The sequence below is a fragment of the Amphibacillus sediminis NBRC 103570 genome, from assembly GCF_001552275.1.
Classification (GTDB): domain Bacteria; phylum Bacillota; class Bacilli; order Bacillales; family Amphibacillaceae; genus Amphibacillus_B; species Amphibacillus_B sediminis.
In genome coordinates this window covers 1-115343 of sequence record NZ_BCQW01000005.1, presented here as the reverse complement: position 1 = coordinate 115343, position 115343 = coordinate 1, and the positions used below count along the sequence as shown (strand labels likewise).

Here is a 115343-nt window from a genome sequence, read left to right as displayed (position 1 = left end):
CTAAAATACCTATATTTATAATGTAGCAGATAATGATGAACGATGTTCAATCCATTTTTTTACACTTTAAGAAAGTGTAACTTTTCCATCGGACGAAAGTATAAGAAAAACGATAGCTTTCGCCATAGAACTTGGTGATAAGCTTAACGACAATTACGTTATTAAGCGTAAAAGCGTAGCAATTACTTGCTACGCTTGATCGCCTTAAATTCTGATGCCCTTTAATCATTAAATCCGTTTTGTCTCGACACCTCTGCGAACCATTGCGCACTTTTTTTAGCTGTTCGCTCTTGGGTCTTAAGGTTAACAGAGAAGAACCCGTAACGATTTTTATAGGCATTCATCCATGACCAGTTATCCATAAATGTCCATAAATGATAGCCTTTAACATTACAGCCTTGCTCAATTGATTTATGCAACCATTTAAGGTGACCTTTAATAAAGTCAATGCGGTAATCGTCCTCAATTCGACCATTTTTTAAAAAGCGTTCTTCATTCTGAACACCCATTCCGTTTTCGGAAATAAAGGATTCAATATTACCATAATTCTCTTTTAAGTTAATCATGATATCATAAATCCCTTTCTCATAAATTTCCCAACCGCGATATGGATTCATTTTTCTGCCAGGCATCTCATAATTATCAAAGAACCAGTCAGGCATAAATGGACTATATGGATTAGGCAAGTTTTCTTTTGCTTTGACACGTCGAGGTTGATAGTAATTTACCCCTAGTAAATCAATTGTATTTTCCTTTAATAATGCTTGATCGCCTGCTTCTGTTTTTGGTAAATGGCCGTGTTCTTCGAGTAATTCGATCAAATCTTCTGGATACTCTCCCTTAACAGCTGGGTCAAGGAAACTGCGATTAAAAAATAAATCACAGATGTGAGATGCCTTAAGGTCTGCTGGGTTTTGGCTGCGTGGATAAGATGGTGTTAAATTTAAAACAATCCCAATCTTTCCATCATACTGGGCATGATAGACTTTGACAGCCTTTGCGCTAGCAATCATCGTATGATAGGCAACCTGTATAGCCTTTTTGGCATCGACTAGATTAGGGTAATGAAAATCGTACAAATAGCCACCTTCAACAGGTACAATCGGTTCATTGAAGGTAAACCACTTTTTAACTCGATCTCCAAATAGGTCAAATGCTACTTTAGCGTAGTCGACATAGGCATTAACTACGGCACGATTTTCCCAGCCGCCTACTTCTTGTAACTCAAGGGGCATATCGAAGTGGAATAAGTTGACGAACGGTTCGATATCATTTGCGATTAACTCATCGATCACGTTGTTATAAAAGGTAACCGCTTTAGGATTAACCTCTCCAATTCCACCAGGGATGAGGCGGGCCCATGATATTGACATTCTAAAGCTATTATGACCAATAGCTTTCATATTGCTAATATCTTCTTTATAGCGGTTATAAAAGTCTGAAGTTAAGTCTGGTCCAACACCTTCAAAAAAACGATTCGGCTCAATCTCGAACCAATGATCCCAGATATTCTTTCCTTTATCACCTTGATTAGATCCTTCTGTTTGTGTGGCTGAGGCTGCGCTTCCCCACCAAAAGCCTTTTGGAAATTGATAGTTTAAAGTCATTGTTACATCCCCTTATTTATTTCGATAGATTTCGATAATTTCAATTGCTAAATCTCTTACTGTCATGGATGTCATTAAATGATCCTGAGAATGGACGAGGATGACATTGACACCTTGACCATCGCCACGTGCTTCTTGCTGTAATAGCTCTGTTTGATACTTATGGGCTTTACCAAGCTCTTCGCTGGCTTCTTCAATTTTTTTATCAGCGGCTTCAAAGTTACCTTCTTTAGCCTCTTGAATGGCTTCCATTGCGCTTGATTTGCCATTGCCTGCGTATAGGATAATTTGAAACGCAATCTCTGTCATCGTTTGTTCCATGTTGTTGTCCCCCTCGTTAAGTCCATTAAACACCATACGTATTTCCTGGTAAAGCAGGAAATACGTATGATTGGTTTAGTAATATTTAAGCTGCTTTTTGTTCGTTTTTGTAGTACTGATTATCCATTATCTTGATAAATGGAACCCAAATTGTAAATACAATTGCCATATTAATTAATTGCATCACACTACCCATTATATTGTTTCCAGTAGCTAAATAGCCACTAATTAAGGCAGGCGTTGTCCAGTATACTATTACACCAGATGGTCTAGGGACAAAACCAATGTACATGCAGAAATAGGTAACAATAGCAACCACGACGGGTGCAAGTAGCCAAGGGATAATAACCAAAGGATTCATAATAATTGGTAAACCAAAAATGACAGGCTCATTAACATTGAAAATTCCGGAACCAATCCCAAGCTTACCAAGCTCCCGTGATTGTCTGCTTTTCGCTACGACAAAAATAGCAATTAAAACTGCCAAAGTCATCCCAGAACCACCGATACCAACAATAAACGTATCAATAAACTGCTTTGTTACAATATTAGGTAAAACTTCTTCTCCTGCTTGATAGGCAGCAAGGTTTTGATCATTAAGTGAGAACCAGATTGGATCAAGTACTGAGTTAATAATAATTTGACCATGTAGTCCAAAGAACCAAAAAATTTGGATTAAAAGAACAGCTACAATTGTTGCTGGAAGTCCACTTCCAAGTACGGTTAAAGGCTCTTGAATAACCGTGTAAATGAAATTTTGTACTGTGTCGTAAGGCGTATAGCTAAAGATAATTCTAATTACTAAGAAAATTGTTAAAGTAAAAGTAATTGGAATAAGTGCACTAAATGAACGAGAAACGGCATCTGGAACACCAGCTGGCATTTTTATTGTAAGGTTTTTGCTCGTGAAGAATTGGTACAGTTCCGCTGATATAAATGCAGTGAATATCCCAAGGAACATACCTTGTGCGCCTAAAACAGAAGTTGGGATTACGCCAGTAGTTTCTTCAACAATTTGTGGAGTAAGAACAAGGAAGGCACCAATTGCTACAACTCCACCATAGATAGATTCGCCACCTCGCTGTTCAACCATTTTATAACCTATACCTATAATTACAAATAAGCCCATTATACTTAACGTTGCAGCTGAAGCGGGTCCTAATGTATCTTGAAATAGTGAGTAGGCATCCTCCCCGATCCAATCTTCTATAAAGGGTAAGTTAGCAATAACAACAAAAATCGAACCAAAAATGATTAGCGGTAAGGCAACCATAAATCCATTACGCAATGCCGTTAAATAACGGTTGTTATTTAACTTATCTGCAACTGGCATGAGCACATTTTCTAACGTGTCCATAAATTTATTCATTTGTTTTCCTCCTTTTTATATAACTGACCATGTGATCAGTTTAATAACAACTAGTCTCCTATAAGCTTTAAAGCCTTATCAAGAACAGCTTGACCGTCTATTCTTCCATAAGCAACTGGATCAATAACATCGAGTGGAATACCGACCTCTTCAGCTGTAACAGCAAATTTTTTCTTCATAAAGCGCATTTGTGGTCCAATGAGTAGGACATCAGCGCGCTTCATCTCTTCAGGTGCTTTATCTTGTGCTACTGCCCAAATTTCTGCATCGATGCCTTTTGCTTTCGCTGCTTCTTCCATTTTTGAAACAAGTAAGCTAGTAGACATTCCTGCTGAGCAAGCTAATAATATTCGTTTCATGTCGTCGTCTCCTTTATCTTTAATATAGAGTAACCCTTTACATTCATCATTCTATGGTAGAAGCGCTTCCATTACCATGTGTAGTTTTTCCGTTTTAAAACGGAAATGAGCCACGCATGAAAAAGCAGCACCTAGGTCAGGTAAATGTTCTGATTATATATCACAGAACATTCATCTCTTAGTTGAGTGAAAAAATATTAGGCATTTTACCTAAAATTAAACTTATATCTTCATAGATTAAGAAACGATTAGAATTTGATGGGGCTGTTTTTATGTTATACCTTTTAACCTTTGAGTAGTGGCTAACATAAAAGTTATAAACTTTTAATTGTAATTAAGCCAATTTCACAGGACAATAACACTAAAATGAATCCGCTTTCCATTGACATATATATTTAGTTTATATAATATACAATTATAAAGTTATCGATAAATTAATAAGGTGGTTACAGCATGCTGAAGGATGAAGTGATGGGCGAACTGACTGAACGTATCTTACCATTTTGGCTTAATTTAAAAGATGAGACGTATGGTGGACTGTATGGTGAGGTTGACTTTGATTTGAATATTAACCAACAAGCTGATAAAGGAGGAATTGCAACTGCGCGCTTTTTGTGGACATTTTCTGCTGCTTACCGTGTCTTACAACGAAGAGAATATCTTGAGATGGCAAATCATTTGTATCAATTTTTTAAAGATAAGCTTATTGATCACGAATACAAAGGGATATACTGGCTCCTTAACTATAAAGGAGAACCGAAAGATACACGAAAGCATATTTATGCCCAAGCCTTTGCGCTGTATGGTTTAAGCGAATATTATCGTATCACGCAAAACAGTGAGGTATTAGAGCTAGCACTGTCGCTTTACGATTTAATTGAATCGGTCGGCTTTGATCAGAATAATCAAGCTTATAAAGAGGAATTTAATCGCGAGTGGCAGGAGTCAGCAAACGAAATGTTAAGTGAGAATGGGGTTATCGCACATATAACTATGAATACACATATTCACATTTTGGAGGCCTATACTAATCTCTACAAAGCATACCCGAATAAAGAACTAGCTAACAGGCTAGAAGTGCTATTGAAAATTCATTATCAAAAAATATATCAACAAGATAGCCGTTTTCTTGGTGTTTTTTTTGACCAGGGATGGCGAAGTTTAATTGAATTAAAATCCTTTGGTCATGATATTGAAGCATCGTGGTTATTGGATGAGGCGTTACGTACCTTAAAGATAAAAGATGAATCTTACCAAAAAATGATTGTTGATATTGCCTATAATATTGCAGATTATGCTATTCAAACAGATGGCTCTTTAATAAATGAGGAGGAAGATGGTAAAAAAGATTATACAAGAGTCTGGTGGGTTCAAGCTGAAGCAATGGTTGGCTTTTATAATGCTTATCAACGGACTGGTGATCAGCGATTTCTTGACTTAGTGAATCAGCTTTGGCAGTACACTAAAAATAATATATGTGATCCACGTCCTAAAGGTGAGTGGTATTGGTCGATTGAGGAAGATGGAAGTCCGACTGTACGGAATATCGTCGAGCCTTGGAAAGCGTCGTATCATAATAGCCGTTTTTGCTTAGAGATCATTGAAAGGATGAATTTGATATGATTCATAAAGCGTATTTTACATTGAGAGAACGTCAAGAGGAGCTATTGCAAAGAAGGAACAAACAAGATCAGCAATTTTATAATGGTGTCTATGATCGGTATTTATATCCAGTTTTAACGCGCCATCATGTACCGATTCATTGGCGCTTTGATTTAAATGAGCAAACCAACCCTTTCTTTATGGAACGTTTAGGGGTTAATGCAACCTTTAATCCGGGTGCGATCTACTTAGATGGAAAATACTATTTAGTTGTTCGATTAGAAGGCTTGGATCGTAAATCAATTTTTGCAATTGCGGAAAGTCACACGGGTATCGATCAATTTCGTTTTGTTGGTACACCTTTGACTTGGGATGACACTGATCAGAATGAAACCAATTGCTATGATATGCGTTTAGTCAAGCATGAGGATGGTTATATTTACGGTATTTATTGCTCTGAGAGTAAGGATCCAAGTGTTCCTGAATCCGATACATCTAGTGCCATTGCGCAAGCGGGTCTCGTGCGGACAAAAGATATGAAAATATGGGAGCGATTGCCTAATATTACAACACCATCACCTCAACAACGGAACGTCGTTTTGCATCCAGAATTTATTAATGGTAAATATGCATTTTATACCCGTCCGCAAGATGGTTTTATTTCTACGGGGACAGGTGGCGGAATTGCGTTTGGACTTTGCGACAACATTGAATCAGCTGTCATTCAAGAAGAGAAGGTGATCCATGAACGACGCTATCATACTATATATGAAGTGAAAAATGGCCAAGGGCCAGCCCCTATTAAAACGGAAAAAGGTTGGATTCATATTGCTCACGGTGTGAGAAATACAGCGGCAGGTTTGCGTTATGTCCTTTATACATTAGCAACCAGCTTAGAAGATCCAACCAAGGTCATTGCTAGACCAGGAGGTCACTTTATTGCTCCATATGATGACGAACGGGTTGGGGATGTATCTAATGTTATTTTCTGTAATGGTGCTGTTGTTAATGAAAAAAATCAAGTGTATATTTATTATGCATCAAGTGATACACGTATTCATGTTGCAACAACTACAATTGCCAAGCTAATCGACTATACATTTAAAACACCGGAAGATGGCTTTAGATCATTGGATAATGCTGCTCAGCGTAAAAGGTTAATTGAGCAAAATGAACAGCTGCTAAAATAGTCTATTATTCGCATTCTTTCCTTGCTCGAATGTTGCGAATTCAGGTTTGTTTTGATAGTATTGGACTACGATCGTTTATTAAAGTAAACGATAGCTTAGTTTGGTGATTATATGTTCAATTAGCGTAAAGGATTGGAAGTGCGAATAGTGAAAAGTAATGTAACAATGAAAGATATAGCAGAGCGACTTGGGGTAAGTAGTGTGACGGTTTCAAAAGCTTTAAATGACAAAGAAGGTGTAAGTGAAGCCTTAAAAGAAAAGATTAAGCAACTTGCAGATGAGATGGGTTATCGCTATAACACTGTTGCCAAGTCAATGAAGCATGGTCTTTCATATAATATTGGTATTATTATTCCAGAACGTTTTTCAGGTGGTATCTCTCAATCCTTTTATTTTAGAGCATACCAATATATTACAACTACTTTAGAAAATTACGGCTATTATGGCATTATGAATATTTTGTCAAACGAAGATGAAGACGCTTTAAATTTACCTCGTATCTATTTTGAAAACAAAGTGGATGGTTTTATTTTTCTTGGCCAAATAAGCAGTGATTATATTAATGTTATCAAGGAAATAGATATGCCTAAAGTATTTCTCGATTTTTATGATGAACACGATGAAATCGATTCAATTATTACTGATAATTTTTATGGTGCTTACGATATAACTAACTACCTCGTTAGTAAAGGGCATCGGAATATTGCCTATGTCGGAAATCTCTATTCAACTAGCAGTATTCAAGATCGTTTTTTGGGCTACTATAAGTCGCTCTTAGAGCACCACATTGTACTTAATCAGTCATATATTATAAATGATCGTGATGATAAGGGAAAATTTATTGAGATTGAATTGCCTGAACAAATGCCTACTGCCTTTGTATGTAATTGTGACCAAGTGGCTCATAATCTAGTAAATAAACTTAAGCGTCTAGGTTATAACGTTCCTAAAGACTGTGCTGTAGTTGGGTTTGATAATGACATCTATGCAACGATCACCGATCCACAGCTAACCACTGTTGAAGTAGACATAGAAGAAATGGTAACCCAAGCCGTCAAGTTAATGATTAAAAAAGTTCAAGGTAAAAATAAACCAAATGGTCGAACATCTGTTAAAGGTAGGATTATAAAACGTGATTCTGTAAGTGATATAAGACAAGGTCATTAATGACCTTGTCTTTTCCATAGTTGAATGACAAAGTTGGGGGTGAGAGTTAATTGGGATCAAAATTCTCTTCATTTATTTTAGTGTTACATAAATACCTTTTGCTTAGTCTTGAATACTGGCGCGGTCTGATAAAAAGCGGACTCATATATGGAGTAGTCCCTGCGACAGTTGCTTTAATAATGACATATATGTATATACAATCAGCTGGTGAAATTGATGAATATGAAGTAAAGGAAGTGTTTGACCAGAATTTTATCCACTTTAACCGATATCGATTGAGCTCTTTTTTGGTGTCGTTAAGTTATATAGTGGCTAGTAGTATGTTTTTTTTTACGATAAAGGGAGGACACGGTTGGCTTGTAGCAGGTTTGCTTATTTATTTTTTGCTACTAATTTCAACCACATTTAGCTATGCCATGTTTTTTATGGCGAAAAAAACAATAAATATAAAGATAGCATTTGCACTAGGATTTACTATGACGATAAAACGATTTGGATCCACTCTATTATTGTGGATGGCGTATCTTAGTTTTGCTATACTTGCATACTACAATTTAATTCTTTTTATTGTTTTATTCCCAGTAGGTTATGTGATGATTGTGGAAAAAGTATCTCGCTCTATCACGCTTCCTGATCATAAATAACTATTTGAATAAAGAATTAAGCTAGTTGCTAGCTTAGTATCTTTTTAAAAAATAGGATGTTAATTACTACGTATTGGTAAAGTTATAAATTAAAGTTATTTTTGATAAAACTAAGTAATAAAATGCTGGATTAATAGTAAATTTTGCTAAATATGATTTAATAATAATAGAAGAGCTAATCCGAATGTCACAATATTGTTTTAAATATATATTGACTTGTAATCGCTTTCACTATAAAATTAATTTATTAGCTTAGCGATAACTTAATAAGCTGATAATATAAGTGTATAGAAAGGCGGTTTAATAATGCTAAAAAAATGATGACTTTAATTGTAAGTATTCCCTTTTTAGTAATGATGGCTGCATGTGGATCTGATGATGGTACTTTGGGTGATAATGAAACTGAAGAGCGCTTAGCTTCTGAAAGTTGGAAGGATTTAGATCCTGAAGAGATCGAGGGGGATTTAACGGTTATAACTCATAGAACGGATATTGTCGATTCGGTATATCAGGATTATAAAGCTGAATTTGAGTCAATTTATCCTAATGTTAATGTTAACTTTGAGGCATTGTCTGATTATGGTGGCGAAATTATGCCACGTATTAATACACAAGATTATGGTGATGTTCAATATTTACCGATTCAAGTGCCTATAGAAGATATTCCTAACTTTTTTGAACCGATGGGATCGCTTGATGATATGAAAGAAAAGTATTTAGGTGTTGAAGAGCGGGCTGTGGATCAAACCGTTTATGGTATTCCGATTGCCCTTACCTATACAGGGGTTATTTATAACAAAGCTGTTTTTGAAGAAGCAGGTATTGGGGAATTACCAATAACACCTGACCAATTTATCGAAGCAATGCAAAAAATTAAAGATAATACAGATGCGATTCCTCTCTATACAAACTATGGAGATGCGTGGCCATTGGCGCAATGGGAAGGTGCTATAACGACTACGGCAGGTAATGTTGATTATTACAATGTTGATATGTTAGACGATCCGCGTCCATTTGATCCGGGTGATCCTCATTATGAGCATTATAAACTAATGTATGATTTAGTTGAACAAGGCTTAATTGAAGACGATCCATTAACAACTGATTGGGAGTCTTCAAAGGTTATGATGAATAATGGTGAAATTGGAGCAATGGTATTAGGGTCATGGGCACTTGAGCAAATTCAAGACGCAGGTCCTAACGCTGACGATATTGCGATCATGGCATTCCCGACTAATGCCGAAGATACCATTTTTTCTTTAGGTGCTGATATGAATATTTCAGTAAGTAAATATAGCCAGAATAAAGAAGCGGCTTTTGCGTGGGTAGATTGGTTTATTCATGAGTCTGGCTATGCCGTTGAGCAAGCGGGCGGTATTAGTGCATCAGTAGATGTACCACTTCCAACAGCTTTACAAGAGGCAGAGGCCGCAGGTGCTCAATTTGCGATGTTGACGCCTTCACCTGAAGGAAAAGAAGGTTTATTAGATCAAATAGATAAAGAAGCAGAAGTTGGCCTTTGGTTAGAAGACAACAAACAAATTCTTGTTGAAGCAGCGATAGGTAATCGCGATATGAACTATGATGATGTTATGAATGATTGGAACGAACGCTGGGAAGAGGCCTATAACAGTATAGTTGAGTAGGAATGTTGTTATCTTAAGCAAATATGGATGAGGAGGTGCTGTTTTTAGCACTTTCTTTTCCCATTTAGAGGTTGCTAGATTAAGAGCGTTTTCTAGGAGGTGCAGTTCGTGTTCAAGCTTTCAAACTTTTCTTATCCAACCCAAAAAAAGATTATTATTTTTGCCTTCTTAATCATACCATTATTGCTACTATTCACCTTTGCTTTCTTACCAGTGGCAAATATGTTTTGGTATAGCTTTACCGATTGGAATGGATACAGTGATAAGAATTTTGTTGGTTTTGATAACTATGTAACGATATTTACAAATCCAGAGTATTTTCATGTTTTTAGAGTAAGTTTGTATTACTTTTTTGCAACTTTTATTCAATTGGCTATCGCACTTTATTTTGCAACGATTCTAAGTTTTGAGGTAAAATTTAAAAATTTCTTTAAAGGTGTCTTATTTTTTCCGTATTTGTTAAATGGAGTTGCGATAGGTTTTATGTTTCTCTTCTTCTTTAGAGGGGGAGGTACACTAGATACTGTTTTAACATTTTTGGGACTAGAATCACTGATTACCCAATGGCTTGGCAATCCGGATGTCATTAATTATTCTCTTGCGGGTGTTTCGGTATGGAGATATATGGGGTTTAACTTTATTATCTTTTTAGGTGCGATTTCATCTATTCCAGGTGAAATTTATGAAGCTTCTGAAATTGATGGTGCAAATCGGTGGCATCAGTTTAGATACATTATTTTTCCAAGTATTAGAATTATCATTTCTTTAAATTTGATCTTGGCAGTAAGTGGTGCGCTTAGCGCCTTTGAAATACCATTTATTATGACAGGGGGCGCAAATGGAAGCTCTACCTTCGTGATTCAAACGGTAAACACAGCATTTAAATATGGAAAGATTGGTTTAGGTTCTGCAATGGCGGTTGTGCTCCTTTTTATTGTTGTGATTGTAACAGGTATTCAGCGCAAATTTTTCAGTGAGGATGATTAACGATGTATCAAACTAAACGAATGTTAGGTGTGACATTAAAATATGCTTCCCTCCTATTTGGTGCATTTATTGCGATTATTCCAATCGTTGCGATTTTCTTTGCTTCCTTTAAAACGGGTGCTGAGTATACGACAACTGGACCGCTAACACCACCAAGTGAGTGGACTAATTTTGAGAATTATCGACGAGCATTTGCGGAGGGCAATATGTTAGTCGGTTTTAGAAATACGGTGATTATCCTGATTATTTCGGTAATTGGAACAACGTTAATTGGTTCAATGGTTGCTTTCGTTTTGCATAGATTTAAATTTAAAGGAAGTAAGTATATTCTAGGTGCATTCTTGCTAGCAACATTAATACCGGGTGTGACAACACAAGTCGCAACATTTCAGATTGTCCATGGGTTAGGGCTATTTAATACAATATGGGCTGCTGTCATTCTTTATTTAGGAACAGATATTATTGCTGTTTATATTTTTCTGCAATTCATGGATTCAATTTCGATCTCGTTAGATGAGTCGGCAATGTTAGATGGTGCTTCGTACTTTACCATTTATCGAAAGATTGTTTTGCCATTACTAAAACCGGCTATTGTTACCGTTTTTATCATTAAAGGGGTGAACGTATATAATGACTTTTATACACCTTTCCTTTATATGCCAAAAACAGAATTACAAGTTATTTCGACATCACTTTTTAAATTCCAGGGGCCTTTTGGCGCACAATGGGAAGTGATCACAGCAGGCGTGATGATAGCGATCATTCCAACTTTAATTGCCTTTATCTTTTTACAAAAATACATTTATAACGGATTAACAAACGGCTCAGTTAAGTAAATATACAGTGTCAGAAGGAGGACTTTTTATATGTCTAACATCAAGATTGTTTCAGATAACATCGCTTATATACCTTGGGAGGAGAAGACTGCTGATTACCATGGGCCAGTATGGCGTCACCAAAATAACCCAATTATTGATCGTAATCCAGCGAACGGGATATCGAGAATATTTAACAGTGCGGTTGTCGCATATCAGAATCAATTTATTGGTGTTTTTCGCGCTGAAACGACTGATGGTCGGCCGCATTTACATTTAGGGTATAGTGATAATGGATTAGATTGGCGAATAGATGAGGCAAAAATTAACTTTGTTGATGAGTCTGGAAATTCATTTCAGCCAAATTACGCTTATGATCCTCGTTTAATAAAAATTGAAGATACCTTTTATATTATTTGGTGTACCGATTTCTATGGTGCATCGATTGGTTTAGCCAAAACAAAGGACTTTAAGCACTTTGTTCGACTAGAAAATCCATTCTTACCTTTTAATCGTAATGGCGTTTTATTTCCGAGAAAAATCAATGGAAACTATGTTATGCTGTCACGTCCAAGTGATAGTGGCCATACTCCTTTTGGTGATATTTTCTTAAGTGAAAGTCCTGACCTTGTTTATTGGGGTAAGCATCGACGTGTCATGGCTAAAGGTGGAAATGGCTGGTGGCAAAATGTGAAAATTGGTGGTGGCCCTGCTCCAATCGAAACCACTGAAGGGTGGTTAATGTTTTATCATGGTGTCACAGGGACCTGTAATGGCTTTGTTTATAGTATGGGAGCAGTGATTTTAGATTTAGAAGAGCCGTCTAAGGTGAAGTACCGCTCGAAAAACTTTGTCCTGACACCAGAAGAAAGCTATGAAACGACCGGTTTCGTAGATAATGTTATCTTTCCTTGTGCTACCTTGCATGATGCCGAATCAGGTAAGATAGCTATTTACTATGGTGCAGCTGACACGAAAGTATGTTTAGCCTATACCACGGTAGATGAAATCATTAAATTTGTCAAAATGAATCATGAAGATGTGGCGGATGATAAAGAAATTGGCAAGATGTGAATAGATGATAGACTAGGATTTATCTTCTAGTATTACAAGAAGAGGGGTGATGCTCCTATGAATTTTATAAAAGGATTTACTTTTGGCTGGGATAGTCAACGAGGTGACTTTAAACTGGCTCGTGCCAAAGAAAGTTTACAGTTAATGAAAGAAAGAACAGGTAGTGAATATGTCATTATTGCTTTGGCAGCTTTACAGGCAACTGCTCATTCAACGAAAATTGATTATACAGGATTACATATGGTAGCGGATGATGAATTAATTGAAATGATCGAATATGCCAAGTCACTTGATTTAAAGGTTATTCTAAAACCTACGGTTAACTGTAGTGATGGGACGTGGAGGGCGCATATTAATTTCTTTGATTATGATGTCCCATGTGAGCCGAAGTGGTCGGATTGGTTTGCAAACTATACTGACTATCAGCTTCATTACGCAGCAATAGCAGAAAAAACAGGGTGCGCTATGTATATCATCGGCTGCGAAATGGTTCAAACAGAACGAAAAGAGCAGCAATGGCGACACCTTATTACGCAAGTGCGAAAAATCTATTCAGGCCCAATTACTTATAATGCAGACAAATATCAGGAAGCAAATGTAGCGTGGTGGGATGCGGTTGATGTTATTTCCTCAAGTGGTTATTATCCGATCAATGACTGGGACCGACAGCTTGATCGGATTGAAGCAACTATAAAACAATATAATAAACCCTTTTTCTTTGCTGAAGCAGGTTGTCCTAGTCGTACTGGTTCGGGGAAGGTGCCGAATGATTGGGGATTAGTTGGGGAAGTAAATGTTGATGAGCAAGCAGCGTACTATCAAACTATGTTTGACAAAACAGCAAGAAGAGAATGGGTTAAAGGTTTCGGGCTTTGGGATTGGGCAACCCATTTATATGAGGAAGAACAAGTATTGAGTGATAGTGGATACGGTGTATATGGCAAACCGTCAGAGGCCATTATTAAAGCATTCTACCAATCACGTTAATTATATCCTTAGGAACGTACCGTTTATCTTGGACATTCGTATGCAATAGAATTACAGGCTTAAGTTGCTTACTTTTTACGCTGTTGTATCTGGATATATTTGGAATAAAGCAAAGCGTGATTCTCACAATAGATTCATTGAGGATCACGCTTTTTAAGTTTATTCAATAAACAGGAATTTAACGAGCTAAAGGATAAGATTTTAAATATAGGATAACTACCATATCTACTTGTCCTCTGAAATGAGTTAGCTTGTTGCTGTCTTAGCTTGTTAGAGAATATTAGTGTTGGCCTAAATCGCCTTTAGGATAAAAAGCTTAGATTGATAATCACCTTGATGCTCACGCCCCCAAAATTCATCTGCGCGGTCAGTAAAATCTTCCGCTAAGATTATACCAATGTGCATAAGCTCATCTCCATAATAGGTCTTATCAGTCCCCTCTATCACGTAGAGTTGATCATAATTAAGTCCGGTTAATTTAATTCGTTTATAGCCCTCATTTGGTTGGGCTAATACTTGATAATAGCCAACAATTGCTTCACGTCGATCCTTAGATACAACCATCCAAGCGGATTCATTTGCGATGAATGGGCTTTGAAGTCGATAAAAGTAACCATTTCTAATTAGTTCACGTTTTGCTTTGTAGAAAGTTGTTTGAGCTTTAACTTTTTCTTTTTCTAGATCAGTTAATGTCGTAAGATCTAGCTCATAACCAAACGTACCAAAATAAGCAACATTTGCCCTCGTATCAATCGATGTCATTCGCCCCACCTGATGGTTTGGTACAGCGGAAACGTGGCTGCCAATTGCGCTTAACGGATAGACGAGTGATGTCCCATATTGAATTTTTAATCGTTCAACAGCATCTGTATCATCACTTGTCCATGTTTGTGGAGCATAGTAAAGCATGCCGGGGTCAAACCTTGCTCCACCACCAGCACAAGATTCAAATAGGATTTTTGGATATTTCTCGATTAAACGTTGATATAATTGATAAACCCCAAGGATATATCGATGCATTAACTCTCCTTGTTGGTCGGCTGGTAGTGCATTTGAATAGGCCTCAGTAATATAACGGTTCATGTCCCATTTAATATAAGAAATACTAGATTGGCTTATGATATCATCCATCAACTTAAAAATGTAATCGACTACTTCTTCGCGAGAGAAATCTAACACATATTGATTTCGTCCGTGGGAAGGTGTTCGGTCTGGGGTAGCGATAATCCAATCGGGATGATCGGTAAAAAGCTTTGTTCCCCTGCTGACCATTTCTGGTTCAAACCATAAACCGAATTTTAAGCCGAGTGCTTCTATCTTTTTAGACAACCCTGTAATTCCATTTGGGAGCTTGTCATGATTGACAAACCAATCACCAAGCGAGGAAGAGTCGTCATGTCGTTCGCCGAACCAACCATCATCAAGAACGAACAGTTCTATTCCTAATTCTTTAGCGGTTTTAGCAATTTCAATAACTTTGGCTTCGGTAAAGTCAAAATAAGTAGCCTCCCAATTATTGATTAAAATAGGACGGGTTTGATCGCGCCAGTAGCCTCGTACAAGTCGATCACGATATAAGCTATGAAAAGCCTGGCTCATCCCGTTCAAACCTTGATCGGAAAAGACCATCACACACTCCGGTGTTTGAAAACGCTCGCTAGGTGCTAGCTTCCAAGAGAATCTAAACGGGTTTATCCCAACCGTAACGCGACTTACGTGATAAGGATCTACTTCAACTTGAGCCAGAAAATTCCCACTATAAACTAAGCTAAAGCCATAAACATGACCACTATACTCAGTAGTCTCTGGCCGTTTTAAAGCTAAGAAGGGGTTATGGACATGGCTGCTCGCTCCTCTTGTACTTGATATCGCTTGCGTGCCTTTCGTTAATCGCCTCGTTTCAATTTGCATTTCACGAGCCCATGCTCCGTTAAGTTGAATCATTTCAAACTGTTCATCAGGAAAGTCAAGACTCATGCTCATCGCCTGATTGATCTGATAACTTTCAGCAGAGTCGTTAATAAATTGACTATGCCGTGTTAAAACCGGTCGATTGGTGTATAGTGTATAACTCAGTAATAAACGGACATTTAAGTGCTGATCTCTTAGGGTAATCACAAGTGTTTCGGCTTCGTCTTCAGTTTCCACATAAGTCGCAGGCATTCCGGGTAATTCCCGCTTACCTTTAAACGTTTGATAGCTTTCAAATTGAAAGTTAGTGATATAACTGCCATCATCCTTGACCAAAATATGAGCTGGGTAGCGGAAATCCGTTGTTCCATAGCTTGGATACTCTTGCTTTATGTGTTCAAGTGATGAGGTGTGATCACCTTCAAACATGTTGCAGGATGGTCTAACTTCTCGTTCGATTAAATGCTTGAATGAGTCGCGATGGGTAATCCGTTTTCCGTAATATAAATGCTCAAGCTGCTTACTTTTTTCAAGTACACGGAAAACATAACTGATTGTTTCATTTTGCAAATGGAATTCTTGACTTGCATTATTTATATAAATTGTCATATAATCACCTCATAAATAAAGTTATCGATAAGCTTTGGATTATTGTAACACAATATTTTTGTAAACGCTATACTTCTTGATTAACTGAATAAAGAAGAGGTAAAAAAAGTAGATTTTGTCTACTGTCTTGCCAAACAAGATCTATAAATAGCGATAAGGAGAGAGGAGCAAATAGAAATGAATCAGAAAGTTTTAACAGATTGGCAGTATAGGCAATATAAAAAGGGTGACTGGCTAGAAGCCAATGTCCCAAGCTCTGTTCATACTGATTTACGTGCTAATAAAATGATTCCTGATCCATTTAGTGGGACAAACGAGAAGCAGTTACAATGGATTGATAAAGTCGATTGGGAGTATCAAACAACTGTTTTTATCGAGAGAGAAATGCTAGAACATGATCAAGTTGAGATAATATTTCAGGGTCTTGATACTTATGCAACGGTATATGTCAATGGCTCAAGTGTCATTGAAGCGAATAATATGTTTAGGCAATGGCGAAAGGATATTAAACCCTTTCTCCATGAAGGAGCTAACCATATTAGGGTCCATTTTCGCTCGCCTATACAAGAAGATTTACCAAAACTCGAAGCATTAGGTTATCCTTTACCTGCTTCAAATGATGATTCTGAATTGGGAGGACTAGGTGATAAAAAAGTTAGCGTTTTTGCGCGGAAGGCACCTTATCATTATGGCTGGGACTGGGGACCGCGTTTCGTCACATCTGGTATTTGGAAAGAAGTGCAATTAGTTGGATGGTCTGAGCCTAAGCTATCCGATTTTTATATAAATCAGCAGTTTATTTCGCCAGAAAGAGCTGAATTGGTAGCATTGGTCGAGATTGAGGCAAATCAAGCTTGGCAAGGTGTTTTAGAAATTGAAGCAGATAATCAATTTTGGGGAAAGGAAGTTAAGTTAGTTAAAGGATTAAATAAAGTTAACCTTGACTTGGTCATTGAGCAGCCTCGTTTATGGTGGTGTCATACTATGGGCAAACCGTATTTATACCAGTTTAGTGCACGATTAAAACAGGATGAAACCATTATAAATGAAGATTCAATCACGGTTGGTTTGCGGAAGATTCGACTAGTGCGTGATCAAGATCAACAAGGCAATACGTTTTACTTTGAGTTGAATGACCAGCCGTTATTTGCGAAAGGTGCCAATCATATTCCGAATGATAGCTTTATTACAGAAGTTACAGACGAACGGTATCAATACGAAATAAAAAGTGCTCTTGCCGCGAATATGAATATGTTGCGTGTTTGGGGAGGAGGAATCTATGAGTCCGAATCATTTTATCGTCTTTGTGATGAACATGGAATTCTAGTTTGGCAGGACTTTATGTTTGCGTGTAGTCTGTATCCAGGCGATTCTGATTTTTTAGCTAATATTGAACAAGAGGCTATCGATGCTATCAAGCGACTTCGCCGTCATCCATCCATTGTGCTATGGTGTGGCAATAACGAAATTGATTCTGCATGGGCTCATTATATTGAGGATGCTGGTTGGGGTTGGAAGCAAGACTACGATCAAGAAACAAGGGAGAAGCTTTGGGCTGACTACCGAAGGATATTCCACGACATTTTAGCTCGTGTCGTAGCCTGCTATGCCCCGAATGAACCGTACTGGCCTTCTTCTCCGCTGGCTGATCTAACCGATGATCATCGCCAGCATGCTGTAAAGGTTAGTGGTCAAGGTGATGTTCATTACTGGGATGTTTGGCATGGTAAAAAGCCATTTGAAGATTACCATACCCATGTGGGTCGCTTTATGAGTGAATATGGCTTTCAATCATTTCCAGAGTTAAAAACGGTGCGTAGCTTTGCTGAAGAGGCTGACTTTGCGATTGAATCGGATACGATGCTTCATCATCAAAAGAATGGAGCGGGGAACCGCTTGATCAAGGCTTACATGGATATGTATTTGCCTGAACCCAAAGATTTTCCCTCTTTCTTATACATGAGTCAACTATTACAGGCTGAGGGCATTAAAGCTGCGATCGAAGCACATAGACGAAGTAAGCCTTATTGTATGGGGACATTATACTGGCAGATGAATGATTGTTGGCCAGTTGCTTCATGGTCAAGTATAGATTACTATGGTCGATGGAAAGCCCTCCATTATTTTGTCAAAAAAAGCTATCAGGAAACCATCCTTTCCTTTGTAGCACAAGATGATCAGTTATATCTATATGCTATCTCTGACAAACGTATGGAGCAAAGTGGCTATTTATCTGTTTCGTTACAGGATTTTAGTGGAGTGACTTTATGGCGAAAGGAACTAAAGCTTGATATACCAGCAGATACAAGTATGCTTGTTAGTGAATTTGATAAACATGCTTTAATCGGAGATCGAGACTTAACAACACTTGTGTTTAGTGCGGATTTAATCATTGACGATGTTGCTGTCGATCATAAGTTGCATTATTTTGTACCAACTAAAGAATTACAGCTTCCACCTGTTAAGATCACAGTTACCCCAACAGATCGACCTTTTACCTTTGAGGTAAAAGCTAATGCGTTTGCAAAAAATATTTACTTAGAAACAAATATGGCAGGCTACTTTAGTGATAATTATTTTGATTTACTAGCAAACGAAGTGAAAACTGTACAGTTCTTCCCACGCTTCGCAACTGATCACAAGATGATTAAGGTATATGGTCAATCTATGTTTGAAATGATCTGATCTTCTTATAGTATAATAGGGGCAAGCTATTTTGAGATAAGGAGGTAGCTTGCCTTGTTCAGTTAGAGCAAGTATTTTGTGAAACAAATCAAGCCTTGGTGGTGATTGAATGGTTATATTAGAGTTTTTTACCGAAGTAGATTATCAACTGAAATTACGAGTGAAACTCGAAAAAATCTGGACGTAGATACGCCAAGGCGTATTGGATATCTATTAATAAAGTGAAACTTCGTTCATCGGGGGTTTCGACGCATAGGATGTGCTCGTGCAGACGTTGCGACACGACGTCTCGAACTAAGTCAGCATCCTCTCTCCCCTACTGAACGTTAGTTGAACCAATCCGGCCGTTACTGGCTGTTGGATCTACCACTTAGACATAACGTGTTCCCTTACTTCTTGAAATGGGAGTCTTACAAAAGCCCTTCGATGGGGCGAGTAATCGCAGCCCCAGCCAGTTACACTGCGCTAAAGTGCAAATATAATGATCATTTCTCCCAACCTCTATCCCAGGTTAAATCGCTTACAATTAATCTAGGACTATCTCTATATACAGTATAAAGTATTCTAATTTTTGAACTTATTCATCATCCCGATTCCAAATTAGCATATATTGTCCTTCTGTTTCACCCTTTAGGAAGATTTTATTCAAAAGTGAAAAGTCCTCATTAATTTCTAACTCAAAGTCGCCCGAACTACTTTTAGAACCGGTGAGACGAGTATATTTTAATTCAATATACAAAATTCCATCTTCTAAAAAATATTCAAAATGACTAAATCCTGGACTGCTATTAATAGATGAACCTTCTATATAGGCTGAAGTTTGGTCAATTTCCACATTATGAATAACTACACTAACCTCATTATAGGTAGCTCTTGTTATATAAAAATAGCCGCCAAATACAACAGTTATTAAAATTAAGATTGAAGAAAACAGAAGTAATAGAAATCTATTTTTAATTTTTTTATATGGCTTTTTAGATGTTAGTCTAATAATTCTTTCTTGTTCATCTTTTAGTGATAAGTCAGTTTCCATACTAGCTAATACCTCTCTACATGACTGACATGATTGGATATGCTCTTCTACTAGTTTCTGACTTTCCTTAGTTAAAATACCTTCAATATACGAAGGCATTAAGTCCAAAATAATTTTACAATTCTGCTTCATTATAATATTTTTCCTCCTTAATCTTTTTTTTTGCACGATAAAAGATAACTCTTGCCCAATTTTCGTTCTTTCCTTGTATCTCACCAATTTCTTTAAAACTTAACCCGCCCAAAACTCTTAATAATATGACTTCTTTATAAGGTTCATCAAGTAGATGAATCTTATGGAATATACTGATTTTGTTCTCTTGATTAATATATTCCGTCTCAGGAGTGGTGTTATCCGTACTGTCAAATATGACATCAATTTTTTCATGTTTGTATTTTTTATTTTTTTCTAAATATTTGTAATATGAATGCTTAGCTATTTGACAAAGCCATACTGATATTTTACATTCTCCATTAAAACGGTGAATTGACTTAACAGCTTGAAAAAACGTCTCTTGTGTTAACTCTTCAGATAAATCAACGTTATTAGTAAGACACATTAAATATTTGAAAACAGTATTAACATGGGTTTTGTACATATCATCGACCAAAATTCCTCCTCCTTCCACTCTATATATCCGAAAATATTTATATACGTTACAAATTTAAGGGAATTTTTTTATTGCTTCCTTTCGTATTTGTGATTATGGTATTCATTATATTTATGATCATGTTTATACTTAGATATTACAATTTTGTACAATGTAATCAATTACAATTATAACTTGATTCCAAATTTAAAACACATTTTCCTTAATTTTTTCCTGTTAAATAAAAAAATGTTATAAATATACATATTTTATATATTAGCTAAAAGGATTTTGATAATTTTAGTCGAACTAGTAATATAACTACCAATAAATGCAAAATCGGGATTTTTTTAAATTATAGGAGGTTATTTTAGTGAAACTAACAAAAATTTTATTCTCTTTCTTCCTCGTTTTTTTTCTATCTTTTTCATCTATAACAATTATTGGTGCGGAATCTACTGAATCACCAGCTAATAATGATGTTAATTTAGATGATGAAGAAAAACTAGTCCGATTATTTGAGATTCCAAATAATCCTTATGTAGCTCAATTAACTATTTTTTCTGTAGCAAGTTCTTCCCAAAGTTCTAGTAGCAATTACTCTGGGCATTCTTGGGTAACAATAAAAAATATTAATACCAATAATACAAAAATAAGAGTTGGTAAGGTAACGGGGATTGAACGTAATAAAACGGTTTCTGTAGGTACTTTTGGAAATAAACTAAACAATAGTGGGAAGACGAAGAAAGGTATATTTTATAATCTAGAGAGCTATTTTCAGTCGAAGAATTCATCTTCATATAGAGGAAGAGTTTCTTTAACAATGAGTTTAACACAAAACCAGTTAAATACTGTTAATAATTTTATTACCAATAATGATAAATGGAGTCTAACTAATAATTGTGCTAATTTCGCAGTGAAATTATGGAATGGGGTTTCCTCTACTAAGCTAAGTTCTGGTACACCAGCTACGCCTAAAAAACTGGTAAATTCAATAAAAAGTAAGAGTGGCTATAAAACAAATGCATCGATGCCTTTTCATTATCCAGTACGCTATGCTAATGGAAAAAGTAATACTACACTTAGTAAAAAATATAAATAAACTATTTGCTTTTTTATGAATTCAATACTTTTATAGTCATTTAGTTTTACATATTAGATCCGAGTAATTAAAAAGTAAGATAACAAGCTGAAGTGCATAGACAAGAGATTAATTAGTTCTAGATGAGCTAATCTCTACTTTTAAATTTACCATTATCTAATAAACTTTATGAATAGAGGATGTAAAAGTAGCGTAGCTTTTACTTAAAATAGTAGAGGAGAACTATATGTTTTTAAATAAAGTTATAGATCCAAATAGTATAATTATTACTAGTTTAAATACTACAAATAATAGTATTGTAATAAAAGCAGAATTTAGAGATGGGTTTAATTACTTTAAAAAATATAAATTAACTATTAAGAATGACATTTTATTAGTAAAAATTATTGGAGGAATATCACTATTTCGGAAGCACAGTAGCAATATCTATATTCATTTTGATAATACAAATAAAAAGATAAAAAAAATATATTTATTAGGTAAAAAAAACAAATTGCAAATCTGGAAAAATAAATAGAATTATAGATTTCTTCATCTTGTCGTTACGTTAATTAATTGGAGAGTTTAAGATCACAGTTACCCCAACAGATCGACCTTTTACCTTTGAGGTAAGAGCTAATGCGTTTGCAAAAAATATTTACTTAGAAACAAATATGGCAGGCTACTTTAGTGATAATTATTTTGATTTACTAGCAAACGAAGTGAAAACTGTACAGTTCTTCCCACGCTTCGCAACTGATCACAAGATGATTAAGGTATATGGTCAATCTATGTTTGAAATGATCTGATCTTCTTATAGTATAATAGGGGCAAGCTATTTTGAGATAAGGAGGTAGCTTGCCTTGTTCAGTTAGAGCAAGTATTTTGTGAAACAAATCAAGCCTTGGTGGTGATTGAATGGTTATATTAGAGTTTTTTACCGAAGTAGATTTTCAAACTTTAATCGATTGGAACAATGATTTGTCTGAGCGGTTTCTGTTTCAATGGGCTGGTCATGAATTTGAATACCCATTGACGAAGGAGCAATTAGAAAAATATTTAGATGGGGCAAATCGCCCTGATGGAAACCGATTTATATATCGCGTTATTGATTCGAACTCAAGGCGTGTCATTGGGCATTTACAAATAAGTGGGCGAGATCAGGATCATGGCAGTGCCCAGATAACGCGTGTTTTAGTCGGTGAGCAGAGTGATCGTGGAAAAGGCTACGGACGGCAAATCATCCATGCAGCTTGTCAGCTTATTTTTGATCAATGGGGCATGCATCGAGCTAGTCTGCGAGTTTTTGACTTTAATCGTGCCGCGATAAGCTGTTATGAAAAGGCTGGCTTTCAAATGGAGGCCTTATTTAGAGAAGCCAGAAAAATGAATGGGCAATATTTTGACTTGTGTGAAATGAGCCTGCTGGACCATGAATGGTGTGCCTTAAAGTACTAAAGCACGAGCATAATTGAGAAGATGGAGTATGTACATTTAAGCGGATGCATAGGTTTTCAGCGAAAAGTTATCGAGTGAAACTCGATAAAATCTGGGGTGCAGATAAGCCAAGGCTTAATTGATTGTTTATACACGGTTCTTTGTCAAATGAAGTGGTTTGTCCATTCACAACACTCCATTTGACTAAAGAACTATCATCAGACTTTAACTTACTCACAGTGTGTTGCTGAATTATCAATAACTAAATGTGAAAGCTAAAATGGTTAAGTTATATGGGTTAGGTAGTCTAAGAGTGCTTTGGCGCTTGTCACGGTTCGATCCGGTTTAAAAGATGATTTCGGCTGCTCTCTTCGTCTATGGTTAAACCAAATGGCTTTCCAACCTGCCTGCTTTGCACCAACCACATCATTTTGATAAGTGTCACCGACATACCAAGTGCTTTCTCGATCGATAGGCATGCACTGTTCGATATACCGAAATGGACCGATAGTGGGTTTGGCTGTTCCAATTGCCCCAGAAATAAAACAATACTCAGCTTTTATCCACTTTGACAAGCCAAGTTGTTCAAATTTCATTTTTTGATGATCTGTGTTCCCGTTGGTCAGGACTGCCAATTGGACTTTTTTTTGAGTAAGCTGATCAAGGAGCTGGTTGATTTCTAGGAAAAGCTTAATCTGCCTCTGATTAGATTGATAGGCGTTTTGAAAGGCGATGGCTTGATCAGCTGAAATGGATAGACCAAATTCCTTACAAGCTGCAGTTATTCGGTAAATTTGTAAATCTAATGTAGAAATAATACCTTGTTGTTCTTGCTCAAAGACTTCATCGCTATAGTGGCGACTAGCTAAATAAATTTGATTGACTAATTGATCCGGTAGTGATGAAGATATAACCGTATAGAAGGCTTCTTTAAAAGGGCGTATCTGATCATATAGTGTATCATCGAGATCGAAAATTATCGTATTCATTATCTTTGCTCATTACCTTTCTTTATTTATCTTGTTTCATTTATCATAACATGTAATTACATAATATATTAGAGTGAAAGGTAGTGGCAAAATATATCGCAGTATAACTGGCTGGGGCTGCGATTACTCGCCCCGTCGAAGGGCTTTTGTAAGACTCCCACTTCAAAGAAATAAGGGAACACGCCATGTCTAAATGGGAGATCCAACATTCAGTAACGGCCCGATTGGTTCAACTAACGTTCAGTTGGTGAGAGAGAAAGCTGACTAAGTTCGCGACGTCGTGTCGCAACGTCTGCACGAGCACCTCCGATGTGTCGCCCCCACTGAACGAAGTTTCACTTTATTTTAAGTTGTAAAAATTTTAAGAATATTCACCTTGAAAAATAATCCGAATATTGATAAACTATTCACAATTAATATTCGTCATTAACAACCAAAGTTCTGTTGATTTAACTTCATGCAGCAGAAGACTCCCCCTTCTATAAGTGGTGAGCTGAATGCCTATTTGTATTCAGGGTCGAAACCCCGGCTGAATAAAGTTAAAATCTCCGGCGGATGCCACAAAGTTTCAGGGGAAATATATCGAGCTACGCTCGATAAAACCTGGGCGCAAATACACCAAGGCGAATTTGATTTGATTAAAAAAGCTCACGTGCCTTTTTAATCGTATGTCTTATGATATTGTTTGTCAGAAAATCTAACAAAGTAGGTGTGTGATAAGGTGAAGACAGTATATAACTTTTCAGCTGGTCCATCAGCATTACCAAAGGACGTATTGGCAAAAGCTCAATCGGAATTACTTAGCTACAATGGCTCAGGAATGTCAGTGATGGAATTAAGTCATCGGTCTAATTTATTTGCTCAAATTATAGCTGATGCTGAAGCAAGATTAAGAGAGCTTTTATCCATCCCGAATCAATATCGGGTTTTGTTTTTGCAAGGAGGAGCTTCACAGCAATTTGCTATGGTGCCAATGAACTTAATGATCAAACATCAAAAAGCAGATTATGTCATTACAGGATCATGGTCTCAGAAAGCGTTCAAAGAAGCAGAGAAATTTGGTCAGGTTCGAATTGTTGGGCAGACTAGCAACAACCAGATTCCTGAATTATCACAAGATATGTTTGACCCAGAAGCGGATTATGTTCACATCACCACGAATAATACAATTGAAGGAACTGCTTTTCATGATCTACCGGATACAGGTTCAATTCCATTAGTTGCAGATGCATCTTCTAATCTATTATCTACACCTTTAGATGTTACTAAGTTTGGTCTTATCTATGCAGGTGCACAGAAGAATATTGGCCCTGCTGGTTTAACAGTCGTCATTATTAGAGAAGATTTACTAGGGCACACGTCAGAGACAGTTCCAACGATGCTAGATTATAAGACTCATGCAGATAAAGCTTCACTTTACAATACACCGCCAACCTTTGCTATCTATATGGCCAAGCTCGTATTTGAATGGTTGTTAGATTTAGGGGGCTTGAGCGAAATTGAAAAAATAAATCGTCAAAAAGCTGAATTACTCTATCAAACACTCGATCACTCAAAGCTATTTGAAGCACCTATCGATCCTAAATATCGGTCGATCATGAATATTCCTTTTAAAACGATTGATAACAATCAGGAGTTGGAAGCTGCCTTTATTAAAGAGGCACAGCTTCAAGGGTTGGAAACGTTAAAAGGGCATCGTTCTGTTGGAGGTATGCGGGCAAGTATTTATAATGCCATGCCATATGAGGGTGTTGAAGCATTAGTTGAATTTATTCAGCAATTTGAGCGAAAGCATAGCTAAATAGTTAAAGAGCATAGAAAGTCTATTGATTAGACGTGACTGTGCTCTTTTTTGTTTAAGCGATAAACAGATGGCATTTTTTAAGCTAATGGTATTGCGCAAATACACCGAGGGGCATTTGATTATCATGACGTAAATGGGTGTTACCGCCAAATTAACAGTAATTAGTCAAGTTTACGAGTGGATTGACGAAACTTGATCGCATATGGCACAATAACCCGTCTAGCAGGCTCGTCGTCCTTTGTCTTGAGTTGTTCTATTAAGCATTTAGCGCTTTGAATTCCCAATTTATAAATCTGAATATCGACCGTCGTTAAAGGTGGTCGGGTAATTTCTGATAAATAGAGATTATTAAAGCTTGTGATTGAAACATCATCCGGACAATCTAATCCCAATGTCTCAAGCATATTAATAACACCCAAACTCATCATATCATCTGCAATGACCATAGCAGTAGGTGTTTTTTTAAGTGCGAATAATTGTTCAACTGCTTTCTTTCCGCTCGATCGTAGAAATTGGTCATGAACAATGTAGTCTTGACAAACTTCAATGCCAACCTCTGATAGAGCAGATTGATAGCCGAGCAAACGATCCTTAGTTACCATCAAATCAGTCGTTCCACCAATAAAGGCAATATGTTGGTGGCCAAAAGATATAAGATGATTCGTTAACTCACGGCTTGCTTCAATATTATCGTTATCGACGTAGGTGATCTGACTTTCATTTTTGTAAGGTTTACCAACCACCACAAAAGGGAAATTTTCTTCAACAAGGAAATCCATGATTGGATCGTTCACTCGAGAATAGAGTAAGATAATACCATCAACTCGATGGCCATAAACCATCCGCTTTACTTCATCAAATAGCTGTTCATCGTCACCCCCGGTTGATACATATAATGAATACTCGGTTTCATGGGCAATGCTTCCGATCCCACGTAAAACCTCAGGAAAAAATGGGTTTTGTAATGCCGTTTCAGCAGATGATGGCATAATAACTCCAATTGCTTGTGTAGAACGGACAGCAAGATTTCGAGCATTAACATTCGGGTGGTAACCTAGCTCTTTCATCGCTTTTCTAACACGTTTTTTCGTGTTCAAACTAATGCGTGGGCTATCAGCAATTACTCTTGATACAGTTGAAGGGGCAACATTTGCCTTTTTTGCGACATCTTTTATCGTAACGGCCATCTTTACTTCATCCTCTTGTCTGTTTTTGATTAAAATAAGTTATTTATCGCAGTGTAACTGGCTTAAGACTCCCAGTTCAAAAAATAAGGGAACACGTCATTTCTAGGTGGGAGATCCAACAGCCAGTAACGGCCCGATTGGTTCAACTAACGTTCAGTGGGGGAGAGGAAGCTGACTAAGTTCGCGACGTAGCGCAATGTCTGCACGAGCACATCCTATGCGTCGAAATCCCCACTGAACGAAGTTTCAGTTTATGCAAGCGTTTGTGAATGTAAATAAATCATTAATTTTTATTATATAGGATGTCGCTTTAATTTAAAATAGTCGAGTTAATTTTATTAGTAAAAGACAGTGGATCTAGTGATTATTATAGCCGTAACTATAATACTTGTGCTACCAAGCTAAATCAGCGCCAATTGTGCAATCGGTTGCTTTTTATGGCGATAGAGCTATGGAAATAGAGAGTAAACTCGCTTAATTGTTCAAGAAGGGGAGTTAGTTTCATTAGGAGTGATTAGCTGGAGAATACGAGATATTGATAGCATGCTTGATAATCATTTATCTGGGGGTCTACTTCTATTTTTGGGGCATGGCTGTGGCTTTAGTTGTGATAGGTGTTTAGGTTAATAACGCTTTGTCTGGTGACGAATTGTGCATTAGTAGTCTTGCAATAATATGTATGTTGTCATTAGCTCAAGAAAGTGGTGGATTAAGTAGAACGACTAAGGTCACCACTTCCATTCAAAGTCAGGTTGGTACTGATCAGATAAAAATAATCCCAACAATAATAGCAACAATAATGGTTATTCCACTTCTAAGATCAATTATAGGAATTCGATCCATAGCAATCACTCCATATTATTATATTTTTTTATTATAGCACATAATTCCGATATATATAGTGGGTAATTTAAAAAAACATATTCAAGCCATGTTTAACATAGGCTGAATTAGTATGAATAAGAGTAGGGTGGTGAGAAAATGGAACGTATATTTATTATTAATGGTCACCAGTATTATCCGCATAGTCAAGGGCTACTAAACAAAACGATAACAGAGCATATGGTGAAGCGTTTATCGGCAAAGTATCAGGTCAAGGTTACTTATGTTGATCAAGGTTATTTAGTTACTGAGGAGCAAGATAAATTTATCTGGGCCGATTGTGTTATTTATCAAACACCAATTTTTTGGTTTAGTATCCCAGGGAAGTTCAAGCAATACTTTGATCAAGTGTTAAAATCAGGCGTCTTTTATAAGCGCCAAGATCGGTATGGACAAGGTGGATTACTGACAGACAAATTTTATATGCTATCCACAACGTGGAGTGCTCCAGAAGATCAGTTTGCTACACATGGCGGATTTTTCGAAGGAAGATCCCTTGATGAGGCACTTTTCCATTTGCATCGAATGCAAGCCTACATCGGAATGCGTCGTTTAAAGACATTTGCGCTATATAATGTAGTTAGAGAACCTGACATTAAAAAAGGACTTGTCCTGTTAGATCAACATTTGGAGGAGGTCTTTGATTTATAAGTGACTAATCAGATTTGGTTTGAAAGGGTCATGAAATAATCAGCAAAGGACAATTTTGATTACTTATCCTTACTTTAAAAGAGGCTGACTCGACTAGTTTATGGGTGTAAAAAGGCTAAGAGCATTCGACTGCTCTATTATATAGGCTATTTGTTGTGAAGGCTTTTGGAAGTTTAGAAAAAAAGCCGCAAATAAAAGGCTTCCCTTCAGAGTGATATGCTCCCCTTAAGTAAACAGATTTTTATTTTTTAACCTGTCTACCTTAAGGGGAGCTATTTATTTGATTCAGCAGAAATCCCCCCCTTCTAAAAGTGGTGAGATGAATGCTTATTTGACTCCCCCACTGAACGAAGTTTCACTTAATTTGTTATTCATTCAGTGGGTAACGAACCCCGGCTGGCCTCCAGCGGAAGCCACAGGATTGCAGTGGAAATTTATCGTGAGAAGCTCGATAAAATTTGGTTGCAAATATGATTAAACTTATATTAATCCTTGGGCGATCATGGCATCTGCTACCTTTAAAAATCCGGCAATATTTGCACCTACAACTAGGTTTCCTGGTTTGCCATATTTTTCAGCCGCCTGCATACTATTATGGTAGATATTTCTCATGATTTCTTGGAGCTTTTCATCAACATCTTCAAATTTCCATGAAAGACGTGCACTATTTTGCGCCATCTCTAATGCTGATACGGCTACTCCACCAGCATTGGCAGCTTTTGCTGGGCCGAATAATACTTTGTTTTCTAAGAAAACATCGACCGCTTGTAATGTTGAAGGCATATTAGCACCTTCAGCTACTGCAATAACACCATTTTCTACTAAACGTTTAGCTGATGCTTCGCTAAGCTCATTTTGTGTCGCACACGGCAGTGCGATGTCACAAGGGATCGTCCAAATATTTTCAAACCCAACGTGAAACTCAGCTTCAGGATGTTCATCAACATAGGCTTTAATCCGTTTACGTTCTACTTCTTTTAACCGCTTTACGGTATCGAGTTTAATGCCTGTTGGATCATATACATACCCATTTGAATCACTACAAGCAATCACTTTCGCTCCGAGTTCAAGTGCTTTTTCCATTGCATAAATGGATACATTACCAGAACCAGATACGACAACGGTTTTGCCTGAAAGGCTATCGCCTTTATCCTTGAGCATTTCTTGTACGAAGTAGACTGTTCCATAGCCAGTTGCTTCAGTTCGGGCTAAGCTACCACCAAATCCTAAGCCCTTTCCTGTAAGAACACCAGCTTGATAACCGCCTTGGATTTTTTTATATTGACCAAATAAATAACCCACTTCTCGAGCTCCTACACCAATGTCACCAGCAGGAACATCTGTGTCAGGTCCGATATGCTTGGACAACTCGGTCATGAAGCTTTGGCAAAAACGCATGACTTCATTGTCTGATTTTCCTTTAGGATCGAAGTCAGAACCACCCTTTCCACCACCGATAGGTTGACCAGTTAAAGAATTTTTGAAGATTTGTTCAAAGCCTAAGAACTTGATAATACTCGCATTAACAGATGGGTGGAAGCGCAAGCCACCTTTATAAGGACCGATAGCACTGTTGAACTGAACGCGAAAGCCGCGATTTACTTGAATTTTACCTTCATCATCTAGCCACGGTACACGGAATGAAATAATACGTTCAGGTTCAACCATTCGTTCAAGAATAGCGTGATCAATGTAAGAAGGATTTTGATCAAAGACGGGTACGAGTGAATCGAATATTTCCTTAACCGCTTGATGGAATTCTGTTTCATTAGGATTCCGTTTTGTGACGGTTTCATAGACATGATTAACATAATCGACAGCAACTTGATGTGACATCGTGTGTCTCCCTTCCTTTCCTAAATTATCAAATAATTTAGAAACTTAACGAATACAATTAAGTTTAGCTAATGTCAGAAAATATAACAATATAAAACAAACATTAAATTAATCACTTAGATAGATTGGTTTTACTTGTGTTGAGGCAATTTTATCATTGAATCAATATAATAATACTGATTTTTGATGGATTCATACTTATATGTGATTGCATTAATAAAGAGGTGAGATTTTTCATTTTGGTTTCGATTGCTTTTGTGTAAGCTTGTCTAACAATGGTGAACCTTTCATTCACCTCTTTATTTGTGATATAGCTTTAACTATGTTAGATCCACTTTAAGTCTTGAGCTAAAATAAAAGAAGGATTTGGATTTGCCGTCGTCTCACTGTAGGTTATTTCTATTCAATCACTCACAATTAAGTTATACTAGGAATTAGAGAATTTTTGAAGGAAGGTACGTTAATGGCTGAAAATGAACAATATATAACTCGAATTGAGCATAATGGCAAGGAATTGATTTTGATTGGAACCGCCCATGTATCCAAAGATAGTGCGGCGCAGGTAAAGGCTGTCATTGATGCCGAAAGACCGGATACGGTTTGTGTTGAATTGGACAAACAGCGCTATCAATCGATTATGGATGGTGACCGATGGAAGAATACAGATATATTTAAAATCATTAAGGAAAAAAAAGCTACATTGTTACTAATGAATTTAGCGATCTCATCCTTTCAAAAAAGAATAGCCAAACAATTTAATATTGAAGCAGGCCAGGAAATGATTCAAGGTATTGAATCTGCTAAGGAACATGGGGCTAAGCTAGTCCTAGCTGACCGTAATATTCAGATTACATTCGCACGGATTTGGCATGGTGTAGGCTTTAAAGGGAAGATGCTTCTTTTGACGCAAGTAGCTGCTGGAATTTTCTCAAATGAATCGATCACTGAGGAAGAATTAGAGAATATGAAAAATCAGGATTCAATCAATAGTATTTTGAATGAATTCACTGAGCATTTTCCCCGACTGAAAAAGCCGCTCATTGATGAACGGGATCAATACTTAGCTGAAAAAATAAAACGAGCCCCAGGGCAAAAAATTGTTGCTGTCTTAGGTGCTGCTCATGTGCCGGGGATAGAAAGAGAGCTAGCTAAGGAGCATGATCTGGCTCAACTAAATGCTGTTCCACCTAAACCGAAATGGCCGAAAATAATTGGTTGGTCAATCCCAATTATGATTATTGGACTGATATTAGCTACCTTCTATCTAAATCCAGTTGCAGGTTGGCAACAAATGCTAAGTTGGCTATTATGGAATGGCTCGTTTTCAGCACTAGGTGTCGCTTTAGCTTTAGGCCATCCACTTGTGTTTTTAACAGCCTTCCTAACCGCGCCTATTACCTCCTTGAATCCTTTAATGGCTGCAGGTTGGTTTGCTGGTTTTGTCCAGGCTTATGTCAATAAACCACAGGTGGCAGATTTTGAAAAGCTAAATCATGATGTCCATACGATAAAAGGCTTTTGGCAAAATAAAGTAACACGTATTTTGTTAGTAGTTGTGTTAGCAAACCTTGGCAGTACCTTAGGTACAATTATCGCTGGGACTGATATTGTCCGCCTTTTTATGAATAATTTGTAATGTTCGGATTGAGATGGAATAGTTATAGAATAAATGTTCAAATAAAGATGGAGTTGTAGCGCTATATACTTCATCTTTTTCTATTGGATTCTATAGAAATTAAAAAGGCTTAGCGTATTTGCACCCGGACATTATCAAAAGAAGCTTAATAAAGTTCGGCTGAAAAAGTTATAATGATAAAAAGTTTACCAAATGACGAAAAGGCTAATTAGGGATAGAAGGAGGCATCGGTCTATGAAAAAGTTAAGAGTCACCACAGATTTAAAAGATAGCTTAATTCCTCTAGGAATGATGTCTGGTTGTGCGATTGGTGTCATTTTGGGTATATTTATCAACCCTGCTTTGCTTGTATATACAGTTTCGATAGGAACGGGCATCGGCTATTTACTTGGCGTTATGGCATTTGCCATTTTGTCGCAGTGAAACTAGCTGGGGCTGCGATTACTCGCCCCATCAAAGGGCTTTTGTAAGACGCCCACTTCAAGAAATAAGTGAACACGTCATGTCTAAGTGGGAGATCCAACAGCCAGTAACGGACCAATTGGTTCAACTCACATTCAGTGGGGGAGAGAGGAAGCTGATTAAGTTCGCGACGACGTCTGCACGAGCACACCCTAAGCGTCGAAACCCACTGAACGAAGTTTCACTTTATCGTAAGTCAGAGGAATGACGTTTGCGAATATGAATAATCGTACTCAAAAAGAAGTATGCTTTAATGACTATACTTATTTTTGACCGATGGACTAGTGAAGTAGAGTAAGACTTTGCTACTTAAAGATTCAAACTAGCACTAATATAACAATAAAACTATCCCTTATCTGAAGGTGATTGACATACCACAAGGTGGACAGTGGTGTTTTCAAAATACTCGTTTAAAATTGATATCCACTAGCTAATCTATTTAGCTTTTATTGAACAAGTGAGTACCAAAGGCGGTAATTAAAGTGTGAGAGGAGAGGCAGATAAAAAAAAAGGATCCATTCATTTCATATCAACAAAAACAACATAGTGTACAAGGAGAGCATGAAGGAGCCCGCTTAACTTGGACGACTTTCATTTTATTTATCATATCTTATTTAGGTCTAACGATGGCGATAGGCTTTGTCCTGTCTTTAATTGTATTAGTTACTGATTTATTACTTGGAACGCATTTAAAGGATGTCATCATGATGACCCAGTATTTATCTTTGTTCGATGCACTTAGTTTTGCTATTGCTTTGCTCTTTTATCGATCTGTCCGATCATTTTTAAGTCGTGCTTTTACCACCGAGCCATTAAAGCAATGGCACTCCTACCTTTTCCTTATTGTGGCATTTGTCGTAATATATGTGGCACAATGGGTCATTATTGATCTTCTTAAATGGGAAATAGCTGGGAGTCAAATCGAACTTTTCGGTCTTGATCAAATGGAGTTAAATGGTATTCATCTATTCTTTTTAGTTATCGCCTTTGTATTTACAGCACCTATATTAGAGGAAATATTGTTTCGAGGCATTATCTTTGGTTTTTTAAAAACAAGAACAGCTAAGTTCTTTGCTTTATTGTTAGCTTCGCTTACCTTTGGTTTACTTCATCCAGGACATATCCTGTCCGCAACAGTAATGGGAGCTGTCTTTACCTTATTGTATGACAAAACAAAGACCTTGTGGATGTCCATTCTATTGCATATGGCTTGGAATAGCTTGGCAACATATAGTTTGCTTTCTTTTGTCATGTAATTCGAACAAAAATTGTAAAACGTTATCGTAAACGGTATGTTCATGAAGCAACCCGTCCCCAACAAGTCTTATTTCGCTTGGCTGGGGTTTGGGCTGCTTTTGTATTTATTATTAATTATTCATCGTATAGAGCTCGAATTAAAGAAGGATTTTGACTTGAAAAACGATGACTAAATTTGTCTGAATGTTTGTCATAGTGATAATCGATAGCCCATGTATCATAATGTTCGACTATATTTTGGAGTGCATATAGTAAATAGTCTAGCTCTTGATTTTGTATAATAGGGTGTAGAGAGATGCGTATCCATCCAGGGCGAAACGATTGATCCCCTTTTTTGAACATTTCAACCATTTTATTAGAGTAGGCTTTTGATAGATTTAGCAAGCTGTGTCCATATGGACCCGCACAGGCACAGCCGCTTCTTACTTGAATCCCGAAACGATCGTTTAATAGCTTAGCGATGAGATGATGATGCTTACCCTTAACAACAAAAGAAATAATACCTAGCCGTTTTGCTTGTACTGGATAGGCTAAAATATTGATGTCTCTGATCTGGGCTAATCTTGGTAAAAAATATTGCATCATTTCCTGTTCGCGTTTGTCGATCAACTTTGTAGTCATCTTCTCTTTGAGTTGGATAGCTAATGCGGCTCGAATCGTCTGAAGAATAGCGGGTGTTCCCCCATCTTCTCTTGCTTCGATGTCATGTAAATATTGATAGTCTCCCCATTTGTTAGTAAAAAGGACCGTTCCGCCTCCCGGTTGATCTGGTACATCATTTGTTAAACAATGCCGATTAACAATTAAAATACCTGAAGCCCCAGGTCCACCGAGAAATTTATGGGCAGAGAAAGCTATTCCATCTAAATAACTAAGTTCATCATTTGGATGCATATTAATCGGTACATAAGGCGCGGAAGCCGCAAAATCAATAAAGCAAAGCCCATTGTACTGATGCATTAGTTTTGCAAGCTGATTATAATTCGTTTGAATGCCGGTGACGTTTGAACAAGCTGTAAATGCTCCAATTTTAACTGGCCGATCCTGATAGCGGATAAGGGCATGTTCTAATTGTTCTTGGTCAATTTGGTGATGCTTTGTTAATGGGATAACAACAACATCGCCAATTGTTTCACACCACGATAAATAGTTAGAGTGATGTTCCATTAATGAGGTGAAAATGACAGGGCGTTGTTCAGGCTCTAGCAAAAATGATTGGTTTAATGAAGCAGGTACACGAATGCTAATTAACCGCTGAAGCTTATTCAGTGCATCGGTTGTTCCTGAACCGACCGGGAGTATTAGATCATCTTCTGACGCATTAACATGGGCTCTGATAATTTGCTTAGCATGATGGTAGCATTCTGTCATAAGCTGACCAGTACTACTGTGCTCTGTATGTGTATTGCTTATCCAAGGTCCAACAACTTCGATCATCTTTTTTTCAATTGGTCGATACAAGCGACCACTTGCTGTCCAATCCATATAAATGAGTGGATATCGTCCATAAGGTGTTTGTATCGTTTGGTCTATACCAATAGTCTGTTTGCGAAACGTATTAAAGTAGTGTTCAAGATCTTGGTTAGTTTGACTCATTTTATCACCTCATTTGCTATATGGTTATCATATGTAGGATTCTGCTTCAACGTTTATTGAAATAGGAAAAGTGGGGCGATCAAAATTTGTGGATCTATTGTTTTTTGCTCCTGCTCAATTGTATGAAGAAGAAGCCCAATTGATAGGATGATTAATGTCGATTTCCAGATCGGCACATGCCATTACTGGGCTATGTCTCGTTAGTGCGTGAGTGATACTAGCCTGATCACCTGGCCAAGCAAAAAATCTGAATGTTGATAAATTGATAAGATGTCAAATTGATTACAGATCTCTTTTATTAATAGACAACTTTCTAAATTATCGGTAAAATAGAGATAATTAGCATTAAAGATTAGGAGGTGGTAGATCTTGAAGCTTTGGTTGAAAAAACTGTTTGTCGCAACAATTGCTGTGATGACATTAGGTTTATATGTTCCGGCTATTAACCTCGATGCTCATACTGAGTCGGACAATAAGGAAGTTGAGGCACCAAAGAAACAAGCGGACACTAATTCTAGTGAACAAACATATGATCATACCACTCCTTTATTCGATACAGTTGAAATTCCAGAAAGTAGACCGATCGATCAAATTATTACACAGGCAAGGCATACGACTATTGAGAAGTTGGGACCAAGAATATTAAGTAAAGTCGATCAAGAAGTCCAACAGGAAATTTTGCCGCTAATGGATCATGTAGTCGCCACATTAATTGAAGACTATTTGCTTGATGATCAGGATCGTATTCTTTTAATTGAACAGGCTATTCCTGGATATGGTGAAAAGATATTTGATTTGTATCATGAAGGCAAGGATGAAATTATAGCTAAATTTCATGTTAGACGTGATAATCGACCGTTAGAAGGATATTGGTTTAACTTTCACTACCATACAATTGAAGATCACTTTGAAACACATTACCCAATTGGGGAAGTATATTGGAGTAAAAATACACCACCGAAATGGATGGGGTAAAAAAGAATTCAGCAGACGTTGGATTCTTTTTTTTTGCCCAGCAGGGGAATAATAAGTATTATATGTTGCTGGGATGTAGAAGGGCTGAGTTATTTATTGCAGTGTAACTGGCTGGGACTGCGATTACTCGCCCCATCGAAGGGCTTTTGTAAGGCTCCCCCTTCAATAAATAAGGGAACAGGTCATGTCTAAGTGGGAGCTCCGACAGCCAGTAACGGCCCGATTGGTTCAACTAACGTGAGAGGAAGCTATCTAAGTTTGCGACGTTGTGTGGCAACGTCTGCACGAGCATATCCTATGCGTTGAAACCCCCACTGAACGAAGTTTTACTTTATTAGTACAGGTATTTAACAGGCTTTGAGTGTCGTGTTTGCTTACTAGAACAACATCATTGTATGTTTGATTTTAAAATTATCGGGAAAAACTAACATGAACCCACTAAAAATTGAGTAAAGGCGGTGCGGATAATGAAAGAAGTTCAGGTATATTTGCGAAATGAAGACGAAGCGGAAAATCTTCGAAGCAAGTTAAATAAATATGATACAGAAAACATAATGCTTGATCATATTGAGCATAATAGCATGGATCACTTGGTAGTTCCGTATATTCAGACAGGTTCAACGGCTTCGGATGCCCCACAAACTATGGCAGGACCTATATCTTTAGCGGCTTATCAGGAAATTATTGGTGAAGAGGATGATCGTGAGCAACGCCGAACGGTTTTAAGTTTTAAAGTGAGTGAACACGACTTTAATCATGTCCTTACTGAAATTCACAATGCTGATGGATATGTAGATCGAGCTGTATTTGAATAACATTTTCAAATATTATTATTTTTCTCTTGACTAACTTGTATATACAAGTTAGAATGAAAACGCAAACAGGAACTTGTATATACAAGTTGTCCTAAGCACTTATTCTTGTTATGTTGTTGTATCATACTTTTGATCAAGAGAAAGGAGTAAAAAAATGGCTAAATATACGGATTCAGCTAAAGAGCTGTTAGAGCTTGTTGGGGGTAGTGACAATATTTCGGTTGTTACCCATTGTGCAACACGAATGCGGTTTGTCTTAAACGACAATAGTAAAGCTGACGCAAAGAAGATTGAGGCCATGGATATGGTTAAAGGGACATTTACCAATGCAGGGCAATTCCAGGTTATTATTGGGAATGAGGTCGCCACATTTTATAATGAATTTACGGATATTGCTGGAGTAGGGGATTCATCAAAAGAGGATGCAAAGGTTGCAGCTAAGCGAAACATGAACTTTTTACAACGCTTAATTTCTAATCTTGCAGAAATTTTTACACCGCTTATTCCAGCGCTTGTTGTAGGAGGACTGATTCTAGGTTTTCGTAACGTCATCGGCGATATAGCTGAGTTTGGGCCGAATAATGACCAAGCATTGATTGAGCTTTCACAGTTTTGGGCAGGTGTTCACTCATTTCTATGGTTAATTGGTGAAGCCATCTTTCACTTTCTCCCTGTAGGGATTGTCTGGTCGATTACACGAAAAATGGGCACAACCCAAATCCTCGGTATCGTATTAGGTTTAACACTGGTTTCTCCGCAATTATTAAATGCATACGGTGTCGCTGAGGCAGCAGAAATACCATTCTGGGATTTTGGTTTTGCAACTGTTGATATGATCGGATATCAAGCACAGGTTATTCCAGCAATGCTGGCTGGTTTTGTATTAGCTTATTTAGAAATCGGTTTGCGTAAGGTCATTCCTAACGTGGTTTCCATGATCTTTGTACCATTCTTTGCTCTATTACCAGCAGTTTTAATTGCTCATGTCGTGCTAGGGCCAATTGGTTGGGTGATCGGTGACTGGATTTCTAATATTGTTTATGCAGGCCTAACTTCAGCACTAGGCTGGTTATTTGCAGCTGTCTTTGGTTTTGCATACGCACCTCTTGTTATTACAGGCTTGCACCATATGACTAATGCGATTGATCTACAGCTTATGGGGCAATTCGATGGAACAAACCTATGGCCGATGATTGCCCTATCTAATATAGCGCAAGGTTCAGCAGTTCTAGCGATGATTTGGCTGAATCGTAGAGATGAAAAAGAACAACAAGTGTCTGTTCCGGCTATGATATCCTGTTATCTGGGAGTTACAGAGCCGGCAATGTTCGGGATTAATCTAAAATATGGCTTTCCTTTTTTAGCCGCTATGATTGGTTCAGGTATAGCAGGTGTGATTTCAGTAGGGAGCGGGGTTATGGCAAACTCAATTGGCGTTGGGGGTATCCCTGGTTTTCTATCGATTCAAACCGCCCACATTATGATGTTCTTTGTTGCTATGGCGGTAGCCATTGTTGTCCCAGTTGTTTTAACACTGTTATTAGCACAAACAAAAATGGGCAAAAATGCATACCAGCGTTTAGGAAAATAATGATAGATTGAATAAGTAACAGCCATTTTATCCAGTGATCATTCTGGTTGAGATGGTTGTTACTATTTTAGCCATGCTGTACAGCTAGTTTTAACTTCATTTAGCAGAAGTCTCCCACTTCTAAAAGTGGTGAGATGAATGCCCATATTTGTCTTCCATTCAGTCGGGGCTCAAACCTCTGCTGAAAAAAGATAAAGCCTCTGGTGGATGCCACACAGATTTTCCAAAGGAAAATTATCGAGCTTGCTCGATAAAATCTGGATGGACGTACGCCAAGGCATTTGAATTTAGATGGTTATCTAGAGAAAATAACTGCGATAAGGGGATGAAAGAGTGACACAACCTTGGTGGAAAAAATCTGTTGTTTATCAGATTTATCCTAAAAGCTTTAAAGATACTTCTGGAACCGGTACAGGAGATATCAATGGAATAATTGAAAAGCTTGACTACTTAAAAGAGCTTGGGGTAGATGTGATCTGGCTGACACCTATCTATGAATCACCTCAGAATGATAATGGTTATGATATATCAGATTATTATCAAATATTCCGGGAATATGGTACGATGGATGATTTTGAACAGCTCTTAGCTGAAGCCCATCGACGGGATTTAAAGATTATTATGGATATTGTGGTTAACCATACCTCCACAGAGCATGGCTGGTTTAAAGAGTCATTAAAAAGCAAGAAAAGTCCATATCGTGATTTTTATATTTGGAAGGATGGTAATAATGGCGCTGAACCGACCAATTGGCAATCCAAATTTGGTGGAAGTGCGTGGCAATATGATCAAGGAACAGATCAGTACTACCTGCATTTATTTGATGTATCGCAAGCCGATCTTAACTGGGAAAATGAACAAGTGCGTGATGAAGTTTATCGTATGATGAATTTCTGGATTGATAAAGGTGTCGATGGTTTCAGGCTAGATGTGATCAATCTTATTTCTAAGGACCAATCCTTTCCTAATGATGACGGTTCTGTTCCTCCAGGTGATGGTCGAAAATTTTACACAGATGGTCCTAAAGTTCATCAGTATTTGCATGAAATGAATCAGCGAGTATTTAAAGGAAAAGAGCTAATCACAGTTGGGGAAATGTCTTCAACATCAATTGAGAATTGTATTAAATACACAAAACCAGAACGAGAAGAGCTCGACATGACGTTTAGCTTTCATCATTTAAAGGTTGATTATCCAAATGGTGAAAAATGGACGATCGCTCCATTTGATTTCAAGGCATTAAAACAGATTTTATCGAAATGGCAGGTTGGTATGCATCAAGGTGGGGGCTGGAATGCATTATTTTGGTGTAACCACGATCAGCCTCGAGTAGTCTCTCGGTTTGGTGATGATCAGATCTACCATAACCAATCAGCTAAAATGCTAGCCACTACAATGCATATGATGCAAGGAACACCTTTTATTTATCAAGGAGAAGAGTTTGGTATGACTAACCCTAACTTTTCTTCAATTGATCAATATCGTGATGTGGAGTCGCTCAACATGTATCGCATCAAACAAGCAGAAGGTATGCCTGAGCAAGAAATTCTAGCCATTCTCAAAGAAAAGTCACGAGATAACTCCCGAACACCAGTACAGTGGAATAGTAGTGAAAATGCAGGCTTCACAGACGCCACACCATGGATTAATGTGGCAGATAATTATCAGACGATTAATGCCGAGAGTGCTATAGCTGATCCTGACTCAATCTTTTACCATTATCAAAAGCTGATTCAGTTAAGGAAAAAGCATCCGATTATTACAGAGGGAAATTATCAGTTGATTTTACCACAGCATCATGCTATTTTTGCTTATGTAAGACAAGCTGGTGATGAACAACTCATTGTTTTAAATAATTTTTACCCAGAGACGACACGTTATGATATTCGTGCAGAGCTAAAGCAGTCAATAAGCCATACCGAAGTACTAATTAGTAATTACCAAAATCAACAAGGTACGGTTTTTGAAGGTGAATTACGTCCATATGAGTCAGTTGTTTATCATGTAAAAGCTTAGTCATAAATTTGCTGCAGAATGAGGACGTTGCTGTGATATGAAGAATAAGTATTTCATTATTTATCAAGAACTTGCAGAGCAGATCGAAGCTGGCAACTGGGAAGTGGGTCAGTTTCTGCCTTCAGAGAACGAACTAAAGGATTACTACCAAACCTCACGGGAGACGATTCGCAAAGCGTTAAGTTTACTTTCGCAAAATGGTTATATCCAGAAAGTACGAGGTAAGGGATCCTTAGTTATTGAAAGAAATAAGTTTGATTTTCCTGTTTCGGGATTGGTTAGCTTTAAAGAGCTTTCAGAGAAATTAAAACAAGATTTTCGCACTGTTGTGCATGATTTAAGCTTAATCAGACCAAACCGTCATATCCAAAAACAGCTGCAAATAAAGGCAGATGATAACATTTGGCGTGTGATCCGAACGCGAGATTTAGCAGGTGAAGGTGTTATTCTGGATAAGGATTTCTTAATTGCAAGTTGTGTACCAGAGTTAACCGAAGCTGTTTGTCAAGACTCTATTTATGCTTATTTAGAAGGTGAGTTAGGCTTAACCATTAGCTTTGCTAAAAAAGAAATTACAGTTGAAGAACCTACCATTGAAGATCGAGAGCTTCTTCAGTTGGAAGGCTTCCAGAATATTGTTGTGATTAAGAACTTTGTTTATCTCGATGATGCTACACTGTTTCAGTATACTGAATCACGACACCGCCCCGACCGTTTTCGGTTTGTTGATTTTGCTAGACGACATCAATAGCCATGCTAGACGCAGAAAAATCGCCTTATCTTTTTAGAATTTGATTTAGTGACAAATTCAAAAAAATAGGCGATTTATTTATGGCTAAAAGTAAGGAGTGAGCGTCTGTTGACCTGCTTTAGGTAGAAGAGCATTAAAAGCTCTCTTCTCATTTATTCTCCCGCTTGCTAAGAACATATTGTGCTATTTGTGAAGAGGGGAGAAATATATAAATGTCCTGCATATTCGCCAGTAAAACAATAATGTACGCCCATTACAGAAGTCAGACCGAACTAACTACAGCTTGCTAAAGAACATAATAGTAAATACTGATAAAATGCAGGAGTGATCCTGCTAAAATAAAAAGGTGAAAGATTTCATGGAAGCCCATATGCTTTAAGTTGAGCCAACGTGGTTTTATTGCATAGATAATACCACCAACAGTGTAGACAATCCCGCCTGCTAATAACAAGAAAACCCCCATCTTTGCCATATTAGCTAACAGAGGTGCAGCAACAACGACAATGATCCACCCCATTACAATGTACAGGACGGTAGAAAGCCATCGAGGACAAGTAAACCAAATCAACTTAAACAGGATACCGCTAATGGCCGTTAGCCAAATGATAGCTAATAGACTCCATCCGACCGGGCCGTTTAATGTAATAAGACAAAATGGTGTGTAAGTCCCAGCAATCAGCATAAAGATCATGGCATGATCGAGTTTGCGTAGCCAAGCAATAATATGATCGCGTGCGACTACCATATGGTAGGTTGCAGACGCAGAATAAAGTAAAATCATACTAATGCCGAATATGATAACCGACAAAATCGCACTGATTGTTCCAATATTCATTGAAGCTTTAATGGTCATGGCAAGTAAAGCAATAAAACTAAGAATGGCACCAACTAAATGGGTTAAGCCATTGATGGGCTCTCTAATATAACGATTCATTATTATCCCCCTATAACAACATGTAGTTATCAATACTACATATCATAATAAATGGAATTACTTGATCTGTCAACTTTGCGATTAGATCTGGTTAAGCTATAATTAAGCTAGCATAAAAAAGAAATGAGGGTTTATCATGTCAAACTTAGCGGAATTACTGGTAGCTTTGCATCAAGATACTTGGATTGAATTAGCGGATATTCCTGGTTTAGACCTTTATATGGATCAAGTTACCCAGTTATTCGAACAAACGCATCAGAGAGTAAAGCGTGATGAAAACGAGAAGGTTATGACTAAAACGATGATTAATAATTATGTAAAGGATAAACTGCTCTTTCCAATTAAAAATAAAAAATATTCAAAAGAACATATTATTCTGATTCAGCTTATCTATCAATTAAAGGGAGCCTTGTCAATCAATGATATTAAGGAGATGCTTTCAACATTAAATGCTAGAATAGTCAATGAAGACATTGATTTAGCAGAGATTTATCAGAGTTATACAGCCTTATTGGAGCAGCAGTCCAATGATTTTAAACAGGATATTGTTGATTTAGCCGGACTAATTAACCAGCAGTTAACAAAGCAGAATGAATCTGATGCTTATATCGAACAACTTTTAATGGTTAGCTCGCTTGTCCATTACAGTAATATGTATCGAAAATTAGCTGAACGACTAGTTGATCAAATTAGTGAAGGTCAGCAATCGAAAGAAAAAGAATAATGGTTCATCGTCACATTTTCAGTAGGGGAAACTAGGATGTTCCCCTATTGAAAAATGCTCCTACATAGAGAGAAATTTAACCTTTCTTACCAGAAAAAGAATGGAAGCAAAGCTACTGTGGCAATTGCTCCTAAAGCAACTCCCCAACCAAAACCTGGACGCCAAGGGTAGCCATATCCATAGAAACCGAAGCCTAAACCTCGTTCTCTGGCTTGTAGTGGTGTTAAGTACACATGGGAGTTTGTCACACGGCTGATTACTCCACGGTGTTCTCGACCATCTACCGTCCGAATCAATACAGGGCGGCCAATGTTCTGACAACAATATTGGTAGTGGGACATAAGTTAGCTCCTTTCAGAAATAATACGACATTTAAGTCGATACTATAGGGTATGATAACTATTAATTTTGTGATGAGGATAATAGTCTAGTTTTAATTAAATTGCCGATTCAATAATCGTTTGAGTGGGCAAATAAAGCCATTCTTTAAATGGTCGAGGCGATTGCTCACCCCCCTTTTTTAGTAGATGTAAACTAATTTGATAACCGAGAAAGCTAATATTGTTATCCATCCCATACATTAATTGGTCAATGATCGGATGAGTAATGGGATAGTCGAGATAAGGCTCAAACCTCTTTTTCCAGTAATACTTAAATTGATCGTCAGTTAATTTTTGATAAATGAACTGATCTGTAATGTGTGGTAGGCTATGTTCAACAGCTACTGCCGCTAATCCCTCGAGGACAATTAAATCTTTAAGCGTTAGTTGATCAAGCTTAAGCTGATTAATCCGACAGTAATGGCTGTATTCATGAATCACAACGGCTTTTACATGTTCGATTGAATGATGAGGCTGTACGAAGATAAAGAGTATTTGATCAATGATTGCCCCTGTGACACCATGGAATTGTTCTGTGATGATGTGAGAATCTAAATTCGCCGGAAGAATAATGGTAGGGGGCAAAGGCTGTTGCCACTGCTTACTTAGTTGATTTAAGGTTTGCTCAACAACAGATTGAATGAATGACCAATCAATGTTTGCTTCGGTTATCAAGGTATCAACTTGCTCTGGAGGAAATAAGCCATAGTGCAGCAATTCATTATGAATGGAGAGTAAATCCTGATGTGTATAGGGCTTAAGCAGCGGTTCAATCAAGTACTCTAATTGGTGGATAAGCAACTGTTCTTTATCTTCTGGTGAGCTTTGTAAATAGCTTGTGAGGATTGTTTCCACTTGGATAATCATCATATTCAGCTCCTATTTTAATTGATTTACAATAAGCTATGATTCGGTTTGTTAATCGTTGACATTAATCCAAAAAGCTATTTACGTAACTCGCCTATTGTAGTACGATAGAGAATAATTTAACTTCATTCAGCAGAAGTCTCTAACTTCTAGAAGTGGTGAGATGAATGCCACAGATTTTCAGCGGAATTTTATCAAGCGAAGCTCGATAAAATCTGGGCGCAAATGCACCAAGGCGGATTTGAGATGACATAAATCTTATTATTAAAAAGCAGGTGAGTGGATGGAACAGAAAGAAATTGAATTGTTGCAAATATTAGAGAAAAATGGTCGTTTAAGTACAGAAACCATTGCCAAAATGATGGAGCTCACAGCTGAAGAAGTTGAGCTTATGATGAAAAAGCTAGAAGAAGAATGTACAATTTTAGGTTATTCAACGTTAGTTAATTGGGCTAAAGTGTTAAAGGATGAACGCGTTACTGCTATGATAGAAGTTAAAGTTACTCCAACACGTGGAGCAGGCTTTGACCATGTAGCCGAACGTATTTATCGGTTTCCAGAAGTTAAGGCCCTTTATTTGATGAGTGGTGCATATGATTTATCGATTACAATTGAGGGTCAGACGATGATGGAAATTAGTCGTTTTGTCTCAGATAAATTATCAACACTTGATTCTGTTGTGTCAACGGTAACGCATTTCGTATTGAAAAAGTATAAGCATGATGGCATCGTGTTCGATAAGAGGGATGACCAAGATAAAAGAATGATGGTGACACCATGATAGATCAATCCTATAACTATATTGCAGATCATATTAATCAATTGCAACCGTCGGGCATTAGACGTTTTTTTGATTTAGCATCGAAGATGGAGAATGTTATCTCATTAGGTGTTGGGGAGCCGGATTTTGTTACCCCATGGAATGTGATTGAAGCAAGCTATCATTCTTTGGAACAGGGGTATACCGCTTATACGGCAAATGCAGGTTTGCTTGAACTTAGACAAGAATTAAGTCGATTCCTTGAAAAGCAATACCATGTAGCTTATCGACCAGAAGATCAACTCTTGATTACGGTAGGGGCAAGTCAAGCAATCGATCTTGCCTTTCGAGCAATCCTTAATCCTGGTGATGAGGTGCTTGTTATCGAACCAAGCTTTGTTTCCTATGTACCAGCCATTAAGCTAGCTGGCGGAGAACCGGTTATTGTTGAAGCAACCGAGCAACATGCCTTCAAAGTCCAACCTGAAGATATTGAACGAGCCATTACAGGTAAAACAAAGGCGATTTTAATTTGTAGTCCAAATAACCCTACTGGTGCTGCTTTGAATAAGGAAGAGTTAGCTGCTATCGGTCAGATTGCCCAAAGACATGACCTTATTGTCGTTTCTGATGAGATTTATGCTGATTTACTTTATGATGAACCTTTTACAAGCTTTGCTGCAATACCGAACATGCAGGAAAGAACAATTTTAATATCAGGTTTTTCAAAAGCTTTTGCGATGACCGGATGGCGCTTAGGCTATGCGGCTGCACCAAAAGCGATTATTGAAGCGATGACGAAGATCCATCAATATACGATTATGTGCGCACCGACGATGGCTCAGTATGGGGCGCTAGAGGCATTAAGAAATGGGCAGGATAGTGTGATAGAAATGAAGACTAGTTATCGCCAGCGTCGAAATTATGTGGTACGTACGCTTCAGGATATTGGGTTCCCTTGTCACCTGCCTGGTGGTGCCTTTTACGTCTTTCCATCAATTAAAGGGACAGGACTTACATCTGAGCAATTTGCTGAGCGATTGCTTGATGAACAAAAGGTGGCCGTGGTTCCAGGGCATGTTTTTGGTAAAAGTGGAGAAGGATATGTGAGATGTTCGTATGCAACATCGATGCAACAATTAACAGAAGCGATGAAACGTATTAGACGTTTTATGGAACAATTTAATTAAATTTTGTAGAGGGGCATAGTCAGAGACTGTGCCTCTTTTTCAAAGGGTAAGTTGATAAGTGCTAATGGGGCATAGGAAGACTATTTAATGCCAATGAAAAAAGTGATAGATATTTAGGAACCGATAAGCGAATTAATCGTTGAATTCCGAATCTAATCATAAAGTGAAACTTCGTTCAGTGGGGGTTTCGACGGATAGGATGTGCTCGTGCAGACGTTGCGACACGACGCGCGAACTTAGTCAGCTTCTTCTCCACCCACTGAACGTTAGTTGAACCAATCGGGCCGTTACTGGCTGTTGGCTCTCCCGCTTAGAAATGACGTGTTCCCTTATTTCTTGAAGTGGGCGTCTTACAAAAGCCCTTCGATGGGGCGAGTAATCGCAGCCCCAGCCAGTTACACTGCGATAAAAAAATACAAAAATGTTAGGTATAATGTTATAATGACGAATAATTATATTAATTAGCCAACTTAATGTTCGATATTAGCGAAGGGAATGAGTTAAATATGCAAACAGACTTAGATATTGCTAGACAGGCTGAATTAAGGCCGATCCGTGAGATTGTGCAACAATTGGATTTGGCGGATGATGAATGGGAGTCTTTTGGAAAATATAAAGCTAAACTTTCCTTAAATGTACTAGAAAGGCTAGAAGAACAAAAGTCGGGTAACTTGATTTTGGTGACATCGATTAATCCTACTCCAGCAGGTGAAGGTAAATCCACAGTAACAGTTGGCTTAGGGCAGGCTTTACAAAAAATCGGCAAAAAAACAATGATTGCACTACGCGAACCTTCGCTTGGCCCTGTAATGGGGATAAAGGGAGGCGCCACGGGCGGGGGTTACGCTCAAGTTGTGCCGATGGATGAAATAAACCTGCACTTTACAGGGGATATGCATGCCATTACGACAGCAAATAATGCACTAGCCGCCTTTATTGACAATCATCTTTTTCAAGGCAATGCCTGCGGACTTGACCCAAGACGAATCACATGGAAGCGGGTATTAGATTTAAATGATCGTGCGCTTAGAGAGGTAATCGTTGGTTTAGGTGGCCCTAAGCAAGGGGTACCAAGACAAGATGGATTTAATATTACAGTTGCCTCCGAAATAATGGCTATCCTATGTCTAGCACAAAGTTATCAAGATTTACGGGAACGATTAGCACAGATTGTTGTCGGTTATAGGCATGACCAAACACCAGTTACCGTTAAGGATCTTGGCTATCAAGGTGCTTTAACCTTATTGCTGAAGGATGCATTTAAGCCAAATCTTGTCCAGACAATTGAAGGCGTACCAGCCCTAATTCATGGTGGTCCATTTGCCAACATTGCTCATGGTTGTAATAGTATTATTGCTACGAAAATGGCAAGTAAGCTGGCGGACTATGTTGTGACTGAAGCTGGATTTGGAGCAGATTTGGGCGCAGAGAAATTTTTAAATATCAAAGCAAGAGTTGGGAAATTAGATCCTAAAGCTGTGGTTATTGTTGCGACAATTAGAGCACTAAAAATGCATGGTGGCGCATCAAAAAATCAACTTGATCAGGAAAATGTTCAAGCTTTGTCAAAGGGAATTGATAATCTAGCTAAACATATTGAAACGATACAGTCATTTGGTCTGCCTTTTGTTGTAGCATTGAATCAATTTACTACAGATACCTCTAAAGAGATTAAGACCATACAAGCATGGTGTGAACAGCATCAGGTACCAATAGCTTTGACAACCGTCTGGGGAGATGGAGGACTTGGTGGAATTGAATTAGCAGAGCAGCTAGTAAAGATAATTGATCGTGAGCATCCGCATTACCATCCACTATACTCCTTAGAAGCAAGCTTATCAGCTAAAATTGAAACAATCGCTAAAAACGTATACGGTGCAAACCGAGTTATCTTTTCAGATTTGGCGAAACAGCAGTTAAGCGAATTTGAGCAAAATGGTTGGTCCAATCTACCTGTATGTATGGCTAAAACTCAATATTCGCTTTCAGACCAACCTGAACGATTGGGTAGACCTCGGGATTTTAATTTGACTATTCGAGAATTACGTCCATCGATAGGGGCAGGCTTTATTGTGGCCCTTACTGGGGAAGTGCTAACAATGCCAGGGTTGCCAGCTGAGCCTGCAGCTTTGAATATGGACCTTGATCAAACCGGTCGCGCGCTGGGATTGTTTTAATGGAAAGGGGCTAATTATGCCCCTAACAAACTAATGGTAACCGTGTTTTAACTTCATTCAACGGAATTTTACCGAGCGAAGCGCGATAAAATTTGAGGAAATACGCCAAGACGCTTTGATCTAAGGGCCTAATCTCGATCTAAGCTATGATAAATTCTATTTCATCTTTTTTACGTGAGTATTTAATATGTAAATTCTTCTGATTAAAATACCAGCCATCTTTTTTTTCGATAAAAAAGGTAATCCCTTCAATTATGGTTTTGGTTAGGGGCTCGACAGGCAGATCGTTTTGCGTCATACCAAGAGAAAAGCCGGCTTGTTCCCCACCATGGCCACCATAGCGAACAAAGAATCGAAGATAGTCACCATTTGTTAAATCCAGTTCATTTATAAGCCAGTTGACAGCAGGTTGAGATAGTGTAATTTCCATGTGATACCTCCTTACTTCTAATATAGCAAATAAATGTTAGCAAAGCGAATAATCAAATTATTACCTAGCTGAACGTCTGTTATAAAAAGGAACGAATCGTTCATATTCTGTAAGAGGTAGACCGCCAATTGATGTGAGTAAAGTTCACTTGGTAAATGATATGACATGATTAGTTGTTAGAAAATCTAACAAAGGAATCGCATTCTAACAAGCTTAAAGATATAATGAAAGTAAGAGTATCGCAGGGGAGCTGATGGTGATAAATGAGCCAAGAAACTTCTTATAAAGAGCGTAAGGTTATTACAATTGGAGTAGTAAGTGAATTGACAGGGTTATCAGAGCGCCAAATTCGCTATTATGAAGAGCGGAAATTAATTTTTCCGGAGCGATCTCCTAAAGGAAATCGTAAGTATTCATTTTTAGATGTTGAGCACTTAATGGATATTGCCAATAAACGAGAAGAAGGCGTACAAACATTTGAAATACGTCAAGAAATGCTTAGGAAGAAGCGTAAGCAAGAGCGGCATGGTCGAAAGGAATTACTTCGAGGTGAGATTAATGCCCGATTCGGAATACAAAATGATTAATCATCGTCCGACCTGGGTAATTCTAAAGCGAAAAACTACATGAAAGATGAATAGGTAAGCTTAGGCTTGCCTTATTTTTTTAGACGAGAAAGTGTTAATATGGATGAAGGTCATTTCTTATAATTAAATTGTCTGAGTTTTACAATACAAGTCGAATAGTAAAGGGCCTATTATTATTTTGACCTAGGCCTTTAGATTGTTGTGGAAACTAAATAGGATTTAGGAATTAAAAAAGCTTTTATATTATTATTATCTTACCCATTATTTAGTGACGAATGGCTATGTTGTTCTACAATAAAAGGAGGTTAGGTTAAGAATTAATCTAATTTTGGATTATCTTGAACTAAAAACATTTTGGAAACGTTGGATCTCTGTTAAAATAATATTGTCAATTATTGTTGAAGTGTGAGACTTTTTCCAAAAAATAAGTCAAAATAACTACATATTGACAAAAGGAGTGATAGTATGTCCATATAGTCTGTTGGTACTATTGATGATAGATTAGATGATCGCTTTTTCTGTGGGTTATGTGACTAATTACTGCTTTAAATACTATAAGGCATAAGTCACAATCCGAAAGTATCTATTTTTTCAGAAAAAAAGCACTTATTGATAAGTTTTCTTACAATTGCCCTCTATTTAGTGAAATGCTTGGTTGACGATTTTGTCTAAAATAAGTAACATATGTAATAAGTTGGTCGGCTGATGCTTGTGTTCGGTTTGCTTAGATTTATCAGTTAAAATACTAAACAATTGGAGAAAAGAAGTGATCGAATAGAAGATGAGATTATTATTTATCAAAAAGTCTTCCCTGCTACGTGATGGGATAGTAGAACTCTTAAAGCGTCAGTTTGTTAATAGTAAAATTTATTGCTGTGGTGAGAGCGATGAAAGTGCGCTAATTGAGCTAGGTCAAAAAGCCGACTTGATCATAATTGATATTCATACAGCGATAGCTGTTGAGTCTTTTGCCCAATATTTTCAATCACTTAATAAAAAGGTTATTGCTTGGGTTGAAGATGTTTCTGCACCAAACACAGCATCTTTATTTGCCTTAGGGTTAGATGGCTATCTTTACTTTGATATGGATGAACAAGCACTAACACAGTCAATTAAGCTCGTACTAGAAGATAAGCGATATGTTCATCCGGCCTTAGCCAATTGCCTTTTGGAAGTTTACGTTCGCTCTCAGACCAAAAAGCCTGAGCCACCAATCGAACTACTCTCTAAGCGGGAATGGGAAGTATTACAGTTATTAGTTAAAGGTTATAGTAACATGAGGATTGCCAATGAACTGTACTTATCTGATAAGACAGTTAAAAATTACGTTAGTTCTATATTACATAAGTTAGAGGTTCCTGATCGAACCAATGCTGTTTTGACAGCGCTAAAAAAACAATGGGTATATTTATAAATAAGAAGAGATAGACTAAATTTAGTCTATCTCTTCTTATGATCTTATATCTATACGCTTGAAATAAACAAAATAAAAAGATTAGTTTAATGATGAGAGCAGGTCTAACGCCTTTTCTGTTCCAAATGCATATTCAGTTACTTGCCCAGATTGAATATAAAGAATCGTTGGTGTGCCTGCAATTTCTATTGCTTCAGCATTTGATGGTCTTGTTTCTGGGTATGCCGTTTGATGAACAGCGATAATTTGATCCTGATTATCAACTATTATTTCCCAATTGACGTTACTATCGTCAAGGAAAGTCTCTGCATCCTCAAAATATTGCTCCTCACCATCCTCTACTTTACCAATAACTCGGTCATATTGCTGATGATGTGCATCCCAATTATACCAAGCGGAGTGGTTCTGATTAGCTTGCATATCTACTAAATATATAGGAAGATCTGCATCATTTGCAAATTGTACAACATCCTCTTCAATTTGTTGGCAATAGATACACCCCTCTTGCCAAAAATATACCAAATATTCTTTTTCGCTTTGATCAAAGCTATCAGAAACATTAATAGCCTTTAGGTCAGTAGTTTGACTTACCTTTCCAGCACCTATTTGTGTCAAAATGATTAAGGCAATAATGGCTAAGACAACGACACTAATGGTGATTAGCCCTGCTTTTTTCAAATCTCCTCAACCCCTTCGGTTTTTCGATTAATTAATAGTATAATCGAATCCCTGCTCTACGTAAATTTTTTTAAATCGATAACAAACATTCCATGAAACGCTTTGGATAGACTTAAGGTTTAAGGTGATAATAAAAACGAGAGTAGTATAGATACTTTCCAAAAAGAATAAAATAGCTTGTTGTTTGAACCAATCAATTAAGGTGGAAATTAGATGAGGAATAGGTGTGATTAGATGAAGCGTATTTTTTTGGCTATGATAGCCGTCACTATTTTGTTAGGTTTCTTATATAATGAAGCTGCTATTAGCGCTAATGATTCGGCTGAAATACATGATATTCGACGCCCCTTTATCCCTGGAAGAGAGCAGAATATTTTTTAACTTCATTCAACAGAGCTCTCCTAATTCTTTCTATAAGTGGTGAGATGTAAGCCTATTTTGTATACCATTCAGGGGAGGCTGAACCCCCATGCCAAAAAATTTCAGCAAAAACATCGAGTAAAGCTCGGTAAAATTTGGGCGCAATTACCCCAAGGCAATTTGATTGATTAGTACGCCGTTAGGAAAGTTGCCATTTAGCAATGAAGCGTATCAATGTGGGGCATTTTTATTAATGTAACAGGTCTCGTGAATGTGTTAAAGTCATGAGGCCTGTTTTTCTTTTCTTCCCAATCATTTAATAAAAGCTTATAATGGGGCTATTAGAGAATAGAGGTAGGGGGAAAAAATGTGAGGGAAAAGAACTCACTTGTACCATTAAAGCTATTATTATTCAGTTTTCACGGGGCTAATACGATGATGGTGAGCTTTTTGCCGTTATTATTAACTTATCGAGGCTTAAATGGGCAGGAGATTGGTTGGGTATTAGCGGTAGGGCCAGCCATTTCAATCATATCAAAACCCTTTTGGGGGTTTATGAGTGATAAGTATCAAACGGTCCAAAAAATACTAAAGATTATAGCGTTCGGTTTAATCATTAGTAGTATTATTTTTTTACAAATGCAAACATTAGCACTTATTTTAGGAGTAGCTGTCCTTTTTTATTTTTTTTCGTCACCAATTGGACCGCTAGCGGATAGCCTGACTCATCGACGGGCCGAAGCGTTAGGTGTTTCGTTTGGATCGATTCGAACATGGGGATCGATCGGTTTTGCAATCTGTTCATTGCTAGTGGGAGGATTACTCGATTGGATTGGCGTTCAATACTTAGTCATTCCTTATGTGTTCATGGCCACTGTTGTTCTGATTACGTGCTTTTATTTAGTCGATGTAAAGGTTGAGACAGAACCCGTTCATCTTCGCGATGTAAAAAAACTGATTAAAAATGGACCATTACTCTTATATTTAGCCATCTTAATATTAATTACGGTAACGCATCGAGCGAATGACAGCTTTATTAGTTTATATATTGGTCAGCTTGGTGGTCGGGATAGTTTAGTTGGCTGGGCTTGGTTTATAGGAGTGGCAAGTGAAGCAGCTGTATTTGCTTTTGCAAATAAATGGTTTAGAAGATTCCATCCACTTATCTTTATGAGTATAGCTGGATTTCTTTTTGCTGCTAGGTGGTTTATGTATAGTTTAGTCAGTGCTCCAATTGCGGTTGTGTTGCTACAGGTATTGCATGGATTGTCTTTTGGTGCTTTCTATTTAGCGTCATTTCATTATGTCACACGCCTTATTCCTGACGAATTACAAGCTACTGGACATCTTATGTTTATGACTGTATTTTTTGGTATATCGGGTATTGTAGGCTCATTAGGAGGCGGCTTTATTTTCGATCATTATGGTGGGCAGACTTTATACTTGATTATGGGAATAATGGCTCTTTTAGGGGCAGGTTTAATCCTGACTTATCACACGTTTATAAGGCAGCGTTAGATGTTAAGGAGGAAATAAGTTGGAACAGCACACAGTTACGCAAGTCTGCTTATTAGCGGGTAAGATCATGCTTCAGAGTGGGGCGGAAACTTATCGAGTTGAAGATACAATGGTCAGGATTGCACAGTCATTTGGTATGGAAAATGCTCAAGCCCATGCGACGCCTACAGCTATTATGTTCGCCATTTCAACGTCAGAACCGACTAATTTTGTTCGGATCATTGATCGTGCTACCGATTTACATAAAGTTGCACAGGTTAATAGTATTTCACGTCATATTTCATCAGGAGAGTTAACATTAAGTGAAGCAAGTAAACAGCTCCATACGATTGAGCAACAGAAGGATACGTATCCTAAGTTTATTCAAGTGCTAGCAGCGGCATTTGTTAGTGGCGGCTTTACCATTATGTTTGACGGGCAATGGTATGATTTCTTACCATCATTAGTAGTTGGTGGCTTAAGTTATGGTCTAATGACCTATTTTCATGAGGTGGTAAAAATCCGTTTTTTTGCTGAATTTTTAGCTGCAATCTTTTTAGGTCTGACCGCCTATTTATCGGTCCAAATAGGCTTTGGTTATCATATAGACAAAATTATTATTGGCTCGGTTATGCCGCTTGTTCCTGGTGTTTTAATTACCAATGCAGTAAGAGATTTAATGGCAGGTCACTTAGTTTCGGGATTGAGTAAAGGTGCAGAGGCTTTTTTGACATCATTTGCAATTGGTGCGGGAATAGCTGTCATCTTTTTTATTGTATAAAGATCAATCAATGGAGGAAAGGGTATGCTGATTTTTGAACAGTTACTAGTCAGTTTTATCGCAGCTGCAGGCTTTGCGATAATCTTTAATACGCCACGCCAGGTCCTTTGGCCATGTGGTCTTGTTGGCATGTGTGGCTGGTTTGTCTATACGCTGCTAGGTTTGGCGAATGTTGATGCGGTAGTAGCAACATTAATAGCGTCCATCATTGTTGCTGTCATTAGTCAGCTTTTTGCTAAGTGGTTTCGCACACCGATTCTTATTTTTAATGTTGCGGGAATTATTCCCTTTGTTCCTGGGGGCTTAGCCTATGATGCCATGCGACAATTTGTTGAAAATAACTACGATATGGCGATTCAGCTAGCGGCAAGAGTGGTACTGCTCTCGGGTGCAATCGCGCTAGGGCTTGTATTTTCTGAAATAATCAACCAAATGATTCGACGTGCTAAATGGAAAAGAATAAATGATCGGCTGATTAAGGATTAGTCTTAATCTTAGTAGGAGTAAAAAGCGGAAATAAGGGAAAAAGAAAATAATGATAAATAAAGGATAAGGAGATTAAACCGATGATTACTTTAAAAAAACAAAATGAAGGTGTACATGAGTTAACCAATAGTAAAGCTGTTGTAAGTATTGGAGCAGCAAAAGACAGTGATACAGAAGGGTTTTCACCGGTTGATTATTTGTGTAGTTCAGTTAGTATGTGTGTAGCCCTTACCTTAGACGCCATTATTAAACGGGATCGTTTACCTATCAACGGATACAGCATTGAAGTAAATGCTACTAAAGCTGATGATCGACCATCACGTTTTGAACAAATAGATTTAACAATTAAATTCGATGGTGAGATTGATGATCAAACCCGAATCAAATTAGAGAAATCTGCTGAGCGGGGCTGTACAATTGGTCATACGCTTGAACATGGTGCAACGGTTACGATTACTTCGAAATGAAAGAACAGAGAGTAAATGAGGATAAACAAACCGAATACCACTCAAACGGTGCCTCCCCTAGAAGTTTAGAATTAAAATGAACTGATAGGGGGTGTTATCGTTATCCGCATCCATTAACTAACAGGGTGAATCAGATAAGTGTGGTTCAAGGAATACAGAGCTCTATTAAGTTTATAACAAAAGAGCAGCAGACCACACTCGGTTTTATTGATCATGTTGTCAGTGAAAGCTACTATAATGCCCTCATTTTTAGCAATTTTTTTGTTTTAGTCCAGTTTCTATTGTATAGTTAATCTAAAGATCGGAATATTCTGAATCAAGGAGAATGCAGATGAAATTAGTTACATATCAGGATAAAACCCGGAGGTATAGCTACCGCATGGGATTTGTTAAAGATGACTGTATTATCGATTTGATGGAGGCTTGTCGTTACATGTATCGCCAGCAGGGTAATCAGGATCAGGCCTATATAGCCCCCTCCCTTTGCCCTTCAGATCCAACAACCTTCTATCAACAAGGTTTCCGTGGTATCCAAGAAGCACAAAAGGTTGCTAATTATTTTCAACAAGCCGAGCTAACAGATTATACATATAGGCGTACAGAAGTTAAGCTTGGTCCTCCCGTTATTCAACCAGGTAAGATTATTTGTATAGGCAAAAACTATCGCAATCATGTTAAAGAAATGCAAAGTGAGATTCCTGAATACCCTGTTCTGTTTGCTAAGTTCGCTAATGCATTAATAGGACCAGATGATGAAATAAGGAAAAGTAAGCAGACTACTAAACTAGATTATGAGGTAGAGTTAGCCATTGTAATGGGGAGACAGGCAACAGCTGTAAGTGAAGCTGAATCTTTAAACTATATAGCAGGCTATACCATTGCGAATGATATATCGGCTCGAGACCTTCAAAAAAGAACGCCACAATGGTTACAGGGAAAAAGCTTAGATCGGTCCACTCCAATTGGGCCTTGGTTAGTGACAACAGATGAAATACCAGACCCGGGTAAGTTAATGATCAAGTCATCAATCAATGGTGAAAAACGTCAATTATCCAATACAGATCAGTTGATTTTTTCAATACCTCACCTTATTTCGTTTATTTCTTCCTTAATAACATTAGAACCTGGTGACCTCATTTTAACGGGGACACCAGATGGAGTAGGGTTTGCCCAAAGTCCACCTTCCTTTTTGGAAAGGGGAGATATCGTTGAAATGGAGATTGAAAAAATCGGTAAATTAAGCAATGTTGTTCAATAAAAGCAGTTGAGGCTAGGACCTCAACTGTTTTTTTTTCTGCAGAAGTCTCCCGATTCTATAATTGGGTGAGATAAACACCTATTTGTATTCCATGCAGTGGGGGTTCAATCCTGGGCTGAATCAAGTTAAAGTCTTCAGCGGGAAATTTATTGAGCGAAGCGCAATAGATGCTGGACGCAGATACGCCAAGGCGGATTTGATCGAGCTATTTTGTATGAAATAATCAATCCTTAACTCAGATATTGTTATCGCAGTGTACTGGCTGGGGCTGCGATTACTCGCCCCATCGAAGGGCTTTTGTAAGACTCCACTTCAAGAAATAAGGGAACACGTCATGTCTGAGTGGGAGATCCAACAGCCAGTAACGGCCCGATTGGTTTAACTAACGTTTAGTGTGGGAGAGAGGAAGCTGACTAAGTTCGTCGCAATGTCAGCACGAGCACATCCTAATGCGTCGAAACCCTCTACTGAACGAAGTTTCACTTTATTTTTTAAGGTAATCATGATAAATTATAAACAAATTAATCCTATAATTCATATTGTTATAATATGAATTAAAAGGAGTTGAATGAATTGGGGAGAGAATTTATTCGTTTATTTGATCATTGGGCTAAAGACTACGACCAAACTGTTCAAGGTTACGACCCGGAATATAAAGCCGTTTTCTTGGATTATGATATGATCTTACGGGCCATCGTAGATCAAGTTCAAGGAAATGTACTTGAATTTGGTGTCGGTACAGGTAACCTAACAGCCAAAATTTATGCAGCAAATCACCGAATATTTGGCGTTGAGCCATCAAAAGAGATGCGTAAGCAAGCAAAGCTTAAGGTTCCACAAGTTACCATTTATGATGGTGATTTTTTAAAATACCCGAAATTCGATTGTCAGATAGACACAATTGTAAGTTCTTATGCCTTTCATCATCTAACTGATACTGAGAAAAGTCAAGCCATATTAGCCTATAGTCGGATTTTGCCACTAGGGGGACGGATTATTTTTGCTGATACAGCATTTGCAACAAAGAAGGCAAGAGAAGAAGCGATTCGCAAGGCTGAGAAAATGCAATATTTTAATTTGGCAGAAGATTTAAAAACAGAGTACTACCCATTGCTGCATGAGCTTGAGCAGGCTTTTACTCAGGCAGGCTTTAAGATTGAATTTAAGCGCTTAAATGATTTTGTGTGGCTTATGGCGGCAGAAAAAGTTAGGGAGGTTGAAGTGATTGACTAAGACCATTGTTATGGAAAGGTTTAAGGTTAAACTAAGCAGATGCTTACAGGGCATGGATGCGAGTAATGGCCAGAAGCATTTGAAAGTGAGTGAAAGTATTGCCATTATTTAAAAGCATTAATGAGACGATTGGAAATACACCATTGCTTGAATTAAAGAGCTTTTCACAAGTAAATGGTACTAAAATTTTTGCTAAATTGGAATATTTTAATCCAGGTGGCAGTATCAAAGACCGCCTTGGTCAAGCTATTGTAGAAGAAGCGATAGCAGAGGGTAAGCTTAACGTTGGTGGCACAATAATTGAGCCAACTGCAGGGAATACAGGTATTGGTATAGCTTTAGCTGCAATCAAATATGATCTGCGCGTTATTTTTTGTGTGCCAGAAAAATTTAGTATTGAAAAACAGGAGTTAATGAGAGCGCTTGGTGCTGAGATTGTGCATACTGAGTCGGCAGAAGGAATGCAAGGAGCTGTAAGGAAGGCAAAGGAACTTCAACAAAACTATCCCGGCAGCTATTTGCCCCAGCAATTTGAGAACCCTCTTAATCCAGAAGCATACTATCGAACACTTGCACCAGAGCTATGGGGCGAGTTACAAGGAGAAATTGATATCTTTGTAGCAGGAGCTGGAACTGGGGGGACATTTACTGGGACGGCTCGTTATTTAAAAGAACGGAATCACATGATAAGAACGGTCATTGTTGAACCTGAGGGATCGATTATCGGCGGTGGTGCTGCTGGTTCACATAAAACGGAGGGGATTGGTATGGAAATCCTACCACCCTATATGAATAGAGATCATTTTGACAGTATTTATACAGTTCCAGATCAACATTCGTTCAACTATGTGAGCTTGCTCACTAAAAAAGAAGGATTACTCGTTGGAAGTTCATCTGGTGCGGCAATGTATGCAGCTGTTAAAGAAGCGGAAAAAGCAAAACCCCACACACATATTGTCACGGTTTTTCCGGACAGTAGTGAGCGCTACTTAAGTAAGCAGATTTATCAAGGAGGAGTCTAGATGCGGAAAAAAACAAAAATGATTCATGCGGGTATTACTGGGGATAACCAAACAGGGGCAGTTTCTGTACCAATTTTTCAGGTTAGCACATATAAACAGCCAGAGGCAGGCAAACATACTGGTTACGAGTACTCTAGAACAGGAAACCCAACGAGACATGCACTTGAAACAACAATAGCAGAACTTGAAAATGGAACAGCAGGATTTGCTTTTGCTTCAGGTATGGCAGCAATCACAAGTGTGATGATGCTATTTGAGCCGGGTGATCATATCATTGTTACAGATGATGTATATGGTGGCTCTTACCGTTTAATGACTAGAGTACTAGAAAGGTTTAAGTTAAACTATAGCTTTGTCGATACCTCAGATCTTAAAGAGGTTAAGAAGGCGGCTCAACCCGAAACGAAAGCGGTTTTTATAGAGTCGCCAACAAACCCATTATTAAAAATTACGGATATTAATGCAGTAGCAGCGTTTACGCATTCGAAAAAGCTAAAATTGATTGTTGATAATACCTTTGCCACACCCTATTTTCAAAACCCCATTGATCTTGGAGCTGATATTGTCGTGCATAGTGCAACCAAGTACATTGGTGGACATAGTGATGTTGTAGCTGGTTTGGTGGTGGTTAACACAGAAGCATTGGCGGAAGAGCTACACTTCATTCAGAATTCTATTGGCTCAATTCTAGGCCCTCAAGATGCTTGGTTATTATTACGTGGCATTAAAACTTTGGGGATCAGAATGGAAGCAATTGAGTCCAATGCACAACATATTGCTAACTTTTTAATGAATCATCCAGACGTGGCTAAAGTCTTTTATCCAGGACTAGTACAACATACTGGGCATGAAGTGGCAGAAAAGCAGACAAGAGGCTTTGGTGGAATGATTTCCTTCGATGTTGGAAGTGAAGAAAAAGCAGATCAAGTAGTGGATCGAGTTAACTATTTTACCTTAGCTGAAAGCCTTGGTGCAGTGGAAAGTCTCATTTCGATCCCTGCAAAAATGACACATGCATCGATACCAAGATCACGCCGGTTAATGCTTGGTATAACAGATGGACTAGTACGTTTATCGGTTGGTATAGAGGATATTGACGATTTAATTGAAGATTTAGCTCAAGCATTAAAAAGTTATGAATAGCATGAATAAGCATGCAGGCACTAATTAGGACTATACATTAGTCATTTAGTAAAAAAGGTTAAAAAACTGAATCTGTGTAATAGACCCGAAACAAGCACGTAGACATTATAAATCTACGTGCTTGTTATTGCCTAAAATCAAAGCGTCACATACTATTTCAACATGTTTTACGGCTGCTCACCGATTTAAAGACATTTGCCTCAATTTATCAAAATGATCTTATTTTGATCTGCTTGTTCTAATAGAACAATAGTTGATTCAATTTAATAACCTATCCGTGTTGGCAAAACAAGAAAGATTAAAATAAATGAATTTACATTTATTATGTATAATTATTCAGCTCTAATTATTTTTTTAATAAAATAGTTGATATCTATTGTATAAAAATTCATTTTAAAGTATAATAATTAACCACAAACAAGATCGGATTGGAAGTGTTTAAAGAGATGAAAGTAGCAGTAGTAGGGGGAACGGGATATGGTGCTGTGGAACTTACCCGCTTTTTGCATCATCATCCCTATGTAAAGCTAGAGCAAGTCATTTCACATTCACAAGCCGGCGTTGCGTTGTCACAGGTGTATCCGCATCTAATTACGATTGTTGACCAACCGATGGATGAGCTTAAGTTAGATGAAATGATTGATAATGTTGATCTTATCTTTTTTGCAACACCAACTAGTGTTAGCAGCAAACTTGCACCAAGTTTCATTGAGCAGGGTATTATTTGTATCGATCTATCTGGCGATTTTCGCTTAAATAATCGTGAGCAATATCAAGATTGGTATGGTTATCAAGCTGCGGATCAATTGTATTTAGATCAGGCGGTTTACGGATTAAGTGAGATCTATCGTGAACAGATAAAGAAGGCACGCTTAATCGCCAACCCGGGTTGTTATCCGACAGCTACTTTACTAGGCTTAATTCCAGCACTTCAATCAAATAAAATCAAAGCAAGCTCAATTATCGTTGACGGAAAGACAGGAACATCAGGTGCTGGAAGGAGTACGTCATTAACGATGCATTACTCTGAAATGAATGAGAATGTAGTTGCCTACCAACTTGGACAACATAAGCATATTCCGGAAATGGAGCGTTACCTTTCAGAAACTGTAGACCAGCCGATTCAACTTAACTTCACACCACATATTGTCCCGATGACACGGGGGATTATGACAACCATCTATGCAGATCTAGCAAAAGAAATCAGTCAAGCTGAACTAATAGAACGATATCAAACGTTTTACCAAGATGATCCATTTATTAGAATTCGAAGTAACGGAACGATACCTGCAACGAAACACGTGTATGGCAGTAATTACTGTGACATAGCGCTACATATTGATCAAAGGACGGGTAAGTTAATTGTCGTTTCAGTTATTGATAATTTAGTTAAAGGAGCCGCAGGGCAAGCGATCCAAAATATGAATATTTTATTTAATTGGGATGAACAGACAGGCTTAAATCAGATTCCGCTTTATCCTTAAGGAGGTTAACCATGATGAAATTAGCAACATTGACAGATAAAATAACCCTAATCGAGCACGGCAATATAGCTTCTCCTAAAGGGTTTCAAGCTGGGGGCTTACACTGTGGGATTCGAAAGAAAAAATTAGACTTAGCTTGGCTATATTCAGAGTCACCTGCTTATGCGGCTGGTGTTTATACCACTAATAGCTTTCAGGCTGCTCCGCTAAAAGTCACGCAAGAAAGTATAGCAGTCGAAAATAAACTTCAAGCCTTAATTGTTAATTCAGGTATTGCCAATGCCTGCACGGGAGAGCAAGGTCTTGAAGATGCCTATGAAATGCGTCAGTTAATAGCTGAACGCTTTAATATCCCAGCTCATTATGCAGCCGTATCATCAACGGGTCTAATTGGAGAGCTATTACCAATGCCTGTGATCCGTGATGGAATTCATCAAATTGATCCGATGGTACAAACAAGTGATTCATTTGAAACAGCCATTTTAACTACGGATACCAAGGAAAAAGGACTTGCTGTAACGATTGAAATAGACGGTAAAAAAGTGACGTTAGCGGGAGCTGCCAAAGGCTCTGGTATGATTAATCCTAATATGGCAACTATGTTAAGTTTTGTGACAACAGATGCCTGTGTAGAACCCGATGCTTTAGAGGCTGCCTTGAAGCAAGTAACCGATGAGTCATTTAACATGATTACAGTGGACGGGGATACAAGTACAAATGATATGGTCCTTGTTTTAGCTAATGGCCAAGTTGAACATACCCCACTAGAGCCGAATCATCCACAATGGTCAGAATTTGTTCATGCACTTAAGTTTGTTTGTCAAACCTTGGCTAAGGAGATTGCGAGAGATGGTGAGGGGGCGACAAGGCTTATTGAGGTTCAAGTGGTTGGTGCCGAAACCGATGATCAAGCTCGCCAAATTGGTAAGTCGGTTATTGGTTCGAACTTAGTTAAAACAGCTATTCACGGTTCAGATGCGAATTGGGGTAGAATTATCACGGCAATAGGTTACAGTGGTGTGCCAATTTCTCCGAGTCAAGTGGACGTTAAACTTGGAGAGATTACCGTAGTGAAAGCTGCTGAGCCTGTTAGCTTCAGTGAAGCCGAAGCAAAGGCTTATCTCAGCCAAGACGATGTCACTATTGTTATCGCTGTAGGAGAGGGGTCAGGGCAAGCAATTGGCTGGGGCTGTGATCTTTCCTATGAGTATGTCAGAATAAATGCATCATATCGTACTTAAAAGATATTTCTAATGTACATGTTAATAAAGTATTAAAATTAAAGCAAAGAAGCCATTCGACGTAGTGGGAATCTTGAAGGGCGAAGTATAAGAAAAACTAACATATTCACTAAAAGACGAGCGAATATGAGATTTTCTAAGTTTTTTGAACACGAACTTAAAGGGGAGTTTGGATATGTCCTATATCGTTATAAAATGTGGTGGCAGTATTGTTGATGAATTACCTGATCAGTTTTTTAAAAGTATTCTCCAACTACAAAAAAACAAGCAAGTTAAACCGGTAATTGTTCATGGTGGAGGACCAATGATTTCTTCACAATTAGAGCAAATGAATGTATCCACTACATTTATTGATGGGTTACGTGTTACGACTAATGAAGTTTTAGATGTGGTTGAAATGGTACTAAGTGGTTCAGTGAATAAACAAATTGTCCGTAAGTTAATCGAACAAAATGCACAAGCTGTTGGAATGAGTGGCATTGATGGTCATTTAATTGAAGCGGCTCCAGTCGAACAGGCTAATCAGGTTGGTTATGTCGGCCAAGTCAAAAAGGTCAACATTGAGTTAATCCAAACGATAGCCGAACAAAATTATATTCCAGTTATCTCACCTATTGCAATCGGGTTAGATCAACAACGCTATAATATTAACGCAGATACGGCAGCAGCAGCGATTGCTGCCGAACTTAAAGCTCCACTTTGTTTTATTAGTGATATTCAGGGAATTTGCCATGGGGACAGTGTATTGTCAATGGTCAATCAAACGCAGATTACTCAACTCATCGAGCAGGAAGTCATTCATGGTGGCATGGTGCCAAAAGTTAAAGCAGCACTGACAGGCTTAGCTTCTGGTGTCCCGAAAGCTGTCATTGTAAATGGACATGAAAGTAATGGTCTGATTAAATTTATCGATGGTAAAGCAGTAGGAACACGAATCTGTTTAAAGGAGGTTTCACATGTCTAAGCAAATTGAGACTGAATTCGTTCAAGCCGTCATGCCTACCTATAATCGATTCCCTATTACTCTTGTCAAGGGGCAAGGCAGCAAAGTGTGGGATCAGCAGGGAACTGAATATCTCGATTTTACTTCTGGTATTGCAACATGTAATTTAGGACACCGACCACCAGCAGTCCAGCAAGCCATTATGGCACAGTTAGATTTATTGTGGCATTGTTCGAACTTTTATCATATCCCAAGTCAAGAGCAGCTTGCGCAGTGTCTTGTATCCCAGAGTTGCTTTGATCAAGTTTTCTTCGGCAATAGTGGGGCAGAAGCCAATGAAGCCGCAATTAAATTAGTACGTCGCTATGCACAGAAAGTGAAGCAAACGAATCAGATTGAAATCGTGACCTTCCAGCAATCTTTCCATGGACGTACACTGGCCACTTTATCCGCGACAGGACAGGAAAAACTAAAAGATGGCTTTGGACCACAGCTTCCTGGGTTTCGTTATTTAACATATAACAACCTTTCAGAATTAGATGATTTAGCGCAATTAAAACCAATTGCGGTTATGCTTGAGTTAGTTCAAGGTGAGGGTGGCGTGATTCCTGCAGATCAAAAATGGGTCGATAAGCTTGTTGCCATTTGTCATCAGCATGATATATTGATTATTGTTGATGAGGTCCAAACAGGTATGGGAAGAACAGGAAAGCTCTTTGCTTATCAGCAGTATAACTTTGAGCCGGATGTAATTACAGTAGCAAAAGGGCTAGGCTCAGGCTTTCCTATCGGTGCAGTTTTGGCAAAGGCCAATGTAGCTCAAGCTCTGTCGCCAGGTACACATGGGTCAACTTTTGGTGGGAACCCCATAGCTACAACAGCTGGTTTGGCAACATTAGAACAATTGACAGCGCCAAGCTTTTTCTCACAGCTACAAAAGCGTGTCACTTACTTTTGGACAGCATTAGATCAACTTAGTAAACAAAGTGACATTATAAAGATGATTCGTGGTCAAGGCTTTTTAATTGGGATTGAAATAGAAGGTCAAGTCATTGACTATGTAAATCGCGCTCGTGAACACTATCATTTCTTAATGCTACCGACAGGTCCAGATGTGATCCGTTTATTGCCACCATTAACCGCAAGTGAAGCTGAGCTGGATCATGCTATTGAGATATTAAGGCAACTATTTGTTTCATGATTAATTGTTGTTGACAAGCGTAAAAGATATCAGTATAATAGCTCGATAGTGGAATAGATTAATCCCAAATTATCGGGAGAGGTTCTTAGCTTAAACCCTCTATAAAAAACTAAGGGCATATGACGTTAACAAGCCATATCCTTAGCGGGTATGGTTTTTTGTTTGTAGCTAAACGGTTAAAGGAGGTTATAAGATGAGCGGTCGAGCTGATCATGAACTTAAGGATTTATCTTTGTTAGGAAATCAAGCAACACGTTACGCCTTTGATTACACCCCGGATGTGTTGGAGACGTTTGATAATAAACACGTTGATCGTGATTATTTTGTTAAATTTAATTGTCCCGAGTTTACAACACTTTGTCCTAAAACAAATCAGCCGGATTTTGGTACCGTCTATATTAGTTATATACCTGATCAAAAGATGGTTGAAAGTAAGTCACTAAAACTATACTTATTTAGTTTTCGGAACCATGGTGACTTTCATGAGGATAGTATGAACATCATCATGAATGATCTTATCGCCTTAATGCAGCCTCGCTATATTGAAGTTTGGGGTAAGTTTACACCACGTGGCGGCATTTCGATTGATCCTTACTGTAATTATGGCAAACCAGGTACAAAGTATGAACGAATGGCAGAGCATCGTATGCTCAACCACGATCTATATCCAGAAAAGATTGATAATCGCTAAAGAGGGAAAGCTTTGAAGTCTCCTAAAAAAGGAGAGAAGCAATATGTTAATTTATTTAAATGGTCTATTTGTTGGCTTGCTTGTTCTGTCTAATATTATTTCGGTAAAACTATTTAGTATCGGTGAGATTATTTTGCCTGCAGCAGCCATCGTTTATGTGTTTACCTATTTGATAACGGATGTCATTGGAGAAGTCTATGGTAGAGAAATCGCAGTTAAAACAGTTCGTGCAGGCTTCTTTACTCAAATACTTGCTTCATTGTTTATTTTAGCAGCTATATATTTACCATCTGCCAACGCTTTTGATTTACAGGCTGAATTTGCTCTAATTCTAGGCGGGAGCTTCCGCGTTATACTTGCTAGCTTAGCAGCGTATCTCGTTAGTCAGCATCTAGATGTTACTGTTTTTCACAAGTTGAAAGAAAAGCATGGACGTAAGAAGCTCTGGCTAAGAAATACAGCTTCTACTATGTTTAGTCAGTTAATTGATACGTCAATTTTTATTGTTGTGGCATTTTTAGGTGTCGTACCGAATCATGTTTTAATTGGTATGATTGTCACACAATATCTTTTTAAATTTTTAGTAGCAATAGTTGATACACCGTTTGTTTATTTGTTAGTTGGGATTGCTAGAAAAGAAAAACCAAGTAGCTTACCAGCAGATCAAACCAATATTGGCTAAGGGATAGCAAGTAGACAGTGGAAATAACGTAAAATAAATTAGACGGTCGTAGTCCTATATTCCATCGGACTATGGCCGTTTAATCTTTCTTGGAGGAGGATTTTAAAAGTAGATGTACCTTAGAAAGCTTCTCGGATGTTGTACTTATGTAAGTAGTATTTTTTACATTATTAGAGAAAATATAAATCAACAACTCTGTAGTTAAATTGTTGCACGATGAAAATATCAAATATTGTATTGTGTGTCAATATAATCCAGATAAAAAACTCCAATAGCATCAATGGTGTTCGAAAGTCCAGGCATTTGATTTCTCTTGACTGAGTATCACTCAATTAGATACACTACAGTCAAGGTATCATAATATAGAGGTGAGAAATTTGACACATACATTTAAAGCCTATCGTCTTACAAAGCGCAATGATCAAGTTAAAGGAGAAGTTCAGCAGTTATCAATTCATGACCTTCCTGAAGGTGAGGTGTTAATCCGTGTTCACTATTCTGGCATTAACTATAAAGATGCAATGGCGAATATGGAAAATACCCCTATTATAAAGGATTACCCAATTACACCAGGAATTGATTTGGCTGGAGAGGTTGTAGAATCGAGTGATGATCGCTTTACTGAAGGGGATCCAGTTATTGTAACGAGCTATGACCTAGGGGTGAGCCATGATGGGGGGTATAGTGAATATGCCAGAGTTAAGGCTGAATGGGTTATTCCATTACCAGAAGGACTTACTTTAAAGCAGGCAATGATCTTAGGAACAGCTGGTTTAACTGCTGCCTTATCAATTGATCAATTACAGCAACAACAAATTATGCCCGAATCAGGTAAACTACTTGTTACAGGTGCGTCAGGTGGAGTGGGTAGTATTGCGACGGCGATGTTAGCTAATTTAGGCTATCATGTTGAGGCAAGTACTGGAAAAGTAAAAGCCCATGATTGGTTGTATCAACTTGGAGCAAAGAAAGTAATTGATCGTACCGATGTTACAGGTGAAAAACTTCGTACCATTGATCGTCAAACGTGGGCGGGAGCTGTTGATCCTGTCGGTGGCTCAACATTAGCCTCAATCATTAGCAAGCTTAACTATAATGGAGCTGTGGCAGTCAGTGGCTTAACAGGTGGAGTTAAAGTTCCTACCTCAGTGCATCCCTTCATTTTAAGAGGGATTCATTTAATTGGAATTGATTCTGTTTATTGTCCGATGCAAGTGAGACAACATGTTTGGCAACGAATGGCTACAGATCTTAAATTAACGGTACAACAATTTGATACAATTGTAGCCAAGGAAGTATGCTTGGAGGACTTGGAGCATGCGCTACCGTTGTTATTAGAGACAAATGTTATAGGAAGAATAATTTTAAACTTAAGCTAACTCACATAAAAGATGTATTAACAGTGACACCAGAAGTGGCACGTGACATATAAGTCACGTGTCCATTTTCTCTAGTTTGATATTAATTTTAATCAGCAGAAGTCTCCCACTTCTATAAGTGGTGAGAGGAATGCCTATTTGTCCCCCAATCAGCGGGTACAAACCTCGGCTGAATAAAGTTAAAGTCTCCGACGGATTTTACATTTTTAACGAAGATTATCGAGCGAAACTTGACATAATCTGGGCGTAAATACGCCAAGGCGCATATGCTACAAATATTGCTCTGTTAATTTTCTACTAATCGAGCCAAAAGGTTGTTGATTGCCAATGTTTTGAGCTTGTTTTCTTCTTACTATTCCAACCGATTTTCTTGAGTTCATTTCCGACCAATCGATTAAAAAATCCATGTCCAACTAAAACGATACGGTCATGCTCCATTGCATATCTAACTAAGTATTTTGCTGCTTTTTCAGCCCTTATTTTGGCATCATTCAGTGATTCGCACCCTCGTGAATAACCGCTAAACCATAGACACCTTAAAATGATCGACCAACTGTTTGGATTTAATTTTAATCCCAATAATTTCTTTGTAGGCATCGGTAATTCAGTTTCACGGAAGATAGGATCTGATATAGCTGGTGCTTTAGGTTTTAACAGTCTCGCAGAGGTAACAGCTCTTTTCAAATCACTGGTCAAAATAAGATTTGCTTCATTTATTTTTTTGATTGTTTCCGTAGGATAGAATTTCTCTTCTAATACTCCATTGCTATCATATTTTTCTACCCAAATTTTAAACTCCTGGCAAGTTATCGACTTCTTTTCAATCCAGGTAGATTTCCCGTGTCTAATCAATGTAATTTCCATATGATGCCCCTACTTTCAATTTATTAATAAAATGAAACTTCGTTCAGTAGGGGTTACGACGCATAGGATGTGCTCGTCCAGACGTTGCCACGGCGTCGCAAACTTAGTCAACTTCCTCTCTCCCCCACAGAACCTTAGTTGAACCAATCGGGCCGTTATGGGCTGTTGGATCTCCTACTTAGACATGACGTGTTCCCTTATTTTTTGAAGCTGGAGTCTTACAAAAGCCCTTCGATGGGACGAGTAATCGCAGCCCCAGCCAGTTACACTGCGATAAATAATTTTTATCTTGGAACACGAACTGATAACTGAGCGTAACAGGTTTGAACGATGATACGCCCATAGCTTATATTCTAAGGTAGTTTTCTTTGATTTACGAGCATATATTGAAAAGGATCATGAAAATAAATTCACAAATAAATACTTTAGTATTGATTGTACGTACGAATTGTATTATTATAAGGGTATATAAATATACATCCGTACAAGAAAAAAGAAAGGTGCTGTCCATTTATGTTAGACGGATTAAAAAAACAAGTGCTTGAGGCAAACTTAGCGCTGCCAAGGTATGGGTTGGTAACCTTTACTTGGGGAAATGTAAGCGGTTTCGACAAGGGGTCGGAATTAGTTGTCATTAAGCCAAGTGGTGTTCCCTATGATGAATTGACGGTTGACGATTTAGTAGTAGTTGATTTAAAAGGGCAAATTGTTGAAGGAACAAAGAAGCCTTCATCTGATACGCCTACTCACATTGTTCTCTATCAGCATTTCCCTGACATCGGTGGAGTTGTACATACACATTCACCGTGGGCGACAAGCTGGGCTCAAGCGGGTAAAGATCTGCCACCGCTCGGCACGACACATGGAGATTATTTTTATGGGGCAATTCCTTGTACGCGTAAGATGACGGAAGAGGAAATTTCGGGTGACTATGAAAAAGAAACTGGACACGTCATTGTCGAAACATTTCGATCGCTAGACCCGAATGCTGTACCTGGTGTTTTAGTCAACAGTCATGCGCCCTTTAACTGGGGAAAAGACCCGAACGAGGCTGTCCATAATGCGGTTGTACTAGAAGAAGTAGCGAAAATGGCAATCCAAACTTACCAAGTCAACCCTAATGTAAGTGATATGCAACAAGCGTTACTGGATAAGCATTATTTAAGAAAGCATGGGAAGAACGCTTATTACGGTCAGTAAAGTCCCTTTCCCTATCCCTATAACCTGACCACGTAGTGAATCAAGTTAACTGTTAATTCATCAAGATTATCTCAAAAATTCAACTTGGAGGAATGAAAATGTTAAAAGTAAAACCTTATAAATTTTGGTTTGTAACAGGTAGTCAACCATTGTATGGACAAGAAACATTATTGGAGGTTGAGGACAACTCAAGGAAAGTCGTCGATGGACTAAATGGCTCAGGTTTATTACCATTTCCTATTGAATTTAAACAAGTGGTGACAACCTCAGAAAATATTCATAAGCTTGCAACTGAGGCTAATGCAACAGAGGATTGCGCTGGTGTTATAACATGGATGCATACGTTTTCTCCAGCTAAATCGTGGATTAGTGGCTTAAAAGCTTTACAAACGCCTTTATTGCATTTCCATACACAATACAACCGCGACATTCCGTGGGATACGATCGATATGGATTTTATGAATACCAATCAAGCTGCTCATGGTGACCGTGAGTATGGTTTTATTGGAACACGCCTTGGTTTGGGGCGGAAAGTTATTGTAGGACATTGGAAGGATGAGAATGTTGTCAATAAGTTAGCTGCTTGGATGAGAACCGCAATAAGTGTAAAAGAAGGAACTAATATTCGTGTTGCACGTTTTGGTGACAACATGCGCCATGTTGCTGTAACCGATGGCGATAAAGTAGAAGCACAAATCAAATTTGGCTGGACAGTAGACTATTATGGTATTGGAGATCTTGTTGAAGAAATCAACCAAGTTAAGGATGAAGATTTGAATAAGCTGTATCAAGAGTATGAGTCATTATATCAATTACCACCAGAAGCGAGCCAACCTGGCGCAATTCGTGATGCGATTTTGTACCAAGGTAAAATAGAATTAGCCTTAAAATCATTCCTACAAAAAGGAAATTATAACGCCTTTACGACTAATTTCGAGGATTTACATGGTATGAAGCAGCTTCCAGGCTTAGCTGCCCAACGCTTAATGGCCCAAGGCTATGGTTTTGCGGGTGAGGGTGACTGGCGCACAGCTGCATTGACAAGATTAATGAAGATTATTTCTGACAATAAAGAAACATCATTTATGGAGGATTACACCTACCATTTAGAGCCAGGAAATGAAATGATTTTGGGCTCACATATGCTAGAAGTCTGCCCGACAGTATCAGCTACTAAGCCAAGAATAGTTGTGAATCCTCTAGGAATAGGTGGTAAAGAAGATCCAGCGCGACTGGTATTTGACGGAAAAGCAGGAGCTGCCATTAATGCTTCATTAATAGAGCTTGGCGGTCGTTACCGTTTAGTCATTAATGAAGTGCAGGCCGAACAACCTCAAATTGAAACGCCTAAGCTACCAGTTGCTAAAGTACTTTGGAAGCCAGAGCCTTCTCTTAGTGAAGCAACCGAAGCATGGATCTATGCTGGAGGCGCTCACCATACCGTTTTCTCATTTGTAGTTACAACTGAACAATTGGTTGATTTTGCAGAGATGGTTGATATTGAATGCGTCGTGATTGATAAGGACTTGAGCGTACGCCAATTTAAAAATGAACTTAAATGGAATGAAGCCATTTTTCGAAAATAATTGACTTGAGAAAGGATGGGGACAATGGTCCCTATCCTTTATTTATTATATACCTCGTTTTATCGCAGTGTAACTGTCTGGGGCGCCCCATCGAAGGGCTTTTGCAAGCCTCCCACTACAAGAAATGAGTGAACACGTCATCTCTAAGTGTGAGATCCAACAGCCAGTAACGGCCTGATTGGTTCAACTAACGTTCAGTGAGGGGAGAGAGGAAACTGACTAAGTTCGCGACGTCGTGTTGCAATGTCTGCACGAGCGCATCCTATGCGTCGAAACCCCCACTGAACGAAGTTTCGATTTATTTAAGCTTGGCGATAATTAGCTGTTAAATGATCCCATCGTTCTTCAAATAAAGCAGAAGACTAAAGTGACATGTAAAAGATTGAACAAACACTTAAAACAGGCTGTTAATTCGTAATCGTAAAACTCAAAGACCTCTCCTATCTGCCCTAATAATGTAAAAAGACCTTTCTTCTACCTAAAATCTTTCTTTCAAGTTATAAATCATTTATGCAAAAAAACTTCATATATATTTAATGTACGTACAAATAATTATAATGTGAGCGATTACAATCATTGAAAGGGTGATATTAAGTGAGGAAATATCTGTTGATCATTTTTTTAGTTATACTATTTGTCACTGGCTGCAGTACCAACACTTCAAATGATGATTCCTACATAGTAGGAATAGCTATGCCAACACAATCATCTGAAAGATGGGTTGACGATGGTAATAATATGGTAGAAATGTTTGAAGAGCTTGGCTATGAAACAGATTTACAGTATGCCGAAGATGTAGTTGAAAATCAATTATCGCAAATTGAGAACATGATCACAAGAGGGGTCGACCTATTGATTATTGCTTCAATTGATGGCGAAGCCTTGTCTGATGTACTAGACCAAGCTGAACGGTTAGATATCCCAGTAATAGCATATGATCGATTAATTATGAATAGTGAACACGTAAGCTATTACGCTACTTTTGATAATTTTGGTGTTGGAGAATTACAAGGAAAGTACATTGAGGAACAATTGGGATTAGCTGATGGAAAAGGTCCATTTAATATCGAACTATTCGCAGGTTCTCCTGATGATAATAATGCCTACTTCTTCTGGGATGGAGCGATGTCAATTTTACAACCCTACATTGACAATGAACAACTCGTAGTTAGAAGTGGCCAAACAGAATTTAGTCAGGGTGCTACATTGAGGTGGAGTGGCTCAGAAGCTCAGGAAAGAATGGATAACTTACTAAGTGCTCATTATTCCGATGTGGATATAGATGCTGTTTATTCCCCGTTTGATGGGATTAGCTTAGGTGTTATCTCATCTCTTAAAGCGGTAGGCTATGGAACGGACAATAAGCCTTTACCAATCATTACAGGTCAAGATGCTGAACGATCTTCAGTAAGATCAATTATTTCAGGAGAACAAACACAAACGATTTTTAAGGACACACGCTTACTAGCAGAGCGAGCGGTTAATATGGCAGAGGCGTTATTAAAAGGAGAAGAGCCTGAGGTGAATGATACAGAGACCTATGATAACAATGCTAAGGTTGTGCCAGCCTATCTGATTGAGCCCGCTTCTGTTGATATTAATAACTATCAAGAAGTACTGATTGAATCAGGCTATTATGATGAATCTGAATTAAATTAATTTTTTCTAGCATAGAGGTAAGTGATGCTTTCATTTACCTCTTCTAAAAAAGAGGTGTGAAGATTGACAAATACCATACTACAAATGAGAGGTATTATTAAAGAATTTCCCGGTGTAAGAGCCTTGAATAATGTAGAGTTTAATGTTGAAAAAGGTGAGATTCATGCCTTAGTAGGAGAGAACGGTGCTGGTAAATCAACCCTTATGAAAGTTCTAAGCGGTGTGCATCCTTTTGGTAGCTATCAAGGAGAAATTGTTTTCGAAGATCATGTCTGTCAATTTAAAAATATAAATGAAAGTGAAGCTGAGGGGATTGTCATCATTCACCAAGAGCTAGCACTTATTCCTGATTTATCAGTGGCTGAGAACGTTTTTCTAGGTAACGAACGGGTAAAGCGTGGCATTATTGATTGGCATGAAACGACAACAGAGACCAATAAATTACTTGCTCAAGTTGGTATGCGTGCGAAAAGCTCAGACCTCGTTCGCCATATTGGGGTTGGACAGCAGCAATTAGTAGAAATCGCAAAAGCTTTATCAAAAAAAGTTAAGTTACTCATATTAGATGAGCCGACAGCCGCATTAAATGAAGCAGAAAGTGAAAATTTATTAAATTTGTTATTAGAGTTTAAGAAACAAGGGCTTACTTCGATCCTGATTTCACATAAATTAAAGGAAGTGATGAAGGTGGCTGACCATGTTACGGTATTGCGGGATGGTCAAACCATTGAAACGATATCGGCAAAGGACGGAGAAATCACCGAGGATCGTATTATAAAAGGTATGGTCGGACGCGATTTAGTTAATTTATATCCAAAGCGAAATACTAAAATCAGTGATGTGATGTTTGAAATTGAGAATTGGACAGTTGAACATCCACAGGTGCCTGATAAGAAAGTCGCCGATAATGTTACCCTAAAGGTTAGACGTGGTGAGGTTGTCGGAATTGCTGGATTAATGGGCGCTGGCCGAACAGAATTAGCAATGAGTATTTTTGGTCGGATGTATGGTAAGTATGTCTCAGGTACTGTGAAAAAAGAAGGCAAGGAAATCATCATAAAAAGCGTTGATGATGCAATCAAACATGGCTTAGCATATGTATCTGAGGATCGAAAAGAGTATGGTTTAATCCTCCAAGATAATATCAAAAGAAACATCAGTTTATCAAGCCTTAAAAAATTATTAAAAAAAATAACAATTGATGAGCCAAAAGAAATCCATGTCGTAGAAGAAATTAAAGCAAAACTAAATATAAAAGCACCACATATCAATCAGGACGTAGTCAATTTAAGTGGTGGCAACCAACAGAAAGTTGTATTAGGAAAATGGATTTTCACTGATCCGGATATGTTGATTCTGGATGAGCCTACTAGAGGTATTGACATAGGAGCCAAAAATGAAATTTATAAGATCATGAATGAGCTTGCTGAAAAAGGGAAGTGCATCCTCGTTATTTCATCAGAGCTACCAGAATTGTTAGGCACGTGTGATCGAATTTACACATTGTCAAATGGCTGTATAACTGGAGAATTTCCAACTAATCAAGCGACACAGGAAAAATTAATGACTTATATGACGTATAACAAGGGGGAAGAGAAATGAAAGAATTAAAAAACATCATTAGCCAAAATGTTAGAAAATTTGGTATGATTATAGCTTTGTTTGGTATCCTAGTCATCTTCCAACTCTTGACTGCAGGGACACTATTAACTCCATTAAATGTAACGAATATCATTATGCAAAATAGTTACATTATTATATTAGCCATTGGTATGGTCATGGTTATCATTACAGGAGAAATAGATTTATCAGTTGGATCTGTAGCAGCTTTTGTTGGTGCGATTGCCGGTATATTAATGATTAGAATGGAGCTACCCGTTGTATTATCTGTAATAATCTGCCTAGCAATCGGTGCACTGATTGGAGCTTGGCAAGGGTTTTGGGTTGCATTTGTTAAGGTTCCTGCTTTTATCGTGACATTAGCAGGTATGTTGCTCTTTAGAGGATTAACAATGGTCGCATTAGGCGGAAGGACACTTGCTCCCTTTCCAGAAGGCTTTAGAATGATGAGCTCAAGCTTTATCAATGATTGGTTCTCAGGATCCACTTTTCACATTTTAACGCTCATATTCGGAATCATAGCAACTATTATCTATGTTATTCAAGAAATAAGGGGAAGAAAGGATTTAATCAAGTATAACCAAGAACAAAGCTCACAAGGGTTATTTATCTTAAAAGTTATCATTCTCTCATTGCTTATCCTAGCTTTTACACAAAGGTTAGCCGTATATGCTGGAATACCTTATATTTTAATTATTTTGCTTGCCTTAATCATAGGGTATACCTTTTATGCAAATAAGACAATTGGCGGTCGACATATCTATGCAGTTGGGGGCAACGAGCGAGCAGCACAATTGTCAGGAGTCAAAACAAAAAAAGTTAAATTTTGGGTTTATGTTAATATGGGTATACTAGCTGCTTTAGCCGGTTTGATTTTTGCTGGCCGATTAAATGCAGCTACTCCACAGGCAGGGAATTTATTTGAACTTGATGCAATAGCGGCTGCTGTTATAGGTGGAGCATCGCTAACTGGTGGGATCGGAACTGTAGTTGGAGCGGTTATAGGCGCTCTAATTATGGGTGTATTAAATAATGGGATGTCGTTATTAGGTGTAGGAATTGATTGGCAACAAGCAATTAAAGGCTTAGTTCTATTGGGTGCTGTAGCCTTTGACATTTTAAATAAAAAGAAATCTTCTTAGCTTTTTTTAGCCTTTATCTCTTTCTTGGAGGGGTAAAGGCTCTGTTTCCTTTATTGCAGTGTAACGGGCTGGGGCTGTGATTACTCGCCCCATCGAAGGGCTTTTGTAAGACTCCCACTTCAAGAAATAAGAGAATACGTCAAGTCTAAGTGGGAGATCCAACAGCCAGTAACGGCCCGATTGCTTCAACTAACGTTCAGTGGAGGAGAGAGGAAGCTGACGCGACGTCGTGTCGCAACGTCTGCACGAGCATATCTTATGCGTCGAACCCCCCACTGAACGAAGTTTCACTTTATTGGTGATCGAACCTCTTTATCTACCAGTAGTGATAAGATAGACCCTAATGTTGGACCGGACCTACTAATCTATCAAACTTAAATCACCGTTTACCCTCTCAAAAAGTCCCATTATCTTTTTAAATAAATCATTTGATACTGGATAAAAAAGTTATGGTAAATACAATTGTAACTAAGTAAAAATATCATTTGTGCATAATTTCACATTTTGTATCGTAGTATAGGACACAAAGTGACGTCATCTGATACTAATCAAAGCTAATTTTAACGATTAAGTACTTTTTGAGTGGTAAGATGAATGGCTATTTTTCTTCCATACCATAGAGGTTTAGACGAACGCTGAGTCAAGTTTGGATACCATAGATTTTCTGCGGAAGTTTAAGCTGATAAAATTTGGGCGCAATACGCTAAGGCGCATTTGATTTACATGCTTAAATTAAGGATTTACGAGAAATTAAAAACAATAAGTGTAAAAGAGGACAATAAGTGATATGATGGTAGTTATATAAATGATTAATAAGTTAAAGGAATCGGTGAGGTGTAACTTATGCAGACAAAATACAGCATTGTTAAACAGGCGATCAAGTCTAAGATTCTTGATGGGACATTCCAACCCCATCAGAAAATTAGTTCGGAAAGTGAATTGATGAAGCAGTTTAATGTGAGTCGACACACTGTGAGATTAGCTATAGGTGAACTCGTTAACCAAGGATGGCTTTATCGAGAGCAAGGCGCCGGTACGTTCTGTGCGGATCGGTCTAAATTAGATACAGGCCAATCGATTAATAATCAAAAAAGTATAGCTATCATTACGACCTATATATCAGACTATATCTTTCCTTCCATTATTCGTGGGGCTGAATCCTATTTAAGTCAAAATGGCTATCATGTCAGCTTATTTAGTACTAATAACGACCATGAAAATGAACGACGATTTTTAGAAAAGATCTTGACCCAACACTTCGATGGTGTCATTGTGGAACCAACAAAAAGTGCTACTAGTAATCCTAATATAAATTATTACTTAAACCTGGAACGACAAAATATACCCTATATCATGATTAATGCTTATTATGATGAGCTAGAACCACTTAGTATAACCTTAAATGATGAGCAAGGTGGATTACTCCAGACAGAGCATTTAATTGAATTAGGTCACAAGAATATCGCTGGCTTTTTTAAAAATGACGACGGTCAAGGGTCAAAACGTATGAAAGGTTATTTAAAGGCGCATCGGAAACATGGCTTATCAATAAATCCGAATAACATCATTACGTATCGGACGGAGGATAAGTATCATAAGCCATCAGAAGAATTAGAAAAACTACTTGCGTTAACAGATGCAGAGCGCCCTACAGGAATTGTCTGCTATAACGATGAATTAGCTATTGCGCTATTAGATGTATTGCGCCGCAAAAAACTCCGTGTTCCGGAAGACATTTCAATTGTAGGCTACGATGATTCTTTTTTAACAGAAGTTTCAGAGGTTAAAATAACGAGCATTAAGCATCCGCAAAGTGAGATGGGCAAAGTAGCAGCAGAAACAATTTTAGATATTGTTAAAGTTTCAAATGCTAATCCTAGAAAAACAAAAGAAGTAACTGAGTCAATTGTATTTGAACCAGAGCTAGTTGTGCGAAATTCGACAGCACCACTTAATTAAGTAATAAATGGTGTAAAGATTACTCAAAAGTCTCTTTCATAAGTGACGCACTGTTTTGTTTACTAGTGACAGGGGTTATGCTTACTTCCAGATATAGCAGTTAGTTTCGCTTTATACGCACAATTGGTCAGTTTTGGCATCATAATGACCTTAGTTTAGATTTTAGTAGATAAATAGTGCTGAAAGTTGTCCGATCGAGTTTATATTAAAGATAGATGTTAGTCTATCTTTAATATAAAGCAACTTAAAATAACCGTTAAATCAAGGGAAATAATAGTATTTGATTAAGAACGAATGAGTAGCCATTATCGACTGCGTTCTTTTTCAAATAATTTTTCTATGTATTTTTTGGCTATTCCTTCAAAAAACACTTGAACTTACATACAAATATAGATATAATCAAAGCGTAAACATATACGTATATTTTTTGTTCACCCTATTGCAAATTAACCTCTCAGTATGCACTCTAATGAAAACGCATTCATCTATTAGGATGAACAAAAATGCGAGTGAGTCAAATTAAATCACGAAATTGGAGGAATAAATATGAAAAAGCGAGTTGGTATTTTCCTTGGGAGTTTAGTGGTACTTTTTCTTCTAGCAGGGTGCGGTGATGATGAAAATGTTATTCAATTTTGGACACCTTTAACTGGTGAAGACGGGGCTTATATGGATCAGCTTGTTAGTGATTACAATGATACCGACCCTGAGTTTCCTGTAAACCATGTTATTACATCAGATATGTATACTCAGATTTATACTGTACTAAATTCCGGCAGTGGTATTCCTGATCTGACACTTATCCATGCCGATCGTGTACCAAGCTTTGTCAAGAATAATTTATTAGTATCAATGGATACCGTTATGGAAACACAGCCAGAACTTAAAGCAGATAACTATATTGCAGAAGCGTGGAATGCAGGTATCGTTGATGACGTGCAATATACGATTCCGTTAGATATTCACGGTAGTGCGATGTATTACAATAAGGATTTATTAGAGAAGTATGGTGTGACACATTGGTTAGATGATGATGTGGTAACTTTCGATGAAATGTTAGAGTTAGAAGGAAAGTTGGATGAAGGACAATATGTATTAAATGATGCCTTAATCGGCTGGGTGGCATTAGCACAGTTGCAAAACTTTGGTGGAGACATTGAAGGAGCAAATGGTGAACCGACTGTTAATACACCTGAAATGAGACAGGTCATTGAGGCTTTAAGAGAATTAAATGAAGCCGGACTAATGACACCATATGGTGAAGACGGTTATTTAATGTTCCAATCTGGTGATGTTATTTTCTCAACGGATGGAACATGGAGCTCAACTGCTCACGCGGAGGTCGAGTCATTAAATTTTGGTGTGACTAATATTTATTCACCTTCTGCAGACGTATTTCATAATCGATCTTCAGCTCACTTATTCTCAATGTTAAAAAGTGAAGAGAGAACAGATGAAAAAGAACAAGGTATCGCTGATTTTCTTGAGTTCATACGGCAAAATTCAATTGAATGGGCAAAGGCTGGTCAAATCGTAGCAAGTCGAGACATTATTGAAAGTCCAGATTACGACCAATTTATACAATCTTTCTTTACTAGAGATGAGAAACAAGAAGCTTCACTTTATATTTACACATACGAACATTATCCGTATGTAGCTGAAGCCGTTGACAATTATATTCCAGATGTGGTCCATGGTGAAATCGAGATCGATGATGCTCTTAATGAAATGCAACGTTTTGTTGATGATCGAGTTGCAGAGGGAGATACTGAACTCGAAGAGGCAGCCGAGGCTGTGGAATAAATATTAACATACCTGAACGTTGAACCTTACAGCTAGTCACTGATGATTAGTTACAACATAAGAAAAAGTAAGGGAGGATTCGGCTTTTATGAATAGAACGAAATATACACAATGGTTCTTTATTGGACCCCATATGCTTCTTTTCTTAGTTTTTATTCTCGTTCCATCGATTTATGGGGTGTATGCATCGTTTACTAGATGGAACTTAGTATCATCACCTCAATGGGTGGGGTTAGATAATTATAAAACGATCTTATTTAACCAAGATTCTTCCTTCTATCATGAGTTTTTTAATGGGTTGAAGAATACTTTGATATTTGTTGGAATAAGTGTTCCCTTGATGGTTATTATTCCTTTATTAATTGCGGTAGCCATCGAGCATAAAGATGTAAAATTCAAGAACTTTTTTCAGTCAATCGTCTATATACCCGGCTTAATTTCAATATCTGCAGCAGCTTTAATCTGGTCGTTAATCTTTAACACCCAGCTGGGTATTGTCAGTAATTTATTTGGCTCAGAGTTTGCGTGGTCGGCTACACAACCGTATGCATGGATTATTATATTTGTCATTACGGTATGGGGGGGCACGGGCGGTAATATGATTATTTATCGTGCTTCGATTAGTAATGTATCAAAAGACCTCTATGAATCTGCTGAAATTGATGGGGCTGGTCCAATTCAGAAATTCTTTCATATTACGCTGCCATCCATTCGGTTTCCGTTAATCTATACAGTGGTTATGACTACTGCGGGGGCATTTAATGTGTTTGGTCAACCTTTGATGATGACTGATGGAGGTCCAAGAGAAAGTACAACAGTTTTAATGATGTATATCAGAAATTTAGCTTTTAGTCACGGCGAATCGATAGCTGGGATAGCCTCTGCTATGGCCGTACTTCTAGGGATGATCATTCTTGTCATCTCAGCTTGTCAATATTATGTGATGAATCGAAATGCAGCTTAGACAGCCTGATGTGAATCGTAACGATCAAAAAAGAGTAAAGGTGGGGAAAACATTGAAGACAGCCAAGGTATCAAAATATTTGGCGTATCTCTTTCTTATTACAGTGAGTGCTATTTGGATTATCCCGATGATATTTGGGATAGCTACCTCGTTTCGTTCTCAGGCTGAAGTCGTTAACGTTGGTTTTAGGTTATTACCAGTTAATTGGATAGTCGATAATTACATGGCTATTTTAGATAATACCTCAACGGCACCAATTCTTAGATGGATTTGGAATTCAATCTTTATCGCGACAACACATACTTTACTCGTTATTGTTGTTATTTCTATTACTGGGTATGGCTATTCACGGATGAACTTTAAAGGTAGAGATGTGCTGTTCTTTACTTTGTTAGGTATCTCCTTCTTCCCAAATGTTGTTAATATTATCCCTTCTTATCGAATTATCGATATTTTAGGCTGGGTTAATACACCTTGGGCAATGATTGTACCTGGATTAGCAGGAATGGGTAATATTTTTCTCGTTCGACAGTTTATGAAGGGGATTCCAATCGAGCTAGACGAATCTGCTCGGGTTGATGGTGCAAGCAACTTTAGGATCTATTTCAGTGTCATCTTACCTCTAATTAAACCTGTATTAATCGTAGCTGGATTATTTTCATTCATTGGTTCTTGGAATGATTTTCTTTGGCCAGTTATTGTCTATACCGATGTTCAGAAAATGCCGGTAACGGCGGGCCTACTACTGTTACAAGATATTTATGGCAATTATCGCTTGATCGGACAATTAATGGGCTCCGCTATTTTGGCAATTATTCCGACCATGCTATTATTCCTCTTCGCCCAAAAATATTTTGTATCGGCTATTAATCTTAATTCAGGTATAAAAGGCTAATAACTTGAGCAAAGAGGAGAGGTAAAAAATGAAAAGAGGCATAGAGAGAAAGCTAGTGATGATTGGAGCTACTTGGAATTTATTCACCTCGTTAATGACCTTGTTTGGCTATTATCGCTGGTTTAATCGTGAGGGAAGTCAAGCATTTCAAGGTGTTGAAGTAGAACTGGCCATCGTAGGTACATCATTAATCGATAATATCTCACGAATTATTTTAACCTTTGGATTATTTATCTTTGTTATGGCCATTGTAAATTTTTTAGTAGGATTACACCTTAAGGATGGTCAAATCCAGACTAAAATCTGGATTTGGCTTGGAATTTGGGCTTTTGTTCAACTGCTTACTTCTGACGTTATCGGCTTCCTAATATTTATGTTTGCCTTCGTTATTTATCTAGCTAAAAACAAGGCTATTCGTTTGGCTAACACTCATTAGGATAGAAGCTGATTAGGCTGGATGTAAGAAGGACATTCATATAACCATTCAAAACAGTGAGGAGAAGAGATTATGACAAAATTAAAGTCTAATATGATTTTAGACAAAAACTATCAAATTGCTAAAGTAGATGATCGTATCTACGGATCTTTTATTGAGCACCTAGGTCGTGCTGTTTATGGGGGAATCTATGAGCCAGATCATCCTGAAGCAGATGAGCAAGGTTTTCGTAAAGATGTAATTGAATTAGTAAAAGAATTAAATGTTCCAATTGTGCGATATCCTGGGGGGAATATGGTTTCTGCTTATAATTGGGAGGACGGTGTTGGACCTAAGCATGAGCGTCCTCGTCGATTAGAGTTAGCTTGGCGGACAATCGAGACAAATGAAGTAGGTACAAATGAGTTTGTTGATTGGGCGAAAAAGGTTGGCTCTGAAGTTATGATGGCGGTTAACTTGGGAACAAGAGGGATAGATGCAGCTCGTAATCTAATCGAGTACACCAATCATCCTAGCGGTACATATTGGAGTGATTTACGTCGTTCCCATGGCTACGAGCAGCCGCACAATATAAAGACATGGTGTTTGGGTAATGAGATGGATGGCCCTTGGCAAATCGGTCATAAGACAGCCTATGAGTATGGTCGTATCGCTCAGGAAACGGGTAAAGCGATGAAGCAGGTTGACCCGACGATAGAGTTAGTAGCATGTGGTAGTTCAAATACAGGAATGCCAACATTTCCTGAGTATGAAGCAACAACATTAGATATTGCTTATGATCAGGTTGATTTTATTTCATTACATCAATACTATGGTAACCGGTCTAATGATCCGGCCAACTATTTAGCCAAAAGTATGGATATGGATCATTTTATTAATACAGTTATTGCGACTTGTGATTATATTAAGGCTAAACATCGAAGCAAAAAATCAATTTATTTAAGCTTTGATGAATGGAATGTTTGGTACCATTCTAATGATGCAGATAAGAAAATCGAGCCATGGTCCATTGCTCCACCACAATTGGAAGATCACTATAATTTTGAAGATGCACTTTTAGTTGGAAGTATGTTAATTACTTTCTTACAGCACGCTGACCGTGTCAAAATGGCTGCAATGGCTCAGCTTGTCAATGTGATTGCTCCAATAATGACAGAAAACAAAGGCCGAGCATGGAAGCAGACCATTTTCTATCCATATATGCATGCATCGATCTATGGCCGTGGTATTTCATTAAAGCCAATTCTTAACACGCCAAAATATGATTCACAGGATTTCACGGATGTGCCTTATGTTGATAGTGCGGCGGTCTATAATGAGGAGAATCAAGAACTTACCATTTTCCTTGTCAATAAGCATTTGGAATCTGCAATGCCAATAGAAATTGACTTAAGAAGCTTTGATAATTATCAGTTAGTCGAACATATTGAACTCGTTCATGATGATTTAAAAGCTGTTAATACAGCTGATCATCAAGCTGTTGCTCCACAGTTAAACAAAGATACCAAGCTTGATAATGGCCATTTAACGGCTCAATTAGCCAAAACGTCTTGGAATGTAATCAGATTAAAAAATAACAACTAGTAGGTGAATCAACTATGTACCACCACCAATTTGCACTCACTCCGCCAATGGGTTGGAATAGCTGGGACTGTTATGGTGCAACAGTAACTGAGGAAGAGGTCAAGGGAAACGCAGAGTATATGGCACAACATTTAAAAGAATACGGCTGGGAGTATGTAGTAGTCGATATTCAGTGGGCAGAGCCAGGTGCTGTATCCTCTGCCTACCGTCCATTTGTTCCTCTGGAAATGGATGAATATTCTCGACTTATTCCGGCTGAAAATCGTTTTCCCTCAGCCAAAGGAGGAAAAGGCTTTAAACCACTAGCAGACTATGTACATGGTTTAGGCTTAAAATTTGGTATTCATATTATGCGCGGTATTCCGCGACAGGCTGTCCATCGAAATACGAGAATCAAAGGTACGAACATGACAGCAAGACAAATAGCCGCGACGAATTCAATTTGTCCGTGGAATACGGATATGTATGGACTTGATACCAGTCATGAAGCAGCACAGAACTATTATCATTCTTTATTTGAACTTTATGCTGAATGGGGAGTCGATTTTGTAAAGGTTGATGATATTGCCGACTCTAAGTTATATGGATCACATGTTGAAGAAATAAAAATGATTCGAAAAGCAATTGATCATTGTGGTCGACCGATGGTATTAAGTCTCTCTCCAGGTCCGGCAGCATTGCATGATGCAGCTATTCTTGAAGAAAACGCGAATATGTGGAGAATGACGGATGACTTTTGGGATTTATGGCCACCGCTTTATGATATGTTCGAGCGCTGTTATCGCTGGAGTAAAAATGTAGGGCCAGGCTATTGGCCGGATGCGGATATGTTACCGCTAGGGCATATTGGGATCCGTTCAGTTGATGGTGGTGCGAGTGATCGTTATACACGTTTTACTAAGGATGAACAAATAACAATGATGACACTTTGGGCGATATTCCGATCGCCACTCATGTTTGGTGGTGAACTACGAGATAATGATGAGTTTACGTTATCCTTATTAACCAATGAAGACTTACTTAAAGTTCATCGTGAAGGTTTAGGTGGGCGGCAGCTCTATCGCTATCAAGATCGAGTTGTATGGTGTTCCCAAACACCCGATCATGAGATTTATCTAGCATTGTTTAATATTGGTGACCACGAACAGCAAGTTTCAGTTAAGCTCGAGCAATTGGGAATTGGTCTAGAACAAATTGATTTTGCCAAAGATGTTTGGCAAGACCAAGAAGTGCAAGTTAATCAAGACCAGTTATCTAGTAATCTACGTCCGCATGCGTGTCAACTTTTGAAAATACATGTAAAAGAGGTGCTTTAATGAGTAACAAAGTTGTAATGAACGCCGATGTATCACATGGCAAAATTGATAAAAATATATACGGTCACTTTGCTGAACATTTAGGTCGATGCATCTATGAAGGTCTATGGGTAGGAGAAGACTCTCCAATTCCAAATACAAATGGGATCCGAAATGACGTATTACAGGCATTGAAAGACTTAAATATTCCTGTCTTACGTTGGCCTGGTGGTTGTTTTGCTGATGAGTACCACTGGAAGGATGGCATTGGACCACGAGAGCAACGAAAAAGAATGGTCAATACTCACTGGGGTGGTGTCATTGAAAATAATCACTTTGGTACCCATGAGTTTCTAATGCTATGTGACATGCTTGATACTGAGCCATACATTAATGGTAATGTGGGTAGCGGAACGGTACAAGAAATGTCAGAGTGGGTTGAATACATGACCTTTGATGGTGAATCACCAATGGCCAATTGGAGAAAAGAAAACGGAAGAGAAGAACCGTGGAAGGTCAAGTATTTTGGTGTTGGTAATGAGAATTGGGGCTGTGGTGGTAATATGCGCCCACAATACTACGCCGACTTATATCGTCGCTTCCAGACTTATGTGCGTAATTATGGTGATAATAAGATTTTTAAAATTGCTGGGGGTCCAAATGTTGACGATTATCACTGGACCGAAGTATTAATGCGTGAAGCTAGACATTTAATGGATGGATTAAGCCTGCATTATTACGTTCATCCTGGTGGGTTCATGAATAAAGGTGATGCAGTAAGATTTGATCAACAAGAATGGAAAATCTCTATGCAGAAGGCCGTTTTTATTGAAGAACTTATTGAGAAACATAGTACGATTATGGATAAGTATGATCCAGAGAAGCGTATTGCTCTAATCATAGATGAATGGGGCGCTTGGTATGATGTTGAGCCTGGTACGAATCCTGGATTCCTTTACCAACAAAACACTGTTCGTGATGCTGTTATTGCGGGTGTTTCCTTAAATATCTTTAACAATCACAATGATCGAGTTAGAATGGCTAATATTGCCCAGATGGTTAATGTTATTCAAGCTATGGTACTAACTGATGAAGATAAAATGCTATTGACTCCAACGTATCATGTCTTTAGAATGTACAAAGTTCATCAAGATGCTGAACGAATAGATTTAAGTCTTGATTCTAAAATGCTTGAAGTGGATGGTAAGCAGCATCCACAGGTCAGTGCATCTGCTTCAAAAGCAGAAGATGGAACCATCCATGTTAGCTTATGTAACTTGGATAATGATAATCAAGCGGACATTGATTTTGAACTTCGAGGTACTGATTTTACTAACGTATCTGGTGAAATCATTACATCAGAAAAAATGAATGATCACAACACCTTTGAAAACCCTGATAAAGTGGCCCCGACAAACTTTACCGGTTTTGTGAAAGAAGGTTCAAAATTAAAGGTGACTTTACCTGCCATGTCTGTTGTCGTATTAACGATTAAATAAGAAATAAGCCTGTCAAAGAGTTATAGTATTGTATGAAAGAATATAATAGAGGATCAAAGCTCCCCTTATTGCTCAGATTTTTCTGCCAGCTTTAAGGGGAGCTTTTTTTGAGTGGAGACAGCCACATCTTCACATATCGTTGAGTGGGAAAAACCCCTGAACGAAGTTTCACTTTATGAAAGTATTTACGAACAACGGATTTTTAAGATTAGAAACTTCAAAAAAAACACCTAAAGAGTTTAATAAATACTCTGCGATAAACGATTTACAATAACCTGAAGTGTATTGATATACCACATAAATTATTTTCTACTTTTATTTCCCCTATGTGTTAACTTCTCATACTTGTAAAACAATCATACTTAAGCCTATAAGAAATAAATGATTTTTTGTCATATTATGATGGTTTTTGGTTTATTTAGTAAAAATAATATTAATTTCAATTAATTGGTTGATTTGTGGATTTATTACTGCTAATATATTCAAAGAAATGGAAGCGTAGTTTAATAGATTAAAGTGAGGAGGGTGATTGGAATTGTATGATTTAAAATTAGAAAAAAGCACGACCATTAATGAAAGAGTAAATATATTTTCAGAAACAGATAAGGAAACATACTTGGTTGATAATGTATCGCGTTGGAAAAGCATACGTAGTTTAACTAATGACGAAGATTTCAGAAATTTCTTAAATGTTAGTGGGACATCATTAGAAGAATTTAATTATGCTATTAAGGAATTAGATAACACTGATACATTAACGGTTAGAAATTATATTGAGGATACTGATTGGTATAAGCTATTCATAGAGGTACTACAGGAGTATCAAACCATTGAAAAAATAACAGATAGGGAATTATTAGATATCGGCTATATCATTCATCCTTTTCTACTGTATTTTCAAAAAAAGATTCAAAATCTAGTTAATGGTATTTCAAAGTTCTCTATTACTGAAACAGTTATTAAAAAGATAATTACTAATCATGCCCAAGTGATTAGTGATATTTATAATAAGGTAATTATTATAGATCTTAATATCTATCTACAAAGTGCTGGGGAAGAGAAAAAAGAATTTGCTGACTATGTAGAAGAACGATTCAGCCATTGTGATGATCTAATAGAATTTTATTCTAAATATGCTGTTTGTACAAGGCTTGCTGTTATAAAAACTAAGCATATGTTAGATTTTTTAACTGAATCTTTTTTAAGGTTAGAAGCTAATGTGAGTGAATTTAATCATGTCTTTAACCTTAAAATACAAAATGACCAGCTAACAGATATTTCTCTATCCATCGGTGACTCACATCAACAAGGAAGGTCTGTCATTATTTTTTCATTTAATCAAGATAAGGTCGTTTATAAACCAAGAAACTTAAAAATTGCAGATGCGTATTATCAATTTATTAAGTGGATAAACACACAAAATCAACTACTAGAAATGAAAACAATTAAAGGGATTTATCAAGAGGATTTTTCATTTCAGGAATATGTAAGTCATGATGAATGCTCGTCACTAGAAGAGATAGAAGATTACTATACACGATTTGGGTATAATATTGCGTTAGCGTATATACTATGCGCAAATGACTTCCACATGGAAAACCTCATTGCTAATGGTCCACACCCTATATTGATTGATTTAGAGACTATTGTTCAAAGTGATAGACAAATCGAGTATCCAGATGCGGCAGATGCTGAGGTTCAAAAGCAATTTTTAGATACATCTGTCTTAAATTCAGCCCTCTTACCAACTGTTGCCTTCACAAATATTGAAAATCAGGGAATAGATATCGGTGCGCTAAGTGGAAAATCAGAGAAGTTACCATATAAAATTTTAGCGCCTATTAATGTGAATCAAATAGATATGAAATATGAAAATGTTGAGTATGTTCGACCAGGAGCAAATAATCTCCCACTATTAAATGGAGAGACAATTGACTTTTATAACTACCGAGATCATATTTTAGCAGGTTTTAAACAGATGCTTGGTTTTTTTAAAGATAAGAAAAAAGAGTTGTTATCTTCCGATAGTATCTTAAGTGTTTTTAAAGACAAAGTAACACGTACGATTGTGAAAAATACGGATGCTTACGCAACAATGATAGGCTATTCCAATCATCCCAATTACTGTGAAGATATGATTAAGAAAGAAAAGTTACTGGAAAATATGTGGAGCTATCCTCATAAAAGAAAAGAAATTGTCCTCTATGAGATAGAAGATATGTTAGATAATGACATACCTATATTTTTGAGCAACACATCAAGTCTGGATTTGTTTTCTAGTAAACACAAATGTATTAAAAACTATTTTCAAGATACGGGATATAATAAGATGCTCAACATGTTTAAGACCTTAGATGATGATGCGATTACCAAGCAATTGTCAGTAATAAAAGTGAGCTTAGGTATTTATGATGAACAAGTTTCTAGGATGAAAGCTAACACAACTGACTTTTACCAGGTATGCCCGACAACCGACAGTAAGTTGCTTCAGGAAGCTCGCAGAATTGGAAATAGGATATTACAGGATAGTTACATAAATAGTGCTAAAAACGAATTATCTTGGGTCAATATTAATCTCTCTAACAAAAATTGGACAGTGAATGCAATGAACGAGAGTTTGTATGAGGGCAAGGCGGGTGTCGGATTATACTTGTTTGAATTATACAAGGTGACAAAAGATCCACTTTTTTATGAAGGTTATAAAAAGGCAATAAACGCTACTCTACTTAGTACAAAGTATAGCACTAACTACTCAGCATATAATGGTAAGTTGTCTATAATATTTCCAATTTTGAATGAGATTAAATTTATCGGGGAGTCAGAGTATAAAGATCATTTAGTCACTTATTTTAAAGAATTAAAAAAGGACTTAATAACAATAGCAGAAGTTGATTGGTTGAATGGATTAGCTGGGCTCCTTGGGCTTACAGTCACAGCATATACAGTATTGAACGATCACTTTTATTTAAACCTCGCCAAAGACATTGCTGGTAGTTTGTTAATTAAACAGCAACAACTCAAAAATGAATTGAAGGAAGGATTCGCGCATGGATGTTTAGGTATGGCATACGCACTTATTCGTCTCTATGAGCAAACTTCAATAGAACTTTATAAGCAAAAAGCGTATGAACTGATTAGACATGAAAAAGTTCTGTTAGGGAACTGTGAAGATCAGTACAAATGGTGTTGGGGAAGTATTGGTGTAGGGCTTGCATTGCTCGACATTTATAAAGTAACGAATGACGATTTTATTAAAGCGTCTATTACTGATATTACAGCCGAATTTCCTAACGAATGGAAAAATGATGATTGCATTTGTCATGGTAACCTGGCAGATATACTTTTCTTCAGTCAACTGCAAAAGAGTGGGTTGAATGAGGACGTAGCTGAACATGAATTTTTAATAAGACTTGCTTCGGTTATGTCTAGAAAAGAAGAACAAAAGGACTTTAGCATTTCTCAACTTGATGGGTTACCTAATTATACATTATTTACTGGATTAAGTGGCGTAGGCTACGGCATGCTGAGATTGCTTAAACGCCCATTAGAGATATCGGATGTGTACACTCTAAAAGTGTAGTTTTCAAATTATAGTAATGCTAGCGTTAATAAGAGTGGTTGTGTTTGAGGGAGAGGGAAAATTGAAAAATCTAAGTTCAAATCATACCAATATGCTTGTTGGAAGCGCATTCGAAGATTTATCTTTGGAGGAAATGGCGATAACACAAGGTGGGGCAGCAAAGATTACAACCTCATCAGCAGCATGCTTGAAGACTGTAACCGTATCTTCAGGTTGGTGTAGTGCAGGTGTGGTTGTTAGCACAGTAGTATACTCTGTTATGAAATGTTAGTTGAAGGGAGCGATTTTTAATGAACTTAACTTCTGGAAAAAGCTTAAATGTAAATGAAGTAAGTAAATTGGTAGGGAAGTCCTTTGAGGAATTATCATTAGAGGAAATGGCACAATCTCAAGGGGGCGGTGAGGTTGTTGCATTATCTGGTCCGCCTTGCTTCCTTTTAACAGCAGGATCGGCACTATTACTTACTTTTTGGCAATGTAAAAACTAGAGTAATCAAATAACTAAAGACACAACCACTCGTATTAACGCTAGCATTTATTCATTCAGCAGAATTCTCCCACTTTTGTTGTAGTGTGATTGTCTGGGGCTGCGATTACTCGCCCCATTTAAGGGCTTTTGTAAGACTCCCACTTCAAGAAATAAGGGAACACGTCATGTCTAAGTGGGAGATCCAACAGCCCGTAACGGCCTGATTGGTTCAAATAACGTTCAGTGTGGGAGAGAGGAAGCTAACTAAGTTCGCGACGTCGTGTAGGCAACGTCTCCACGGGCATATCCTATGCGTCGAAACCCCCACTGAACGAAGTTTCACTTTATCGAGCTTCAAAATCTGGGCTAATGACCGTTAAATTTATGACTACATTACAACTTAGTTTTATATGAATACTAAGGTAATAATCAATACCTAAAAAACAATAGTTCCTTTGGAGGCGAAGGTTGTGAAGAACATATTTGTATACGTAGCAAGTAGAAGACACAAACGATCGCATACCTATTATTTTGCAGAGAAAGTGATTGAGTCGGTAGAGAAGCTAACGGAAATAAACTATGAAATTTTTACTCCGAGTAATGTTAATATCGAATATTGTTCAGGCTGCCAATATTGCTTTAAGCATGCCCATTGCATCAAAAGTAATAAGGATGACATGGATATGATTGAAGATAAACTTATTAAAGCAGATTTTATCATATTTGCTAGCCCTGTGTATGTTCATAATGTTTCTGCGGATATGAAAAATTTAATTGATCGTATAGGATATTGGGGGCATCTCCTTAAACTTGCAGGAAAGGGTAGTGCAGTGTTAACCACTAATATGTCAAATGGTCATGATACCGCCGCAGATTACTTAGATAAAGTGTTAACATCCTTTGGTAGTACAGTAGTGGCCAAGTATAATGCTGCTACAAATTACCCTGATCAATTAAATAATCCCGATTGGCTAGCTGCAGTATGTGAGATTATAAGTCTTTCTATTGTAGATTGTTTAGAGAATGGGGTCGAATCTAATCCTGCACTGGAAGCGTTATTTACCTCACTAAAAGAAATGATGATTCTATACAAAGAACATGGGATTAATGAGGGCGAATGGAGATACTGGGAAGAGAATAATTTATTTGACTATGATTCGTTCGCATCAGTACTTTCTCGAGTAAATGGAGACTTGGTTAGATGAGAAGAATAAAGTTAATAGAGCAAATGGAGCATAGTGAGTGTGGGTTAGCTTGTGCAGCAATGATTATAAATTATTTGGGTGGTAAGATAAATTTAAACCAATTAAGGGATGAATATGGCGTCCCGAATGGAGGGTACAACCTATTACAATTAAGTGAAATTCTAAATGCGTATAAAGTAAAAACAAAAGGTATAAGAATTCACGATATTAGCGGGTTGGAAAAAAAATTTTTTCCATGTATAGCTTTTTGGAAGGGCACGCATTTTGTAATCATTGAAAAAGTCTCAAATAAGATTACGATCATTGACCCGACAAGTGGAAGAAGAAAAATATCTGTCACGGAATTTTTAGATAATTTTTCAGGTGTAGCTTTAATATTGTTAGATAGTAGACTTAAAATAGCGCAAAAAAAGGAGAAACACCATACTTTTTTAAGGGACTTAATAAATTATAATAAAAGATTGTTATTGTCCCTTCTATTTGTTACCATAATATTGCAGTTAATTACATTAATAATTCCTTATATGATTCAACGTATTACTGACTCAATTCATTATGAAAGTTTACAAGGGCAAGGTAGTTACATCTTTAGTCTTTTTATTATTGTGTTTGGGTATTACCTGACGAATATTATTAGGGCAATCCTTATTACTAAATTACAGGTCAATATGGACGATATGCTCCTGACTAAGATCCTAACTCACTTGTTAAAGGTACCCATTAGATTTTTTGATAATCGAAGTAAAGGAGAAATTATATTTAGAATTAATTCAAATTCTTACATTAGACAAATAATAAGTGAAAAGATAATAACGGTATGTATTGATGTGATCTTTTTCTTTCTATATTTATTTGCTATGATTCGGCTCAATTTGGAGTTGTCTTTGATCATTATGTTACTAGGTTTAGTAATCTGTACGCTATCGCTTGTTTACACTAAAAAACTGAATAGCATTGAGCAAAATCAAATTATCTATTCAGTTAAGACGCAGAATATGGTTACAGAAATTGTTGAAAATATTGCTACAATTAAGGCGTTTGGAGTAGAAGATTCAGTAAAGGCAAAGTGGAAAGAAGCTTTTAATAAACAAATGAAGTATGAGGGGATTAAAGCGAAGTATAATGCGTTGTTAGGGAATCTTCCTACGACGATTCAAGTTGCCTTTCCAGCCTTTGTATACATAGTTGGTAGTAGTTACGTACAAAGTGAAGCCATAACTATTGGTGAATTGATAGCGTTCAATACGTTAGCAGGTTTTTTCTTGACACCAATCATGTCTTTAGTTGGCTCTTATTCAGATATTAGTATTGTGAAAATATATATTAGAAAGTTGCTAGATATAATAGATTCTAACGTTGAAGATAATGGGAATACCCCGTTACAAATAAGAAGTGGCGAGCTCAGCTTAAGAGATGTCCATTTCCAATATAATAAATTCTCTCCTTTTGTTTTAAAAGATATTAATATTAATATTGAGAGCGGATCTAAAGTAGCTATTGTGGGGAATAGCGGTTCCGGAAAGAGTACACTCTTGAAAATAATGGCATCACTATATCAGCCCACCTCAGGCTCACTTTACATTGATGATGTGGATACAAGGTGCCTGAATAGGAGAACAATTAGACAACAGTTAGGTATCGTTTTACAAGAAGCAGAGTTATTTAATGAAACGATTAAAAACAATATTCTCTTTTATCGTAAACAAGATATAAATAATTTAAATGAAATTTTAAACGCCTTAAAGATAAATGATATGCTAAAAGGCTCACCAATAGGTATCGAAACGATTGTCTCAGAAGGCGGAACCAATTTTTCTGGAGGTCAGCGCCAACGTATTTCAACAGCTAGGGCATTGTACAATGGTCCTAAAATACTCCTTTTAGACGAGCCGACAAGTTCATTAGATAGTGGGGCTGTCAGAGATTTTATGGATATAATATTTCAATCAGATGTCACGTGTGTGATGATTTCACACAGATATCATGATATGGAGAAGTTTGATCTTATTTATGTTTTAGAAGAAGGTCAAATCGTTGCCCAAGGCAGTCATGAACAACTTTTAAACATGTCAAATACGTATAAAAAATTATATCTTAATAAAGAGGAATTTGAGACTCTCTCATCTGAATTAAGTACGTAGATAGCTTATTTTATCATAATGTGTGGAGGTAAGATAACGTGAGTGAACATTTGATTAGCATGAAAAATGTAGCCAAGACCTATGACGAATTCAAATTAGATAAGGTCTCCCTTAATATTCCAAAGGGGAAAATAATTGGATTGATTGGAGAAAATGGTTCTGGGAAAACAACCATTATCAAATTAATATTGAATGAAGTTCAGAAAGATAGTGGTGAAATCCTTGTTTTTGGCAAGAAAAATGATCTGAATATTAAGTCGAATAAAGAGGATTTGGCAGTCATTTTTGATACTAACCATTTTCATGAAATTTTCAATGCCCAAGAGATAGGAAAGTTTATGAAAAAAATTATTCACCGTTGGGATGATCATAAATATGAGGAATTGTTAGCTACTTTTAATTTACCAGCTAATAAACCAATAAAGGATTTTAGTCATGGTATGAAAGTAAAGCTTAACTTTGCAATAGTGTTATCTTATGCACCTAAGCTACTCATTTTAGATGAGGCGACAAATGGATTAGATCCAATGGTAAGAAGAGAGATTTTAGATATATTACAAAGATATGTTGCGAATAAAGAACGATCAGTTTTTATTTCTTCACACATTATCAGTGATCTTGATCGTATTGCTGATCAAATTATTTTGCTCCACCAAGGTAACATTTTATTAGATGAAGAGAAAGAGACATTACTGAATAAGTACGGCATCGCTACTTGTACGAATGATTACTTTAATAAAATAAACCCAAATGACATCCTTATGTTCAATAGAGACTTCGGAAAGATGAATGTCCTTGTTACAGATAGAAGGGCATTTAAACAAAAGCATCCTAAGTGTGAGTGGTTAATCCCTAATCTGGAAGACTTGCTTTATCTTTTTGTTAGGGGGGAAAGAGCGTGAATGGTTTAATCTTAAAGGATCTACTTATTTTGAGTAAAAAAGCTAAACTTCCAGAGATATTGATTCAATTAGTGCTTTCTATGCTCTTCGCTTGGCAATATGGTATTAATTATTTAATCCCCATTCTTGTCTTTTTGTTTTCCTTAACAAATATTAATTGCTTTTATGTGTTAAGTAGTGAAGATGAAAAGGTAAAATGGAAGCAACAATTATCTGCCCTTCCATTAAGTCGAGATGATATTATTAATAGTCGACATCTGACTATTTTATTTACTTCCTTATTACAACTACTTTTTTTAACAATTATTTCGTTGGTTATGCAGATTTTTGTAGAGGAGCTTAATCTTTTAAGCTCGATATTAGTAAGTTTTTTTGGCTCGATCTTTGTGTTCTTAGCAGGTATGTTACATATCTCATTGCGGAAAGTTTTGGGTGTCACAGCATCCATACTATCTATGGTTTTATCAATGGCGATTTTTGCATTGCTTGCTTATATGTGGAGTAAAATGGATTTCGATCTACTAGCTGCTTCATACGGAGATTATATATTTCTATTTGCAACTGCTATTGTTATGGCCGGCATGATTGAACGATTATGCTATTTCTTTGAAAAGGTTTTTTACTATAGGCATGAGTAAGTTGCTTGAGAATTAGGCTATGTTGGGTCGTTAGTCATTCAAAATTACTTTATCGCAGTGTAACTGGCTGTATCAAGCAAATAAGTGAACACGTCATGTCTAAGTGGGAGATCCAACAGCCAGTGACGGTCAACTAACGTTCAGTGTGGGAGAGAGGAAGCTGATTAATTTCGCAACATCTGCACGAGCGCATCCTATGCGTCGCTCCCCCACTGAACGAAGTTTCACTTTAACAATCTGCTGGTACTATGGGTGTACCCATGAATGTTAATAATACGATTAGTCGATCGGGATTCCTATCGCTAATGTCATTCTTCATTACGGAGCGTCGCACCTTGATAGAAAAATACGAACTCATCCCTCCCTAATTAAGACAATCTATCTAAATACTAATCCCAGATATTCGGCCTTCTAACTTGGGCTGTACGTAAATAATCAAGAAGTTGACCGGTATGAACAGATTCATGATAAGCAATTCTTAGGAGCATATCGCCAAGTGGTCGGATATATCCAACATCTGACCTGTCTATTAGAATATCTTTTAATTCCTCATTGCTGAGTGACTTAACAAAGCTTAGGAACTTCTGCCGATAAGGTTGAGCAAATGCTAATTCTTCTTCAACGGTTGTAAACGGTTTTGATTGATAAGGATTATAAAAATTTTTTATAGGCGAATGCATTTGATTTTCTAATATTTGATGGTAAAGATACTCTCCTTCAAGAACGTGTCTTATCATGTCTTGACACGTCATCGCTTCAGAATCTGGGCGCCATTCTAATACCTTATCGGGGATAGATGTCCAAACTTTAATACTACGACGTCGGATTTCTTCAAAATTTAAAATAATTAAGTCATTTACATTCATGATTAGTTTTCCTCCTCGTTCCACTATTTTATCATGGGGATACTTCGGTTATAATCGAAGTATATCTGTATATTTTTTGGAGGGATGAAAGATGGGGAGTAGACCAGATTTCTCCAATGTTGCAAAGTTAATAGGCGATCGATCTAGAGCTGCTATGTTAGATGCCCTTCTTGGGTTAGATGGACTCCCAGCAACTGAGCTAGCGAAGAAAGCCAATATTTCGTTACAAACTGCAAGTAGTCATTTAGCAAAATTAGTTGAGGGTAATCTCATTCGTGCAGAAAAACACGGTCGTCACCGCTACTATCGTTTAGCCAATTCTGATGTGGCTCAAGCATTAGAAAGGTTGACTGTTATTGCGCCACCCACACGAATTAGTTCCCTAAAAGATTCCACTCGAGCTGAAAGCATTCGAACTGCCCGAACTTGTTATGATCATTTGGCAGGGAGGCTAGGTGTGTCTTTAACAGAAGCCTTTATAAAGAGAGGTTATTTGATAGAAGATCAAGATAATTTTTTGGTAACAGATATGGGAGAAAAATTCTTTAATGATTTTGATATCAATCTTGCTGAATTGCGCAAAAAAAGAAGATACTTTGCCCGAAAGTGCCTTGATTGGAGTGAAAGACGATACCATCTTGCCGGCTCTTTAGGTCATGCTGTGATGATAAGGTTATTAGATCTAGGTTGGATTGACAAGCTGCCTGATCGGGCGATAAAGGTTACCAAAAAGGGAAGAGTGGGCTTAAGCGAATGCTTAGGCATAACTGAAGATCACTTGTAAAATGAACATCTCAAATACAAGAGAATGCCGATTTCTTTGATAAATAAGAGAATCGGCTTTTTTATCGCAGTGTAACGGGCTGGGGCTGCGATTACTCGCCCCATCGAAGGGCTTTTGTAAGTTTCCACTACAAGAATTAAGGGAACACGTTATGTCAAAGTGGAAGATCCAACAGCCAGTAACGGCCCGATTGGTTCAACTAACGTTCAGTGGGGGAGAGAGGAATCTAACTAAGTTCGCGACGTCGTGCCGTAACGTCTGCACGAGCACATCCTATGCGTCGCCCCCCTACTGAACGAAGTTTCACTATATCGTATTTTGGGTTATTTTTTTCTCGGATTTTTCTATTAGTACCTTTGTTCGATCAGAAAGCTAGTCAATTAACTTAGCCAAATAATTTCGCTAAATAAAGCCTTTTGAATGGGCAATGTCAATATCAACTGTGTCATCACTTATTTCCCAACATATTAGCCAAGTAATTTTTACAACAAAACAAGTGGCTGATCATTAATCCATATACTTGACGTGAAACTGACGTGAACGTGGACCATCAAATTCACAAAAATAAACGCCTTGCCACGTACCAAGAACGAGTGTGCCTGCATTAATCACAAGTGTTTGAGCATGACCAACTGTGCTTGTTTTTAAGTGAGCAGCAGTATTGCCTTCTATGTGGCGATCCAAATGGTGCTCCCAAGGATAGATTTCATCCAGCCGCCTTAGAAAGTCTGTTTTTACATCAGGATCAGCATTTTCATTAACAGTAATTCCGGCTGTGGTATGTAATGATGAGACGATGACAATTCCATTCTCCAGTCCATTAGAAGTAATCCAATCCTGAATCTGTTCCGTAATCTCAATCATATCGCTATGCTTAGTCGTTTTAACTGAAAATGTAGTCAACATGTTTGTTCCTCCAATTTGTTTTTTGTTAGTACTAGTTTAATAAAAATAAGAAGTATGGTAAAATTTTTAGCAAATATTTTTTAGTAAGGGAGACTAATAAAATGAGTCGAACAGCTATCGAAACAAAGCACGCTCCACAAGCAATAGGTCCCTACTCTCAAGCGATTGATTTAGGAGATTTTATTTTTGTATCTGGTCAAATTCCGCTTAATCCTGAGACAATGGAAGTCGTAGCAGGTGGAATTAAAGAACAAACTCAGCAAGTCATGAAAAATCTTGCTGCTGTTTTGAAAGAGGCCGGACTGTCATTCGATCATGTCGCTAAGTTTACCATCTATTTAACAGATATGAATGATTTTGCAGCGTTAAATGAAACGTATGCGGCCTACTTGACCGCTCCTTATCCAGCTCGAGCTACTGTCGAAGTAAGCCAGCTGCCAAAAGGTGTAAAGGTTGAAATGGATGTTATTGCAAAGCGTTAAAGCAGAACCGCCTGTTTAACCTGAAAAACAATTGAACGATTAAAATAAAACGCATGTGTTCTAGAATGATCACATGCGTTTTACTAGTTAACGAATATTTTAGATATAAACAGCTATGTGGGACTAAGAGTCGGCTTTTAACAATTAACCGAAGATCAAACATTTATTGACTCATTAATATATACTTTAACCAATTTTAACTGCTACTCAAACATGGTTTGGCACAAGCTCAGGGTGTCGCCTCTGGGCAATAACCATGATGATTCCACAGAGCAATAATAAGCCACTTGTCGAAAGGAAAACAGCAGGATAGCCAAAAGAAGCCGAAATGGTTCCACCTAGAGTTGGACCAATCATATTACCAAAGAAACGGAGGCTTGTGTTATAGCCAAGGACTTCTCCTTGCATTGAGATTGGAGCCTCCTGCCGTATATAGGCAATGCGAATGGGAATAATACCGCCAATAGCGAGACCAAGGAGGAAACGAAGAAGTACCAATTGCCATAGGCTACTAACAAATCCACCTGGAAAGTAAACGATACCTGCAGCAAAAAATAGTATCGTTAAAATTTTAATATAGCCAACTCGATCTCCGATGGTTCCCCATTTACGAGCCATAATTAAGTTACCAAGTCCAGCCGCTGAAAAGGCTAGTCCAGAATAGAAGGCGACATTGGTAAGCCCATTTAGCTCAACAACAAAGAGCGATAAGATAGGCTGGACACTGAAGTGGGCAATTTGTACGACCATTGACATGATCATCACGATTAAAAGCATCGGATGACGCAAAATATGCAGTAATACTTGCTTGCCTGTGTATTGAACAGGTTGTTCTTCTTCTTGAATGCGATACTCTTTAATACCAAATAAAACAAGAAAGCTTGATAGAATAAGGACAAGAGCTACCCATTGAAAACTAGCTGAGTAGCCAAATGTATCGGCCAAGACTCCTCCGAGTAATGGTCCCATCAGTGTACCTGTAATACTACCCGTCTGAAGTGTGCCTAACACACGCCCAGCAACACGCTTTGATGTTTGGGTGGCGATAAGTGCTTGCGACATGGAGATAAACCCCGTAAAAATCCCCATAAAAAGCCGTAAAATGAATAATTGGAGAATAGATGTCACAAAGCCCATTAAAAAGAGGGAGATGCTTAAGCCAAAGCCAAAGGCAACTAAAATCATTTTTCGACCATATTTATCCCCGATTCTTCCCCAAATCGGTGAGAAAATAAAGGCTGTCACAAAGGTAATACTAAAGATGAGACCTGACCATGTTTGAACATAGCTCGTTGAGTAATCTCCTAATGAATCAATATAGAGTGACAGAAAAGGTTGTACCATCGTAATGCTTCCCGCAATAAAAAAATTAGCGATCCACATTATCTTTATATTTCTTTTAATCAGTTGTTCGGTCTGGATGTCGATCACTTCTTTCAAAAATATTTCGTCTCTCTAAATATATGATAACATATTTTTAAAAACTTGAAACTTTTCTGCAAATCCCTGCTTTTTCCTAGTTTTTTGAGGTGTTTTTGCGTAGAATAGAGGGTAATAATGTTTCCTTTTTCTAAGATTTTTCGAAGAGAGAGGGTTATGCGCTTGTCGTCTTTGACAGCGATGATTTTAACTTTATTTAGCAGCAGTCTCCCACTTAGAAATGACGTGTTCCCTTATTTCTTGAAGTGGGAGTCTTACAAAAGCCCTTCGATGGGGCGAGTAATCGCAGCCCCAACAAGTTACACTGCGATAAAACCTGGGCGTAAATACGCCGAGGCGCATTTGATCAAGTGAAATTAAGCTTCGTTGGCTTTGGATTGAGGAGTGGGAATATGTCAAAACAAGATGAGAACTGGCTTCAAGAAGAAAAACGAGTGAATGAGGTAGTCGCCTATATTGAGCGTAAGCTGGAGAGATTAAGGCAATACATGAAAACTCTGAAAGAACGTGTCATAGATATTCGAAAAGATTTCTGGGATGATGTGACCGTTAATTTAACTGAGCTCGATGACGCCATTGAAACACAAGCAAGCTTAAAACAACAAGCAGAGTTTTTATCCGAGCGTGAGCGAAGTCATGGTCAGCTGGGACAACAACTTCATAAATTGGAACAATTAAAGCAAACGCCTTACTTTGGGCGAATTGACTTTATCGAGGAGGGGCATTCCGAGTCAGAAGCCATATATATTGGGACATCATCGTTAATGGATCAACACGATGAGAATTTCTTGGTGTATGATTGGCGTGCCCCCATTTCAAGTATGTATTATGACTATCCCCCGGGCCCTGCGAGCTATCAAGCGATTGATAAGCAAGTAAAAGGTGAAATTACTTTAAAGCGGCAATATGTTATTAAACAAGGTAAGCTATCAGGTATGTTTGATACTGGACTGACGATTGGTGATCATTTACTCCAATCTGTACTTGGTCAGTCTGCAGACACAACGATGAAGAGTATTGTGGCAACGATTCAGCGAGAACAGAACAAAATTATCCGAAATGAAAAGGATAAAATACTCGTCGTTCAAGGCGTAGCTGGGAGTGGTAAGACTTCGGCAGCGTTACAGCGTGTTGCGTATTTACTCTATCGCTATCGAGAACAGCTTTCTGCCGATCAAATGATTCTGTTTTCACCAAATCCTTTATTTAATAGTTATGTTTCACGTGTGTTGCCAGAGCTCGGTGAAGATAATATTAAACAAATGACTTTTTATAACTATATAGAACAGCAGTTGGGCAAACGTTTTAAAATTGAGTCACCATTTGATCAGATGGAATTCGTATTATCGGAGAACAGCCATGATCATGACCAAATGGCGCGTTTAACGAGTATACGATATAAAGCGAGTGGATATTTCCATCGTCAAATTGATCAATTTCTAGAGCAATTAAAAAAAGCTAACATGCAATTTCGCAATATTCGTTTTCGTGGCGAGTTGTTATTTGATAAGCGGACTTTGGCCGATTATTTTTATCAGTTTCCTGAATCGATCCCCATTCAAAATCGGTTAGAGAGACTGGCTACTTGGATCTTAAAACAGTTAAAAGAAATGGAACAAACCTTAATAGATGCTGATTGGGTTCAAGATGAAGTCGAGCTATTAGATAAGGATGACTATTTAGAAGCTTATCGACATGTTGAATCACATTCTCCATCTGAAATAGAAACTTATGATGATCATGATCAAGAGGTCTATTATTTGAAGTTAAAAGTAATAAAGCATACGCTACGCCCATTAAGAGATAAGATCAAACGATTTCACTTTGTTGACACAAAACAAACCTATTTAGCTTTATTTGATCAAAGCAAACCAACAGAAGGATTGTCTGAGCTAGAATGGAATGCCTTAGCTGCTTTTACGAAAAAAAATTTCGCAGAGAAGATTTTAACATGGGAGGATGCGACACCATTTCTTTATTTCGAACGTATGTTAATTGGATTCGATGAAAACAGGTCAATAAAACATATTTTCTTAGATGAAGCACAGGATTATTCAATCTTTCAAATTCAATATTTAGCACGAATTTATCCGAATAGCCGGATGACGTTACTTGGCGATTTGAATCAAGCGATTTATTATCATGCTGTTAAAGACAGTAATGTATTACAAGATCAGATCAGTCATTCACAAACTAGAATAACATTATATCGCAGCTATCGCTCTACTCGACCTATTGTGGAATTCACGAGATCGTTTATGCCAAATGGAGAAGATATTGAACCATTTAATCGTGATGGTCAGTTGCCATCTGTGATCGAGGTCGATAATGAAGCGATTGCTAAGTATAAGCTCCATAGTTGCTTAGATGATTATTTAGCACAACAACATCAAAACATTGCAGTCATTACCAAAACAATAGATGAAGCTAAACAGCTAGCACGTTTATTAGAAAAAAACGATCAGAATGTCTATTTAATTAACAAGGAAACGCATACCTTTAAAGCTGGCATTAACGTTATACCTGTATATTTGGCGAAAGGAATTGAGTTTGATGCAGTTGTTGTTTATAATGCATCGGCCCATCAATATTTAAATGAATTAGAACGTAACCTTCTTTATACTGCCTGTACACGTGCTATGCATGTCCTAACGTTAATTGCAATTGGGGGTGTATCACACTTTATTAAAGAAGTCCCTACTGATTATTATCGTTTCTTAAAAGTTCATCAAATTAATCATCCGGATGAATAGAACGAGGGTGCAAGTGAGTCGGTGTTAGAGAATTCATGTACTGGAAGGAAAAATGCCTTCATTATTGGAGTTGTCATTAAAGGTTAGCGAATAGATTTGAAAGGCCTGGAGGCGTCACTCTAAACTTTTCTGTGCTAGAAGATGCTGAAAAGTTAAGTGACTAGGTAGGGAGGTTAGCAAGTTCGACGGCTAAGTTGTTACTTAGCTACAGTCAATCAATTAATACGAATATAGTTACACCGGGACCAAAGGATTAACTAAATATCGGAAATGTCAGCATAATATTTGAAGGCACATACCGCTTCGGCAAAATACTTCGCTTTCCGCAGACATGGCATCAGCTAACTTTGTGAAGAAAACCGCTTCTGCTTATGCTATTTCTATAGGAGTCTTAGTATTTTGCCTCCACTATATCAGGTTTTGATCCGATCTTTTGTTATATTTCATCTATATACGGCAAGGAACCCCCACTTCAATCAGACCACAAGGTCGTGAAGTGGTGGGTCGTTGACTATGTCCCGGTCCCATTTGCTTACCATCTAAAACTGCGCTTGATTACATTACCAGAAGTAGGCTTAATGCCATAACAGCCATACCAGCTATTAATCCGTAAATTGATGTATGTGTTTCATCATACCGTTTAGCGGCAGGTAGTAACTCGTCTAAAGAGATAAAGATCATAATTCCCGCCACTCCTGCAAAAATAATGCCAAATAATGTTTCTGTTAAAAATGGCATGAACAAGAAGTAGGCGAGTATAGCCCCTGCTGGCTCTGCTAATCCTGATAAAAAGGAGAGCTTAAATGCTTTCTTTTTACTCCCGGTTGCATAATAAATAGGAACAGATATGGCAATTCCTTCAGGGATATTGTGAATGGCAATGGCAACAGCGATAGCAAATCCTAAGGCAGGATCCTGCAAAGTAGCCGTAAAGGTGGCAATCCCCTCAGGAAAGTTGTGAATGGCAATAGCTAATGCCGTGAAAGTCCCCATCTTTAGTAAACTTGAATCGTGTGCGACTGTTGGGGACTTATCCATATCTTCAACCTTTTTAACTTCATGAGGATTTCCCTGCTTTGGAATAAACCGATCAATTAATGCAATGAGAAGCATACCACCAAAAAAACCGATAACGGTCATCCACGCTCCACGTACCTCACCTAACTCGGATGTAAGTGAATCCTGTGCTTTAACAAAGATTTCAACCATTGAAACATAAATCATCACACCTGCAGAAAAGCCAAGTGAGAATGAGAGAAATTTTGTATTTGTTGTAGAGGTAAAGAAAGCTAAAACACTACCAATCCCCGTTGCCAAACCAGCAAACAAGGTTAAACCAAATGCAAGTAGTACATGTTCGTCCATCTGTCCAATCCCTTCCGTAATTCTGTCTTGTATCTTGTGCCAAGGCTTATTTTTTTCTTTAGATCAACATTTTTTCATATATCTTCATTTTATGCTCACTTTAATAAATGTGCAATCCTTTTTGATTCTGATTGGCTATGTTAGTGTTTAGATGCAACAGAAGTCTCCTACTATTTCTATAAGGAGGAAGATGCATGCCAATTTGTATGTCGCTCAGTGTTCACCCCTCGGCTAAAGTAATATAATAACGCAGGTGAATGCCACAGATTTTCAGTGGAAATGTATCGAGGCTAGCTCCTAAAAATCTGGCACAAATATTCCAAGGCGCATTTGCTTATTAAGCAAGGTTCAATCTTATCTTTTTTCTTTTTAGTAAAAAATATGAGAAAATATATAATATAACATAAGGAGGATTTTGATATGCTAAAAGATTTAACTTCAAGCACAACTTTACACAACGGTGTCACCATGCCTTGGTTAGGTCTAGGGGTTTACAAGGTAGATGATGGAGAAGAAGTGATCCAGTCCGTCGAAACTGCTTTAGCAAATGGTTATCGCAGTATTGATACAGCCGCAGTTTATCAAAATGAGGTCGGAGTGGGACAAGCGATTCAAAACTCCGGTCTACCACGGGATCAGTTATTCATTACTTCGAAAGTCTGGAATAGCTCACAAGGCTATGAGGAGACGCTACAGGCTTATGAAGATAGCTTAGCGCGTCTAAACCTTGATTATTTAGATTTGTATTTAATTCATTGGCCAGCACCTAAGCTTAATCAATACCAGGACACATGGCGAGCGTTGGAAAAATTGTATCAAGATGGCAAGGTAAGAGCGATTGGAGTAAGCAATTTTCAAATTACGCACTTAACTGAACTGATTGACAACTGTACGATTGTACCGATGGTGAATCAAGTTGAGTTCCATCCACATTTGACTCAAGAACCGCTCCGCGATTTTTGTCGTAAGCATAATATTCAAGTTGAGGCATGGTCACCACTAAAACAGGGACAATTATTAAATGACCCTACCTTAGTTAAAATTGCCGAAAAATATCAGAAATCAACGGCACAGGTCATTATCCGTTGGGACCTTCAAAGTGGAGTGGTTACAATTCCGAAATCGGTTAAAGCAGATCGCATTGTTGCTAATTCCGATGTGTTTGATTTTGAGTTAACCGATCAGGAAATGCAACAAATCAACGCGTTGAATAAAGATGAGCGGTGTGGTCCTAACCCAGATCATTTCTGGGCAGAATAGGAGAAGGTCGTTTGCCATATTTAAAAGAACCAGCCATTGATCAACAAAGTCTGCTGAAATCAGCGGGGACTTAGTAGATTCTGGCTGGTTCTTTATTGATTAGTCGGCTAATAATGATCCAGCTGCTTCATCGATGATAACGGTGATGTTATCATGCTTGCGAAGAATAGAAGCAGGGAAATCTTCACTTATTTCATCGTTTTCTAGCAATCGCTTAACAGCTTCTGCCTTTTTTTCGCCGGAAATGAGTAACAGGATTTCTTTACTATCCATAATCGTGGCAATTCCCATTGTAATCGCATGGGTAGGAACATCTTCTTTCTTCTCAAAGAATCGGGCATTAGCCTCCCTTGTAGAAGCGTCCAGTTCAACTACATGTGTCCGACTTGAAAAAGGTGTTCCGGGCTCGTTAAAGCCAATATGCCCATTAAGGCCGATACCTAGTACTTGTAGATCAATTTCGTTAGCTTGGTGAACGGATGCCTCATAATCCTTGCACTCCTGCTGATTGTCTCCAGTATTCCCATTAGGGAGATGGACCTGGCTTTGATCAATATCAATATGACTAAATAGCTTATCCTGCATAAAATAATTGTAGCTATTAGGATCAGATGGGGCCAGTCCAACATACTCATCTAAATTAAAGGTTGAAACATCACGAAAGGAAACCTCCCCTTTGTTAAATGCTTCAATAAGACACTGATACATTCCTTCTGGTGTAGAACCTGTTGCTAACCCAAGAACAGGGTTAGCTTGTTCCTTAATGGTAGCTATGATGCGCTGACATGCGTGTCTACTCATGTCTTGATAATCTTTTACTCTTACTATATTCATGTTGTCACACTCCTGTATATGCTATTTTTCCTTGACATAAGGTATAGTGTATATTTAATTGATCGTCTACTAATAATAAATCAGCGTCTTTACCAGTCGCGATTGAACCTTTCCGCTCAAAAACGCCAATTTGCTTAGCTGGATTTACGGAAGCCATCTTCACAATGTCGCTTAAGGTCACACCTTGTATTTGTAAAAGATGCTTAGCACCATCAATCATATTTAAGATGCTTCCCGCTAATGTTCCATCCTCTAATACAGCGCGTCCTTCTGCAACTTTGACAGGTTGTCCTCCTAATTCATAGTCTCCATCAGGCAGACCTTTAGCTCGCATCGCATCAGTGATTAGAATTAAGCGATCACTGCCAACATTTTGATAGATAATCGCTAGCATAGCAGGATCTATATGGATACCATCCGCAATAATCTCAGCCTTAAGCTGATCGAGTAAAAAGCTAGCGCCGACAGCACCAATATCTCTGTGATGAATGCCATTCATTGCGTTACATAAATGTGTGAGCTGATTGACGCCAACCGAGACCGCCTTTTTCATATCAGCAAACGATGCATCGGTGTGACCAGCTGATACGTTAATTCCTTGCTCTCTTAATGCTTGAATAAAGGTTCCATCTTCGTCGTGCTCTGGCGCCATCGTAATCGTTTTTATTTTTCCTTGAGCGATACTTTGCCATTTATTAAATAGCTCAAGATCAGGCTTACGAATATATTGGGCAGGCTGGGCCCCAGCTTTATCTTTTTCAACAAACGGTCCTTCTAAGTGGACACCGATTAATTCAGCTTGTTTAGCCTGATGATTGAAGTTTGCCACCGCTGAGAGGGCTGCTTCAATTTGTTGATCAGACTGTGTAATCGTAGTAGCTAAAAAGCTTGTTGTACCTTCGCTTACTAAATAGCTGGCCATTTTTGTCAAGGCCTCATCAGTGGCATCCATTACATCAGCACCAGCTGCACCATGAATATGGGTGTCGATAAAGCCTGGAAGCAGATTTAGTCCAGCTCCATCAATTACTAATGTATCTTGTGCAAGTTCACTTGGCTCATCTCGGTAGATTTTTTTAATTTTGCCATTTTCAATAGATAGGTGACCAAAGTGATGGTCTGTTTCTTGATAGATCGTTACATTTTTAATTAACATCTTTGATCCCCCTAGAATAGTTTGTTGTTGGTGTTTTCTGTTATTTCTCGTTTGATTCGGTTTGCGTACGCACTATTTTTTATCGATAGTCCAGTGCAAATTAAATCAACTAAGTAGAGCTGTGTCACTTTAGAAACCAATGAACCTCGATCAATAGGATTCTCCTTTGCTGCTGATAAAAGAATAAGATCAGCCAATTTAGTTAGGGGTGACTTAGCGTAGTTCGTCAGCGCAATAATACGTGCCCCCTTCGTTTTGGCAATGCTAACATTATCGATTATTTCCTTAGTACTTCCAGTTAAACTAATCGCAATAATGACGGTCTTGTCAGTTGCAGAGGTTGCCCGCATAATTTGAGCGTGTGTATCTGTGATGACGGTGATATTTTTTCCAATTCGCATTAACCGGTTTTGTAAATCAAGTCCAGCAATTCCAGAGGATCCGATGCCAAAGACGACAACATCCTCAGCTTGATCAATCAGGTCAATCACTTGTTCAAGCTGATCAAGGTCAACGAGTTGGTAGGATTGCTCAAGTGCTTTGACCATATTTGTTTTAATCTGGTCTGCAAAGCTTGATTCGTTAGTCTGTTCAGACTTTTGTGTTTGCTCATGAGCAAATGCTAGCTTAAAGGCTTGAAAACCATTAAAGCCAATTTTTCTAAAAAAGCGAAGGGCGGTTGCTTCTGCCACCTGACAATTTTCAGCTAACTCTGTTAATGAATCATAAATGACTTTTTCTTGATTAGACATAATATAATTGAATATTTTTAGCTCAGATTTGGTAAAGCTATGTTTATTCTGCTCCATTTGAATTGAAGGAATAATTGAGGAATGGGTATGGTCAACCATACAATTCACCCCCTTTGCTAATAATATATCATTTTGATTATTACTGGTCAAATTTAAATTTAAAAATGACGGCCAACTATCATTTCGGGAAATCATGTGAGTAAGTCTTGATCTAATCACGTCACATTAGCTTCGTGTAGCTTGATCGTTACCAACCGCACAGCAAGCTATTGCCGTAATCAGTCAACAATAAAAATCAAACTAAAAAGGAGTGCTGATCCTTTCTATGGGTTCGATCATTGTATTAATCGTGTTAATTATTTTAAATGCCTTCTTTGCTGCGTCAGAAATTGCTCTTGTTTCTTTGAACGATAACATGGTACGACGTCAAGCTGAACAGGACGACAAGAAAGCGATCTTACTTGCTAAGCTGTTAGAAGAGCCTGGTCGGTTTTTAGCAACGATTCAAATTGGTATTACGTTAGCCGGCTTTTTAGCCAGTGCATTTGCCGCCGATACCTTTGCAACGCCTTTAGCTGAAAGATTAGCTAATTGGGGTGTCCCTTTATCAATAGCGACGCTTAATACTTTATCCGTGGTCGTCATTACAATTTTATTGTCCTACTTTACTTTAGTCATTGGGGAACTTGTACCTAAACAGCTTGCCTTACAGAAGGCAGAAACAATAGCAAGGTTTGTAGCTAAGCCAGTAACCTTATTATTTAAAATTAGCTTGCCAATTGTTGTCTTTCTTAATGCATCAACAAATTTTATTGTAAAGTTATTTGGTGTCGATCCTAACTCCGAGAATGAAGAAGCAACCGAAGAAGAAATCAGATTGATGGTGGATTTAGGCGGTGAAAGAGGAACAATCGAAAAAGCAGAATCCTTAATGATTCATAATATTTTTGAATTTAATGATAAAGATGTGTCTGATATTATGACACACCGGATCAATATGTCTGCAATAGAGCTCCAAACCACACTGTCAGAGGTTGTGAGCTTAATTAAAGAGAATCGTTTTACACGATATCCTGTCTTTGATGATACGATTGATCATATTGTTGGTATTTTGCATACAAAGGATCTTATTCCGTATATTACAGCTGATTGTAGAAGCTTTTCTTTAGCTAACGTGATCAGAAAGCCTTACTTTGTGTTAGAGAGTAAACCCGTTGACCATGTTTTAAAAGAAATGCAACAGCTTAATATTCATATTGCGATCATTATCGATGAATATGGTGGCACACATGGTTTAGTCACCATCGAGGATTTAATAGAAGAAATTGTTGGCGAAATATCAAGTGAGCATGGTGAAGAAGAGAAGCATCCACTAGGCATTGAGTCAATTTCAGCGCATGAAGCAATCGTTCAAGGTGATACACATCTTTATGACTTTAATCATTTCTTTGACGTTGAATTACCAACTGAAAGGTATGAGACCGTCAATGGCTTTTTAGTAGATCAAATTGGCTATATTCCCACAAATGAAAAGGATGCCCAAGTTAATTACCAAGACCTGATCTTTACTATCACTAAGTCTACAAATAAACGAATTGAAGAAGTTAATGTTAAGCGTAAAACTTAAGGTAGACTTGTGCAATAAAACATGACGTTTAGGACAAAACGTTTCTCCGACACCAAAAGGAACAGTCTTGCAAGTTAAAATAATCTAAGTCAAAATTTAAATCGATTGAGATACTTTAGTCATTAAATAATCTTGTTTCTAGATGCTTTAATTTTGGTAAGACTAATAACGCTAATAAAGATCCGCTCAAACTGCTAATGATAAACCCAGGTGCGAAAGCAAGCATTCCAACTGATTGTCCCATTAGTAAACGAGCAATTGGAATCGATAAGAGTGATCCAAATATTCCAGTTCCGATGATTTCACCAGTTATAGCTGAGGCAGTTTTGGGTTGCCAACGGTAGAGTAAACCCGCAAGTATAGCACCAATCATGCCACCTGGAAAGGCTAGTAATGTGCCTAATCCAAGTAAGTTTCGGATCAACCCAATGCCAAAGGCGATGATAACTGCTGGTAACGGTCCAAGTAAAACAGCACTGACAATACTAATCGCGTGTTGAACTGGAAAGGCATGGGCAATACCTGTCGGAAACCAGAAAAAAGTTGCCCCTATCACACCAATCGCAATAAAAGCAGCCATTAGCGTAAGTTGAGCTGTTTTCATCATAGTAGTCCTCCCCTTTGTGTATATGGACGAATCATGAAACACAGGTGTTTGTTATTTGTTTAGCTTGACAACTGTGGAGTATCGTTTTTTAGTCGGTACGAGTTGGATTCGATCTCCATATCCATATGGGAATAGTTTATCATAAAGTGAAACTTCGTTCAGTGGGGGGGCGATGCCTAGAATGTACTCGTGCAGACATTGCGACACGACGTCGCGAACTTAGTCAGCTTCCTTTCTCCCCACGGAATATTAGTTGAACCAATCGGGCCGTTACTGGCTGTTGGATCTCTCATTAGACACGACCTGTGCCTTTATTTCTTGAAGGGGGAGGTTTATAGCCAGTTACACTGCGATGAATACAGTGGATAAGTTTATTATCTTGAATTCGAGATAAAATTTGATATAATTATTATAGAAAGGGGGAATACAAATGCAACTTGCTGGTATTCATCATGTTTCAGCATTAACAGCAAATGCAAAAGATAATTATCATTTTTATACACATATATTAGGCATGCGTTTAGTTAAAAAATCAGTAAACCAGGATTCGCCTAGTATGTATCATTTATTTTACGCTGATGAAATAGGTCGCCCAGGTACTGACTTAACCTTCTTTGAAATGTTAGGTGTTGGACATACCTACCGTGGCAATAATAGTATTTCACTTACAGGGCTTCGTGTTGCATCAGATGCTGCACTAGATTATTGGATCGATCGTTTTAATCAATATCACGTTCAGCATCAAGGTATGACAGAACAATTTGGCAGAAACGTTATTTATTTTGAGGATCCAGAGGGGCAAAGATTAATGCTAGTCTCCGATCAGACAAATAAAGGTGTTGAATCGGGGATACCATGGGAAAAAAGTGAAGTGCCACAAGCGTTTGGGATTACAGGTCTTGGTCCGGTTACATTAACGATTCCTAAGCTTGATCCAACTGCACATGTATTAACAGAATTATTAAACTTTACCAAAGCGGGTTCTTATGCTTCCCCACATCCTGATCAACCGGATATCGTTGTTTATCAAACGGGTAAAGGGGGAACGGGTGCAGAGCTTCATCTCGAAACAAGAACAGATTTAGCTGCTGAAAAACCAGGACGTGGAAGTGTTCACCATGTTGCTTTTCGAGTAAAAGATAAAAACGAGCTTGACCAATGGCATAAACGTATTAAACAGGCACGTTTACCCCATTCAGGCTTAATTGATCGTTATTACTTTCAATCCCTTTATTTTAGGGAGCCTAATGGTATTCTTTACGAGCTTGCCACTGACGGGCCAGGTTTTGCTACTGACGAGGAAGTTGAAACCTTAGGTGAACGGCTAGCGCTACCCCCATTTTTAGAGGATAGACGTTTAGAAATAGAAGCATCATTGCATCCCTTAAATACGAAGCACTAAAATCAGCCATTCGGCTGTTTTTTTTGTCTAGGAAATGATAAATTTTTCGGATGTGAATAACATGTAGGTAACCTGTTTAGCGACGTCCAGTTTGAGCGCCAAAAACTAGGCGACTTCACGAATCGCCCTACGATAAGTCATCATCGGTTTGCAAGCTTATTGTGATTCCTTTATCTCAGTTGCTTCGCTCCAGTCGCTACGTTTTTAAGCGGGCACTCTGCGCTTTTGTTTTACGTTGGTTATAGAATTATTTGTTGTCGTAGGTTATTGCTGGTCTATTTTTAAAAAGATGCTATACTAGAAGATAACTAAAATCTGCGGAGGAGGATAATTATGGTAAATCAAACTAACCCGCAAGCGATCTTTTTAGATATGGATGGTACGCTTTTAGATCAATATAATCGAGTAAGCGATAATGCAAAGCAAGTGATTGATCATATACGTAAACAAGGCATCTATGTATTTATTGCTACCGGAAGAGGGAAAGAAGAGATATATCCTACAGCACCCGAGGGCTTTGAGGTTGATGGTGTAATTAGCTCGAATGGAATGACAGGCTATTTGGGAGATGAGCTATTGTTTGAGCACACTTTACCCTTTGAAGTAGTGAAGAGAATCGTAGAGCAAGCTCGAGAAATGCGAATCTACTATGAAGTATTCCCTACCTCTGGCCCTTCCCAAGCAGAAATAATTGACCAACCTATGTTAAATGAAGCCGTAAAGGGGCCAAGACCTGAGAGTGTAGGTATTAACGAGTGGGTCGAGCGTCAAGAGGTGATTGAACGTGGTATTAATTGGGTTGAAAGAATTGAAGATGGTAGATATTCTAAGCTTTACACGTTTAGTAAAAGTAGAACAGATATTATCCAGTGGCAAAAGGTACTTGATCAAATGAAGCAGGAGTTACCATTCACCACCTCATCGTCTACAGCACATAATATTGAGATTATGGTCGCCAATAAAAATAAGGCAACAGGAGTAAAGAGTTTTCTAGACCGAATCGGTTTGACTAGTGACCAAATATTGGTTATGGGTGATAGTTACAATGACTTAGAAATGTTTAAACTGGCCGGACATACTGTAGCCATGAAAAATGCCCCAACCGAGATCCAAGCTTTAGCTGATGAGGTTACGACATACACCTGTAATGAGGATGGGGTTTATCATTATTTACGAGACCGTTTTATTACAGTATAACTGGCTATAAACCGCCCTGTTCAAGAAATAAGGGAACAGGTCATGTCTAAGTGTGAGATCCAACAGCCAGTAACGGCCCGATTGGTTCAACTACCATTCAGTGGGGGGAGAGAAGAAGCTGACTAAGTTCGTGACGTCGTGTCGCAACGTCTGCACGAGCACATCCTAGGCATCGAATCCCCCACTGAACGAAGTTTCACTTTATGTCAGGTTGATCAATGGATTTTTAGGTGTTTTGGTAGAAAAGTTAACCAATATGTAGCTAGTAGCGGGAATATATGATACAACCAGTTGCATAGTTAGGAAAGTGTAATTTTTACTCAGTTAATTTAGGCACTGTCCTACTAAACAAAAGTCTAGTGTTTTTACTGGGCTTTTTTCAATAGGATAAAAGAGAATTTCACAGTTTGTTACGGTATCCTTTTTAAAAAATAAAATTGATTTTCAAATGGGTAAGTTCCTCTATTTTAGAAAATGGTGGTTCATATAAAATTATGCTTAACACAAGGCTCTGGTGAGTTAATAAAAAAGAAAAGGAGTTAATTAAATGATAAGTCAATTACCGAAGCTAAATGAACAGTTAATGCGCGTAGCGTTAGGAAAAGAACCAGCTGATCTCGTACTGAAAAATGGTACATTGGTTAATGTCATTACAGGAGAACTGAACCCAAGGGTAGATCTTGCCATTGCAGCTAACCGGATCGCCTATATCGGAAAGGCTGAGCATACCATTGGTCAACAAACAAAGGTAATTGAGCTGAATGGAAATTATTTAGCCCCGGGTTTAATGGATGGACATATGCATGTTGAGAGTACAATGTTAACCGTTACAGAATTTGCCCGAATTGCCCTGACAAAAGGAACCACCAGTATCTTTATGGACCCTCATGAGATGGCGAACGTTTTTGGTAAAGCAGGGGTACGTTATATGCATGATGAAGGACAATCATTACCACTTAATGTCTTTACAACCTTTCCATCCTGTGTCCCAGCTACGGATGGTTTAGAAGATGCTGGAGCTACTATTGAAGTCGAGGATGTCCAAGAAGGGCTGACATGGCCAAATGTTGTCGGCTTAGGAGAGGTGATGAACTTTCCAGGTGTCGTAGCTGGTGATGCCAAAATGATCGGTGAGATTAATGCGACTATTCAGGCAGGTAAAACGGTGACGGGACATTTTCCTGAAGGAACCAACCAAATGCTTCAAGCTTACTTATTAGCGGGTGCTAATTCCTGTCATGAAACGGTATCTCGTGAACAAGCTTTAGAAAAATTAAGACTAGGCATGTATGTCATGATTAGGGAAGGTTCGGCTTGGCAGGATGTCAAAGAAGTTATCAAAGTGATTACAGAAGATCAAGTGAGTACAGATCACATCATGCTTGTTACCGATGATATCTATCCTGAAACATTGGTAACGAAAGGTCAAATCAATCACGTGGTGAGAAGAGCGATTGAAGAAGGCGTTGACCCTGTTACAGCAATTAAGCTAGCCACGATTAATACTGCGCGATACTTTAAGTTAGCCGATGACTACGGCAGCCTCTCACCTGGAAAAGTTGCCGATGTGCTCGTGTTAGAGGATCTAAGTCAAATGGAGCCAACGATGGTTATTGCCGGCGGAGCTATCGTTGCTCAAGAAGGACAGTTAACCGTCGACTTGCCTAGCTATCATTATCCTAAACAAATTAAACAATCGATTCATGTAAAACGAGCATTACGAGCGTCAGATTTTATTGTAAAAGCACCTGTGATTGATCAGCAGGTTACAGTCAATGCGATTAAAGTAATTGAAAATAGTGCTCGAACGATGAAAGCAGAATTTCAGTTACAAGCTAATCAAGAGGGAATCATTCAATCGGATCTTAGTCAAGATGTGGTGAAGTTAGCCTGTATCGATCGACATCATCAATCAGGTGATCGATCACTTGCATTTGCTCATGGTTTTCAATTGAAAAAGGGTGCGGTTGCATCAACAGTGGCTCATGACAGTCATAACCTACTTGTTATGGGTGTTAATGATCGCGATATGGCATTAGCCGCAAATAAGCTAATCGAAGTCGGTGGTGGTATGGTTGTGGTAGAGAACGGTCAGCTATTAGCCTTGGTCCCGATGCCTGTAGCAGGGTTAATGTCTGATGCTCCTGCCGAGAAAGTTGTCGAGCAAGTTCGTCAATTAGAAAAGGCCTGGAGGCAAATAGGGTGTACGATTCATGCACCATTTATGACATTTTCGCTAATCGCCTTACCTGTAATTCCGGATATTAGAATAAGTAATCGAGGATTAGTCGATGTCACTAGTTTTTCACTTATTGGCGTAATTAAACGGTAACTAGAGCACGCCTAAAACGACATGAATAGTCATATCTATATTCCCATTCTCTGATAATCATTGGTCTGCTACGCTTTGTGGGGATACGATTTTAACCATGATTCGAATTAAGGACTCACTTTATCACAGTGTAACTGGCTATTAGACTTCCCCTTCAAGAAATAAGGGAACACGTTATGTCTAATCCAATAGCCAGTAACGGCCCGATTAGTTCAACTAACGTTCAGTGTGGGAGAGAGCAGGCTGACTCAGTTCGCGACGTCGTGTCGCACGTCTGCACAAGCACATCCTATGCGTCGAATCCCCCACTGAACGAAGTTTCACTTTATCTTATGCCTAGTCCCTAAACTGTTTTTGCCTTAATGGAACGTGCCTGCTTCAGTGGTATCGGGAAATTAACTGTTCTTACCATAGAGAGAGACTTTTTTTGACATACTAAAAGGTTTTAGAAACGACATTTAAAAAGCGAATCTCTTCAAAAGTATATAAGTTTGGAGGTTCGTTTTTTTATTTAGGCTCTGTTAAAGTTCAATGTTGATATTTATAGAAAAACGGAACTCCCATAAAAC

99 protein-coding genes and 1 riboswitch are annotated in these 115343 nt (G+C 37.9%); of the genes, 74 read left to right on the top strand and 25 right to left on the bottom strand.

Going from position 1 to position 115343, the window contains the following annotated elements; translation table 11 throughout:
* Nucleotides 1-221: 221 nt before the first annotated feature.
* The 4 genes from gmuD to ASE01S_RS05630 form a co-directional block, all read right to left on the bottom strand.
* Nucleotides 222-1607 (bottom strand): 6-phospho-beta-glucosidase GmuD, encoded by a 1386-nt coding sequence (gene gmuD, locus ASE01S_RS05645; RefSeq protein ID WP_067839634.1) that lies wholly within the window; start codon nt 1605-1607, stop codon nt 222-224.
* A gap of 12 nt (nt 1608-1619) precedes the next feature.
* Entirely contained in the window at nt 1620-1928 is a 309-nt protein-coding gene (locus ASE01S_RS05640; RefSeq protein WP_067839631.1) for a PTS sugar transporter subunit IIA, read from the bottom strand.
* 85 nt (nt 1929-2013) lie between these two features.
* Complete coding sequence (gene celB / locus ASE01S_RS05635; RefSeq protein WP_067839628.1) at nt 2014-3297, bottom strand: PTS cellobiose transporter subunit IIC; 1284 nt, start codon at nt 3295-3297, stop codon at nt 2014-2016.
* 50 nt (nt 3298-3347) lie between these two features.
* Nucleotides 3348-3656, bottom strand: a complete 309-nt coding sequence (locus ASE01S_RS05630) for a PTS sugar transporter subunit IIB (RefSeq protein WP_067839625.1) — start codon at nt 3654-3656, stop codon at nt 3348-3350.
* A 453-nt stretch (nt 3657-4109) separates the two neighbouring features.
* Here ASE01S_RS05630 and ASE01S_RS05625 point away from each other — a divergent pair, with 453 nt between their 5' ends.
* From ASE01S_RS05625 to ASE01S_RS05585, 9 genes are all read left to right on the top strand, one after another.
* On the top strand, nt 4110-5279 hold the full coding sequence (locus tag ASE01S_RS05625; protein ID WP_067839621.1) for an AGE family epimerase/isomerase: 1170 nt from the start codon (nt 4110-4112) through the stop codon (nt 5277-5279).
* Complete coding sequence (locus ASE01S_RS05620; protein WP_067839618.1) at nt 5276-6448, top strand: glycoside hydrolase family 130 protein; 1173 nt, start codon at nt 5276-5278, stop codon at nt 6446-6448. Before ASE01S_RS05625 ends, ASE01S_RS05620 begins: the two co-directional genes overlap by 4 nt.
* 147 nt (nt 6449-6595) lie before the next feature.
* Nucleotides 6596-7615, top strand: coding sequence for a substrate-binding domain-containing protein (locus ASE01S_RS05615; RefSeq protein ID WP_067839614.1), 1020 nt, complete (start codon nt 6596-6598; stop codon nt 7613-7615).
* Nucleotides 7616-7665: 50 nt separating this feature from the next.
* Nucleotides 7666-8259 carry a hypothetical protein gene (locus ASE01S_RS05610; RefSeq protein ID WP_067839611.1) on the top strand — a complete coding sequence of 198 codons (594 nt, stop codon included), beginning with the start codon at nt 7666-7668 and terminating at the stop codon, nt 8257-8259.
* A gap of 317 nt (nt 8260-8576) precedes the next feature.
* On the top strand, nt 8577-9905 hold the full coding sequence (locus ASE01S_RS05605) for an ABC transporter substrate-binding protein (RefSeq protein ID WP_067839608.1): 1329 nt from the start codon (nt 8577-8579) through the stop codon (nt 9903-9905).
* Between the two features lie 108 nt (nt 9906-10013).
* A complete protein-coding gene (locus ASE01S_RS05600) occupies nt 10014-10892 on the top strand; it encodes a carbohydrate ABC transporter permease (RefSeq protein WP_067839605.1) in 879 nt (292 codons plus the stop codon).
* Between the two features lie 2 nt (nt 10893-10894).
* The gene (locus ASE01S_RS05595; protein ID WP_067839602.1) at nt 10895-11728 is read left to right on the top strand and encodes a carbohydrate ABC transporter permease; all 834 of its coding nucleotides are present in this window, start codon (nt 10895-10897) and stop codon (nt 11726-11728) included.
* 30 nt (nt 11729-11758) lie between these two features.
* Nucleotides 11759-12781, top strand: a complete 1023-nt coding sequence (locus ASE01S_RS05590) for a glycoside hydrolase family 130 protein (RefSeq protein ID WP_067839598.1) — start codon at nt 11759-11761, stop codon at nt 12779-12781.
* 57 nt (nt 12782-12838) lie between these two features.
* Nucleotides 12839-13768 (top strand): glycoside hydrolase family 113, encoded by a 930-nt coding sequence (locus tag ASE01S_RS05585; RefSeq protein WP_067839595.1) that lies wholly within the window; start codon nt 12839-12841, stop codon nt 13766-13768.
* A 291-nt stretch (nt 13769-14059) separates the two neighbouring features.
* Here the strand turns inward: ASE01S_RS05585 and ASE01S_RS05580 are convergent, their stop codons facing one another.
* Nucleotides 14060-16288, bottom strand: a complete 2229-nt coding sequence (locus tag ASE01S_RS05580; protein WP_067839593.1) for an alpha-galactosidase — start codon at nt 16286-16288, stop codon at nt 14060-14062.
* 177 nt (nt 16289-16465) lie between these two features.
* Between ASE01S_RS05580 and ASE01S_RS05575 the strand changes: the two genes are divergently transcribed.
* The gene (locus tag ASE01S_RS05575; protein WP_245630327.1) at nt 16466-18973 is read left to right on the top strand and encodes a beta-mannosidase; all 2508 of its coding nucleotides are present in this window, start codon (nt 16466-16468) and stop codon (nt 18971-18973) included.
* 577 nt (nt 18974-19550) lie between these two features.
* Here the strand turns inward: ASE01S_RS05575 and ASE01S_RS05570 are convergent.
* On the bottom strand, nt 19551-20138 hold the full coding sequence (locus ASE01S_RS05570; RefSeq protein WP_067839586.1) for a zf-HC2 domain-containing protein: 588 nt from the start codon (nt 20136-20138) through the stop codon (nt 19551-19553).
* A complete protein-coding gene (locus tag ASE01S_RS05565) occupies nt 20122-20565 on the bottom strand; it encodes an RNA polymerase sigma factor (protein WP_373277933.1) in 444 nt (147 codons plus the stop codon). The genes ASE01S_RS05570 and ASE01S_RS05565 overlap by 17 nt, the downstream gene beginning before the upstream one ends.
* A 403-nt stretch (nt 20566-20968) precedes the next feature.
* Here ASE01S_RS05565 and ASE01S_RS05560 point away from each other — a divergent pair, with 403 nt between their 5' ends.
* The 4 genes from ASE01S_RS05560 (at nt 20969) to ASE01S_RS05550 (ending at nt 23134) form a co-directional block, all read left to right on the top strand.
* A complete protein-coding gene (locus ASE01S_RS05560) occupies nt 20969-21697 on the top strand; it encodes a hypothetical protein (protein WP_067839583.1) in 729 nt (242 codons plus the stop codon).
* A 226-nt stretch (nt 21698-21923) separates the two neighbouring features.
* A complete protein-coding gene (locus ASE01S_RS05555) occupies nt 21924-22214 on the top strand; it encodes a hypothetical protein (protein WP_067839580.1) in 291 nt (96 codons plus the stop codon).
* Nucleotides 22215-22251: 37 nt separating this feature from the next.
* On the top strand, nt 22252-22485 hold the full coding sequence (locus ASE01S_RS16475; protein ID WP_169793089.1) for a glycoside hydrolase family 2 protein: 234 nt from the start codon (nt 22252-22254) through the stop codon (nt 22483-22485).
* Nucleotides 22486-22594: 109 nt separating this feature from the next.
* On the top strand, nt 22595-23134 hold the full coding sequence (locus tag ASE01S_RS05550; protein WP_067839577.1) for a GNAT family N-acetyltransferase: 540 nt from the start codon (nt 22595-22597) through the stop codon (nt 23132-23134).
* A gap of 263 nt (nt 23135-23397) precedes the next feature.
* Here ASE01S_RS05550 and ASE01S_RS05545 read toward each other — a convergent pair whose 3' ends face one another.
* Nucleotides 23398-24102, bottom strand: a complete 705-nt coding sequence (locus ASE01S_RS05545; RefSeq protein ID WP_067839574.1) for an HAD family hydrolase — start codon at nt 24100-24102, stop codon at nt 23398-23400.
* A 721-nt stretch (nt 24103-24823) separates the two neighbouring features.
* Between ASE01S_RS05545 and serC the strand changes: the two genes are divergently transcribed.
* Nucleotides 24824-25903, top strand: coding sequence for a 3-phosphoserine/phosphohydroxythreonine transaminase (serC, locus tag ASE01S_RS05540; RefSeq protein WP_067839571.1), 1080 nt, complete (start codon nt 24824-24826; stop codon nt 25901-25903).
* Nucleotides 25904-26067: 164 nt separating this feature from the next.
* Here serC and ASE01S_RS05535 read toward each other — a convergent pair whose 3' ends face one another.
* Nucleotides 26068-27093 carry a LacI family DNA-binding transcriptional regulator gene (locus ASE01S_RS05535; RefSeq protein ID WP_067839568.1) on the bottom strand — a complete coding sequence of 342 codons (1026 nt, stop codon included), beginning with the start codon at nt 27091-27093 and terminating at the stop codon, nt 26068-26070.
* Between the two features lie 981 nt (nt 27094-28074).
* On the opposite strand from ASE01S_RS05535, the gene ASE01S_RS05530 reads away from it, so the two are divergent.
* Nucleotides 28075-28626, top strand: a complete 552-nt coding sequence (locus ASE01S_RS05530; RefSeq protein ID WP_067839565.1) for an NAD(P)H-dependent oxidoreductase — start codon at nt 28075-28077, stop codon at nt 28624-28626.
* 480 nt (nt 28627-29106) lie between these two features.
* On the opposite strand, the gene gdhA is transcribed toward ASE01S_RS05530, so the two are convergent.
* A complete protein-coding gene (gene gdhA, locus ASE01S_RS05520; RefSeq protein WP_067839559.1) occupies nt 29107-30462 on the bottom strand; it encodes an NADP-specific glutamate dehydrogenase in 1356 nt (451 codons plus the stop codon).
* Nucleotides 30463-30925: 463 nt separating this feature from the next.
* Here gdhA and ASE01S_RS05515 point away from each other — a divergent pair, with 463 nt between their 5' ends.
* From ASE01S_RS05515 to ASE01S_RS05505, 3 genes are all read left to right on the top strand, one after another.
* Entirely contained in the window at nt 30926-32098 is a 1173-nt protein-coding gene (locus ASE01S_RS05515; RefSeq protein ID WP_067839555.1) for a TraB/GumN family protein, read from the top strand.
* A 234-nt stretch (nt 32099-32332) separates the two neighbouring features.
* On the top strand, nt 32333-32521 hold the full coding sequence (locus tag ASE01S_RS05510; protein ID WP_067839552.1) for a hypothetical protein: 189 nt from the start codon (nt 32333-32335) through the stop codon (nt 32519-32521).
* Nucleotides 32522-33186: 665 nt separating this feature from the next.
* Complete coding sequence (locus ASE01S_RS05505; protein WP_083512024.1) at nt 33187-33816, top strand: CPBP family intramembrane glutamic endopeptidase; 630 nt, start codon at nt 33187-33189, stop codon at nt 33814-33816.
* Nucleotides 33817-33931: 115 nt separating this feature from the next.
* On the opposite strand, the gene ASE01S_RS05500 is transcribed toward ASE01S_RS05505, so the two are convergent.
* The gene (locus ASE01S_RS05500) at nt 33932-35413 is read right to left on the bottom strand and encodes an aminotransferase class V-fold PLP-dependent enzyme (protein WP_067839546.1); all 1482 of its coding nucleotides are present in this window, start codon (nt 35411-35413) and stop codon (nt 33932-33934) included.
* Between the two features lie 369 nt (nt 35414-35782).
* Here ASE01S_RS05500 and ASE01S_RS05495 point away from each other — a divergent pair, with 369 nt between their 5' ends.
* The 5 genes from ASE01S_RS05495 to treR all read left to right on the top strand — a co-directional run bounded on the left by ASE01S_RS05495 (nt 35783) and on the right by treR (nt 41561).
* On the top strand, nt 35783-36388 hold the full coding sequence (locus tag ASE01S_RS05495; RefSeq protein WP_067839543.1) for a YpjP family protein: 606 nt from the start codon (nt 35783-35785) through the stop codon (nt 36386-36388).
* Nucleotides 36389-36855: 467 nt separating this feature from the next.
* Nucleotides 36856-37203, top strand: coding sequence for a hypothetical protein (locus tag ASE01S_RS05490; RefSeq protein ID WP_067839540.1), 348 nt, complete (start codon nt 36856-36858; stop codon nt 37201-37203).
* A 154-nt stretch (nt 37204-37357) separates the two neighbouring features.
* Entirely contained in the window at nt 37358-38794 is a 1437-nt protein-coding gene (treP, locus tag ASE01S_RS05485) for a PTS system trehalose-specific EIIBC component (protein WP_067839537.1), read from the top strand.
* A 333-nt stretch (nt 38795-39127) separates the two neighbouring features.
* Complete coding sequence (treC, locus tag ASE01S_RS05480) at nt 39128-40810, top strand: alpha,alpha-phosphotrehalase (RefSeq protein WP_067839534.1); 1683 nt, start codon at nt 39128-39130, stop codon at nt 40808-40810.
* Between the two features lie 37 nt (nt 40811-40847).
* Entirely contained in the window at nt 40848-41561 is a 714-nt protein-coding gene (gene treR, locus ASE01S_RS05475) for a trehalose operon repressor (protein ID WP_067839531.1), read from the top strand.
* A gap of 286 nt (nt 41562-41847) precedes the next feature.
* Here the strand turns inward: treR and trhA are convergent, their stop codons facing one another.
* Nucleotides 41848-42495, bottom strand: coding sequence for a PAQR family membrane homeostasis protein TrhA (gene trhA / locus ASE01S_RS05470; protein WP_067839528.1), 648 nt, complete (start codon nt 42493-42495; stop codon nt 41848-41850).
* A 136-nt stretch (nt 42496-42631) separates the two neighbouring features.
* Here trhA and ASE01S_RS05465 point away from each other — a divergent pair, with 136 nt between their 5' ends.
* Complete coding sequence (locus ASE01S_RS05465) at nt 42632-43219, top strand: DUF1836 domain-containing protein (RefSeq protein ID WP_067839525.1); 588 nt, start codon at nt 42632-42634, stop codon at nt 43217-43219.
* Between the two features lie 86 nt (nt 43220-43305).
* Here the strand turns inward: ASE01S_RS05465 and ASE01S_RS05460 are convergent, their stop codons facing one another.
* Both ASE01S_RS05460 and ASE01S_RS05455 read right to left on the bottom strand, forming a co-directional pair.
* Nucleotides 43306-43560, bottom strand: a complete 255-nt coding sequence (locus ASE01S_RS05460) for a hypothetical protein (protein WP_067839522.1) — start codon at nt 43558-43560, stop codon at nt 43306-43308.
* 96 nt (nt 43561-43656) lie between these two features.
* On the bottom strand, nt 43657-44466 hold the full coding sequence (locus ASE01S_RS05455) for a DUF2268 domain-containing putative Zn-dependent protease (RefSeq protein WP_067839519.1): 810 nt from the start codon (nt 44464-44466) through the stop codon (nt 43657-43659).
* Between the two features lie 283 nt (nt 44467-44749).
* Between ASE01S_RS05455 and ASE01S_RS05450 the strand changes: the two genes are divergently transcribed.
* The 3 genes from ASE01S_RS05450 (at nt 44750) to ASE01S_RS05440 (ending at nt 48593) form a co-directional block, all read left to right on the top strand.
* A complete protein-coding gene (locus tag ASE01S_RS05450; protein ID WP_067839516.1) occupies nt 44750-45247 on the top strand; it encodes an Lrp/AsnC family transcriptional regulator in 498 nt (165 codons plus the stop codon).
* The gene (locus tag ASE01S_RS05445) at nt 45244-46416 is read left to right on the top strand and encodes an aminotransferase (protein WP_067839513.1); all 1173 of its coding nucleotides are present in this window, start codon (nt 45244-45246) and stop codon (nt 46414-46416) included. Before ASE01S_RS05450 ends, ASE01S_RS05445 begins: the two co-directional genes overlap by 4 nt.
* 506 nt (nt 46417-46922) lie before the next feature.
* Complete coding sequence (locus ASE01S_RS05440) at nt 46923-48593, top strand: formate--tetrahydrofolate ligase (RefSeq protein WP_067839510.1); 1671 nt, start codon at nt 46923-46925, stop codon at nt 48591-48593.
* Between the two features lie 139 nt (nt 48594-48732).
* Here ASE01S_RS05440 and ASE01S_RS05435 read toward each other — a convergent pair whose 3' ends face one another.
* On the bottom strand, nt 48733-49023 hold the full coding sequence (locus ASE01S_RS05435; protein WP_067839507.1) for a HesB/YadR/YfhF family protein: 291 nt from the start codon (nt 49021-49023) through the stop codon (nt 48733-48735).
* Between the two features lie 263 nt (nt 49024-49286).
* Between ASE01S_RS05435 and ASE01S_RS05430 the strand changes: the two genes are divergently transcribed.
* Both ASE01S_RS05430 and ASE01S_RS05425 read left to right on the top strand, forming a co-directional pair.
* Entirely contained in the window at nt 49287-49610 is a 324-nt protein-coding gene (locus tag ASE01S_RS05430) for a MerR family transcriptional regulator (RefSeq protein ID WP_067839505.1), read from the top strand.
* 781 nt (nt 49611-50391) lie between these two features.
* Nucleotides 50392-51024, top strand: coding sequence for a response regulator transcription factor (locus tag ASE01S_RS05425; protein ID WP_067839502.1), 633 nt, complete (start codon nt 50392-50394; stop codon nt 51022-51024).
* Between the two features lie 81 nt (nt 51025-51105).
* Here ASE01S_RS05425 and ASE01S_RS05420 read toward each other — a convergent pair whose 3' ends face one another.
* Complete coding sequence (locus tag ASE01S_RS05420; RefSeq protein WP_067839497.1) at nt 51106-51702, bottom strand: thioredoxin fold domain-containing protein; 597 nt, start codon at nt 51700-51702, stop codon at nt 51106-51108.
* A 234-nt stretch (nt 51703-51936) separates the two neighbouring features.
* Between ASE01S_RS05420 and ASE01S_RS15735 the strand changes: the two genes are divergently transcribed.
* From ASE01S_RS15735 to ASE01S_RS05345, 16 genes are all read left to right on the top strand, one after another.
* Entirely contained in the window at nt 51937-52083 is a 147-nt protein-coding gene (locus ASE01S_RS15735; protein WP_157065149.1) for a hypothetical protein, read from the top strand.
* A gap of 348 nt (nt 52084-52431) precedes the next feature.
* Nucleotides 52432-53580, top strand: a complete 1149-nt coding sequence (locus tag ASE01S_RS05415; protein ID WP_067839494.1) for an MFS transporter — start codon at nt 52432-52434, stop codon at nt 53578-53580.
* 19 nt (nt 53581-53599) lie between these two features.
* On the top strand, nt 53600-54340 hold the full coding sequence (locus ASE01S_RS05410; protein ID WP_067839491.1) for a threonine/serine exporter family protein: 741 nt from the start codon (nt 53600-53602) through the stop codon (nt 54338-54340).
* Between the two features lie 24 nt (nt 54341-54364).
* The gene (locus ASE01S_RS05405; protein ID WP_067839487.1) at nt 54365-54826 is read left to right on the top strand and encodes a threonine/serine exporter family protein; all 462 of its coding nucleotides are present in this window, start codon (nt 54365-54367) and stop codon (nt 54824-54826) included.
* Between the two features lie 80 nt (nt 54827-54906).
* Nucleotides 54907-55293: an OsmC family protein gene (locus ASE01S_RS05400; protein WP_067839484.1), complete on the top strand. Its 387-nt coding sequence runs from the start codon at nt 54907-54909 to the stop codon at nt 55291-55293.
* 331 nt (nt 55294-55624) lie between these two features.
* Nucleotides 55625-56551, top strand: coding sequence for a fumarylacetoacetate hydrolase family protein (locus ASE01S_RS05395; RefSeq protein ID WP_067839479.1), 927 nt, complete (start codon nt 55625-55627; stop codon nt 56549-56551).
* 573 nt (nt 56552-57124) lie between these two features.
* Nucleotides 57125-57784 (top strand): class I SAM-dependent methyltransferase, encoded by a 660-nt coding sequence (locus tag ASE01S_RS05390; protein WP_067839477.1) that lies wholly within the window; start codon nt 57125-57127, stop codon nt 57782-57784.
* A 98-nt stretch (nt 57785-57882) separates the two neighbouring features.
* Complete coding sequence (locus tag ASE01S_RS05385) at nt 57883-58806, top strand: PLP-dependent cysteine synthase family protein (RefSeq protein WP_067839474.1); 924 nt, start codon at nt 57883-57885, stop codon at nt 58804-58806.
* A complete protein-coding gene (locus ASE01S_RS05380; protein ID WP_067839471.1) occupies nt 58807-59949 on the top strand; it encodes a bifunctional cystathionine gamma-lyase/homocysteine desulfhydrase in 1143 nt (380 codons plus the stop codon).
* A 446-nt stretch (nt 59950-60395) separates the two neighbouring features.
* On the top strand, nt 60396-61433 hold the full coding sequence (argC, locus tag ASE01S_RS05375) for an N-acetyl-gamma-glutamyl-phosphate reductase (RefSeq protein WP_067839468.1): 1038 nt from the start codon (nt 60396-60398) through the stop codon (nt 61431-61433).
* Between the two features lie 14 nt (nt 61434-61447).
* A complete protein-coding gene (gene argJ / locus ASE01S_RS05370) occupies nt 61448-62674 on the top strand; it encodes a bifunctional glutamate N-acetyltransferase/amino-acid acetyltransferase ArgJ (protein WP_067839731.1) in 1227 nt (408 codons plus the stop codon).
* 175 nt (nt 62675-62849) lie between these two features.
* Nucleotides 62850-63638, top strand: a complete 789-nt coding sequence (gene argB, locus ASE01S_RS05365) for an acetylglutamate kinase (RefSeq protein WP_067839466.1) — start codon at nt 62850-62852, stop codon at nt 63636-63638.
* The gene (locus ASE01S_RS05360) at nt 63631-64818 is read left to right on the top strand and encodes an aspartate aminotransferase family protein (protein WP_067839463.1); all 1188 of its coding nucleotides are present in this window, start codon (nt 63631-63633) and stop codon (nt 64816-64818) included. Before argB ends, ASE01S_RS05360 begins: the two co-directional genes overlap by 8 nt.
* A gap of 72 nt (nt 64819-64890) precedes the next feature.
* Nucleotides 64891-64937: riboswitch (PreQ1 riboswitch) on the top strand.
* Between the two features lie 74 nt (nt 64938-65011).
* Nucleotides 65012-65509, top strand: a complete 498-nt coding sequence (gene queF / locus ASE01S_RS05355) for a preQ(1) synthase (RefSeq protein WP_067839461.1) — start codon at nt 65012-65014, stop codon at nt 65507-65509.
* 43 nt (nt 65510-65552) lie between these two features.
* A complete protein-coding gene (locus ASE01S_RS05350; protein WP_067839458.1) occupies nt 65553-66191 on the top strand; it encodes a queuosine precursor transporter in 639 nt (212 codons plus the stop codon).
* A 377-nt stretch (nt 66192-66568) separates the two neighbouring features.
* Nucleotides 66569-67570, top strand: a complete 1002-nt coding sequence (locus ASE01S_RS05345; RefSeq protein ID WP_067839455.1) for an acrylyl-CoA reductase family protein — start codon at nt 66569-66571, stop codon at nt 67568-67570.
* A 297-nt stretch (nt 67571-67867) separates the two neighbouring features.
* On the opposite strand, the gene ASE01S_RS05340 is transcribed toward ASE01S_RS05345, so the two are convergent.
* Nucleotides 67868-68434 carry a histidine phosphatase family protein gene (locus ASE01S_RS05340; protein ID WP_067839452.1) on the bottom strand — a complete coding sequence of 189 codons (567 nt, stop codon included), beginning with the start codon at nt 68432-68434 and terminating at the stop codon, nt 67868-67870.
* A gap of 513 nt (nt 68435-68947) precedes the next feature.
* Here ASE01S_RS05340 and araD point away from each other — a divergent pair.
* The 20 genes from araD to ASE01S_RS05240 all read left to right on the top strand — a co-directional run bounded on the left by araD (nt 68948) and on the right by ASE01S_RS05240 (nt 95011).
* Nucleotides 68948-69634, top strand: coding sequence for an L-ribulose-5-phosphate 4-epimerase (gene araD / locus ASE01S_RS05335; protein WP_067839450.1), 687 nt, complete (start codon nt 68948-68950; stop codon nt 69632-69634).
* Nucleotides 69635-69732: 98 nt separating this feature from the next.
* Nucleotides 69733-71220, top strand: a complete 1488-nt coding sequence (gene araA / locus ASE01S_RS05330) for an L-arabinose isomerase (RefSeq protein WP_067839447.1) — start codon at nt 69733-69735, stop codon at nt 71218-71220.
* Nucleotides 71221-71814: 594 nt separating this feature from the next.
* Complete coding sequence (gene chvE, locus ASE01S_RS05325; protein ID WP_067839444.1) at nt 71815-72879, top strand: multiple monosaccharide ABC transporter substrate-binding protein; 1065 nt, start codon at nt 71815-71817, stop codon at nt 72877-72879.
* A gap of 63 nt (nt 72880-72942) precedes the next feature.
* Nucleotides 72943-74481: a multiple monosaccharide ABC transporter ATP-binding protein gene (gene mmsA / locus ASE01S_RS05320; protein WP_067839441.1), complete on the top strand. Its 1539-nt coding sequence runs from the start codon at nt 72943-72945 to the stop codon at nt 74479-74481.
* Nucleotides 74478-75641 (top strand): multiple monosaccharide ABC transporter permease, encoded by a 1164-nt coding sequence (mmsB, locus tag ASE01S_RS05315; RefSeq protein ID WP_067839438.1) that lies wholly within the window; start codon nt 74478-74480, stop codon nt 75639-75641. The genes mmsA and mmsB overlap by 4 nt, the downstream gene beginning before the upstream one ends.
* Before the next feature lie 843 nt (nt 75642-76484).
* Nucleotides 76485-77600, top strand: a complete 1116-nt coding sequence (locus ASE01S_RS05310) for a GntR family transcriptional regulator (RefSeq protein ID WP_067839435.1) — start codon at nt 76485-76487, stop codon at nt 77598-77600.
* A 546-nt stretch (nt 77601-78146) separates the two neighbouring features.
* On the top strand, nt 78147-79403 hold the full coding sequence (locus tag ASE01S_RS05305) for an extracellular solute-binding protein (protein ID WP_067839432.1): 1257 nt from the start codon (nt 78147-78149) through the stop codon (nt 79401-79403).
* A gap of 88 nt (nt 79404-79491) precedes the next feature.
* The gene (locus tag ASE01S_RS05300; RefSeq protein ID WP_067839429.1) at nt 79492-80367 is read left to right on the top strand and encodes a carbohydrate ABC transporter permease; all 876 of its coding nucleotides are present in this window, start codon (nt 79492-79494) and stop codon (nt 80365-80367) included.
* Between the two features lie 52 nt (nt 80368-80419).
* On the top strand, nt 80420-81262 hold the full coding sequence (locus ASE01S_RS05295; RefSeq protein ID WP_245630325.1) for a carbohydrate ABC transporter permease: 843 nt from the start codon (nt 80420-80422) through the stop codon (nt 81260-81262).
* A gap of 28 nt (nt 81263-81290) precedes the next feature.
* The gene (locus ASE01S_RS05290; protein WP_067839426.1) at nt 81291-81698 is read left to right on the top strand and encodes a hypothetical protein; all 408 of its coding nucleotides are present in this window, start codon (nt 81291-81293) and stop codon (nt 81696-81698) included.
* A 72-nt stretch (nt 81699-81770) separates the two neighbouring features.
* Nucleotides 81771-83282 (top strand): arabinosylfuranosidase ArfA, encoded by a 1512-nt coding sequence (gene arfA, locus ASE01S_RS05285; RefSeq protein ID WP_067839424.1) that lies wholly within the window; start codon nt 81771-81773, stop codon nt 83280-83282.
* 14 nt (nt 83283-83296) lie between these two features.
* Nucleotides 83297-84598: a glycoside hydrolase family 27 protein gene (locus ASE01S_RS05280; RefSeq protein WP_067839420.1), complete on the top strand. Its 1302-nt coding sequence runs from the start codon at nt 83297-83299 to the stop codon at nt 84596-84598.
* Nucleotides 84598-86076: an alpha-N-arabinofuranosidase gene (locus tag ASE01S_RS05275; RefSeq protein WP_067839417.1), complete on the top strand. Its 1479-nt coding sequence runs from the start codon at nt 84598-84600 to the stop codon at nt 86074-86076. Before ASE01S_RS05280 ends, ASE01S_RS05275 begins: the two co-directional genes overlap by 1 nt.
* Nucleotides 86077-86611: 535 nt before the next feature.
* On the top strand, nt 86612-89656 hold the full coding sequence (lanM, locus tag ASE01S_RS05270; protein WP_067839413.1) for a type 2 lanthipeptide synthetase LanM: 3045 nt from the start codon (nt 86612-86614) through the stop codon (nt 89654-89656).
* A gap of 61 nt (nt 89657-89717) precedes the next feature.
* Nucleotides 89718-89927: a lichenicidin A2 family type 2 lantibiotic gene (locus tag ASE01S_RS05265; RefSeq protein ID WP_067839410.1), complete on the top strand. Its 210-nt coding sequence runs from the start codon at nt 89718-89720 to the stop codon at nt 89925-89927.
* A 19-nt stretch (nt 89928-89946) separates the two neighbouring features.
* A complete protein-coding gene (locus ASE01S_RS05260) occupies nt 89947-90144 on the top strand; it encodes a mersacidin family lantibiotic (protein WP_067839407.1) in 198 nt (65 codons plus the stop codon).
* Between the two features lie 451 nt (nt 90145-90595).
* Nucleotides 90596-91330: a flavodoxin family protein gene (locus tag ASE01S_RS05255; protein ID WP_067839404.1), complete on the top strand. Its 735-nt coding sequence runs from the start codon at nt 90596-90598 to the stop codon at nt 91328-91330.
* Nucleotides 91327-93471: a peptidase domain-containing ABC transporter gene (locus ASE01S_RS05250; RefSeq protein WP_067839401.1), complete on the top strand. Its 2145-nt coding sequence runs from the start codon at nt 91327-91329 to the stop codon at nt 93469-93471. The genes ASE01S_RS05255 and ASE01S_RS05250 overlap by 4 nt, the downstream gene beginning before the upstream one ends.
* Nucleotides 93472-93509: 38 nt before the next feature.
* The gene (locus tag ASE01S_RS05245) at nt 93510-94373 is read left to right on the top strand and encodes an ABC transporter ATP-binding protein (RefSeq protein WP_067839398.1); all 864 of its coding nucleotides are present in this window, start codon (nt 93510-93512) and stop codon (nt 94371-94373) included.
* Nucleotides 94370-95011 carry an ABC-2 transporter permease gene (locus tag ASE01S_RS05240; RefSeq protein ID WP_067839394.1) on the top strand — a complete coding sequence of 214 codons (642 nt, stop codon included), beginning with the start codon at nt 94370-94372 and terminating at the stop codon, nt 95009-95011. The genes ASE01S_RS05245 and ASE01S_RS05240 overlap by 4 nt, the downstream gene beginning before the upstream one ends.
* 389 nt (nt 95012-95400) lie before the next feature.
* Here the strand turns inward: ASE01S_RS05240 and ASE01S_RS05235 are convergent, their stop codons facing one another.
* A complete protein-coding gene (locus ASE01S_RS05235) occupies nt 95401-95877 on the bottom strand; it encodes a DinB family protein (protein ID WP_067839390.1) in 477 nt (158 codons plus the stop codon).
* Nucleotides 95878-95968: 91 nt separating this feature from the next.
* On the opposite strand from ASE01S_RS05235, the gene ASE01S_RS05230 reads away from it, so the two are divergent.
* Nucleotides 95969-96661: an ArsR/SmtB family transcription factor gene (locus tag ASE01S_RS05230; protein WP_067839388.1), complete on the top strand. Its 693-nt coding sequence runs from the start codon at nt 95969-95971 to the stop codon at nt 96659-96661.
* 507 nt (nt 96662-97168) lie between these two features.
* Here ASE01S_RS05230 and ASE01S_RS05225 read toward each other — a convergent pair.
* The gene (locus ASE01S_RS05225; RefSeq protein ID WP_067839385.1) at nt 97169-97567 is read right to left on the bottom strand and encodes a secondary thiamine-phosphate synthase enzyme YjbQ; all 399 of its coding nucleotides are present in this window, start codon (nt 97565-97567) and stop codon (nt 97169-97171) included.
* A gap of 101 nt (nt 97568-97668) precedes the next feature.
* Here ASE01S_RS05225 and ASE01S_RS05220 point away from each other — a divergent pair, with 101 nt between their 5' ends.
* Nucleotides 97669-98049, top strand: a complete 381-nt coding sequence (locus ASE01S_RS05220; protein WP_067839383.1) for a RidA family protein — start codon at nt 97669-97671, stop codon at nt 98047-98049.
* 207 nt (nt 98050-98256) lie between these two features.
* Here ASE01S_RS05220 and ASE01S_RS05215 read toward each other — a convergent pair whose 3' ends face one another.
* Nucleotides 98257-99432: an MFS transporter gene (locus ASE01S_RS05215; protein WP_067839726.1), complete on the bottom strand. Its 1176-nt coding sequence runs from the start codon at nt 99430-99432 to the stop codon at nt 98257-98259.
* 449 nt (nt 99433-99881) lie between these two features.
* On the opposite strand from ASE01S_RS05215, the gene helD reads away from it, so the two are divergent.
* Nucleotides 99882-102242: an RNA polymerase recycling motor HelD gene (helD, locus tag ASE01S_RS05210; protein WP_067839380.1), complete on the top strand. Its 2361-nt coding sequence runs from the start codon at nt 99882-99884 to the stop codon at nt 102240-102242.
* A 555-nt stretch (nt 102243-102797) separates the two neighbouring features.
* Here the strand turns inward: helD and zupT are convergent.
* Entirely contained in the window at nt 102798-103607 is an 810-nt protein-coding gene (zupT, locus tag ASE01S_RS05205) for a zinc transporter ZupT (RefSeq protein ID WP_067839377.1), read from the bottom strand.
* A gap of 420 nt (nt 103608-104027) precedes the next feature.
* Between zupT and ASE01S_RS05200 the strand changes: the two genes are divergently transcribed.
* Nucleotides 104028-104867, top strand: coding sequence for an aldo/keto reductase (locus ASE01S_RS05200; RefSeq protein WP_067839374.1), 840 nt, complete (start codon nt 104028-104030; stop codon nt 104865-104867).
* 99 nt (nt 104868-104966) lie between these two features.
* Here ASE01S_RS05200 and nagB read toward each other — a convergent pair whose 3' ends face one another.
* From nagB to ASE01S_RS05185, 3 genes are read right to left on the bottom strand one after another with little or no spacing between them, the layout of a single operon-like run.
* Complete coding sequence (gene nagB / locus ASE01S_RS05195) at nt 104967-105701, bottom strand: glucosamine-6-phosphate deaminase (protein WP_067839370.1); 735 nt, start codon at nt 105699-105701, stop codon at nt 104967-104969.
* Nucleotides 105702-105705: 4 nt separating this feature from the next.
* Nucleotides 105706-106857: an N-acetylglucosamine-6-phosphate deacetylase gene (gene nagA / locus ASE01S_RS05190; RefSeq protein ID WP_067839367.1), complete on the bottom strand. Its 1152-nt coding sequence runs from the start codon at nt 106855-106857 to the stop codon at nt 105706-105708.
* 11 nt (nt 106858-106868) lie between these two features.
* Nucleotides 106869-107708, bottom strand: a complete 840-nt coding sequence (locus ASE01S_RS05185) for a MurR/RpiR family transcriptional regulator (RefSeq protein ID WP_067839364.1) — start codon at nt 107706-107708, stop codon at nt 106869-106871.
* 226 nt (nt 107709-107934) lie between these two features.
* On the opposite strand from ASE01S_RS05185, the gene ASE01S_RS05180 reads away from it, so the two are divergent.
* A complete protein-coding gene (locus tag ASE01S_RS05180; protein WP_067839361.1) occupies nt 107935-109236 on the top strand; it encodes a hemolysin family protein in 1302 nt (433 codons plus the stop codon).
* A gap of 115 nt (nt 109237-109351) precedes the next feature.
* On the opposite strand, the gene thiW is transcribed toward ASE01S_RS05180, so the two are convergent.
* A complete protein-coding gene (thiW, locus tag ASE01S_RS05175; RefSeq protein ID WP_067839358.1) occupies nt 109352-109843 on the bottom strand; it encodes an energy coupling factor transporter S component ThiW in 492 nt (163 codons plus the stop codon).
* Nucleotides 109844-110273: 430 nt separating this feature from the next.
* Here thiW and ASE01S_RS05170 point away from each other — a divergent pair, with 430 nt between their 5' ends.
* The 3 genes from ASE01S_RS05170 to ade all read left to right on the top strand — a co-directional run bounded on the left by ASE01S_RS05170 (nt 110274) and on the right by ade (nt 114774).
* A complete protein-coding gene (locus tag ASE01S_RS05170; RefSeq protein WP_067839355.1) occupies nt 110274-111245 on the top strand; it encodes a ring-cleaving dioxygenase in 972 nt (323 codons plus the stop codon).
* Between the two features lie 333 nt (nt 111246-111578).
* Complete coding sequence (locus ASE01S_RS05165) at nt 111579-112442, top strand: Cof-type HAD-IIB family hydrolase (protein WP_067839353.1); 864 nt, start codon at nt 111579-111581, stop codon at nt 112440-112442.
* Between the two features lie 547 nt (nt 112443-112989).
* Entirely contained in the window at nt 112990-114774 is a 1785-nt protein-coding gene (ade, locus tag ASE01S_RS05160) for an adenine deaminase (protein WP_067839350.1), read from the top strand.
* Nucleotides 114775-115343: the final 569 nt, after the last annotated feature.

Coding starts and splice junctions, on each gene's coding strand:
- ASE01S_RS05445 (WP_067839513.1), top strand. CDS start 45,244: ATGATAGATCAATCCTATAACTATATTGCAGATCATATTAATCAATTG.
- gdhA (WP_067839559.1), bottom strand. CDS start 30,462: ATGTCACATCAAGTTGCTGTCGATTATGTTAATCATGTCTATGAAACC.
- ASE01S_RS05590 (WP_067839598.1), top strand. CDS start 11,759: ATGTCTAACATCAAGATTGTTTCAGATAACATCGCTTATATACCTTGG.
- ade (WP_067839350.1), top strand. CDS start 112,990: ATGATAAGTCAATTACCGAAGCTAAATGAACAGTTAATGCGCGTAGCG.
- celB (WP_067839628.1), bottom strand. CDS start 3,297: ATGAATAAATTTATGGACACGTTAGAAAATGTGCTCATGCCAGTTGCA.
- argB (WP_067839466.1), top strand. CDS start 62,850: ATGTCCTATATCGTTATAAAATGTGGTGGCAGTATTGTTGATGAATTA.
- ASE01S_RS05350 (WP_067839458.1), top strand. CDS start 65,553: ATGTTAATTTATTTAAATGGTCTATTTGTTGGCTTGCTTGTTCTGTCT.
- ASE01S_RS05170 (WP_067839355.1), top strand. CDS start 110,274: ATGCAACTTGCTGGTATTCATCATGTTTCAGCATTAACAGCAAATGCA.
- ASE01S_RS05425 (WP_067839502.1), top strand. CDS start 50,392: ATGAGATTATTATTTATCAAAAAGTCTTCCCTGCTACGTGATGGGATA.
- ASE01S_RS05235 (WP_067839390.1), bottom strand. CDS start 95,877: ATGAATGTAAATGACTTAATTATTTTAAATTTTGAAGAAATCCGACGT.
- ASE01S_RS05585 (WP_067839595.1), top strand. CDS start 12,839: ATGAATTTTATAAAAGGATTTACTTTTGGCTGGGATAGTCAACGAGGT.
- ASE01S_RS05310 (WP_067839435.1), top strand. CDS start 76,485: ATGCAGACAAAATACAGCATTGTTAAACAGGCGATCAAGTCTAAGATT.
- ASE01S_RS05305 (WP_067839432.1), top strand. CDS start 78,147: ATGAAAAAGCGAGTTGGTATTTTCCTTGGGAGTTTAGTGGTACTTTTT.
- argC (WP_067839468.1), top strand. CDS start 60,396: ATGAAAGTAGCAGTAGTAGGGGGAACGGGATATGGTGCTGTGGAACTT.
- ASE01S_RS05380 (WP_067839471.1), top strand. CDS start 58,807: ATGCGGAAAAAAACAAAAATGATTCATGCGGGTATTACTGGGGATAAC.
- nagB (WP_067839370.1), bottom strand. CDS start 105,701: ATGAATATAGTAAGAGTAAAAGATTATCAAGACATGAGTAGACACGCA.
- thiW (WP_067839358.1), bottom strand. CDS start 109,843: ATGATGAAAACAGCTCAACTTACGCTAATGGCTGCTTTTATTGCGATT.
- treP (WP_067839537.1), top strand. CDS start 37,358: ATGGCTAAATATACGGATTCAGCTAAAGAGCTGTTAGAGCTTGTTGGG.
- ASE01S_RS05565 (WP_373277933.1), bottom strand. CDS start 20,565: ATGTGTCTTACTAATAACGTTGATTTATCTGAAGAGTTAACACAAGAG.
- ASE01S_RS05180 (WP_067839361.1), top strand. CDS start 107,935: ATGGGTTCGATCATTGTATTAATCGTGTTAATTATTTTAAATGCCTTC.
- trhA (WP_067839528.1), bottom strand. CDS start 42,495: ATGAATCGTTATATTAGAGAGCCCATCAATGGCTTAACCCATTTAGTT.
- ASE01S_RS05510 (WP_067839552.1), top strand. CDS start 32,333: ATGAAAAAGTTAAGAGTCACCACAGATTTAAAAGATAGCTTAATTCCT.
- ASE01S_RS05250 (WP_067839401.1), top strand. CDS start 91,327: ATGAGAAGAATAAAGTTAATAGAGCAAATGGAGCATAGTGAGTGTGGG.
- ASE01S_RS05575 (WP_245630327.1), top strand. CDS start 16,466: ATGAATCAGAAAGTTTTAACAGATTGGCAGTATAGGCAATATAAAAAG.
- ASE01S_RS05275 (WP_067839417.1), top strand. CDS start 84,598: ATGAGTAACAAAGTTGTAATGAACGCCGATGTATCACATGGCAAAATT.
- ASE01S_RS05290 (WP_067839426.1), top strand. CDS start 81,291: ATGAAAAGAGGCATAGAGAGAAAGCTAGTGATGATTGGAGCTACTTGG.
- ASE01S_RS05535 (WP_067839568.1), bottom strand. CDS start 27,093: ATGGCCGTTACGATAAAAGATGTCGCAAAAAAGGCAAATGTTGCCCCT.
- helD (WP_067839380.1), top strand. CDS start 99,882: ATGTCAAAACAAGATGAGAACTGGCTTCAAGAAGAAAAACGAGTGAAT.
- ASE01S_RS05555 (WP_067839580.1), top strand. CDS start 21,924: ATGTTTTTAAATAAAGTTATAGATCCAAATAGTATAATTATTACTAGT.
- ASE01S_RS05580 (WP_067839593.1), bottom strand. CDS start 16,288: ATGACAATTTATATAAATAATGCAAGTCAAGAATTCCATTTGCAAAAT.
- ASE01S_RS05605 (WP_067839608.1), top strand. CDS start 8,577: ATGATGACTTTAATTGTAAGTATTCCCTTTTTAGTAATGATGGCTGCA.
- zupT (WP_067839377.1), bottom strand. CDS start 103,607: ATGGACGAACATGTACTACTTGCATTTGGTTTAACCTTGTTTGCTGGT.
- ASE01S_RS05640 (WP_067839631.1), bottom strand. CDS start 1,928: ATGGAACAAACGATGACAGAGATTGCGTTTCAAATTATCCTATACGCA.
- ASE01S_RS05435 (WP_067839507.1), bottom strand. CDS start 49,023: ATGGAAATTACACTATCTCAACCTGCTGTCAACTGGCTTATAAATGAA.
- ASE01S_RS05550 (WP_067839577.1), top strand. CDS start 22,595: ATGGTTATATTAGAGTTTTTTACCGAAGTAGATTTTCAAACTTTAATC.
- ASE01S_RS05440 (WP_067839510.1), top strand. CDS start 46,923: ATGCAAACAGACTTAGATATTGCTAGACAGGCTGAATTAAGGCCGATC.
- ASE01S_RS05220 (WP_067839383.1), top strand. CDS start 97,669: ATGAGTCGAACAGCTATCGAAACAAAGCACGCTCCACAAGCAATAGGT.
- ASE01S_RS05185 (WP_067839364.1), bottom strand. CDS start 107,708: ATGGTTGACCATACCCATTCCTCAATTATTCCTTCAATTCAAATGGAG.
- gmuD (WP_067839634.1), bottom strand. CDS start 1,607: ATGACTTTAAACTATCAATTTCCAAAAGGCTTTTGGTGGGGAAGCGCA.
- ASE01S_RS05405 (WP_067839487.1), top strand. CDS start 54,365: ATGCTGATTTTTGAACAGTTACTAGTCAGTTTTATCGCAGCTGCAGGC.
- ASE01S_RS05465 (WP_067839525.1), top strand. CDS start 42,632: ATGTCAAACTTAGCGGAATTACTGGTAGCTTTGCATCAAGATACTTGG.
- ASE01S_RS05340 (WP_067839452.1), bottom strand. CDS start 68,434: ATGGAAATTACATTGATTAGACACGGGAAATCTACCTGGATTGAAAAG.
- ASE01S_RS05430 (WP_067839505.1), top strand. CDS start 49,287: ATGAGCCAAGAAACTTCTTATAAAGAGCGTAAGGTTATTACAATTGGA.
- arfA (WP_067839424.1), top strand. CDS start 81,771: ATGACAAAATTAAAGTCTAATATGATTTTAGACAAAAACTATCAAATT.
- ASE01S_RS05515 (WP_067839555.1), top strand. CDS start 30,926: ATGGCTGAAAATGAACAATATATAACTCGAATTGAGCATAATGGCAAG.
- ASE01S_RS05300 (WP_067839429.1), top strand. CDS start 79,492: ATGAATAGAACGAAATATACACAATGGTTCTTTATTGGACCCCATATG.
- ASE01S_RS05225 (WP_067839385.1), bottom strand. CDS start 97,567: ATGTTGACTACATTTTCAGTTAAAACGACTAAGCATAGCGATATGATT.
- ASE01S_RS05460 (WP_067839522.1), bottom strand. CDS start 43,560: ATGTCCCACTACCAATATTGTTGTCAGAACATTGGCCGCCCTGTATTG.
- ASE01S_RS05360 (WP_067839463.1), top strand. CDS start 63,631: ATGTCTAAGCAAATTGAGACTGAATTCGTTCAAGCCGTCATGCCTACC.
- ASE01S_RS05450 (WP_067839516.1), top strand. CDS start 44,750: ATGGAACAGAAAGAAATTGAATTGTTGCAAATATTAGAGAAAAATGGT.
- ASE01S_RS05165 (WP_067839353.1), top strand. CDS start 111,579: ATGGTAAATCAAACTAACCCGCAAGCGATCTTTTTAGATATGGATGGT.
- ASE01S_RS05490 (WP_067839540.1), top strand. CDS start 36,856: ATGAAAGAAGTTCAGGTATATTTGCGAAATGAAGACGAAGCGGAAAAT.
- ASE01S_RS05395 (WP_067839479.1), top strand. CDS start 55,625: ATGAAATTAGTTACATATCAGGATAAAACCCGGAGGTATAGCTACCGC.
- ASE01S_RS05260 (WP_067839407.1), top strand. CDS start 89,947: ATGAACTTAACTTCTGGAAAAAGCTTAAATGTAAATGAAGTAAGTAAA.
- ASE01S_RS05215 (WP_067839726.1), bottom strand. CDS start 99,432: ATGTGGATCGCTAATTTTTTTATTGCGGGAAGCATTACGATGGTACAA.
- araD (WP_067839450.1), top strand. CDS start 68,948: ATGTTAGACGGATTAAAAAAACAAGTGCTTGAGGCAAACTTAGCGCTG.
- ASE01S_RS05280 (WP_067839420.1), top strand. CDS start 83,297: ATGTACCACCACCAATTTGCACTCACTCCGCCAATGGGTTGGAATAGC.
- ASE01S_RS05625 (WP_067839621.1), top strand. CDS start 4,110: ATGCTGAAGGATGAAGTGATGGGCGAACTGACTGAACGTATCTTACCA.
- ASE01S_RS05505 (WP_083512024.1), top strand. CDS start 33,187: ATGGCGATAGGCTTTGTCCTGTCTTTAATTGTATTAGTTACTGATTTA.
- ASE01S_RS05455 (WP_067839519.1), bottom strand. CDS start 44,466: ATGATTATCCAAGTGGAAACAATCCTCACAAGCTATTTACAAAGCTCA.
- queF (WP_067839461.1), top strand. CDS start 65,012: ATGAGCGGTCGAGCTGATCATGAACTTAAGGATTTATCTTTGTTAGGA.
- nagA (WP_067839367.1), bottom strand. CDS start 106,857: ATGTTAATTAAAAATGTAACGATCTATCAAGAAACAGACCATCACTTT.
- ASE01S_RS15735 (WP_157065149.1), top strand. CDS start 51,937: ATGAAGCGTATTTTTTTGGCTATGATAGCCGTCACTATTTTGTTAGGT.
- argJ (WP_067839731.1), top strand. CDS start 61,448: ATGAAATTAGCAACATTGACAGATAAAATAACCCTAATCGAGCACGGC.
- ASE01S_RS05595 (WP_067839602.1), top strand. CDS start 10,895: ATGTATCAAACTAAACGAATGTTAGGTGTGACATTAAAATATGCTTCC.
- ASE01S_RS05200 (WP_067839374.1), top strand. CDS start 104,028: ATGCTAAAAGATTTAACTTCAAGCACAACTTTACACAACGGTGTCACC.
- ASE01S_RS05570 (WP_067839586.1), bottom strand. CDS start 20,138: ATGAAGCAGAATTGTAAAATTATTTTGGACTTAATGCCTTCGTATATT.
- ASE01S_RS05630 (WP_067839625.1), bottom strand. CDS start 3,656: ATGAAACGAATATTATTAGCTTGCTCAGCAGGAATGTCTACTAGCTTA.
- ASE01S_RS05400 (WP_067839484.1), top strand. CDS start 54,907: ATGATTACTTTAAAAAAACAAAATGAAGGTGTACATGAGTTAACCAAT.
- ASE01S_RS05620 (WP_067839618.1), top strand. CDS start 5,276: ATGATTCATAAAGCGTATTTTACATTGAGAGAACGTCAAGAGGAGCTA.
- ASE01S_RS05230 (WP_067839388.1), top strand. CDS start 95,969: ATGGGGAGTAGACCAGATTTCTCCAATGTTGCAAAGTTAATAGGCGAT.
- ASE01S_RS05545 (WP_067839574.1), bottom strand. CDS start 24,102: ATGAATACGATAATTTTCGATCTCGATGATACACTATATGATCAGATA.
- araA (WP_067839447.1), top strand. CDS start 69,733: ATGTTAAAAGTAAAACCTTATAAATTTTGGTTTGTAACAGGTAGTCAA.
- ASE01S_RS05530 (WP_067839565.1), top strand. CDS start 28,075: ATGGAACGTATATTTATTATTAATGGTCACCAGTATTATCCGCATAGT.
- ASE01S_RS05500 (WP_067839546.1), bottom strand. CDS start 35,413: ATGAGTCAAACTAACCAAGATCTTGAACACTACTTTAATACGTTTCGC.
- mmsB (WP_067839438.1), top strand. CDS start 74,478: ATGAAAGAATTAAAAAACATCATTAGCCAAAATGTTAGAAAATTTGGT.
- treR (WP_067839531.1), top strand. CDS start 40,848: ATGAAGAATAAGTATTTCATTATTTATCAAGAACTTGCAGAGCAGATC.